The sequence below is a fragment of the Pectobacterium actinidiae genome (genome assembly GCF_000803315.1).
Classification (GTDB): domain Bacteria; phylum Pseudomonadota; class Gammaproteobacteria; order Enterobacterales; family Enterobacteriaceae; genus Pectobacterium; species Pectobacterium actinidiae.
The window spans coordinates 3,399,533-3,514,875 of the sequence record NZ_JRMH01000001.1; the positions used below are offsets into that span (position 1 = coordinate 3,399,533).

Sequence of the window (115,343 nt, forward strand, 5' to 3'; positions counted from 1 at the left end):
AAACGAGCGCTGTGATGAGCTTGCTCGCGCAGCCGCCAGTGCCCCAACGCTTGACGACACAGGCTATCAGGCTGAGTAAATCACCGTAGGCGTCCGCCTCATCTCCGATATATCTTTGTTGCGCCCACCGTGCGGCGCACTGATGCTTTACGCAACCTCGCCCTCATCGGCGTAAACGTCAGCGGAATGGTGCGCTTCCGGGCAATAATCAGCGTCAGGCACCCCAGCATCGGAATATGTTTATTCAACTTCCCCTTGTTTCTTCGCCATGGCGTAACGTGAAAATGGGTCTGATGGATAACCTCATAGTTCAATAATCCCAGCCAGTCCGTTATACGCATTTGAGTAAACATGCGACTGCAATAAGGGTGCTTTTTATTGAGTCTCGGGATCAATTTACCCAAGCCAACCAGACTGATCGGATTAAACATGCTTAGAATTAGCCAACCATCATCGATCAAGACACGATCAACCTCCCGCAGGATACGATGCGGATCCGATGAATAAGACAGCGTTTGCGCGAGCAAGCAGGCATCGATCGACTTTTCAGAGAAAGGTAATTGATGAGCATCGGCTATAACCTGAAGATTATTACCATGTGGAGCAACATTAACCTGATGCGCAATCGCGCACTCTGTTACATGGATTTCCGCGCTTAGCGCTCCTACCTTGATAAGATGAAAACCAAAGAGTTTTGGCCACCATGGCAGCAAAGCCAGTTCAATCGACTCGCGATAAAATCGCCCACAGGTGATATCATCCCATGAATCAGGTGCAACAATGGTCTGAGGGGTTCGTGCCAATTTCATCTTCTGTTCTCGTCCTCAGGCTGCTAGAAAAAAGAGGTGATGAATGAATCTTATCAGTATCCCCGCACTTCAGGACAACTACATTTGGCTATTGAGCAATAAAGAAAATCGCTGTGTGATCGTCGATCCAGGTGAAGCGATCCCCGTGCTTAATGCGCTCGATCAACACGCACTTTTTCCCGAAGCAATCTTGCTCACTCACCATCATAACGACCATGTAGGAGGCGTCAGCAAGCTCCTCAAGCATTACCCTAATCTGCCTGTTTTTGGTCCAAAAGAAACCGCTAAATGCGGCGCAACCTACCTGGTGGAAGAAGGAAATAGCGTCACTTTGTTAAATTCGGAATTTTCTGTAATTGAGGTTCCAGGACACACATCAGGTCATATTGCTTACTATAATGCGCCATTTTTATTCTGTGGTGACACGCTGTTTTCAGCAGGGTGCGGTCGTATCCTTGAAGGAACACCAAAGCAACTGTATGAATCAATTCAAAAAATAGCAGAACTTCCTGATGATACGGTTGTGTGCTGCGCCCATGAATACACGCTATCAAACTTAAGGTTTTCTAATGCGATATTGCCAGAAGATCCCAATATTGACGCTTACCTCCATGAAATCAGTCAGATACGAGGAAAATTGCAGTCTAGTCTACCAACAACCTTAGGACTAGAGAGAAGAATCAACCTATTTCTCCGCTGTCATGAAATTGATTTAAAAAGGAAATTATCAAAGGAACCTGAAAATATAGAGAATTGGCAAGCTTTTGAGATGCTACGCAGCAAGAAAGACTGCTTCTAAAGGTTTAGGTTGTGCTATTCACCTAATCAAAGTATCCTTGCTCGTCTTTTAAGCAACTATTGACCAACATATGAAGGCTAAAGCGATGCTCATCGCCTCAGTCTTGCTGGCGGGTTGTCAGGTCTCCCCTCATGACACCTCGCAACCTAAACAGCATGCACAGAGTTTGTCTTCGGCAAGTCAAAGTGAAGCAGGAAAGTACACAGATGGCCGAGAGGCCTCCGCGCGATGGTTAGATGACGATAGCCTCGCGCAACGAGATCTGTGGAACTTCATTGGCGACGAGCTGAAGATGGAGGTTCCGGAAAACGCCCGGATCCGCGAACAAAAAACGCGTTATTTGAAAAATAAGAGCTATCTCCACGATGTAACATTACGGGCAGAGCCGTACATGTACTGGATAGTCGAGCAGATTAAGCAACGTAAAATGCCGATGGAACTGGTACTGCTACCCATAGTGGAGAGCGCTTTTGATCCAAGTGCCACATCATCCGCCAATGCCGCTGGGCTATGGCAGATTATCCCTGGCACAGGACGTAATTATGGTTTGAAACAAAACCAGTGGTACGACGGACGTCGCGACGTGATTGCGTCTACGACGGCTGCGCTGGATATGATGCAACGACTCAACACAATGTTTGATGGCGACTGGTTATTGACCGTTGCTGCATACAACAGTGGTGAAGGTCGCGTCATGCAAGCGATGAAAGCGAATAAAGCAAAAGGGAAATCAACCAACTTCTGGGCACTGGCGTTACCGCGTGAAACGTCGATATATGTTCCTAAGATGCTGGCTTTGAGCGATATTCTTAAAAACAGTAAGAAGTATGGCGTAAGTCTGCCGCAGCCCAATGAAAGCCGCGCATTAGCAAAGGTTGAACTGGGGCAGCAGATAGAATTGACACAAGCCGCTGAGATGGCTGGGTTGTCGTTGAACAAGCTGAAGAGCTATAACTCGGGCTATAAACGTAATGTTACCGCACCAAATGGGCCACATTACATTATGGTTCCTAAAGCTCACGTTGAGCAGTTGAAAGATTCACTGGCTGATGGCGACATCGCAGCGATTCAACCAACCCGCTTAGCGCAAACACAGCCAACGTCAGCATCACAGCAGTATAAGGTACGCTCAGGTGATACCTTATCAGCAATTGCGGCACGGCTTAATGTCAGCACGAAAGATTTGCAGAGCTGGAACAATCTGCGTAGCGCTGGTGCGCTCAAGGTTGGTCAGACGCTGCAAGTTGCCAAAGCTTCAGGCAATAACAGTTCTATCACCTATCAAGTTAGGAAGGGTGATTCACTGGCAAGCATTGCCAAACGTCATGGCGTAAATATCGCTGATGTGATGCGCTGGAATACTGTTATCAACAAGAATGCCAACATCCAGCCAGGCGATCGTCTGACGCTTTATGTTAGCAGCAATATAAAACCTGATTCTTAACGTCATATCAGAATCAGTAATGAGAACAGCCCTCCTACAGATGTAGAGGGCTGTTTTTTTATAGGCGATTAACTCAGGCTAAACTCGACCAGCAGTGGGTTATGATCTGAGGCTTGAGTCACCAATACAGAAGACTGGTTAACGGTCAGCTCACGATAAAAGACGAAATCGAGCGGTCTACCAAACGCCTTACGCCGCTGGTCATCAACGAAATGTACTTCCTGCAATCCCATCCTTGTCGCAAACCGATTAAGTGCGTTGATACGCTGCTGGCTCCATGCATTAAAATCTCCAGCCATAATTGCCGGTCCCTGATGATGTACAAGTTGCTCTCCAATTGCAGCCAGCTGCTTGGTATAAACCTCAACACCAAAGCTAAAGTTAACCGCATGGATATTAATAACCATCAGTCTTTGGCCATTTTGAAGCGCGTAGACCGTAACCAAAGAGGACTTAGCCAAACGCAACAAGGGTTCTCTTTCACGTAAAGGACAGCAATATACCGGCTGAGCTGCCGATAGAGTCATCACACCGGATGGATGTTGCGGGAGAATAATGGCAGGAACCTGATCGGCAGAAAGGTAGTTAGTGGTTGCAAAACGGATGAGTTCTGGCGTACTTTGCGCTTCCTGCAACAGGACTAACTGAGTACCTTTGCCGAAATTCTGTAATACGGAAAGCCAGTTCGTTCGTTGTTGCTTAAAAATGTTCCACACCATTACACGTAAAACATCTCCCTCCAGCAACAATGAGCCTGTCGGTAGCACTTGCCCCGGATAATGCATTTCCCCGGGAGGAAAGATACGTTCAGCTGGTTGGCCGGCAACATACCTCATTGCATAGGTTCTTTTCCGCACGCCTCATCCACTATCAGTTTTAATACACCCAATACCCTATCAAAAAAGACCCCACTTCGTTATAAGAATTTTATCGCAGACTGGTTATGTACGCCCGCCGATAGGAAAAGGAAAAATAAAATGGTTGGCAAAAAACGTAAAAGGTAGAAATAAAGAGAAAATGATCCAAAATTTCTAATTTTCACATATGCAAAAAGCCCTAAGCGTTAACTTAGGGCTTTTTGCAAATAAGTGGCGGAACGGACGGGGCTCGAACCCGCGACCCCCTGCGTGACAGGCAGGTATTCTAACCAACTGAACTACCGCTCCACCGAATTTCTCTACAACCACCGGATTACTCCGGCTTACTGCTTAATTTGATGCCTGGCAGTTCCCTACTCTCACATGGGGAAGCCCCACACTACCATCGGCGCTACGGCGTTTCACTTCTGAGTTCGGCATGGGGTCAGGTGGGACCACCGCGCTATCGCCGCCAGGCAAATTCTGTTTCATTCCAACCGTCATGTCTCACTTTTTTGTGTCACATAACCACCAGAACCAATCCTAGAACAAGCTGAGTATCGTTTTTTATGAGTCACCCACAAAACACCTTCGGTGTTGTAAGGTTAAGCCTCTCGGGTCATTAGTACTGGTCAGCTCAACGTATCGCTACGCTTACACACCCAGCCTATCTACGTCGTCGTCTTCAACGGCCCTTCAGGGACATCAAGTGTCCAGGGAAGACTCATCTCGAGGCAAGTTTCCCGCTTAGATGCTTTCAGCGGTTATCTCTTCCGCACTTAGCTACCGGGCAATGCAATTGGCATCACAACCCGTACACCAGTGGTGCGTTCACTCCGGTCCTCTCGTACTAGGAGCAACCCCTCTCAATCTTCCAACGCCCACGGCAGATAGGGACCGAACTGTCTCACGACGTTCTAAACCCAGCTCGCGTACCACTTTAAATGGCGAACAGCCATACCCTTGGGACCTACTTCAGCCCCAGGATGTGATGAGCCGACATCGAGGTGCCAAACACCGCCGTCGATATGAACTCTTGGGCGGTATCAGCCTGTTATCCCCGGAGTACCTTTTATCCGTTGAGCGATGGCCCTTCCATTCAGAACCACCGGATCACTAAGACCTGCTTTCGCACCTGCTCGAGCTGTCACTCTCGCAGTCAAGCTAGCTTATGCCTTTGCACTAACCTCCTGATGTCCGACCAGGATTAGCTAACCTTCGTGCTCCTCCGTTACGCTTTGGGAGGAGACCGCCCCAGTCAAACTACCCACCAGACACTGTCCGCAACCCGGATTACGGGTCCACGTTAGAACATCAAACATTAAAGGGTGGTATTTCAAGGTTGGCTCCATGCAGACTGGCGTCCACACTTCAAAGCCTCCCACCTATCCTACACATCAAGGCTCAAGGTTCAGTGTCAAGCTATAGTAAAGGTTCACGGGGTCTTTCCGTCTTGCCGCGGGTACACTGCATCTTCACAGCGAGTTCAATTTCACTGAGTCTCGGGTGGAGACAGCCTGGCCATCATTACGCCATTCGTGCAGGTCGGAACTTACCCGACAAGGAATTTCGCTACCTTAGGACCGTTATAGTTACGGCCGCCGTTTACCGGGGCTTCGATCAAGAGCTTCGCCTTGCGGCTGACCCCATCAATTAACCTTCCGGCACCGGGCAGGCGTCACACCGTATACGTCCACTTTCGTGTTTGCACAGTGCTGTGTTTTTATTAAACAGTTGCAGCCAGCTGGTATCTTCGACTGGTTTCAGCTCCATCCGCAAGGGACTTCACCTACACACCAGCGTGCCTTCTCCCGAAGTTACGGCACCATTTTGCCTAGTTCCTTCACCCGAGTTCTCTCAAGCGCCTGAGTATTCTCTACCTGACCACCTGTGTCGGTTTGGGGGTACGATTTGATGTTACCTGGAGCTTAGAGGCTTTTCCTGGAAGCGTAGCATTGGTTACTTCATCACCGTAGTGACTCGTCATCACGCCTCAGTGTTAATAATGACCCGGATTTACCAAAGTCATCCACCTTCACGCTTAAACCGGGACAACCGTCGCCCGGATAACCTAGCTTTCTCCGTCCCCCTTCGCAGTAACACCGAGTACAGGAATATTAACCTGTTTCCCATCGACTACGCTTTTCAGCCTCGCCTTAGGGGTCGACTCACCCTGCCCCGATTAACGTTGGACAGGAACCCTTGGTCTTCCGGCGTGCGGGTTTTTCACCCGCATTATCGTTACTTATGTCAGCATTCGCACTTCTGATACCTCCAGCAGCCCTCACAGACCACCTTCGACGGCTTACAGAACGCTCCCCTACCCAACAACACCTAAGTGTCGCTTGCCGCAGCTTCGGTGCATGGTTTAGCCCCGTTACATCTTCCGCGCAGGCCGACTCGACCAGTGAGCTATTACGCTTTCTTTAAATGATGGCTGCTTCTAAGCCAACATCCTGGCTGTCTATGCCTTCCCACATCGTTTCCCACTTAACCATGACTTTGGGACCTTAGCTGGCGGTCTGGGTTGTTTCCCTCTTCACGACGAACGTTAGCACCCGCCGTGTGTCTCCCGTGATAACATTCTTCGGTATTCGTAGTTTGCATCGGGTTGGTAAGTCGGGATGACCCCTAGCCGAAACAGTGCTCTACCCCCGAAGATGAATTCACGAGGCGCTACCTAAATAGCTTCGGGGAGAACCAGCTATCTCCCGGTTTGATTGGCCTTTCACCCCCAGCCACAAGTCATCCGCTAATTTTTCAACATTAGTCGGTTCGGTCCTCCAGTTAGTGTTACCCAACCTTCAACCTGCCCATGGCTAGATCACCGGGTTTCGGGTCTATACCCTGCAACTTAACGCCCAGTTAAGACTCGGTTTCCCTGCGGCTCCCCTAAACGGTTAACCTTGCTACAGAATATAAGTCGCTGACCCATTATACAAAAGGTACGCAGTCACCTAACAAGTAGGCTCCCACTGCTTGTACGTACACGGTTTCAGGTTCTATTTCACTCCCCTCGCCGGGGTTCTTTTCGCCTTTCCCTCACGGTACTGGTTCACTATCGGTCAGTCAGGAGTATTTAGCCTTGGAGGATGGTCCCCCCATATTCAGACAGGATGTCACGTGTCCCGCCCTACTCATCGAACTCACAGCCTGTGCATTTTTGTGTACGGGACTATCACCCTTTACTGTGCGACTTTCCAGACGCTTCCACTAACACACAAACTGATTCAGGTTCTGGGCTCCTCCCCGTTCGCTCGCCGCTACTGGGGGAATCTCGGTTGATTTCTTTTCCTCGGGGTACTGAGATGTTTCAGTTCCCCCGGTTCGCCTCATGACACTATGGATTCATGTCATGATAGTGTGTCGAAACACACTGGGTTTCCCCATTCGGGTATCGTCGGGTATAACGCTTCATATCAGCTTACCGACGCTTATCGCAGATTAGCACGCCCTTCATCGCCTCTGACTGCCTAGGCATCCACCGTGTACGCTTAGTCGCTTAACCTCACAACCCGAAGGTGTCTTGAAAGACACTATCGCGCTGCGATTATTTGAGAGACTCATTGACAGACTGACGCATCACTCACACCACATTACTGTGTGTCAGTATGTTCAGCTGTCATGTTTCAATTTTCAGCTTGTTCCAGATTGTTAAAGAGCAATATCGTAAACATGACTCCGAAGAATCATCTTTAAGATATTCATGATAATGTCTTTCACTCATTATCGGATTGGCGTCCCCAAGGGGATTCGAACCCCTGTTACAGCCGTGAAAGGGCAGTGTCCTAGGCCTCTAGACGATGGGGGACACGAAAAATCCGTACCGAATCAGAAATCCGGCACTATCGCGTCAGCATGAGTTTACACTCATCGCATCAACAGGTGCGCTTGCTCAGTATTTTCATCAGACAATCTGTGTGAGCACTTCACTCAACACACATCTTCTTGGTAAGGAGGTGATCCAACCGCAGGTTCCCCTACGGTTACCTTGTTACGACTTCACCCCAGTCATGAATCACAAAGTGGTAAGCGCCCTCCCGAAGGTTAAGCTACCTACTTCTTTTGCAACCCACTCCCATGGTGTGACGGGCGGTGTGTACAAGGCCCGGGAACGTATTCACCGTAGCATTCTGATCTACGATTACTAGCGATTCCGACTTCATGGAGTCGAGTTGCAGACTCCAATCCGGACTACGACGTACTTTATGAGGTCCGCTTGCTCTCGCGAGGTCGCTTCTCTTTGTATACGCCATTGTAGCACGTGTGTAGCCCTACTCGTAAGGGCCATGATGACTTGACGTCATCCCCACCTTCCTCCGGTTTATCACCGGCAGTCTCCTTTGAGTTCCCGACCGAATCGCTGGCAACAAAGGATAAGGGTTGCGCTCGTTGCGGGACTTAACCCAACATTTCACAACACGAGCTGACGACAGCCATGCAGCACCTGTCTCACAGTTCCCGAAGGCACTAAGGTATCTCTACCGAATTCTGTGGATGTCAAGAGTAGGTAAGGTTCTTCGCGTTGCATCGAATTAAACCACATGCTCCACCGCTTGTGCGGGCCCCCGTCAATTCATTTGAGTTTTACCTTGCGGCCGTACTCCCCAGGCGGTCGATTTAACGCGTTAGCTCCGGAAGCCACACCTCAAGGGCACAACCTCCAAATCGACATCGTTTACAGCGTGGACTACCAGGGTATCTAATCCTGTTTGCTCCCCACGCTTTCGCACCTGAGCGTCAGTCTTTGTCCAGGGGCCGCCTTCGCCACCGGTATTCCTCCAGATCTCTACGCATTTTCACCGCTACACCTGGAATTCTACCCCCCTCTACAAGACTCTAGCCTGTCAGTTTTGAATGCAGTTCCCAGGTTAAGCCCGGGGATTTCACATCCAACTTAACAGACCGCCTGCGTGCGCTTTACGCCCAGTCATTCCGATTAACGCTTGCACCCTCCGTATTACCGCGGCTGCTGGCACGGAGTTAGCCGGTGCTTCTTCTGCGGGTAACGTCAATCGATGAGGTTATTAACCTCACCGCCTTCCTCCCCGCTGAAAGTGCTTTACAACCCGAAGGCCTTCTTCACACACGCGGCATGGCTGCATCAGGCTTGCGCCCATTGTGCAATATTCCCCACTGCTGCCTCCCGTAGGAGTCTGGACCGTGTCTCAGTTCCAGTGTGGCTGGTCATCCTCTCAGACCAGCTAGGGATCGTCGCCTAGGTGAGCCATTACCTCACCTACTAGCTAATCCCATCTGGGCACATCTGATGGCGAGAGGCCCGAAGGTCCCCCTCTTTGCTCTTGCGAGGTTATGCGGTATTAGCTACCGTTTCCAGTAGTTATCCCCCTCCATCAGGCAGTTTCCCAGACATTACTCACCCGTCCGCCGCTCGTCACCCAAGGAGCAAGCTCCTCTGTGCTACCGCTCGACTTGCATGTGTTAGGCCTGCCGCCAGCGTTCAATCTGAGCCATGATCAAACTCTTCAATTTAAGATTTGTTTGATTTGCTGAACTCGTCAGCGATGCTCAAAGAATTAAAACTGTTTATTCGTAATGAATTTACTGTTGTTCACTCTTCAAGACTTTTTATATCGTCAAGATACGGTCTTGTGAGTGCCCACACAGATTGTCTGATTATATTGTTAAAGAGCAGCGCGTTGTGGTCTTAACCACAACGCGAGGTGGCGTATACTACGCTTTTCACCTTCAGAGTCAACGCTTATTTTAATGCATTTTCTCTTTCTTTATGACCCGGTTGTGTGTTCACAGCGCCGTTTCGATGGATGCGCATTATAGGGACTTATTGGCATCCGACAAGCGCTAAATGCAAATTATTTTCCAACCGTTCAAAAACAAGTCAAAAAACAGAATTTAGCACACTTACCATACAGAAAATGAATATAAGCTGAGCTCAACACATGAAACAGGGGACATCAATTGGCAGATGTCCCCTGTTATTACTTACCGTTCCAATGACATTAATCTTGTCGTGCGACTATCTGTTCGCCTTCAACATCTAATGTGATCGGTTTACCGGGTATCAATTTCCCCCCCAGTATCTGCTGGGCGAGTGGGTTCTCTATCAGTTGCTGTATTGCTCTTTTGAGCGGACGTGCACCATAAACAGGATCAAACCCGACTTCCCCTAGCATATCTAAAGCAGCCGCCGTAATCGTGACGCTATATCCACGCTCTTCAAGACGCTTGTACAGTCTCTGGAGCTGGATTTGTGCGATAGACGTAATATGTGTCCTTCCCAGTGGATGGAATACCACGACTTCATCGATACGGTTGATAAACTCGGGGCGGAAGCTGTGGCTAACGACTTCAAGCACCATATCTCTCATTTCGGTATAGCTGCGCTCACCAAAACGTTCCTGAATAAGGTCAGATCCCAAGTTTGACGTCATGATGACCACAGTATTACGGAAGTCGACCGTTCTGCCCTGCCCATCAGTAAGGCGGCCATCATCTAATACCTGAAGCAAGATATTAAATACATCAGGGTGTGCCTTTTCGATCTCGTCCAACAAAATGACCGAATAAGGACGACGGCGTACCGCTTCCGTCAGATATCCCCCTTCTTCGTAACCGACATAGCCAGGAGGCGCACCGACCAAACGTGAAACTGAATGTTTCTCCATAAACTCAGACATATCGATACGCACCATCGCGTCGTCACTGTCGAAGAGGAAAGTCGCCAGCGTTTTGCAGAGTTCAGTTTTCCCAACGCCTGTTGGTCCAAGGAACAGGAACGAGCCAATAGGACGATTCGGGTCGGATAACCCTGCTCGACTACGACGGATAGAATTCGCTACCGCTTCAACAGCTTCGTTCTGCCCGATCACTCGCTGGTGCAATTCATCTTCCATGCGTAATAGTTTTTCTTTCTCACTTTCCAACATGCGAGAAACAGGAATCCCAGTCCAACGCGCCAGCACATCAGCGATTTCGACATCCGTTACACGATTACGCCAGCAAATGCATCGTTTTCCCTTCCTGCTGCGTCGCTGCTGCCAGTTGTTTCTCTAGCTCAGGAATTTTGCCGTATTGCAGCTCAGACATTCTGCCAAGATCGCCCTGACGGCGAGCCTGTTCCAGCGCAATTTTCGCCTGTTCTAAAGACGCTTTGATATTCTGTGTTCCCGTGAGTGACGCTTTTTCTGCTTTCCACTCTTCCTCTTGTTGGGAATATTCACGCTCTTTCTGGTCAAGTTCCGCGCTCAGCAATTCAAGCCGCTTTTGGCTGGCTTCATCAGATTCTTTTTTCAGCGCCTGATGCTCCAGCTTTAACTGGATGATTCGGCGTTCAAGCCGATCGAGGGGCTCTGGTTTCGAATCAATTTGAATACGAATACTGGATGCCGCCTCGTCAATCAGGTCAATCGCTTTATCCGGCAATTGGCGATCCGCGATATAGCGATGAGAGAGCATGGCTGCCGCAACAATCGCGGGGTCAGTAATTTGTACATGATGGTGCAATTCATAGCGCTCTTTCAGCCCACGCAGAATCGCAATTGTGTCTTCAACGGTCGGTTCAGCGACAAACACTTTCTGGAAACGACGCTCAAGGGCCGCATCTTTTTCAATATATTGCCGATACTCATCAAGCGTTGTCGCCCCGACGCAATGCAACTCACCACGAGCCAGCGCAGGCTTTAGCATATTGCCGGCATCCATCGCGCCATCGGCTTTACCTGCTCCTACCATAGTATGAAGTTCATCAATAAACAGAATGACGTTACCTTCCTGCTTAGACAGATCGTTGAGCACGCCTTTCAAACGCTCTTCAAACTCGCCACGATATTTCGCACCAGCCACTAGCGCGCCCATATCCAGTGAAAGTACGCGCTTGTTTTTCAGGCCTTCGGGCACTTCGCCATTAACGATGCGCTGAGCTAACCCTTCCACAATCGCGGTTTTACCCACACCAGGCTCACCGATTAATACCGGGTTATTTTTGGTTCGACGTTGTAGGACCTGAATAGTGCGGCGAATTTCTTCATCGCGCCCAATTACTGGGTCGAGTTTGCCTTGTTCCGCACGTTCCGTGAGGTCAATCGTGAATTTCTTTAATGCCTGGCGCTGATCTTCAGCCCCCTGATCGTTCACTTGCTCGCCTCCTCTCACCTGATCGATAGCGTTTGTGACAACTTGCTGCGTGACGCCCGCCTTTTTCAATATCTCCCCCAGCGTACCGCGAGACTCTAAAGCAGCAAGCACGAAAAGTTCCGAGGAAATAAAGGTATCGCCGCGCTTTTGCGCCAGTTTGTCGCACATATTCAATGCGCGGACTAATTCGTTCGAAGGTTGGACATCCCCATCAGTGCCTTCAACCTGAGGCAAACGCGTGATTGCCTGGTCGATTTCGGTTTTCAGGTGGTTAAGATTGGCTCCGGCAACAGTCAGAAGTGGACCAACAGTTCCACCATCCTGATGAAGCAAAGCGCTCATCAAATGAAGTGGTTCAATAAACTGGTGGTCGCGCCCAAGGGCAAGAGACTGGGCATCAGCAAGAGCAAGTTGGAATTTGTTGGTAAGACGATCCAGACGCATAACACCTCCCGTACACTGGTCAAAATTGCTACTGGAGATTAAATGAGGTCATCCCTCAAAAATTTCAAGGTTATTTTGCCAGTCGTGACAGGATTTAAACGTTACTTGTCTTGGATCGTCTTAATTCAATAGGCTATATCAGCCAGATTAAACTTGCCATACGGCCAGTCACACCATCACGCCGATAAGAGAAAAATTTATGAGGTTCACTCACAGTACAGGTATTTCCACCAAAAATTTGCGTTACCCCTGCGGCACGCAAACGCAGACTTGCCAGTTGGTAGATATCGGCAAAAAATTTATTTCCTTCTGGCCGAAATGCAGAGGCCGCAGCCATGTCATGCTGAATAAATGCGTCCCGAACTTCAGGACCGACCTCAAAGGCATCAGGCCCGATAGCGGGCCCCAACCACGCCATAATTTGCTCGGGTTGTGCACGAAAACAGGCTAACGTCTCTTCCAACACCCCTGCGTGCAGCCCGCGCCAGCCAGCATGGGCGGCAGCAACTTCGTCGCCGTTGATTGCACACAAAAGCACGGGCAAACAGTCAGCCGTCATCACCGCACAGACTTTTCCTTTCTTATCGGTATAAGCAGCATCACCGCAAACAGACGTTGGGGATGCACCACCAATACGAATCACATCGGTGCCATGAACCTGTTCCAACCAATACGGCATAGCAGGAAGGCTGGCCATCTCCACCAGCGTTTGCCGATTTGCGGTAACGTGTGCGGGCTCATCGCCCACATGATTCCCCATATTCAGCGAATCATAAGGTGCACGACTACACCCGCCAATACGCGTCGTACTACAAGATTTCACACTTTCTGGCAAAGGCCAGTCGGGGTATATCAGCATAGTCCGTCACCTCTATAAATCGGCACTTATCGTATTGAATATATTACCAGTCGAGCTGATCCTTAAACGCTTCGGTATCCGCTTTCAGCGCATCAATCAGATCGACCATATCCTGTGGCAATTCCGCATGCCATTCCATGTGAATGCCAGTAATAGGATGGTAGAAACGCAACATGGTGGCATGCAGTGCCTGACGATCGAACCCACGAAGCGTTTCAATGAAATCCTCCGACGCGCCTTTTGGCGGGCGAGGACGGCCACCGTAAAGCTGATCGCCAACCAGAGGATGATTAATGTGCGCCATGTGTACGCGAATCTGATGGGTACGTCCCGTTTCCAAACGTAACCGCAAACGAGTATGTGCTCGGAAATGTTCCATGATGCGATAATGTGTCACGGCAGGCTTACCCATTGGGTGCACAGCCATATGAGTACGTTTGGTTGCGTGGCGCGCGATAGGTTGCTCGACCATGCCACCCGCTGTCATCGAACCAATCGCAACGGCTTCATATTCACGCGTAATTTCACGAGCCTGTAGCGCCTCAACTAAACGCGTCTGTGCGGGTACGGTTTTCGCAACCACCATGAGCCCAGTCGTATCTTTATCAAGCCGGTGCACAATCCCGGCACGGGGCACATCGGCAATCTCAGGATAATGATGTAACAAGGCATTCAATACCGTGCCATCCGGGTTACCCGCACCGGGGTGAACCACCAGATCTCTGGGTTTATTGATGACCAGAATATCCTGATCTTCGTACACGATATCCAGCTTGATATCCTGTGCTTCCCAGCGTGCTTCTTCTTCAATCAATGCATCAATAGCTACCGATTCGCCGCCAAGTACTTTCTCTTTTGGCTTATTGGTGACATTGCCGTTAATCTGTACTCGATTCTCAAGAATCCACTCTTTTATGCGGGATCGTGAATAATCAGGGAACAATTCGGCCAAAGCCTGATCTAAACGTTGTCCGAGTTGAGATTCGGCCACCGTTGCGGTGAGTTGTACTTGTTGTGCCATATTATGCAGCTTCTTCGTTAACGTTGGGTTTTGACGGCGACGCCGTTTAAAATAATGTACTATTGTAGCTGGTCTAAATCGGGAGCTTCACGGACAGTCTCCCGGAATAACATTCTGAGGATAATCAAAACGTCATGACGCGTATGAAATATCTGGTGGCTGCTGCCACGTTGAGCCTGGCGCTGGCTGGTTGCTCCAGCAATTCCAAAGATGCGGTTCCTGATAGTCCGCCATCTGAAATCTATGCCAATGCTCAACAAAAACTGCAAGACGGCAACTTTAAAGCAGCCATCACGCAGTTGGAAGCACTGGATAACCGGTATCCCTTTGGCCCCTACTCGCAGCAAGTACAGTTGGATTTGATCTACGCCTATTACAAATCCGCAGAGCTGCCATTGGCCCAAGCTTCTATTGACCGCTTCCTGCGACTCAACCCGACCCATCCAAACGTGGATTATGTCCTATACATGCGCGGCCTTACCGATATGGCGTTGGATGATAGTGCGTTACAAGGCTTCTTCGGCGTTGATCGTTCCGATCGCGATCCGCAGTATGCTCGCACCGCATTTCGGGATTTCAGTAAGCTCATTCAGGGATACCCAAATAGCCAATACGCCACCGACGCAAACAAGCGTTTGGTTTACCTCAAAGAGCGTCTGGCCAAGTATGAACTTTCTGTCGCGCAATACTACACGAAACGCGGCGCTTATGTGGCAGTAGTTAATCGCGTTGAGCAAATGCTACGTGATTACCCAGATGCCCAGGCAACGAAAACGGCGTTGCCGTTGATGGAAAATGCCTACCGTGAACTGCAACTGGCCGCACAGGCGGACAAAGTCGCCAAAGTCATCGCGGCGAACCCAGCATAAACGACAAGTAACACACAGTAATAAGACGGCAGCTTCGGTTGCCGTTTTTTATGGTTCGATCGGTTGGCTACACATCGATGATGTAGAAAAAACGGGTCGGCGGGAGTCAACAACAGCGCGGTAACGTCAATACATCCTATCAATAATGGCACAGGCCAGATGCCCCCTCAAGGACTTCCCTCCTATTCCCCATGATGCTTCACAAATCGCGTTTTCTTGACAAAAAGTGACGAAAAAAAGCGATCAATATCACGCTTTTTGTCGCAACTCACTGTATGCTGAAATTATCCAAGACGGACATAGGCAGAGAGGTAAGTTTATATGGCTATTAATATTACCAGTAAGCAAATGGATATCACCCCCGCAATTCGTCAACATGTCGAAGACCGTCTTTCTAAGCTGGATAAGTGGCAAACCCAGTTGATCAACCCGCATATCATTCTGTCAAAAGAGCCTCAGGGTTTTGTGGCTGATGCCACTATCAGTACGCCAAATGGCCCACTGGTTGCCAGTGCCAAGCATGACGATATGTATGCCGCTATCAATGAGCTAATTACCAAGCTCGAACGCCAGTTGGACAAACTCCAGCATAAAGGTGAAGCCCGGCGCGCGGTCGCTAGCGTCAAAGAAGCGAATCTCCAGCCAACTCAAGAAGAGTAATTCATTCTCTTTACCTCAACATAACGCGCCTGAGGGCGCGTTTTTGCATTCCAAACCCCGCAATCCGCACCCTAAAAAGCCAATGCTATCCCTAGTTTAAAATTGCGCTCGGCGATTTTGTATTGACAGGATGAAAAGCCAACAGTTACCTTACCAACTCAAAATCTGGATATCTTCCTGACGAACCGAGTAAACATGATAAATAAACTGTTCTTCTTCGTATTCTTTTTCACCTTCCCCTGATTTGGGAGGCGATTCGTCGTAAGAGCAAGAATACGAAGACGAACAAAAAAGCCTCCTAACCAGGGAGGCTTTTTTTATATAAGAACATAAGACAGGTAACAGCATCATGACAGACAACCCATTACTGGCCCTGCGAGAACGCATCAGCGCATTGGATCTGCAATTAATTGAATTGTTGGCACAAAGACGAGAACTCGCGCTGGACGTTGCCCGCAGCAAATTGCATTCGCATCGCCCAATCCGTGATAAAGAGCGTGAACGTGATTTACTGGATAAACTGACGGCCGCTGGGAAAAAGCATCACCTTGATAGTCATTATATTACCCGCTTATTCCAACTCATCATTGAGGATTCGGTACTAACGCAGCAGGCACTCTTGCAGCATCACCTCAACCAAACAACATCACACTCTGTACGGATTGCGTTTCTCGGTCCGAAGGGCTCTTATTCCCATCTTGCCGCTCGCCAATATGCCGCGCGACACTTCGAACAATTTATTGAATGTGGTTGCCAGAAATTTCACGACATCTTCAACATGGTGGAAACTGGGCAAGCAGACTATGCCGTTCTGCCGATTGAAAACACCAGCTCTGGTTCGATTAACGACGTCTACGACCTGCTGCAGCATACGGCTTTATCCATCGTCGGCGAATTAACCAACCCGATAAATCACTGCGTTTTAGTTGCCACCGATACATCATTGGAACAGATAGAAACGGTTTACAGCCACCCGCAACCGTTCCAGCAGTGCAGCCATTTCATTAACCGTTTTCCACACTGGAAGATTGAATATTGTGAAAGCACGGCTGCGGCAATGGAAAAAGTCGCGGCGCTCAACTCACCAAAAGCAGCAGCGCTCGGCAGCGAAGCCGGTGGCCAACTTTATCAGCTACAGATGCTGGAACACGATCTGGCCAACCAGTCGCAAAACATCACCCGCTTCATTGTATTAGCACGTAAGCCCATTGACGTGACGGAACAAGTTCCGGCAAAAACCACGCTAATTATGGCGACCGGTCAACAGTCAGGTGCGCTGGTGGAAGCCCTGCTGGTACTGCGTGATAACGGCATAGTGATGACCAAGCTGGAATCCAGACCGATCAACGGTAACCCGTGGGAAGAGATGTTCTATCTGGACGTACAGGCCAACCTGCGCAGCGATGCTATGCAGAAAGCGCTAAAAGGATTAGCCCCTATAACCCGCTCGTTAAAAGTATTGGGCTGCTACCCGAGTGAAAACGTCGTCCCCGTCGATGTGAACGAATAATCGATGTAAACGAAGAATTGAAAAAGCCATCCTGGTATCCCGGGATGGCTTCTTAAGCACAACCAAGCATAGTAAACGTATTTATTGACGAATGTCGTTTGCCTGACGCAAAAGCACCCGGCTCTCAGCCTGAAAGCGTTTGGCATAGTCACCAAACCAGTGTTCGACCTTCTTGAACCTGTTGATAAACTCTGCTTTATCCGTCTGCTCCAGTAGTTCAATCGCCTCGCCAAAACGTTTGTAGTAACGCTTAATCAACGCCAGATTATCCTTTGAAGACATAATAATGTCGGCATAAAGCTGCGGATCCTGCGCAAACAGCCGTCCAACCATGATCAGTTCCAGACGATAGATTGGCGACGACAGCGCTAATAGCTGTTCAAGCTGCACATTCTCTTCCGCTAAATGCAGGCCATACGCGAATGTCGCAAAGTGGCGTAGCGCCTGAATGAACATCATGTTCTGATCGTGTTCGACCGCGCTGATACGATGCAGACGCGCGCCCCACACCTGAATCTGTTCCAGTAACCACTGATAAGCTTCCGGCTGCCGACCATCACAATAAACAACAACCTGCTTGGCAAGACTACCACTGTCTGGCCCAAACATGGGGTGCAGCCCCAGAACGGGACCACTGTGCGCCGCCAGCATCGCCTGCAGCGGGCCATTTTTTACCGATGCCAAATCAACCAAAATACAGTCATCTGGTAAAGCAGGCAGACGGGCAATCACCTGTTCAGTAACGTGAATCGGCACGCTAACAATCACCATGCCAGCATCAGACAGCAGTTCATCCGCACGCGGCCAGTCATCTTGCTCCAGAATTCTCACCTGATAGCCCGACAGTGTCAGCATTTTCTCAAACAGGTTGCCCATTTGACCCCGGCCACCGATGATGACGACGGGGCGCAACTGCGGGCACAGCGTTTTAAAGCCTTTGTCGTTTTCACTGGTATAAGACTCACGCATGGTGCGCCGCAGGATATCCTCAATGAGATCCGGCGGAACCCCCATCGACTCTGCTTCTTTACGACGTGAGCTGAGCATGGCCGCTTCACGATCGGGTACATAAATGGGCAAACCATGGCGGCTTTTCACTTCACCCACTTCCGCCACCAAACGCAACCGACGTGATAACAGCGCGACAAGCTCCTTATCTACCTCATCTATCTGATCACGCAATACGGTCAGTTCAGCTACCATCTTTTGTTACTCTCCTGAATGTTTCACTCGTGCAGCGCTCAGCTCTTGATGAACGGAACGCAGCAACGCCTCTGTACTTTCCCAACTGATACAGGCATCCGTGACCGATACACCGTAGCGCATATCTGAACGCGGCTGTTCTGAAGACTGGCTCCCCTCGTTAAGGTGGCTTTCCAGCATCAAACCTATAATGGAACGATTTCCCGCCTTGATTTGTTCAATCGCAGATTCAACAACAAGTGGTTGACGGCGGTAGTCTTTATTCGAATTACCGTGACTACAATCTATCATCAGCGCCGGTCTCAGTCCCGCTTCCTGCATCTGTTTTTCACATTCGGCAACATCCTGCGCACTGTAGTTTGGCTTTTTACCGCCGCGCAGAATCACATGACCATCAATGTTCCCTTGCGTTTGCAGCAGACAAACCTGACCCGTTTGATTGATACCCACAAAGCGATGCGGCATTGCAGCTGCTCTCATCGCATTGATCGCCGTTCCCAGACTGCCATCCGTGCCGTTTTTGAACCCAACAGGCATCGACAGACCAGAAGCCATCTCACGGTGCGTTTGTGATTCCGTGGTACGTGCGCCGATAGCCGACCAACTGAACAAGTCACCCAGGTATTGCGGACTGTTCGGATCAAGCGCTTCCGTTGCCAGCGGCAGTCCCATATTTACCAGTTCTAATAGCAACCCACGCGCAATATGTAGCCCAGATTCCACATCAAATGAACCATCCATGAACGGATCGTTGATGAGCCCTTTCCAGCCCACCGTGGTACGCGGTTTTTCAAAATAAACGCGCATCACAATGTAGAGGCGATCGTTCAGTTCAGTGGCCAGCGACTGTAGGCGGCGCGCATATTCTAACGCAGCATCCGTATCATGAATCGAGCAAGGCCCACAGACGATCAGCAACCGATCATCACGACCATGAATGATATCCGCAATGGTTGCCCTCGCTTGCGCAATATCACGCTGCTCTGCATCGTTAAGCGGAAACTTGGCTTTCAATTCATCGGGAGTAATTAAAACCTGCTCTGCACTGATATTAATATTGTTAAGTGAATCTTTTTGCATGATCCCATTCCTAAAAAAGTTCGGTATGTTCGCGATCGTCTGTAGAGACTACTGTCTGTACAACCTGCCTACGCGTGATGTTTACACCATAACACGAACCGTAAAGATTTCAATCCACTCAGTGTAAATAAAAAGTTACCACTCTAAATATTGCCAGAGAAACGATATCTGTCTGCCCTATCACTTCCCGACGCAACCATGCTAATCCCTGACGTGAATAGTGATAGAATCACACCAACAAGGGGGAAGAATGCTGAAAGCCATAATCATCGATGACGAACAGCTGGCACGTGAAGAACTCAGCCTGCTACTGGAAAATGAGTCTGATATCACCATCATTGCACAATGCAGCAATGCTCTGGAGGCGATACCAGCTATCCATCGGCTACAACCGGATGTGATTTTTCTGGATATACAGATGCCAAAGGTCAGCGGATTAGAGCTGGTTGCCATGTTGGATCCAGAAAATATGCCTTATGTCGTCTTCGTGACAGCTTATGATGAGTACGCGGTGAGGGCATTTGAAGAGCATGCTTTTGACTATTTGCTTAAACCACTAGATGCACAGCGGCTGAGTAAAACGCTAAATCGTTTACGTCGTGGTGTGAGTGTAAATAAAAACGTACAGATAATTTCAGAGCCCTTGCTGCGCCATATTCCCTGTAACGGACACAATCGTATTTTTTTGCTCAAGATTGAAGAAGTCGAGTATCTTTGTTCAGAACTCAGTGGCGTGCATGTCGTGGGCGTCAGCCAGTCTGGCTATACCCAGCTTTCATTGAAAACGCTGGAAGAGAAAACGCCTTTCGTCCGTTGCCATCGTCAATACATGGTTAACACGGAACAGCTGAAAGAAATCCAGTTAATGGAGAACGGCGCAGCAGAAGTACTGACGCATACGGGAAAACACATCCCCGTCAGTCGCCGCTACCTCAAGTTACTGAAAGAAAAATTGGGCATCGCCTGATGCGATGCTTCTTCAGGCCGATGGTCGAAACAGTGAAGGTTTGATGATGAAATACAGTTATGCCTTAGCTGTAATTCTTTTAATAACAGCATGCCAAAGCAACACCCCATCGCTACCCGCTAAAAGTGAGTCAGGCTTCTGGTTCGAAACAGGTTATCAGGATGCCATCTCTGGCATGGTCGTAAAAGACGACAGCACTTTGCAGGAATGGTTTGGTAATCCTCAGGTCGACCGTGAAACCTATCTACGTGGATATCAGGCCGGACAGTCGGCTTTTTGTGATACAAATAACATAGAAGAATGGGGAAAAGCAGGGAAAAACTTTCCCGCTAGCTGCGATGGCGTAGAGAATGCGGAGACACTGCGAACTCACTGGCAGCAGAGCCTGCCTTAACATCCTCCCGAAGAGAAAACGATGATCCATACTCATCAGCAATTTAGCTGGCAAATCGCTATGGCTCATCGTATCTGGTAACAATTCCACTCATTTTTGTACTCACACAGAAATACGTCAGACATACCTCCCCTCTATTATCACTCACATTAAATAGTCACATTAAGTTATTAACAATCTGATACTGAGATAGAGAAAATCATATCTCACTGATAGTTAACGTTATTATTTACGATCGCGATTGACATTATGGAGTACGCACATGTCCGGTTCAAGCAAGCCTCGTAACTCGTCTCCAAATAACGTCCCAAGACTCTTATCACATGCTACCTCATCACAGGAAAGTCATGATGAACGAGTCACCGCGGTAAAGGACAACATTATCGAGTCTGGAGACCATCTCGGCATTTCCGTAAAAGAGCAACTCGCGCTTCTGGATGCTTTTTCCCACCTCGAGTTAGGCCAGTTTTTACTCAAACATCATGGGTTAAATGCGCACTGGACACATAATGTGATAGCACATCGACCCACTCACTACATTAATTCGCTCGAAGAAATTATCTACACCCAGTTACCCAATGTTTTGGCGACGCGCGAACGATTCGGTATTTTCCAACGCCTGCTTCAAGAACTTTTGCGCCCAGATGCCGTCATGGTATCCGTCCCTTGCGGTGTCATGGCCGATTTACTACTGCTGGACTATACACGGCATCGAGATGTGAAATTAATCGGGATCGATCTGGATAAACAGGCGCTAGAAGAAGCTTATAAACTTGCCAGCCAGCAAGGGTTAGAAAACCAGATTTCGTTGGTGCTTACGGATGCCTGGACAATAGATTTGGCAGCACAGGCAGATGTGATTACCAGCAATGGACTCAATGTTTACGAGCAAGATGATGACAAAGTCACCGAACTTTACCGCGTTTTTTACTCTGGACTGAAGCCAGGAGGCACATTGATAACCAGTTTTATGACACCTCCTCCTACGCTGTCCCAAGATTCTCCGTGGATAAACACCAATCCGAAATTGCTAACCCTCCAATATGTGCTTTTCTCACGTATTATTGGGGCAACATGGACAGCGTTTCGAACCCACCAAAAAACACAGTCGCAGCTAGAGCAGGCAGGGTTTACAGATATTCAGTTCATTAACGATCATATGCATATGTACCCAACAGTCATCGCGAATAAGCCATTCTGAACAGAGTAAAAACGGCATCAACACAATATTTTGATCGCCGTAACCGATCAATATTGAAAAATTGATCTGTATAAACGTTTATAAAATAACCACATCTAATGTCATCATGGTACTGAAATTCCAACAATAATGATGGCACCAGGGAAAGCGAAGCCCACCAAGATGGTGGGCTTTTTACTGCCAACACGGCTCATTATGTAGACTCGAACTTTAAGCCAAGTACTTATTTTCAGAAAGAGAGCGACCATACAGCCATTCTCTGTGGACATTTTGCGGCAATCAGGCATAAAAAAAGGGCTTAGCCTCTGGCTAAACCCCTTATTAATAACAACTTTCGGATGTTGCGAAAGCGCTATCTTAGTTAAGACGCTCTTTGATACGAGCTGACTTACCAGTACGCTCACGCAGGTAGTACAGTTTGGCTTTACGCACGGCACCACGACGTTTAACAGCAATGCTGTCAACAACTGGAGAGTGAGTCTGGAATACACGCTCCACGCCTTCGCCGTTAGAAATTTTGCGAACAGTGAATGCAGAATGCAGACCGCGGTTACGAATAGCGATAACCACGCCCTCGAATGCCTGCAGACGTTTTTTGCTACCTTCAACAACCCATACCTTCACTTCTACGGTATCACCCGGACGAAATGCAGGTACGTCCTGCTTCATTTGTTCGTCTTCGATTTGCTTAATAATGTTGCTCATAATATGTCTCTTACCCTAGGTAAACTGATAGTTGGGTTCGCCAGGTCAAACCAGCGTAACCACCTAATACTCTTGTTGCTCAGACTGATATTCACGTTGGAATTCAGCCAGCAACCTTGTTTGCTCGTCAGTCAGAGCTAGGCTTTTCAGAAGTTCAGGTCTTCTAAGCCAGGTTCGGCCCAGCGACTGCTTCAATCGCCAGCGGCGTATTTCCGCATGGTTGCCAGACAGTAACACTGCCGGAACGTCCATGCCTTCCAGTATTTCAGGGCGTGTAAAATGAGGACAATCCAGCAATCCATCAGCAAAAGAATCTTCTTCTGCTGAAGCCTGATGCCCCAGAACGCCCGGTATAAAGCGGGCAACGGAGTCAATCAGGGTCATCGCTGGCAGTTCCCCACCGCTGAGTACGTAATCGCCTATCGACCATTCTTCATCGATTTCGGTTTTAATTACGCGCTCATCAATCCCTTCGTACCGTCCACAGACCAGAATCATCTTCTGGTTCGTAGCGAGTTGATGTACGCCTTGCTGATCTAATTTACGGCCCTGAGGTGATAAATAAATCACTTTCACGCCTTCGCCTGCCGCTGCTTTTGCTGCGTGGATCGCATCCCGTAAAGGTTGCACCATCATCAGCATTCCGGGGCCACCGCCATAAGGTCGATCGTCCACGGTGCGATGCCGATCGTAAGTGAAATCGCGAGGACTCCAATACTGTACGTTCAGCAGGCCATTTTTAACTGCCCGGCCAGTGACTCCGTAATCAGTAATTGCCCGGAACATCTCTGGAAACAGGCTAATCACCCCAATCCACATAGTCTCGTTCCGCTGGGTACTACTGGTCGATTCAGAGTTCAAAAACCAGGATCCCAATCTACTTCAATAGTTTGAGCAGAAAGGTCGACGCGCTTAACAACCTGTTCAGTGAGGAACGGAACCAGCCGTTCCTTGACTCCGAAGGCATCTTTCAGGTTGGCCTTTATTACCATCACATCGTTTGAGCCAGTTTCCATCATGTCGATGATTTTACCTAACTCATAACCGGTTACGGTCACGACCTGACAGCCAATAAGATCCTTCCAGTAATAATCACCTTCGCCCAGATCGGGCAGTTGTGACGAATCTACGACAATTTCACAATTGGTCAGTAAATTAGCCGCATCACGGTCATCAGCACCTTTCACTTTGATGATGAGATCCTGATTGTGATACTTCCAGCCTTCAATCTCGACAAGCTGCCAACCGCTTTTACTCTGGATGAACCAAGGTTGATAATCAAAAATGCTCTCGGCATCTTCGGTGGATGAAAACACTCTGAGCCAACCTCGGATGCCATATGCCGACCCAATCTTCCCCATCACAATCGGGTTAACGGGAGGTTTTGGGCTGAGTTGATTGCTCATTATCACCACCGCAACAGATTATGCTGCTTTTTTAGCGTCTTTGATCAGCGAAGATACGCGATCAGACACAGTTGCACCCAGACCAAGCCAATGCTCGATACGATCCAGATCCAGACGCAGGGCTTCTGCTTGACCAGATGCGATTGGGTTGAAGAAACCTACACGCTCGATGAAACGACCATCACGCGCATTGCGGCTATCGGTCACGACTACTTGATAGAAGGGGCGTTTTTTCGCGCCGCCACGTGCCAAACGAATTGTTACCATAACATCCTCTTTAGTGAATAAAACAACTGGGCCCCATCGAGGAACGGAGCCCAGTATGTCATATAAAAAGCCCGAAAATTTTACTCATTTTGGCGCAAAAAGCAATCTAAAGCGTATAATCACGCCAAGAGTTTCTCTACACCATCGATTTCGGTGCTTAGCGCCCAGGGAATCCAGGTGGCATCATCCCTTTCATACCGCGCATCATTTTCGCTAAACCGCCGTTCTTCATCTTCTTCATCATTCGTTGCATATCATCAAACTGTTTCAGAAGACGGTTCACGTCCTGTACCTGCATACCGGAACCCTGCGCGATACGGCGTTTGCGCGAACCTTTAATAATCTCAGGTTTGGCACGCTCCTGACGCGTCATCGAATTAATGATCGCCTCCATACGCACCAGCACCTTGTCATCCATTTGTGATTTAACATTATCAGGCAGTTGGCCCATGCCCGGCATTTTACTCATCATGCTCGCCATGCCGCCCATATTGCGCATTTGCTTAAGCTGGTCCAGGAAATCGGTCAAATCGAATCCATCGCCCTTCTTCAGCTTATTGGCAAGCTTTTCTGCCTGTGTACGATCGACCTTGCTTTCAATATCTTCGATCAGTGAAAGCACATCGCCCATACCGAGAATGCGTGATGCGACGCGCTCAGGGTAGAACGGCTCCAGCGCTTCGGTTTTTTCGCCGACGCCGAGGAATTTAATTGGCTTGCCTGTAATATGGCGGATAGACAACGCCGCACCGCCGCGGGCGTCACCATCAATTTTGGTGAGGATTACACCAGTCAGCGGCAGCGCCTCATTAAAAGCTTTCGCCGTATTCGCCGCATCCTGCCCCGTCATGGCATCAACCACAAACAGCGTTTCAACTGGATTAATCGCCGCGTGAACCTGCTTGATTTCATCCATCATCGCGTCGTCAACGTGGAGACGACCCGCGGTATCGACTAACAAGACATCATAGAACTTCAGCTTCGCGTGCTGTAACGCCCGCTGTACGATAGCAAGTGGCTTTTCCTGCACGTCTGACGGGAAGAAATCGACACCCACCTGCTCTGCCAACGTTTCCAATTGTTTAATCGCTGCCGGGCGATAAACGTCAGCAGAAACCACCAGCACTTTTTTCTTCTGCTTTTCGCGCAGGAATTTACCCAGCTTGCCTACGCTGGTGGTTTTACCTGCACCTTGCAGGCCGGCCATCAGAACAACTGCTGGCGGCTGAGCGGCAAGATTCAGCTCGGCGTTGATTTCACCCATTGCGCTGACGAGTTCGTTTTTAACAATCTTGACGAACTCCTGACCCGGCGTCAGGCTTTTGTTGACCTCATGTCCAACAGCACGTTCTTTGACACGATTGATAAAATCACGCACCACGGGTAACGCGACGTCGGCTTCCAGTAATGCCATACGCACTTCACGCAGCGTTTCTTTGATGTTTTCTTCAGTCAACCGCCCGCGGCCGCTGATATTGCGCAATGTGCGCGAGAGTCGATCGGTTAAATTTTCAAACATATCTCATGCTCAACGTAAGACAGGCCGCAAGGCGACACGAATGGAAGAGATTATACACAAAAGCGGCAACGATCTCAGCGCTGCTGATGGAGAACTGTTGGTGCCCACGGCGACTAACGCTATACTGATTCTCTATTTTACCTAGTTGATATTTAATAACCTATTTGTATGTCTGTTTTCGCTATTGTGGCGCTTGTCGCCTACACACTCAGCCTCGGACTGATTATCCCCAGTCTGCTGCGCAAGAACAGTGCATATCGTCGGCTGGCAATACTCTCGGCCAGCGCTGCGCTACTCTGTCATGCGGTGGCGCTCTATCAACGCATTTTCGATGTGCAGGTGGGGCAAAACCTCAGCCTGCTGAATATCGGTTCGCTGGTCAGTCTCATTATCTGTACGGTGATGACGATTGTCGCAGCGCGCGATCGCGGCTGGTTTATTCTCCCTGTCGTCTACACCTTTGCGTTGATCAATCTGGCCTTTGCCAGCTTCATGCCGAGTGAATTTATTACGCATCTGGAAGCGTCACCGGGTTTGATGATCCATATCGGTCTGGCACTTTTCTCTTATGCGACCTTGCTGATTGCGGCACTTTATGCGCTCCAGCTTGCCTTGCTTGATTATCTGCTCAAGAACAAAAAGTTGGGGTTTGCAGCTGACATGCCGCCACTGATGGGCATTGAACGTAAGATGTTTCACATCACGCAGATTGGCGTCATCCTGCTCACGTTGACGCTCTGTACCGGTTTGTTTTATATGGATGACCTGATCGATAACAAAGAGAACCTGCACAAGGCCGTCTTCTCCCTGTTTGCCTGGTTCATCTATATTCTGTTGCTCTGGGGGCATTACCACGAAGGGTGGCGGGGACGGCGCGTCGTCTGGTTCAGCCTGATTGGCGCACTGATGCTGACGCTGTCCTACTTCGGCAGCCGGGTTATACAGCACTTCCTCGCGGTCTGACACATTCACGAGCACAAAAAAAGAGAGCCAACATTCGGCTCTCTTTTTTATCTGCGCATATCCAACAAATTAGATATGTAGCTCAGCCAGTTTATCTTTCGGCAGCGCCAGATCGTCATTTTGGTTGATACCAATATCGTGATCCACGATGTGCTGAGCAATTTCCTGCGCTTCCTTCAGTGAATGCATCTCATAGGTGCCACACTGAAATTCGTTCAGCTCAGGAATTTTACGCTGGTCAGTCACTTTCAGAACATCCGCCATCGCCGCTTTCCAGGAATCGGCAACGCGTTGCTCATCAGGCGTACCAATCAAGCTCATGTAGAAACCGGTACGGCATCCCATCGGAGAAATGTCGATAATTTCAACACCATCACCGTTTAAATGATCGCGCATAAAGCCTGCAAACAGGTGCTCTAACGTATGGATGCCGCGCTCTGGCATGACTTCGATGTTCGGACGACAGAAGCGCAGGTCAAATACAGTGATATTGTCGCCATGAGGGGTTTTCATGGTTTTAGCGACCCGAACTGCGGGGGCGGCCATACGGGTATGGTCAACGGTAAAGCTATCTAGTAACGGCATAATGCCACCTCCTCATAGAAAAAATTCATTTTTTCTCGTTTCCGAGAACTTTTCCTTTTTATGCGGGTCTGACTTACTGAAAGACGCGCATTTATTATCATCATCCCTATTAGAGATGTTTATTTGGCCACAGTTTCTGTGGCCTTTTCTTTTTAATGCGTCGCCAGATAGTCGTCAAAACTCATTGTATCTTCAGATTCAATCTGACGTTGACGCTGCCAGGAGCTCTCACTCGCAGCAACCAATTGTTCTTCCGTCAACACCTGCAGCGGCTCACTGCTGAGCATTTTGCGGTATTCTTCCGCTAAATTCAGCCCCACGCTACCATTGCCTTCCTGCTTCATCAACGTTAATAGTCGACCAGAGAATGTCGTTTCTGGATCGTCAAAACCAACAAGTAGCTCATCACATACCTGCTGATAGTGCGGTTGATTGTTTTCAGCATCCAACACTTCCGCAACGCGACGTAAATCCGCAAACAGAGATTTCCCCACCTCAGCAATCGGCTGCTGGATGGTTTCACATCGCATACCCACCGTTTGCCCAGGTTTGCGCCCTTCCAGAATCACTCGGTTCCAGTTTTTACGCGTACACAGCAGCTCATCTGCACTCATTTCCGGCGCATCCGCCAACGCACACCAGATCAGGAATAAATCCAGGAAACGCACCTGACTTTCACTCACTCCGGTCGGAGAGAACGGGTTGATATCCAGTGAGCGCACTTCGATATATTCAATTCCGCCACGCAGCAAGGCATCAGAGGGCGTTTCACCCGCACGCGTCACACGCTTTGGACGAATCGGCGCATAGAGCTCGTTCTCAATCTGTAAGACGTTCGTATTCAATTGTAGATAACGACCATCCTTCTTCATACCAACCTGAGCATATTCTTCAGACGGCGTTTTTATCGCGCGCTTTAATGCGGCGACATAGGTATCAAGATCGTTAAACGTAATCCCCAGATTACTCTGTGATTTATTGGTGTAGCCTAGGTCACTAAGCCGTAGAGAGGTTGCATAAGGCAGATAAAGCATGCCTTTTTCCGTACGCTCAAACGGCAGTGCGGTTTCACGCCCTTTCAGGAAGGAAGAACAGATCGCCGGAGAAGCGCCAAACAGGTAAGGAATCACCCAGCCAAATCGGTAATAGTTGCGGATCAGCCGGAAGTATCCCGCAGAAATGGCTTTTTTCCCGCTTTCTGCATCAGCAACGCCTTCTCGCGCCTGCCAGAATGACAGCGGAAGGGAAAAGTTATAATGCACGCCAGAAATAGTCTGCATCAACGCGCCATAGCGGTTTTTTAGCCCTTCGCGATAAAGCGTTTTGAAGCGCCCAACATTTGATGAACCATACTGCGCCAGCTCGATATTTTGCTCACTGTCGATAAAGCACGGCATGCTCAATGGCCACATCCGCTCGTCACCCAGATTACGGGAAACGTGACGATGAATATCGCGCAGAAACGTCAGCAGGTGATCGACATCTTTGTCGACTGGCGTAATGAACTCCAACAACGCTTCAGCAAAGTCTGTCGTGATCCACGGATGTGCCAACGCCGAGCCCAATATTTCAGGGTGCCCTGTTGTCGCAAGATGTCCGTTTTCTGTTACGCGTAATGTTTCGCGTTCAATTCCACGCTGAATACCCTTCACCGCCAATGGGTGTTTTTCCAGCCAAGAAAGTGCTTCCGAAATGTCCGGGATCAAATCGACCTCCCGTTGTTAAAATGTAATGGTTGTAAGCATAATTGAAACTCAGCAGCACTCACCAGTTCACATTGCAATCTGGTTAAGACCACCACGCCATCCCCTGTAACGTTATACCGGTCAATACGATATACCGCAGCGCTTTTCCAATACCAATGAAAACCGCCGATTGCACCCAGGGCATGCGTAGCCAACCCGCTAACACGCACAATAAATCGCCTACTACCGGCACCCAGCTAAATAACAGCGCAGCACAGCCATAGCGCTGTAACCAGCGCATGGCCACCGTATACCCAGCTTGCTGTTTTGGCTGAGGGAGTAAGCGCCCTATAAAAATATTTGTTAACCCGCCCAGCGTATTTCCTACCGTTGCCACAGCGATCAACAGATAGGGTTTTGCGCTGTCAGCAAGCAATAACGTTACCAGTAGCACTTCCGAGCTACCAGGCAGCAATGTTGCACTGAGCAGACTACTCCAGAAAAGAGAGAAAACAGCCCAGAACTCACTCACAATGTACGGACGTCAACCACGGCCATGTTAGCGCGCTTAGCGGCTTCAATACCGTAGTCCGCATCTTCAAACACAATACAGTGTTCTGGTGCGACAGAAATCAATGTCGCGCAGCGCAGAAAGGTATCGGGGAAAGGCTTATGCTGAATAACATCATCAGCCCCAACGATTGCATCAAAATAATCATTTAACCCCAAATGCGTTAGCAATCTATCAGCCATGCCATGCGTGCTACCCGTGCCAACTGCCATAGGACGCTGTCCGCGATAATGCTTAACAACATCAATCAGCGGCAGTGGTTTTACCGTATCCAGCAGCATTTCCTCAACGACAGCCGTTTTTTCCGCCGCGAGTTGGTGAGGATCAATATCAGCCTGATGGCTGTCGATAATACGCTGTGCAATACGCCAGGTGGGCGAGCCGTTCAATGCAGTCATGGCGCTGGCATCATATCTCATACCATATCGGGCAAGAACCTGAACCCACGCTTTATGGTGCGTCGGTTCGGTATCAAGCAGGGTGCCATCCATATCAAAGATCAGCCCTTGATAGCGATCGTACATCATGGCTCCATGATCACTGAAAAGAGAGCTTACTTTATCGTAAAGTGAAAACGTTGTCGCTGACTCAATAACCTTATAAAAAACAGGTTATTAACTCGATAGTAGTAAGACAGCCTTCATTTACTCGTAGGCTTAATCTCAATAAAAGATAGGAAAGAGGTAAGAATTAATACACGGGAGTGGTGAAAAAATATCGTTCTGATATCAGCAAAATAGAAACCTAGCAGCTGTTGCTGCTAAAAGTAGGTAGAGAGCGGTTGTTAAAACAAAATTACTCTGCGCTTATTGATTAGCACTAAGGCTGGGGTGTTATTTACATCGAGATATGGTGCATCCGGGAGGATTCGAACCTCCGACCGCTCGGTTCGTAGCCGAGTACTCTATCCAGCTGAGCTACGGATGCAGAGTGTGGTGCAGAAATAAAGGGGTGAGCAATTAAACGAGAGACTTAAGAATGGTGTATCCGGGAGGATTACTTGGCTTCGCCTCGCCCTTCGGCGCCGTTGCTAAAGCAACGTTTTCCTCCCTTGTACTTATAGGCCGAATGGGCTGATTACAAGAACAAGATAACAACCTTATCCATATCGAAATATGGTGCATCCGGGAGGATTCGAACCTCCGACCGCTCGGTTCGTAGCCGAGTACTCTATCCAGCTGAGCTACGGATGCATTAATAATTCTTCATCTACGACAAAACTTGCTTTCACTAATTCACTTGCCTTGCAAAGGCAGTATTTAATGGTGCATCCGGGAGGATTCGAACCTCCGACCGCTCGGTTCGTAGCCGAGTACTCTATCCAGCTGAGCTACGGATGCATATTAAATGGCGGTGAGGGAGGGATTCGAACCCTCGATGCAGCTTTTGACCGCATACTCCCTTAGCAGGGGAGCGCCTTCAGCCTCTCGGCCACCTCACCTTACATTACCTGATTCGCTACTAAGAACTTCTTGTTAGTGCTCACCGGTACTGCGTGGCGCACATATTACTTTCCCAGACTTATAAGTCAAACAATTTTTCCCACGTTGTGTTCGTTTGAACAATTCGCATCCAAGACGCGCACTTTCACAACAAAAAGTCTATTTTATCGACAGAAAAACAGGCGGTTACCTTGCCAAAGGCTGCGCACAGTAAAAATGAATATATCGATAAATGTGTGGGGGAAAAGCTGGGAATAACAAGTGCGTCCCGCGAACACGAGACGCATTGTCAATCAATATGACGTTGGTTGAGATTTTTCGGCCTGAATACGCTGATAGATCTCTTCACGGTGGACAGAAACCTCTTTAGGTGCATTAACACCAATACGCACCTGGTTGCCTTTCACTCCTAATACGGTAACCGTTACCTCATCGCCGATCATGAGGGTTTCGCCAACTCGACGAGTCAAAATAAGCATTCTTTGCTCCTTGAAAGATTATAAAGAGTCGGGTCTCTCTGTCTCCCCGCCATTATCCATCATGTGCCGTGAAAACGTAAACCTAGACGATGGTATAACCACACCACCACACCCCGGTTTGTCACTACTTGTTAGTTTAGTCGATATCAGTAGCTTGTGCTTTTGTTATCACAACAACAGGACTGAGCATGTAAAGCTTCAGAATATCTGAAGGTAACACACTTTCTATCCTGCTTGCCGGATCCTTTTCCGCAGACAAAAACGCCACAACCAGAAAGTTATGGCGTTTTGTTGGATAACACGAATGAAACGTTATCTGTCGTTTATAGCTTAGCAGCAACCCAGGATTCAACGCTTGCCAGCGCAGCAGGCAGTGCAGACACGTCTGAACCACCAGCCTGAGCCATATCTGGGCGACCACCGCCTTTACCGCCAACCTGCTGGGCAACAAACCCAATCAGTTCACCAGCTTTTACGCGGTCAGTCAGATCTTTCGTTACACCTGAAATCAAGCTAACCCTGCCTTCTGCCGCCGTTCCGAGAACGATAACAGCAGACCCAAGCTGATTCTTCAGATCGTCAACCATCGTGCGCAGCAGTTTAGGATCCACATTGTCCAGTTGCGTAACCAGCAACTTCACGCCGTTAACTTCTTTTGCTTTGCCAGACAGCGACGAGCTTTCCTGCGCCGCTTGTTGAGCCTTCAACTGCTGAAGCTCTTTCTCCAACGCGCGGGCACGATCCAGAACAGAGCGTACCTTATCCGTCAGGTTGTGACTATCGCCTTTCAGCAATTGCGCGATGTCCTGCAAAACGTCGCTCTGGCGATGTAGCGCGGACAGGGCATTTTCACCCGTGGTCGCTTCAATACGACGCACGCCAGCAGCAGTACCTGACTCAGAAATGATTTGGAACAGACCGATATCACCAGTACGGCTTGCGTGCGTCCCCCCACAAAGTTCAATGGAGAAATCACCCATCGTCAGAACACGGACATGGTCATCGTACTTCTCACCGAACAGCGCCATTGCGCCCTTCGCTCTCGCATCATCCAGCGCCATGACATCCGTTTGCACGGTAAGGTTACGACGGATTTGCGCATTGACGATATCCTCAACCTGACGAATCTGTTCAGGTTTCATCGCTTCCGTATGCGAGAAGTCAAAACGCAGATAGCTATCGTTAACCAGAGAGCCTTTCTGCGCAACGTGGTCGCCCAGAACCTGACGCAGCGCAGCATGCAGCAAGTGCGTCGCAGAGTGGTTCAGACGAATGCGATCGCGGCGTTGACTATCAACATTTGCATCGACACTGTCGTTAACACGCAGCGTACCCTGAGTCAGTTTACCGACATGACCAATTGCCTGACCGTATTTCTGAGTATCCTGAACGGCAAAGCTGACGCCCGCATTTTTCAGTTCGCCCTGGTCGCCAACCTGACCACCGGATTCACCATAAAATGGCGTTTCATTTAGAATCACAACCGCTTCATCACCTGCCGCAATCTGATCAATCGCGTTTCCATTGTGATAAATCGCAATAACCTTCGCTTGCTGCTGCGTTTTTTCATAACCGCAGAATGGCGTGTTTTCATCCACACGGATGAGGCTGTTGTAATCTACGCCGAATCCGCTGGCTTCACGCGCGCGCTGACGCTGCGCCGTCATCGCGGCTTCAAAACCTTCTTCATCAACTTTCAGGCCGCGCTCGCGGCACACATCCGCGGTGAGGTCGACAGGGAAACCATAGGTGTCATACAGGCGGAAGGCTGTTTCACCATCCAGGGTATCCCCTTTCAGGTTTTTAATTTCTTCGTCCAGCAGAGACAAGCCGCGTTCCAGCGTACGGGCAAACTGCTCTTCTTCCGTCTTCAGCGCCTGTTCAACCACTGACTGCTGTTTTTTCAATTCTTCGGCCGCGGGCCCCATGACGTGAATCAGCGGCGCAACGAGTTTGTAGAAGAAAGCATCCGTAGCGCCCAGCATATTCCCGTGGCGTGCAGCGCGGCGGATAATACGGCGCAGAACATAACCACGGTTTTCATTAGATGGCATCACGCCATCGGCAATCAGGAACGCACAAGAGCGGATGTGGTCAGCGATAACACGCAGAGATTTGTTGGTTAAATCTGTCGTTCCGACGGCTTTCGCTACCGCATCAATCAGCGTTTTGAACAAATCAATATCATAGTTTGAATTGACGTGCTGCAAGACGGCAGAAACGCGCTCTAACCCCATGCCGGTATCGACGGAAGGTTTTGGCAGTGGCAGCATTGTGCCGTCAATCTGACGGTTGAACTGCATAAACACCAGGTTCCAGATTTCGATATAGCGATCGCCGTCTTCATCAGGGCTTCCCGGCGGGCCACCTGCGATGTGGTCACCGTGATCGTAGAAAATCTCGGTACATGGACCACACGGCCCCGTTTCACCCATCTGCCAGAAGTTATCAGAGGCGTAAGGTCCACCTTTGTTATCACCAATACGAATAATTCTTTCGCGCGGCACACCAACTTCATCAGCCCAAATGTCGTAGGCTTCATCATCCGTTGCGTACACCGTTACCCACAATTTTTCTTTCGGCAGATTGAACCACTGAGGAGACGTCAGCAGTTCCCACGCATAGCGAATCGCATCATGCTTGAAATAGTCACCGAAGCTGAAGTTACCCAGCATTTCAAAGAAGGTGTGGTGGCGTGCGGTATAACCTACGTTTTCCAGGTCATTATGTTTACCACCGGCACGTACGCAGCGCTGCGAGGTCGTCGCTCGGACATAGCTGCGTTTATCCAGACCGAGGAACACATCTTTGAACTGGTTCATACCCGCATTGGTGAATAACAATGTCGGATCGTTGTTCGGCACCAGAGAGCTGCTATCAACAACCTGGTGTCCCTTACTGTGGAAAAAATCGAGAAACGCTTGACGGATCTCAGCGGTACTCTTGCTCATAATTGTCCTGGAATCAAGCTAGAAGAACAGATCGCGGGCAAGGTTAGTCCAGCATGCTGACGTTACCGAGCAACTCACGAACAAAAAAGTGGGAATAAGATAAATTTTCTTCGATGGGAAGTAAAATCCCGTGTGCGTTCAATCTGAAAAATTCGTATAAATTGACTGGATTTCTTCATGAAAGAAGCCACGATAGAGCAGATATCGCTGATGTTTGACTTTGTCTTTCCATTCATCGGACAGAGGATGCCCGAATTTTCGTTCCACAACCGATTTCGCTAGCGCGCACCAATCGATATCACTCTCGTTTAGTGCTGTGGCTAACGTTGTCTTATCGATTCCTTTCTGACTTAGCTCCATTTTGATCCGCTGGGCACCATAGCCTTTGCGGCTCCGGCTGCTGATATAGCGGCGAGCATAGCGCTCGTCATCCAACCAACCGTGTTCCTTGCAGTACGCAATAGCCGCTTCCACATCTTCTGCCGCAGTTTGGACTGTGGCTTCATCTGCTTCATCTTCTGCGCTTTCTGATTTATATAAATACGCCGCACATTTGCGGCGTATCTCGGTTTCACTATAATCGCGAACAGAAAGCACGTTCATCGCATAGCGTAATGGTTTATTCATTCACCTATCCGCTGGAGTGCTCTGTCACAAGCCACTCAGCCACCATTAAAACTCTTCGTTGCCTTCACCAGCGAATTCATCTTCGTCACGGCCATTTCCCGCTGTGGCTGGCGTCAGCTCATTGCCTTTATGCAGCAGCATTTCACGCAATTTCTTATCCAGTTCCGCAGCAATCGTCGGGTTCTCTTTCAGGAAATTACAGGCATTGGCTTTACCCTGACCAATCTTGTCGCCGTTATAGCTATACCAGGCACCCGCTTTCTCGATCAGCTTGTGTTTCACCCCCAGATCGACCAACTCACCGTGGATATTGATACCTTCGCCGTACAGAATTTGGAATTCAGCCTGTTTGAACGGTGCTGCCACTTTATTCTTCACGACTTTCACGCGAGTTTCGCTGCCGACAACTTCTTCGCCTTCTTTAATAGCGCCAGTACGACGAATATCCAGACGAACAGAGGCATAAAACTTCAGAGCATTACCACCGGTGGTCGTTTCAGGGTTACCGAACATCACACCGATTTTCATACGAATCTGGTTAATGAAGATCAGCAGCGTATTGGCTTGCTTCAGGTTACCCGCCAGTTTACGCATAGCCTGGCTCATCATACGAGCAGCCAGCCCCATATGGGAATCACCGATTTCACCTTCAATTTCGGCTTTCGGCGTTAGTGCTGCAACGGAGTCGACGATGATAACGTCAACAGCGCCAGAGCGCGTTAGTGCATCACAGATCTCCAACGCTTGCTCGCCAGTATCTGGCTGAGAACACAGCAGATTATCGATATCGACACCAAGCTTTTTCGCATAAATCGGATCCAGCGCATGCTCAGCATCGATAAACGCACAGGTTTTGCCTTCGCGCTGAGCGGCGGCAATAACCTGTAAGGTCAGCGTTGTTTTACCAGAAGATTCCGGGCCATAAATCTCAACGATACGCCCCATCGGTAAACCACCGGCACCCAAAGCGATATCAAGTGACAAAGAGCCTGTAGAAATAGTTTCAACATCCATTGAGCGATCCTCGCCCAACCGCATGATAGAACCTTTACCAAATTGCTTTTCGATTTGGCCCAGTGCTGCCGCAAGTGCCTTTTGTTTGTTCTCATCAATAGCCATTTCTGCTCCTGTCATGCGGCGTAAAGCTACTGTCTCTACGCGGCTGCTTAATCATGAATTGCCGAATAATTACTGACATTATACTGTATGCGCATACAGCATCAAGGTTATTTTTTCAGAAACGTGTCGAGCAACGTTTGCAGCGCAAAATGGACCGATTGCAGACGAACCGCGTTTCTGTCTCCGCTGAACCGCATTGTCCGGGTGAATGCCCCCCCCTCTTTGCCTGTGAAGCCAAACCATACCGTACCGACAGGCTTCTCTTCCGTCCCCCCGTCTGGCCCGGCGACACCACTTACTGATATGGAAAAATCAGCATCGACGGCGTGTAACGCTCCTGACGCCATCTCATTAACGACGGCTTCACTCACCGCACCATGCCGTTCCAGTGTCTCTGCGTTCACATTCACCAGACGCTGCTTGGCCAGATTGCTGTATGTCACAAAGCCATAGTCAAACCAGCCAGAGCTACCTGCGATATCGGTAATAGACTTAGCCAGCCAGCCTCCGGTGCAGGATTCTGCACACGTCAACGTGGCACCACGCGCCTTCAATTTCTCACCCACCAAAGCACTTAACCGCAGAATGTCAGCTTCCGTCATTGCCGCCTCATCTTAATCAAGGATTGTTGGGTCAGGGTAACACTTTTCCCCGAAAAAGACGTCCCGCGACACGGTATGCGAAGCGCATAGCAAAGCAGATGAAAAAGGGATGAAAATCGAAGAGGATCGAATAAAACGCCGTCGAAGAATCAGGAAGAAAATAGCGCTACCCTAATAGATTGTCGGTCGGCAGGGATACAGAGGGAATAGGCGCGATTAATAGTAATGAGACAAGTTACATACAGCCAGCGCAACTGGTGCATCGCCAGTCCTGCTTATTTATAGCCCGAAAGAAATATCTAAAATAGCACTCTTCGATAGGGATATTATTTTCTTCAAAGCTATCGGCCAGCCAGTCGATATTTTCCAGAATCCAATCATCCTCATCTAACCCGTCCCGGTACATTTCATCATCAGGATCAATGATAGAGTAAATCCCCATCGTTCCCATATGATTTTCTTTATATTTTTCCGGTAATGTGAACTCTTTTTCTTTATAAGATATTAACCAGTGGCCGTGACAAAGCAGGTTACCATTACGGCTCCACTTAGCAACAAATGGGTTAGTCATATTTATTCCTACCAGCATAAAAGCTGGTTATAAACGTATCGCGAGATATTTATAAAGTATAATTCCCTCACGATCAACATGTCATTTACAAGCCCAAATATAGGGATAACCATCTATTACACCTTAATAGGTATAGAGCCATTAACAATAAATTGATAAATATCAAATCACATAAAAATAAAATATCTAAACAGGGAAATTCAAATAAAAAAAGCCCACTAAAAATAGTGGGCGGGGTACGGCTATTATCGTTATGTAAAAACCCTGGTGTTTTACGGCACTTCATTCGGCTTCTGTCTGACTCTTACAATACTGAGCGAACATTAACGCAACATTAGGCGTGGAAAAATTCTGACGATTGCTGTGATAGCCTGCACCAACACTATCGCCATCGTCTCCGCTTTGCTTCGTTGGTCGAGATCGGTCAGAATGGCGTGTATATGCCCATAAAGGGGTAATAATCCATTAGGGAGGATGACGGGTGTTTCCCTCTTTCTTAAGAAGAACCGCAGCGAAAAACGGCAGCTATGCCAATGAAATCAGCAGCAGCATTACGATCAATCGCCCGGCGGGACGCTTGTTTGATCTCTGGCGCAAACCGGAAACGTTGCCAATCCTGATGGGCCATTTCGCCAGTATCGAGATACTGAACCATACCGATTCCAACTGGCGGATTAACACGCCGATTGGCGCGCTGATTGAGTGGCAGGCTCGTATTATTGATGAAAAACCGGGAGAGTATATCCACTGGCGTTCGCTGGAAGGGGCTCGGGTTCCAAATGAAGGCAGGCTTTCTTTTCAACCTGCCACATCGGAAGCGGGTACAACCGTAACCCTGACGATTCGCTACAATCCACCGGGGGGGTTGATTGGGAAAAAGATCGGCCAAATGTTTGATATGTTTTCTCGCGATATGCTGACAAAAACGCTCTATCGTTTCAAAAAATTGGCGGAGGATGAGCCGGTGTAAGCCGCATCAGACACCATAGCAACAGGTCATCATTGACCGTTTTCCTGAACTGACGCAAGCGCCCCAATAAAAGGAACGTAGAATGCTGGAATTGATTCAAACCATTGGTCTTGGTCTGGTGTTAATCCTGCCACTCGCGAACCCACTGACAACGGTAGCGGTATTTTTAGCGATGTCCGGCAACATGAGCCAAGGGGAACGAAATCGTCAGATCTTCCAGGCCTCGCTCTACGTCTTCATCATTATGACCGTCGCGTACTACGCGGGTCAGGTCGTGATGAATACCTTCGGAATTTCCATTCCCGGGTTGCGCATTGCGGGTGGACTCATCGTAGCATTTATCGGTTTTCGCATGCTTTTCCCTCAGCAAAAGCCAGAACATGCGCCTGAAGTCAAAAGCAAAAAAGAAGAAATCAACGACAGTTTCTCTGCCAATGAGGTCAATATCGCCTTCGTTCCGCTGGCGATGCCCAGCACCGCAGGGCCAGGAACCATTGCCCTCATCATCAGTTCAGCCTCACAAATCAAGAGCGGCGTCGATATCACGCCATGGGTGATTACCGTGGCTCCCGTACTCACGTTTATGTTGATCAGCTTGATCGTCTGGCTCAGTCTGAAAAGCTCAGGCCTGATTATGCGCCTGATCGGGAAAAGCGGCATTGAAGCCATTTCACGGCTGATGGGATTCCTTCTGGTTTGCATGGGCGTGCAGTTCATCATTAACGGTACGCTGGAGATCGTGCATTCTCTCCATTAAGTTGAAACGTTGCCAGATAGTCCAATTAACGTCTATAACTTTGAATAGCGGGGTTTATTTAACGGCCGTAAGCGATGTTCTACCCGTGTGACATAACAACAATAAAGATTAATTTTGCTTACCTAGCGGAAAGTAGGTGCGGCCACCATGAAAATAAAAAAACGATTCTCAATCAATTTACGTTCACTCATTTTATCCCTCGCCATTATCAGCATGATCATCACGCTGACCAATGCCTATGTGGCTGTTTATAACGTACAGAAGAAGCTCATTACCGATCAGATACTGAGTTCGAACCTTAACTATTCGTCCAAATTAGCGGCGACCACAGAAAGTTTTTTATCTTCGGCACAGCAGGAGCTGGCTTACAGCGCGACATCAGTAGCCGATAGTTTTAGTGACGATGCGGCGCTATTGGAGAAAAGTGAACAGACATACCGCATGAGCCAAAGTTTTAATTCTATTTTCATTGCGGATACCCAGAATCAAATACATGCGGTTTATCCAACCTCGTTGAATCTGAAAGGAAGCAAACTAACCTCAGAGGCCAGTAAGCAGGCACTGATGGAACAGAAACCGTTAATCAGCCAGCCCTATACTTCTCTGACAGGGAATTTAATCGTACTGGTGTCCTCCCCGATAAAAGACAAACAGGGAAATTATCTCGGTTACATCGGTGGGACGATTTATTTAAAGAGTGAAAGCGTCTTAAACGAATTCATGAATACCCATTTCTATAACGATTACTCCAGCGTTTACGTGATCGATAAAAATGGGATTGTTCTCTACCATCAGAATAAGCTGTGGGTCGGCAAGCCCGTTAATGACGAAAGAATCAAAGAGGTGTTTCGGAACAAAAAAAGTGGCACCGCCGCCATGCCCGATATGCAGGGTATGCCGTCTCTGGCTGGTTTTGATACGGTCAATTCATCCGGTTGGATCATCATTACCTTACACCCTTATCAAACCGTTATCGATTTGCTCGACAGCGTGATGCGATCCGTCATATATGAAGGTGCGCCGGTGATGATATTAACGCTCATTGCGCTCACCCTACTCGCTTTCTCTATTGCCAACCCTCTGCGCTTATTGGCCGTTTCTGCCAGTAAAATGGAGGAACCTGACGTCATTGAAAAAATTAAGAAAGTCCCCTCCTGGTATTTTGAGGTTGACCAGCTAAAACGCGTCATTCTTTTCGGTACTCTGCTGCTGCACAAACGAATCGGCAAACTGAGTTTGCAAGCCCATACCGATCCGCTCACCGGGTTACTCAACCGCCGTGGTATCTATGAAAACATCGAACTCATTCTGTCGAAGAGTCATCAGGTTGCCGCCATCGTGATTGATATTGACCATTTTAAACGTGTGAATGATACCTACGGGCACAATATTGGCGACGATGTCATCAGGCTACTGGCTCAAAATATTAAGCAGGGCTCACGCGAATCCGATCTGATTTGTCGCACCGGAGGGGAGGAATTCCTTGCGCTCCTGCCTGATACGGACATAAAGCAAGCCGCCGACATTGCCGAACGCCTGCGTAAAAAAGTCGAAAAAATGCCGCTGCCTATTCCTGAAAACATCACTATTTCATTAGGCGTCACCTGTTTTATTCCGGGAGCGGAACAGATCGATAGTATTTTGAAAATCGCGGATGATGCACTCTATCAGGCCAAGCATGAAGGAAGAAACCGGGTCGTCACCAAAATCGTTCCCGGCAGTTCAGTCAATAGCAACACAGAGTAAGCACACTCAGCGCCAATCCAGTTCGCTGAAAATCAGGCAAAAAAAACCCGCACGAGGCGGGTAAGGTCATTCTAATGACAGGGATGGTTAACTACACAACACTCACAGGGATGTGAGGTACTGACAAGGGATGCAAGGACTATAGCAAGCCAAATGTATAGTATTGTCATCGGCAAGTAAGGTTAATCTGCCGGTTGTAAAACAACATTGGCGATACGTCCCAGCCACCCTATCTGGCTATTTCAGCCGACGTTCCCGACCATAAGATCCATGATTTCTCTTCCGCCAAAAGAGTCCACTGCATCATACCGTCATCCGGCGAGGATAAGGCGGATCCACACCGCCCCCTTCCTTTCCCTGCCATCGCCATCTTCAGGCACATTCACTTTACCGCCGACCGTATCAGGTATTACTCTGATGGGATGACTTGTCATGACCGGGCTGGCAAACTTTTGCCGACTTTTTCAAAATCTTACGAGGCGATGCATGAAACTTTTCATTTACGAACACTGCCCATTCTGTGTCAGAGCCAGAATGATTTTTGGTCTGAAAAATCTGCCTGTTGAGCAATCCGTCATTATGGAGGGCGACATCGACACACCAACGCGCATGGTGGGCCGCAAAGTCGTGCCTATCTTGCAGAAAGAAGATGGCAGTTTTATGCCGGAAAGCATGGATATCGTTCACTATGTCGACAGTAAACAAACGCCATTAATCGCCGACACACCGGTTGATGCCGAGATTGAAGCCTGGTGTAAATCCGTTTCCAGCGCGGTGTTTAACCTTGCGATCCCTCGCTTCACAAAAGCCGATTTCAAAGAGCTTTCCACACCAGAGGCGCGTCATGCCTATATTCTGCGTGAAGAAAAAGCCTTCGGTGACTTGGATGCACTGCTGGCGAAAACGCCGGAACTGATTGCGGAAGTGGAGCAGAAACTCGACGCGCTGGAGCCACGTCTGGCAAACGTCAGCGCGATTTCCACCACCGATTTTATTCTGTTCCCGATCTTACTGTCGCTAACCATCGTGAAAGGCGTGCAGTTTGGCCCTAACGTCCGCGCGTACCTTGAGCGTGTCTCAACAGCCAGCAAGGTTGCACTGCTGACCGATAAAGCGCTGTAAAATACAAATATATACCCTAAATAATTCGAGTTTCAGGACAAAAACGGCAAGGCGTTTTTGAACGCTGCTTGCAGCGGGGCGAGGTACACGCCAGAGTGCCCAGTATCGCAGTCGACGCACATGCAACTTGAAATATAACGGGTATAGAAACAACAAAGGAGCGGCTTATGGCGGCTCCTTATTTTTAGCAACGTTCGGATAACGTCGTTCATTTACCGAAATCAGGATTATTGATCCTTTGGATAAAGTTCACATCCTTCTATGTCGTGTTCAAGCTCGATCACGGAATACGCCTGAGCATTTTTCGTTTTCTTTATCAGGAAAGGGCTCGTCGAATAGTAACTGCCAATTTGCGCATCATCTACGAAACAGGCAACGATCTCTTTTTCATTTTCCGAGATAATACTTAGCGAATACGTCCAACTGCCATCCGCGTCTGTTGCTTCTGCCCTGTCTTTTTCCTGGCTAAACACATAATCACCAGTATCTTTCAGCAGCGTCCCCTTAGGAAAATGTCTCGGCCCAAAAGAACTGCGGAACGTGGTCACATCCAAATGCTTCAGCACCGTCAGCGCATCCGTTTTTGTTGCCGAAAAACCGGTCTGAGGAATCATCGATATTGAAAAAATTACGGCCAAAAATAGCTTCATTTACTGCAACCCTGCGATAGAACATCCGTGCGCGTATTCTATTTTAAAAACATGATTAACAATAGCGTCATGGGGCACTGTTTCGCCCCATGACACGTGGTCACTTTCAGCACGTTACTGCGCTGAAATAATGGCTAAACGCGAAGCAGAGAGGCATCCTTACCTGATGTTATGCCTTCCTCCTTTAGCGGACATTCACTTGGAAAACACAGTGCATTCACTTCGGCCTTAATCAGAGCAAACGCATCATGGCTTGCATAATCTGCCTGAATCCATTTTGCACGCTGTAAATAGCCAGGATCCTCCAATATCTCAATGACAGACCGCTTAATCTGCCGTTCACTTGGCGTACTGGTTTGCAGGTTAATCCCACATTTGGCAAATACCACACGCGCAGCACCTTCCTGCTTATCTTCCCCAACGCCGGCCACAATTAAGGGAACGCCATCTTTCAGCGCAGCATTAATCGAACCATATCCGCCATTGCTGATAACGATCGACGCTCTTGGCAGCCAATCGTCATAAGAGAGGAAGCTCACCACTCTGGCATTTTCAGGCAAGGAGGCTTGCAGCGAATCAACCGAGCGCCCTCCGGTGGTCGCCAGCACCCTGACGGGTAGGTCGGCCAGTGCACGCAGCGTTGGTCCAATGAGTTGCTGGAGATCGACATTCGCCAATGTGCCTTGTGAAACGATAATAAGTGGCCGCTTGTCATCCTTTGCCCACCATTGTGGAACACATTCCGCTGCTGCGTGGTGGGATAATGGCCCAATAAATCGCACACTTTGTGGCAAATCATCACGCTGATACTCAAGCTCAGTAGTGGATAACTGCAAGAAACGATCGCAGCGGCCAATCAGCGTATCCATAAAAGGCTGTTCGAGAGGCTTTGCTCCCGACTCCACCATCGCATGATTAAACGCATGCTGAACCTCGCTCATCAATCCCCGCGTTTCTTCATCGACCAGTTGTTCATGGCTCAGGTCAGGCGGCAGCAATTTGGGAGGAATGCGAGGCCCATAGAAAACAGAATCTCGCGTCGAATAGGACAGCGGCGTAACGCCTATTGCGATAACTGGCGGCCGTGCTTTGGAAAACAGCAGCGGCAAGACACCATAAAAACAGTTTTCAACGATGAGCAAATCGGCGTGGGTCTTTGCCAATGCGTCACGTAGTTGGCGATCCAGCAGTGGAATCGGTGCCGCAAAGAAATCCTTCAGAGCCAGAGCCATCTGCGCGTTACCCGGCGGTAACATCGCACGTTGGGGGAAATGCTGCTCAAGGTGCCGGTAGTCGAAATCAATGTCATCGCTAAAAGGGATAAACCCGACGCCAGCGGCCTCTGCCTGCTCACGGAACAACGCGCCGCTAAACAGCGTGACATCGTTCCCTTGCTCAACCAGATAGCGAGCGATAGTCAGTAACGGGTAAACGTGCCCCGGCGTCGCCATCGCCGCCATAAGAATATGTGCCATGATGCTTTTCCTTACGCCGCGTTATCAATGCAGGTATTCACACAAATCGGGGTACCCTGGATATGCACACGCTGGAGGTGGCGTGCAGAATGCGCCGTAAAGGCTTCACGGCCATGCAGCAGCGAGAAATTGTCGGCTATCACAACATCGCCCTGTAGCCATTGATGCGCATAGTAATAACGAGGATCGTAAAAATGCTGCCGTAATGTCTGACTAAATGCATTTTGCGTTTCCGGCGTGACATTGTGGTATTCCAACGCATGCTGATTAAGGAAACGCTCCCCTTCGGTTGGCGGCTCGTTATAACGCATAATCTCACCCGTGCCATTGGGATGCGGGATGACCAATGGAGACGTGACTTCACCACCGTAATGCACAACGGCTTTAATGCGGTAAGTGATTGAAACACGTCGCCACTCATCGACTAATTGCGCATCAGCCTCTGCCAACAAACGCGTGGTATCGACAAACGTGGTGCGCCCACCTTGATCCTGCCCTGGTGCAGAAACGCAGTGGAACAGTTGAAATTCGGGGATGGTTGGTTTGTACATACCATCCCAGTGCAGCGGCACATAGCTGTTATCAAAGATGTGATCCTTGGTATCGGCATGCTCCTTGACGTCCAGCACCGCCCCGAAAGGCCACATCATGATTTCCCCCCAGTGACCGGCATACTCAGTCAACGTTTCAGGATCGGAAAACGCAGAAGAAAATCCACGCAGTACCAGAAGATGATGCTCTCGGGCAAGCTCACGTAATGTATCTATCGACAGTGTGGTGATACTTTGCCCCACTTCAACCGGCGTCAATAACACACCAAAAGGGGAAAGCGATTCGATGCGACAGTTCATGCTATTTTCCATCGTGTATATTCCTTTATAAGATGACAATATCGATGTCTCAGTGAACGATAAGACGAAGACCGGTACGCTTATGCCATATCAGTCTGTTTAACTAAGTAATGGCTAGGCGTACCGCGGATCTCCACAACCTCACCGTCCAGCTGCTGTGCATCCGTATTCTTCATGAGCACAAACTGCCCATTAACATTGGCGGCGACACCATGCCAGGGCGTCAACCAATCGTCCTTAGTGGGCATCATATGAATACCCAGCTTCAGGCTGTCCGAAGGCTGAGGGTGAATAGACAACCGGATGGCATCTGGGAATTGTTCAGCAAGCAGGTTGCCCCACGCCCAGCTGCGTTGAATAACTCCACACGCGCGTTTTTTGGCATCCTTCTGTAACGCCGCATTAGAACCGGTATAGTCAGGCCGCAGGCTATCCTCATAGAGAAAGCGAGTTATTGAACGATAAAGCTGCAAACCTTCTTCACTCTGCATAAGTTGCGCCTTGATCTCTTCTTCTGACTCGGCGTAATCCTCAACCAGTCGCCGACGAAGATGATCATAGTCAGCGGTAAGTGGCGCCATATTCTCGACATCCTTAAGATTAAAGACGCTAAGATGAACGGCTCCCAACTCATGCAGTAAATTTTCAATTTCATCCTGATAGGCATTAATCGTTTCGTCGCTAGTCCCAATCAGATCCCCAAATACATGTCCATCCGAGCAAATACGGATGCGCGCACCTGCCGGATAATAAAGCTGAATACGCTGACACAGTGAATTCAGAAAGATCAGGGACAAACGTTCCGCCATATCCGGTACTCTCCCCAGCACTTTGTAAGGGTTAGGAGATTTAACGGGAAACGCAGGCAGAATGAGTTCAATTTGGTGCCCCTTTTCAACAAACGCGCGAATTCTGGGTAATTGAACCTGAGTCACCTGAGACTCTTCTTCACTAATTGATTTAGTCGACTGGGCAAATCTACGCCGATATTTAATTAACTCACTTAATATTAGCGATGAAACTAATTCATTATTCATTATATACAAAAACCTCATTAATCTATATTAATTCAAAAAGGAAACTAACTGCATAGCCATGGCGTAGAAACAATAGAATAAAATCCTTTTTCGAATACAAAAAAAATACTGAATAACATATTCAGTATTTTTATTTACACTGCTAATAATTCGCGGAATTCATAAAAAACATAATGAAATAACTAAGCATTAAAATCAGGGATAAGCCATGATGAAAAATAGCGATAGTGCGGATAGGATAAGTAGATAACGGATTTTGACGCAAAGTGGAACGTACAGAACGGGTAAACGAGTCTGTCACTGGCGATTGAATAATTACCGGTGGGAGGACAACTTGGGTAAAGCGAAGGGAGTGTTGGCGTAATGGTATTGTGAGTGAAGTGATTAGCGTGTGGAGAATTACTTATAGATTATTGTTAATTACTTCTCTTCAATTTGGTAATGGCTTGGTTCTGACCATGAAATGATTTTATACTTCCCTGTGTATAGCCCTTTTTCTTTATAAAACGCCATAACCTCTGACGGATACCAACCGTAGCCAAACAAAAAGATCGCATCTAATTTAACCAACTCTCTGATGAGTTCGATTTTATCACCTTCATTTTCTACCATTTTGGTCATAAAACCACAAGCATGCACAAAACCAAGATATGTCACTTTATTTATTAAATCCTCTCCTTGCACACGAATTTTCAGAGTATCACCTGTAATATAGCTCACGAAAATAGTGTTTTCTGGTATTGTATTCATTATATGTATTCTCCCAGTTAATATTTATGAAAGATCACGTCCATGTAAATCACATAGTAACAAAACTGATTAACACCTCATCTTTTTTTATAAAAAAACCGCATATCCCCATCATCAAGAAACATTAAATTTAAAAGCACTTTCTTTAAAACCATAAAATTTATCTATATTTTTTAAAGTTGATAACAACCTTGAAAACTCTTCTGGATAACTATTTTTAAAAACAGAACTATTCCTCCACTCCACGATCAATGGTTGATATTCGTCATCTATCGGAGTCATGAAGTCATATAGAGCATCCGCATTTTTCCCAAAATAGTGACCAAAGCCTAACTCTCTTGAAAAATGCTCATAAATATCAATTGGTGTTCTTTGCTTTTCGCCATCAATCATTATAATTTTCATATTATTCACCTTTCACGCCACTGAAAATAATAAAATCACTACTGGCTATTTTACACGACTAATTCAGACGATACAGCACGTCACCCACGCGTTGTTCGCTCCTTATACAGCAACAGTATCATCGGGCTCAATTCAGGAATAATAAACAGCCTGTTAAAAATAGATTTGAACAGCATTACCGGGATGCCCGTCACGGTGGAACGCAGCAGGATTATTATTGAGACGCAGATTAATTTATAAAAAATAACCTGACAGATAATAAAATAAAAAGCCGGAAGGATCGTGAGATCGCCTCCGGCTTTTATTTTTAATCATTCATCACTTTTACTTAACAACAGATCCTTCCAACCTTCTAAATACTTTCTAAACTCATCAACAGAGGATATATTGACTTCCTCCTCAGAGTATTCATTATATATATTAACACCACTCGTTTTAATGGTGACTGTATGAGCATTACCAGTCCCTTCCCATACAGTAACTTTCCCAGAAAGAACATCATCACAAGCAGAGATATATTCATTCACACCATACAAACTGCTTTGGATATCCCCTTGTAAAAAATCAGAAATAACATGAAGATCATAGTTAATTTCAAGAGCAGGGTATCCGTCAGCAGCAAAATAATATTTCATAAAATTCACCTAATATATTGGATAAGCTGTATTAATATTCCCTGCCTTATCCAGCCAGCCTTCAATCTTCACTCCACTAGAAGAAACACCTGACCATTTACCGTTTGGAGAAACAGTACCATTATTGTAAGCACCTCTTATTTCCGACATAACTTTCTGTCTACTCCAACTATCAGGGAAAAATGAAGATTCTGGTCCTTTATTTACCCAAGAACCTGATGCTTTATCAAATACCTCAACTTTAGCTCGATATACACCTTGTGAATTTGGACCATTAGTAATCTCAGATATTCTAGCTTTTCCTTCATGTCCAATACTGGCTCGGTGATGAAAACCTACGGCTTTACCTTTCTTGTTTATTTCTCCATGAAATACATGTTCCGCATTGATTTTAGGATCACGCTTATCCAACCCCAACGGGTCAATCCACTCCAGCGGATTATGAACGTGGGCTTGAGGCCTTATTCCTCCCGCTAAATCTATCGGGTCCGGCGACAGGTACTGTCCGCTCTCCGCATCATAGTAACGATGTCGGTTGTAGTAAAGTCCCGTTTCCGCATCGTACAGTTGCCCCTGATAGCGCAGCTCGCAGTACACTTCCTCGTTCGCCGCATCCCCCAGATAGCGCCGCAGTGGGATAGGACGCCGCTCTTCGCAGTGGGCGCCCCACAGTCCCTACTCGCCGCGCCAGCGGACTTCTCCCTCCTCGCTGCACAGCTCTCTCGCCGTCCCCGTCAGGTCCGTCACGATGTAGTGCAGTTGCGTGCTGTCGCCCTGCGCCTCTACCTGCCCCGTTCAGCCGGAATGCCTGCTCGCCCCAGTGACTGTCGCTGATGCCCGTCAGACGATCCAGCACATCGTACTGGTAGCGGCGCTCCAGCACGTCATTCACCCGGCCATCCGCCCCTTCCAGCGCCTGACGCTGTAACAGTCCCGTCGGGCTCGACTCGTGGCTCAATGCAAACCCAATCCGTCCTCCGCCATCAACCTTAAAGGCCGCTGGCTCGAAGAGTCGGGATTCATCACCGGGATGCCCGTTACCGTTACGGTGGAGCGCAGCAGGATTATTATCGAGACGCAGATTAATTTATAGCGGCTAATCTGACCGCTAATAAAATAAAAAAGCCGGAAGGATTTTTATGATCTCTTCCGGCTTAATTTGAATGGAATAAGCTAACAGTTAGATATATTTATCAAGAGCACTCTTTATCCTAACCAAAAAGTTTTTCTTATCCAGAACTTCACAATTAAAAACAAAATCAACCTGATTAAAAACATCATCAAGATTACTGTTATTAATTGCGAGTTCTAAAGATTGCATTACCTTACCTTTAGCGTCAAAAGAATATTCCTTAAACCATGGGATAACAATTAGCTCTATTATATCCTCTTGTTCAACATCGTTATTAATGTTTCTATTTTTTATTAATTCATACTCTTCATCGGTAACAACATTATCATCAAGTGATGACAACAACCCGACTAAAGCTGCATATTTCAAATTAGCATCACTCATTATTTACCCCATTGAGGAAAAGCAGTTATTGGTTGTCCATTAGGATTCAATATCACTTTTGATGTAGTCGAAGTCCCATATGCCAAGCTACCTTTTTTATATCCTTCACCAATAATCTTTCCATGTTCAACTACTGCTGTTGTCACCGAACCGCCTGATTGCCGATAGATAGTCTGTGCTCTCTGAATGGCATTTAATTGTTCTCTGTGGCTATTAAAGCGAGTCGCTGCTGGCGGTATACTCCGCTGCTGAATTCCCGTTGTCGGATTCGTGCCATCGGTTGCTCGTCCAAGCTGTGATTCTAAGGATGTTTGGGCACCATGTCTTTCTAGGAAATGCCCCTTAGGAGTTGCATTTTCTATTTCCTGTAATCGACGATGAGCATTGGCCTCAGCAAGCTCATCGATCCTCGCCTGCCGTTCTGCTCTCGACATTTTTTTCGGATCAGGCGGACACCCAGCCAACCCAAGCGGATCAACCCACTCCAGCGGATTATGTACATAACCCTGCGGCCGGATTCCACCGTGTAAACCTATCGGATCCGGCGACAGGTACTGTCCGCTCTCCGCATCATAGTAACGATGTCGGTTGTAGTAAAGTCCCGTTTCCGCGTCGTACAGTTGCCCCTGATAGCGCAGCTCGCAGTACACTTCCTCGTTTGCCGCATCCCCCAGATAGCGCCGCAGCGGAATAGGACGCCGCTCTTCGCGGTGGGCGCCCCACAGCCCCTGCTCGCCGCGCCAGCGAACTTCCCCTTCCTCGCTGCACAGCTCTCTCGCCGTCCCCGTCAGGTCAGTCACGATGTAGTGCAGTTGCGTGCTGTCGCCCTGCGCCTCCACCTGTGCTAACGGCCGGAATGCCTGCTCGCCCCAGTGACTGTCGCTGATGCCCGTCAGACGGTCCAACACGTCATTCACCCTGCCGTCCGCTCCTTCCAGCGCCTGACGCGGCAACAGTCCCGTCGGGCTCCACTCGCGGCGCAATGCAAACCCAATCCGTCCTCCGCCATTAACCTTAAAGGCCGCTGGCTCGAAGAGTCCGGCTTTATCACCGGCATGCCCGTCACCGTCACGGTGGAAAGAGGGAGGATCATTATTGAGACGCAGATTAATTTGTAGCCGCTAGCCACTAATAAAATAAAAAACCGGAAGGATCGGGTGATCGCTTCCGGCTTTTTCTAAACAACTCTTTTAGTTATCTCTAAATAATGATTATAAGTCTCTTTGCTAAGGAATTTCCTAGCCAAATTATAGCTAAAATCATTCCCCATCATCGCTTCAAATACACATGTATTTAATACATCACGGACATCACAATCAGAATTTAAATAAACCTCATCAATAAACAAAAAAATATTTTCTATCTCATTATCAAGAAGTTCTCTATTTTCATAAATCACTTCAACGTTGCCATAGAAATAATTTCTAGGATCGCATTTATTTAGAAATAGGAAATTAATTAAATCAATGAAAAATGATCCAAAAGATCCATATAATAAATACACATCATCATCGTCATTAGTTTGAGAGAAAAGAGGAAATTTTTCTCTCAACATACTAATTAACTCATTCTTTTTCATAGATGTCCCAGTGCTCCCCTTAAATCATCTATCATATAATTTGCCAAGCTTCTATCTGAACCACTCAGCACTTCATTTTTATACTTTCCTGAATCACTCGCAAGATTCTTAAGCGCACCTAAATAACTTTCACCTTTATTTATATGGTCAGACCCACCAATTAACTGCCCAGTATTTTTTGTATGTAGAATAGAAGCTGCCGTACCTCCATCAGGAACATTTGCACCAGGACGATATAATTCAGAAAACATGCTCTTTAATTTAGGGTTATCGATAGAATCTATTATCTTCTGACGTTGCTCTGACGATATAGCATAATTTCCATCCCTAGCTTTTTTCAATATATCTCTAGACTTAGCACCTTCCTTCGGCGTCAGCCCCAGTGGATCTATCCACTCCAGCGGATTCGTTACATAACCCTGCGGCCTTATCCCTCCCGCTAAACCTATCGGGTCCGGCGACAGATACTGTCCGCTCTCCGCATCATAGTAACGATGTCGGTTGTAGTAAAGCCCCGTTTCTGCGTCGTACAATTGTCCCTGATAGCGCAGCTCGCAGTACACTTCCTCGTTTGCCGCATCCCCCAGATAGCGCCGCAGCGGAATAGGACGCCGCTCTTCGCGGTGGGCGCCCCACAGTCCCTGCTCGCCGCGCCAGCGGACTTCTCCCTCCTCGCTGCACAGCTCTCTCGCCGTTCCCGTCAGGTCAGTCACGATGTAGTGCAGTTGCGTGCTGTCGCCCAGCGCCTCTACCTGCGCTAACGGCCGGAAGCTCCCCGGCTCGTACACCCACTGTACTTCCCGTGCCGTGCTGCCATCGGCATAGTATTGCTGCTGACCAATCAGCTGGTCACCGTCCCACCGGTACGCCACCCGCGCTACCGCATGCGCCGACGGAACTTGTCCCTCACGCACCTTACTGACTCTGCGGCCAAACGCATCGTAACGATACCGCCAGCGCGCCCCGTCCGGCAAACTCACCCGTACCAGACGGTCCTGCACGTCCCAGTCGAAATACGTCTCCTTCGGCCTGAACCCCGGCCGCGTTTCACGCTTCATCGCCAGACGACCGCAGTCGTCATACCGGTACTGCGTATGGCCCCGCTCCACCACGCGACCCGCCGTTACCTAGCCTGCCCCGTTCAGCCGGAACGCCTGTTCACCCCAGTGACTGTCGCTGATGCCCGTCAGACGGTCCAACACATCGTACTGGTAGCGGGTAACGAACTGGCACAGGCGGGTTTTACCGTAACAGGCTGGTGCTGACAAGACTCGATAAGGATATCGATATCGCCGCGCTGATGGCTGAACTCGACGGCAACGAAGCGGAAGGCGCGGACTGGGTGAGTGACAACGGCGAACTGATACTGGCGGGCGACTGGCTCACCCTGAGCGGGTTACTCGGCCAGCCGTTAATGATTGACGTGCTGCCCGGTAAAATAACCATTCGGACAGAGGTGGGGGAATATGCTGGCGTAATACAAAAACCGCTAAAAATAAAATAGCCGGAAGGATCTTGAGATCGCTTCCGGCTTCTTATTAATTAAATTTCGGATTGAATATTTTTTGTCCTTTACATGTAGCTAATTCATTAATATTCACCCGCGTATTATCATTAATAAAAAAAACTGCATCATTGAGAGAATCAAACTCTATAATCTCTTCTCTTAGATACTCTTCGCAATTCATTTTTGATTCTAATATCTCATCCACATAAACTTTATACTTCTTTTCCCATTTTTGTATACCCACCGATGACCAACATAATTCATCATTGATATAAAAACAAAATCTCTTACCAAGCTGAGTCCCATTTTCTATAGATTTCAATAGGTTTTCATTTATCATCATGCACCACCTACTATATTTATAACAACTTTAATACCATCCCTACGTTTTATATTTATATGAGGGTATCGGCCATGCTCATCATTCGGACCATGCCCTCTAACTCTCCCTGTCGCAGGATCAATGCCATAGTCTTTATGATATGCACCACCTTGCTTGAAACGATCCATTTTCCGTTTTTTTCTCGCTCCTTGAGCATCCTGAGAACCAACACCGTTAACTTTTTGATAATCAGGAAATGCTTCACGTAGCAGTTCATCTGCTTCAGCTTTAGTCCTAACCTCAACAGTCGTGTTTTTACCACCAGTTCTTAATGCATCTACTTTTTTCGGGCAAGCAGCTTTGGCCAACCCCAGCGGATCCCCCCACTCTAGGGGATTGTGGACGTAGGCTTGCGGTCTATTTCCGCCGTGTAAACCTATCGGGTCCGGCGACAGATACTGTCCACTCTCCGCATCATAGTAACGATGTCGGTTGTAGTAAAGTCCCGTTTCCGCATCGTACAGTTGCCCCTGATAGCGCAGCTCGCAGTACACTTCCTCGTTGTAAGTATCCCGATAAACCAAACCATTCACTTTTAGAGATCTTCCGACATACTGATTATGTCCCGTTGAGGAGATCGCTATGCGCAAAGCCCGATTCACAGAACACCAGATTATCGCCGTGTTGAAGTCCGTTGAAGCCGGACGTACCGTCAAAGACGTCTGCCGAGAAGCGGGAATATCCGAGGCGTCTTACTACAACTGGAAAGCGAAGTTCGGCGGTATGGAAGCCTCTGATATCAAAAAGATGAAAGATCTCGAAGACGAAAACCGACGACTGAAACAGATGTTTGCCGATCTGAGTCTGGAGTGCCGCGCACTCAAAGATGTTATTGAAAAAAAGCTTTAAAACCAGCGATAAAGCGTGAGCTCGTCAGTTACCTGACCGCGCAGTTTACGATGAGCATACGCCAGGCATGCAGGACGTTATCGCTGAGCAGGACGGTGTATTTTTATCAGCCGGAAACCTGTCGTGATGAACCGGTGATCCAGGCTCTGTCGGAGGTGGCTGAACGCTATCCCCGTTACGGCTTCAAGAAGCTGTTTCAGGTGTTGCGCAGGCAAGGCAATGCCTGGAATCATAAACGTGTTCACAGGATTTACTACCTGCTTAAACTGAATTTTCGCCGTAAGGGAAAGCAACGTCTACCGGTGCGCAATCCGACTCCGTTGGCGACGCCGGAAGCACTTAACCAGAGCTGGTCGGTAGATTTTATGCATGATGCGCTGGTCTGTGGCAGACGCTTTCGGACTTTCAATGTAGTGGATGATTTTAACCGCGAGGCTCTCGCAATAGAAATCGATCTGAATATCCCGGCGCAGCGGGTGGTCAGAGTATTGGACAGGATCGTGGCAAACCGTGGTTATCCGCTGAAACTGCGGATGGACAATGGCCCGGAGTTAATCTCGCTGACGCTGGCGCAGTGGGCTGAAGAGCATGGCGTGATGCTGGAATTTATTAAACCGGGAAAACCCACGCAGAATGCCTTCATCGAACGTTTTAACCGAACGTACCGAACAGAAATCCTGGATTTTTACCTGTTCAGGACACTGAATGAAGCGAGGGAAATCACAGAGCGCTGGCTGATGGAATACAACAGCGAGCGGCCTCATGAATCCCTGAATAACCTGACGCCGGAAGAATACCGGCTGATGGTCGAGAAACCGGAAATCTCAAAAAGTGTGTGGAACTAAAAGCGGTCTACTTACAAACCGTTTTCCCGGTGGACTAAGCATGGAGGGCGCACGATGAGCATCAAGACCGCTTTCCAGAACGGGGAACAGCCCGAGCTGACGTTAACGGGCGACGAACTGGCGCAGGCGGGTTTTACCCCCGAAGCGATGTTTCGTATCCGCCTCTACCGCAACGGGCTGATACTGACACGGCTCGATGAAGATACCGATATTGCGGCGCTGCTGGCTGAACTGGATGGCAGCGAGACAGAAGGGGCGGACTGGGTCAGTGACAACGGCGAACTGACGCTGGCAGGCGACTGCTCACCCTGAGCGGGTTACCCGGCCAGCCGTTAAGCATTGAGGTGTTGCCCGGCAGGATAACGATTCGGGCTGAGGTGGGGACTATGCTGGCGTAATAATACAAGCCGCTAAAAATAAAAAAACCGGAAGGATCAATAGATCGCTTCCGGTTTTTCAAAGTCAAATAACTTCAATTCAAGATATATTCAAATAAGCATTTAACTTATTCCAAAAATCAAAGTCAAATACACTTTCTTTATTTAAACCAATTCCAATTCCAATATAATGTGAAACATCGATATCATCAGGGTTAAATCCTATAGACATGAGTTCTATGAAAACTCCTTCATACGCCATTTCATACTCACCATGATCTAAGAAGTGATTAACAGAGTTAGTTATTTCCTCATCAAGATTTTTCCATAAATATCAATCAGTCTTGAAATTGAGTTCTTTACTTCCATGTAAAATTTCATTTCGTCATTAATTTTCATATCACATTATGGTTTTGGGGGGGTAGGTGTAACATTGGTTGGATACGCCGTTGATATTTTTCCAGAAAGAGTCGGATGCGTTGGGGGATAGAAATCAACCCTAATTTCAATCCCATCTATCATTCCTGTCGCATACGGTAAATTCCACTTGCCTACTCCGGAAGTTGATGGTGGTTAATTATGAATATTACATGCTACCGCCACACCCTGACATTTACCTCTCTTACCTAAACGATTCAATCATACTGATTTTTATACATTTTCATTAGTGATTTATGTAACATAATCAACCTTAAAGGCTGCTGACTCGAAGAGTCGGGATTTATGGCCGCTCTCCGCGACCATTACACTGGATCGCGGCAAATTTATTATTGAGATTGAGAATAATCTTTAGCAACTATCTGTTAAATAAAAACCCGGAAGAACCTTGAAATCACATCCGGATTTTTCCACTTAATACTATTAAGCCCCCTTTCAATAACTATAATTAAAGTAATTATTTATACTCACCTGCATCATAGCGCCCTCCCGAAAACAACATCGAAATAAAATAACGAAAACTATATTTTTACATCAAGAATAGAAATAAGACCTGTATCTTTAATTTGCCTAGCAAAATCCAGCGGAGATCTCCCTGAGTTATTTTTATGCTCAGGAAGTGAATTGTATTTTAATAACAAAGATACAATATCATAATCTCCTCTCGCATTAAAAACTGCAGTCCATAGAGCCTGATTACCAAATTTATCAGTTACCAAAACATCACCTTTATTCATTAGAATTCTTTCAGCAACATCCTTCATCTTATGCTGAGCTGTATAGTGTAAAGGAGTTTGTCCCTTATCATCTTGGTGATTTACATCAATTCCTAATTCAATAAGTTTATTTACTACGGCAACATTCCCATAAGCAATAGCTTCATGTAATAAATTTTGGCCGTACTCATTAGTTACATTCACATTCTCACTAGTAACTAGTGAGCATAACCCTTCACTCTGACCATCTCTAACGAATTGAAAAGCATTACTAATCATCTTTCACCTCATGTTACTTATCTTCAAACATTTGGCTTCTATTTGAATAAATAGATTCAGGTTGGTAATTTTTCGGGTCTCTATACTCACTTAGAAATTTATCTTTAGATATCTTACCATCCATATAATCTTTATGTAACTTCCGGTATTCTCTCCCGCTTAAGTGCCCCATATCCCACTGCCCCGCTCTTGATTTACTTCGATCCCAAACTAATTTTTCACCTGAATTTGGATCATAGACATTACCATCTGCTTGCTTAGCTGAATTCCACACCTCATCAACCTGGCCTTTAGCATAAGATGGGCGCCTAGTTGGGTTAGAATATGATTTTGATAATTTAGCAGCATCCTGTGCTGAATATCCTTGAGATCTATATTTTTTATACCTCTTATATCTAGCTCGACAAACAGAGCCAGCCAATCCCAATGGGTCAACCCATTCTAAGGGATTGTGGACGTACGCTTGGGCCGGATCCCGCCATCTAGTCCAATAGGATCTGGTGAGAGATACTGCACATTTTCAGGGTCGAAATACCGATGGCAATTATAGTAAAGCCCCGTTTCTGCGTCGTACAATTGTCCCTGATAGCGCAGTTCGCAGTACACTTCCTCGTTCGCCGCATCCCCCAGATAGCGCCGCAGCGGAATAGGACGCCGCTCTTCGCGGCGGGCGCTCCACAGCCCCTGCTCGCCGCGCCAGCGAACTTCCCCTTCCTCGCTGCACAGCTCTCTCGCCGTCCCCGTCAGGTCCGTCACGATGTAGTGCAGTTGCGTGCTGTCGCCCTGCGCCTCTACCTGCGCTAACGGCCGGAAGCTCCCCGGTTCGTACACCCACTGCACTCCCCGTGCCGCGCTGCCATCGGCATAGTACTGCTGCTGACCAATAAGCTGGTCACCGTCCCACCGGTACGCCACCCGCGCTACCGCCTGCGCCGACGGAATTTGTCCCTCGCGCACCTTGTTAATTCTGCGACCAAACGCATCGTAACGATACCGCCACCGTCCCCCGTCCGGCAAACTCACCCGTACCAGACGGTCCTGCACGTCCCAGTCGAAATACGTCTCCTTCGGCCTGAACCCCGGCCGCGTTTCCCGCTTCACCGCCAGACGCCCGCAGTCGTCATACCGGTACTGCGTATGGCCCCGCTCCACCACGCGACCCGCCGTTACCTGGCCTGCCCCGTTCAGCCGGAACGCCTGCTCGCCCCAGTGACTGTCGCTGATGCCCGTCAGACGGTCCAGCACATCGTACTGGTAGCGGGTAACGGACTGGCACAGGCGGGCTTTACCGCAACGGACTGGTGCTGATACGACTGGATGAGGATACCGATATCGCCGCGCTGCTGGCTGAACTGGACGGCAACGAAGCGGAAGGTGCAGACTGGGTGAGCGACAACGGTGAACTGACACTGGTGGGCGACTGGCTCACCCAAAGCGGGTTACCCGGCCAGCCGTTAAGGATTGAGGTGCTGCCCGGCAGGATAATCATTCGGGCTGAAGTGGGAATGATGCTGGCGTAATAACACAAGTCGCTAAAAATAATAAAGCCGGAAGGATCGGGTGATCGCTTCCGGCTATTTTATACCTTCAAAGCTTCTCTTGTTTCCATTAATATGATACCAAGCATATTCTTTCCGGAACCATCACCTCCGTCAGCCCAATAATTATCATTATGGGTATGCTCTACTAGCAAAGTATCTTCAGTCGATAATAATATTTCTTTAGCCTCAGTGTTTTGTTTAAATTTTTCCAAAACCGCAAAGCGCATAATATTATTCTTTACATCATCCCAATCTTTTCTTAAAGGAAGAGATCTGTCTCGACCTAATTTTGCAGCATCCATTGGAGACAAAAGATTACGTATTTTTTCCTTTAATACTTCATCTTGAAATTTTTGAGATTGAAAATAATGTTCAACTGTAGGCCAAGTTATAGAGTCAATAATTAAATTACACTTAAAGAAATTAGAAAAAACCCCATATGGTTCATTTACTCTGTAGAAGAAAATAGCATCACTCACTTATATTATCCTTGGCCCTTTTGGTTTAATATCATCCACTGACTCTCCAGCAATAATCAAATTGAAGCAGTGCATTATTTTCCTTGACATGCTATCTAATAAATCATTTTTATGATGATAGTTTTCGCAATCTATTCCTACAGACAACAAGTATAACTCAGATAGTATTTTTTTAGGAACTAACTCATCACTTTTAAATACCCTGGTTAATTCTTCGGCGACCGATAAAAGACCATTAAACAAATCTTCATTTATTTCACCACCCATTTTTAATGGGTAAATGAATCGACTACCAGTTTCTTTCAGCAATTCTAATGCGTTATATTTATCCACATTCATTTTATAACACCTTTTATAGCAGAATTAGGTATATCTTTATATACAGTAACCTCTTGTGCCCATATAGACCTATGATAGGGTAGTCCTTCAGTCCCATTTACCCTAGGAGCTGTTTTCCACACTTCAACATTTGGCGAACTAACTTTATTAAGATCTATCTCTATTATTCCATGGCCACTATCATATGATCTAGCTATATCTAAATCTTTGGTTGTCGATATCCAAGGGCTATTTTTGGCTGGCCCCCCAGCAGCATTAGAAGCTGCGGATAAAGGCTGATTTGCAACATGCTCAGCAGCACTCCAGTTACCATCCAATGCTTTCCCTTGTATAGATTCCCCGCGGGCTAATCTTGCTGCATCTTGCTCTGTCAAAGCACGATATACTATGTTGTTCTGACCTTCCTTCGGCGTCAGCCCCAGCGGGTCAACCCACTCCAGTGGATTATGTACATACCCCTGCGGCCTTATCCCCCCGCCCAGCCCTATCGGGTCCGGCGACAGATACTGTCCACTCTCCGCATCATAGTAACGATGTCGGTTGTAGTAAAGTCCCGTTTCCGCATCGTACAGTTGCCCCTGATAGCGCAGCTCGCAGTACACTTCCTCGTTCGCCGCATCCCCCAGATAGCGCCGCAGTGGGATAGGACGCCGCTCTTCGCGGTGGGCGCCCCACAGTCCCTGCTCACCGCGCCAGCGGACTTCCCCTTCCTCGCTGCACAACTCTCTCGCCGTCCCCGTCAGGTCAGTCACGATGTAGTGCAGTTGCGTGCTGTCGCCCTGCGCCTCCACCTGTGCTAACGGCCGGAAACTCCCCGGCTCATACACCCACTGTACTTCCCGTGCCGCGCTGCCATCGGCATAGTATTGCTGCTGACCAATCAGCTGGTCACCGTCCCACCGGTACGCCACCCGCGCTACCGCCTGCGCCGACGGGAGTTGTCCCTCACGCACCTTACTGACTCTGCGGCCAAACGCATCGTAACGATACCGCCACCGCCCCCCGTCCGGCAAACTCACCCGAACCAGACGGTCCTGCACGTCCCAGTCGAAATACGTTTCCTTCGGCCTGAACCCCGGTCGCGTTTCGCGCTTCATCGCCAGACGCCCGCAGTCGTCATACCGGTACTGCGTATGGCCCCGCTCCACCACGCGACCCGCCGCATCGTACCGCGCCGATGACTGTACCACCGCATCCTGCACCTTCAGCGTCTCACCCAGACCCGGCGCTATCTGCGACACCTCGCACAGGTTCTGTTCGCTGTCGTAGCCAAACAGCCGCGCCTGACGCCGCCGTCCCTCATCGCGGCGCTCCGCCGTTACCTGGCCTGCCCCGTTCAGCCTGAATGCCTGCTCGCCCCAGTGACTGTCGCTGATACCCGTCAGACGATCCAGCACATCGTACTGGTAGCGGCGCTCCAGCACGTCATTCACCCGGCCGTCCGCCCCTTCCAGCGCCTGACGCTGCAACAGCCCCGTCGGGCTCCATTCGTGGCGCAGTGAGAATCCGCTGCCGTTAGTTCGTCGCTGCTCTTCTCCCGCCGCCGTGTGGCTGAACTGCAACGGCTGGTGTGAGCCAATGCCCAGCGACGACAGCCGACCCGACTGCCACGCCAGTTGCAGCGGTGCCAGTATCCCTTCCACTACCGCACGCTGACCACCCGCATCATAACCGCTCTGTACCGCCTCGCCGTTCACCGTTTCCGATGTCACCTGCCCTGCACGGTTATAGGTGTATTCCACCACCGCATCCGGGCTGGCGGCTTTGGTCAACCGGCCAGCCACGTCATACGCCAGTTCCGTGATACCGTCCGTTTCACCATCGGCCTTCCGCGCCGTGATACGTGTTATCCGTCCTGCCGCATCGTGCTCATAGTGCAATGCGCTGCCATCCGGTGCGGTGCGCTGTACCAGACGGTCTGCCATATCGTACTGATACCGGTACATCCGGCCATCGTAATGCCGCTCTTCACTCAACCGTCCGCTGGAGTCAAACCCGTACGTCCAGTTTCGTCCCTGACTGTTCGTCACCCCGGCGAACTCGGCTTCCGCATTGTAGTGGTAGCGCACCGTCGCTCCCAGCGGGTCCGTCGCTTCCAGCAGGTTATCGAACGCCCCATAGCGGAACTGGTAACGCTGCCCCAGCGCATCCGTCACCGCCGTCAGGTTACCTTCCACATCGTAACCAAACCGCGTCTCGCTGCCGTCTTCGTACACCACTTTCGACGGAGACTCGCGCACGCCGTCATATTCCCAGCGCCGCACCTGCACACCCGCTTCATGCCCGATATGCCGCTCCGTCAGGCGGTCAAGGTCGTCATAGCGGAACATCACCGCTGGCGCATTATCCCGCTCAAGGCTGCTCAGCAGGCCACGACGGTTATAGTGATAACGCTGCAACACGCCATCCGGGCCTATCACCGTCGACAGTTGCCCTGTTTCACCGTAACGATACAGCCACTCACGTCCTTCCGGGTCGTTCACCTCAACAATCTGCCCGGCTGCATTGCGCTGATATTGCCATTCGTTGCCCAGCGGATCGGTATAAGCCAGCAACTGCCCGTTATCGTCATACGCATAGTGATGCATCGCACCGTCAGGCAGGGTAACGTCGGTCACCTGTCCCCAGTCGTTACGCTGATAGACCGTGCGACCACCCAGCGGGTCGGTCTCCGCCACCAGTTGGTTATCCACCCATTCGAACCGGGTTTCTCCCCCGTCAGGCGTGCGCTGGAGCAGGATATTATTGCGTTCATCTCGTACGTAGCTGAATACCCCGCCAAATCCGCTGTGATAATGGCTAGTCAGGGTGTCATCGTCGTATTCAAAGTGACCTGGCCAGTAGCCTTCCGACGTTCTGTCACGGATAGCGCGACCTTTTTGATCGTAGTCATGCTCAACCCAGGTCGAACCTAAATCCGACCAGCGCAGCAGCCAGCCTTCCGGTGAATAGCGATAGTCAAAGTTACGCCCCTCATCCGCCCGCACGCTCAGTAAATGTCCGCGACGATCGTAGGTATAGCTGACCAGTGTTTTTAAAGGCTGGCGCTGCGGGGTACACAGCGTCAGTGTCGTAATCCTGCGGTGTTCAGTGGTGACGTGAATCAAGCGCCTGTCCGGTAGTACCACCCAGCACAGTTCACCCAGCATCCACTCGAACGTCACCCGATTGCCGGCCGTATCGTCAATCGACGTCAGGCAAAGCTGAAGACCGAGCGCATGCTCAAACCGATAGCACAGGCCATCAACATGATGAAGAACGAGTTCACCGTGCTGCCGGGTCAACCGCCATTGAGGATTTGACGATGAGCGGCTGACCTCTCCTTCACTAGGGAGGGTGAAGAATGCCTGATTGAATTCACCATCCGTTAGCGTTGCCACCCCGTTGTTGAGCGTCAGGCTGATATCCCAGTTAGTGCGCCATAGCGTTCCCAGTAAGCCAGGATGGCGTTTTCCCGTGGAGCGATAGTAGCGTTGCAGTGGCAGCGGCAACATTCCCGTTAGCTGAATATCAGTACGTTTCTCCACCACCGCACCCGTTGCCATATCGACCGGGTCGCCATTTTGCTTGCTATCTTTGCTATCAGCCTTGTTAGTACCATTCTGATTATTCGCATCCTGCTCAGCCCCCTTTTTACCCGATGGCTTTTCAGTATTTCTACCCGCATTAATGCTGTTCGCCTCTTCCGGAGGGGATTCGCTTTTTTTCTTTACGGGCTCTTGCGGTTTGGGCTTTTCTTCAACGGCATCAGTGGGTTTTGACGGTTCAGCCTTGTGTGGCACATTTTCTTCTGGCGTTTGTTTTTTAAGCCGCTGGTCTTTTCCCTTGTCACCATCAGGTTTAGCATCGCTTTGTTTAGTGGCGGTTGGCGAATCAGTAGGCTCAGATTTTGAACCCGAAGATGGACTGGCCGCCCTGCTTTCCGCCGTCGTATGGCTTGGCGAGGCATCGGCCTTTTTCGCGAAGGAACCTTTAGGCCGTGGGCTGCCGGAAACCCGTGTCACAATCAGAGGAATAAACTTATCAAATTCTTTCTCGAGGGTCGCAATGGCCTCGTCGTAACGTTTAACTAACTGATCCAGATAGTCGAGCATCTTGCTGAACCGATCTTTCATCAGCGCAACAATCCAGCCATCCTTCTCCGAGGCCTTCATTGCCGTCACCAAAGCCTGCTGCATGGTCAACAGCATCGCTTTGCCTTTCTTTCCATATTCTTTCAGCAAACCACGCAGTTCGGTAACGCCTTTCACCAGGTTGCCGTTAGACAAGCTGCGGATCGTTTTGATGGCAAACTGCACAGCCGCAGGTGAGGAGGCATTTCTCAGCGCTTTAATAATCGCCCGCCCGCTCACTTTAATCGCATCACCCAGTCCGGGAATTACCCCAATCACACACAGGACACCACCGGCTACATGCAACGGATCCTTCATCAAATCGGGATCTTCATGGGTTTGCCAGCACCACTCACCAATGGAGTACACGTCCAGCGCTTGCCCCACCACAGGAATACAACCCAGAATAATCTCGCAAAACATCATGAGCGCGGCGTTATCATCCCCTCCCGCATCCGCCGTTTCTGCTGCGAGGCTATGGTGGATCTTGTTGATGGCCTGTTTCAGCTGGCGATTACCGCGGTTAATCTTTTTGTCCAGTTCCCAGAAGCGACGATAAGCTTTTGTGTAATCATCTGGGATGGAGGTGAATATTCCTGCGCCATCAACATCAATATGTCGGTCACTGCTGTCATCAGCGTCATAGGCCACTAGCCCTTGTTTACGCAGGAGAAGGAACAGCGTGAAATACTCACCTGCTAGTGCGGCATAACCCGGAGTAGCCTGCAATACGGGGTTATTCTGAATGGTTTCCTGCGGCGTGAACTCATCCTCACCTTCTTCCAGTAGCAGCTCAAACGTACCTCCCCCCATGTCATAAATGAAACAGAGGCCGTTGGCATCCGTCTGACCGTGGATTTCTGTTTTATTGCTGTCGATGAGGACAAATGGCGCATTGGGAACCGGCTCCCCAGAGTCATAATGGTAATAAATCAGGACTTCATAACCACACTTGGCACAGCCTCCTGATATTTTTTTATCCGTGCTAAAACCCCGACTCGCTGCATCCTCGCTGGAAAGCAACGTTGCCTGCTTGTTCTGACTCATGAAATGACGTCCTTTTTATTTTATGCTTCGTCCAGGTGGTCAATAGCTGCCTGATACAGGCGATCCATACGGCTTTGCGTGCCAATATATTCAGGCTGTATCAGAATATTTTTTGCCCAGGGCTGATGAATGAATTCCGGCGAGAGTTCTGTCGCCAATGCCAGCCAGCGCACGATATCGCGGTCGTTGTTAAAGCCGTTGTTTTTCGCCTGCTCCGTCTGCTGATGGGTAAACACCTGTAGTTCATCGTCAGACGCATTCTTCCAGTCAGCATGGTAAGTACGCAGATGCGCCATATAGCGCGCCAGATTCTGATGCCCATAAGGCACCATGATGGCGTGCCATTGTTCAGCACTCAGTTGGCGCGGCAGGATGTCTGGAATAGAGTGGGGTTCACGGGCGGTGAGGTTTAAAGCGCGAACCGCGCCATCAGGAGAAATGTCGCAGAAGCTGGCTATCGGGCCATAGAGTGCACAGGCTTCTTGTGCGGAACTGGCAGATAACAACTGATTCACCACCTGCCAGTCGCCCACGCGCAGGATGGCGTTTTCCCCGGAAGGTGAGGTCACCAGGCTCCACTGCCGCAGATGTTTCGTCACCTCAAGCAGTTGATCGAGCGGCGAATAAGCTTGCATAAACCACGCCAGCTGTAGCCCCATACCCCAGCCGGGTTGGGTAATGATGTGTTCTTTCACCTGCGACCAGTTGGCGACATTAAGCGGGATGCAATAGGGCGATACCGAGGCATGAACGCGTCCTGTTTCCCCCCAGTACAAACGCGTCTGTTCCAGGCTGCCTCCCCAGCGTTCGGCCAGCCACGGTACAGCATCGTTCATCGATGCCTCTGCGATAACAAAACAGCCGCCCTGAGCGATACGCGTTTGCCAGACGGCATCATCTTCCGGCAACAGTTCAAGGAAAGGTTGCGATACACTCACAGCGTGACCTCCGTTATGTCGGGTAACTCTCCCCGCATCCAACCGGGGCGATGGTAATTAAGCTGCACACTCTCAATACGTTCAGGCTCAGATTTAAAAATCCGAATACTGTCCGCAATCGAATAACGTTCAGTCAGATGAATAAAGATCGGGTGTAAATAGAATTCACTGCCGAGTACCCAGCGATGAGCGGACCAGGCTTCACACTCCGCCTCGCTGGCTTTGGGATAAAAACGCCTGGCTAATTCAATACCGCTAATAAATCGCGCGTTGACTATTTCAATATCCAGCGGAAAAACACATTGCGCGCTGACAAAAAGAAAGAGTTCATTCGCTAATCGATGTAAACGATTGTCATTAGCGAGAAGATAATATTGATAACGCGTTAAAGTAATCTGGTATGCGTTATTAATATCATTCTTATATTCTTTATTAACATCCTGTTGTGCGAATAGCTGATATTCCCCACGTTCGCTATTCACTATGGGCAAGTACAGGTTATTTAGCGGGCCGAGAAAATCCGTTTGTGCAGCAAGATCCAGAGTGGACCACCAGGCTGATAAAACGTCTGGTGCATAGCTACGAAATAGCGCTCGTGTGCCATCAGGCCAGAGACAGAAAATGCGCTGCTGCCAAAAATCGGCCACCTGCTGCAATGTCAGTTCGCCATGCATGAGGATCACGTTACCATGACGCTCCGGCTGTGTTTCGGTCAGCCAGTGCAGTAGGGTTTCTCCTGGTTTGCCTTCTTCTACCTTCACCACAATAGGCGCCCACATCTGCCAGTTTTCAGCATCCTTGCCAAAATGCAGTTGCTGCCATATATCCGACGCCGCAGGTTGAAAAGCCTGCCAATACTCAGGTAAGGAGGGATAACTCAACGGCGAGATAATCGCGAACAAAGGTGCATTAAATTGGCTGATTTCAAACAGGGTATAACCGTTTGCCATCATCGTTATTTGCCTGTAAATAAATGAGATAATTTTTAATACGATGAGCGTGTATTCAGCACAGCAGCAACGACCCAATAATCACGCAGATTATCGGGTCGAGACATACCGTTTATTTTTATGACGCGAAATGAATAATAAAACGGAGAATCAAAAAACTATACTGGCAGTCCTTTTTCCCAACGATCGCGAACTTCAGCAGGTGACAGCGGTGGGAATTTAACACCGCGATCCAGTAATAGCTGTTTTACCTTTAATGCCCAAGGGTATTGAGGAGATTTAGGAGACATAATGGATAAGCTGTCATCCACGGTAAAAGCGAGATTACTGCCTGTCTCATCATAAATATGACTATCTGCGCCTTGTTCTATCAGCCAATAGGCGATTTCATACTTATTCAGATAAGCAGCATAGTGGGCGCTATTTCTTTTGGGGCCATCAACGAGATTCAAATCAGCGCCCCGCTCTACGAGCAATTTGATATCGGCCCAGCGCTCTTCCCCAATAGCACTAAATATTGCTGGCTGGCCAAGACGCCCAATCGCATTCGGGTCGCCTCCCGCATCTAGGATAATGCGAAGCCAGTCAGGGTCTTTCGCGCCCGCGACGGAATTCACCGCACTGTCGCCAAACCCATCTTTATAATTCGGGTCGACCCCCAGTTTAAGCGCCAGCGTGACGGCTTTTTTATCCTTTGTCTCATAAATCAGCCACAGCAGCGGCGTGATGCCCTCTTTCCCCTGAATATTCAGGTTAACGCCCTGTGACAGCTGATGACGGGCTGCTGACTCGTCACCTTTTTGAATACTTTCCAGTACCGCCACCACGGGCGGTTCAAAAAGTTCACTTGCCCGCATACTGTGTCCTCCTGCCTGACAAGCGGTTAATAATCCCAGAATAATGACGCCCAACCATTTTATACGTGCCAACCATTGCATTATATTCCCCTGAATGTATTGGTTATCTTCCCGATATCTTCCTTTTTCTGGCTTTCAATACCCGCAATCACCTGATCCATACCGTGACGCGCAATCGGCGAGCCCCCGACTGCGGGAAGTGCCATCATATCACCGCTTGCTTTCGGGAGGCCCCCTTCCAACAGTTTTGCAACACCGATGACGCCCCCTAGCACTGCACCGGCGGTTCCACCAATCAATGCGCCCGCGCCAGACAATAAACCAGGAATCAATGCCTTACCGTAGGTTTGTGCCATGGTTAATACCTCACCATCCACTGCCTGCGTCTTTATTAGCGAGGCGGTTTTCGCCAAATCGGCACCACCAACGCGCGCCACAGTATTGGTATGCAAACCCGCAGCATTAAAGGTATAACCCGGCAATCCAGTAACGCCAACGCCAGCCGATGCCAGGCCACCGCCTAATGAATGCCCCACAATAACGGGAGGTGGTGAGACGGCTCTTTTTACCAGTTTTGCTAAATCCATTGCCTGATTATACTGAGCAGATTCAAGTCCCATCCCCTGAGCAGCGTTAGTCAACCAGTCTTTAGCCCCTGTCACCGCGTTATTGGTGCCCCGATAGGTCAACATCGTCTCACCATTAATCGCAGACTTGAATAATGATGCACCGAAGCCCGTTTTCATGTCCGTCATGTTGGCATTTTTTAGCCCAGGAATCGCGCCGGTATCCAGAATATCCAGTCCAATCGGTGCCTTAGGCAATTTATCCAGTACGCCTCGCCGAAATTCATCGACCGAGTACACATACTGGGCGGCCTCAGCGCGTAAGATGCTGTCGTTGTTAAACGCCAGCCGCTTTGCCGCATCGGCTAACCCCGGCAGCGATGCGGCTTCAGTCGCCAACTTGGCGCGCGCCAGATAACGATCTTTACGCTGAGCGACGGAGAGTAGGTCATCAAGAATGGGCAGCTCGGCGACCGACGCCCATTCCATTAACGTCGGCAATAACATCGGCGTCAATGCCAGCAGAGGCGCACGGCTTTTTGCCGATTGCTCAGCACACGCCTTAACTGGAGACTGGTAGGGCGAATCGCCAATGATGACATTCCCACTACCCGCAGCGACCGAGCCGCCACAGCCGATCGCATCACCGATACGCGCCGCCAGCTTTCCATTGATGATAACCGTGCCGGAGCCCGCGGATATCGCACGACTGTGTACGCCGTGGGGCATATTCGGGCAAGGGCAGGCATGGAGTAAGACCGCATCGCTTTTACGGGCGGCCGGTTTACCATTGATGATGACATCACCGCTGCCTTCAATAATCGGGGTGGCAGGGAAACAGCCGTGACCTGCGCAACTGTCCCCTAAACGTGCCGCTCCTGGCATAGTTCCTCCTTAACGTCTGTCTGGCGCATCCGGTAGCGTGGGTTTCATCGGGTCTTCTGGCGTAATCGATACTGGTGCCGTCCCTACGCCAGCCGCTCCGCCATCGTTGATTTTCACAATCGTCCCAGAAATCGTGACGCCCGCGCTATCAATCTTGATAAAGCCGCCAGGCGCTTTGATGGTCAGAGCCTGCCCCGCTTCCAGCACGATATCCGCGGCTTTCAGATAGCTGTCCGTATTCACCAGAACGCGCTGGTGCGCGCCGATCAACGTCTCTTCAGAACCGGACATCGTGGTCTGACGGCTCCCTTCGATACGGGTAATTTCTCCCCCGCCGATGAACCGCTTGAACGACGCACCAATCTTCTGAATAAAACTCCGGCCAATTTCCTGATGATGATCCTGACCGATGTTTTCAAAATCATCCTTGCCTATCGTTCGGTGACGGTGACGCGTCACCCGTTGGAACTGATCCTGATCCACGCTGAGGTGCTGATCGCGCCCGACACTCTGCCGGTGGATGTTGTTAATAACGCCATCCATATCTTTCTGGGCGTGGTAATAAATTTGTTCACGCGTCGCCTCATCCTCAAAGCGCAGCTCGTTGAAACCACTGCCTTTATGGGTATCGGTACGCAGCGTGGTGCGCGTTTTATGTGCCGGTAAAACATACGGCGTCGGATTAGTGGCGTGGAAAGTACGCCCGGTGATAATCGGCTGGTCCGGGTCGCCTTCAAGGAAACTGACGATCACTTCATGGCCGATACGCGGAATGGCGATCATGCCGTACTGGCCGCCCGCCCAGCCCTGGCTGACGCGCACCCAGCACGAGCTCTGGTCGTTGCTCGCACCGTAGCGATCCCACGGGAATTGCAGTTTTACCCGACCGTACTGGTCACAGTAAATTTCTTCCCCCGTCGGGCCGACGACGGTGGCGATTTGCGGGCCGTCCACCATCGGTTTGTACGGCATGGCCGCACGCCACGTCGTCGTGCCTTTCACCACCGTGAAGCTGTTGCTCATGGTGGTCGGTTCGCCGCCGCTTTCCTCTTCCAGCGCCTGCGGCTGCTGCCCGACGTGCGTCACACTCACCGTCTGCCATACCGCATTCAGCGTCGCATTCGGGTGCTCCGTCAGAGTAAAGGTATTGCCCGGCATCAGCCCTGCGCAGTTGGATTCCCCTTCGCTTGTCACCGCCCCTGAACGCAGCGCATCCAGCCGGTAACCGCTGAACGCCTTGCCGCTCGGGTCTTGCTTATAGCGCCCCGGATAGTCGTAGTGCTGATAGCTTTCTCGCTGGTGCGCCAGCTCGCCGCTCATCTTCTTGTGTGACAGCCCGTAAGCCGGTGTCTTGAAGCTGTAATCCTTCAACTCCACGTCCGAGGTACTCACCCGCTCCGCGTAGTGGAAGCGCCGGACATAGTCGCCCTCACTTAATCCCTGATTGGCGAGGTTGAAGAACAGCTCGGGGCCTTTGGTTAGCGCGCCCGCATCATCGGCAAATACCACGCGGTGTTTACCCTCTTCGTATTCGTGGAAGAAATACATCCCTTCTTCCGCCGCCAGACGGGTGATAAACGCCAAATCACTTTCCCGATACTGTACGCAGTATTCCCGCACCGCATGCTCGTTACGTAGTGCAAAGGCGTAATCGGTAATCCCTGCTTCTTCCAGTAACGCACCAATAATCGCGTCCGGTTTCTGTGCCTGAAAGATGCGGGCATTGGTGCGCAGCCCCAGTCGCCACAGCGCCGGACGGACTTCCATCTGATAGCGCGTGCGCCGGAATCCGGTATCGCCCTGCGTGAAGCCACTGATAATCCCGCTGACCCGACGTTTCAGTTCGCCTTCATACCAAATCATCAGCTCGCACGGCTGGTCCAGCACCGCGCCGAAATCCACATCCGGCAACGCGCTCGCCAGACTCAGCGACAGGCTGAAAGGCCGATTCAGCCCTTCATCCAGCCTGAAATCCACTACCGCAAAGGTGCCAGCCTCCAACGCGCCGACCTTTACGGTGAACTGTAATCCTGTACTGTTTGCCACCCGTCCTCTCCTTCTTCCTTCGCCGTTGCCATGGCTACCGCACGCCTCGGGGTTTCCCGGAGCGGCACGTCGCTATCCTGATTAAAATAAAAACCTGAGCTGTGGTCTGAGTCTGCTCACGCCACAGTTCATGTTGATAAAGCATCACGTTGAGAAAAACGCAGAAAACCCGGGACAAGCCCGGGTTCGGTAGGAATTACGCTTCGACCGGTGTACGCCAGTCATCGGAACCAGAAGTCCCGGCAACGGTGTGTTCCCAGTCGATTTTGCGATAAGCCAGCGACACTTCGATTAACTGGGTGTAGTCCAGTTTGGATGGATCCTGGCAGTGTGGCATTTTGCAGTCGATATCAACGATAGTGGCATCGGTCAGGATGGTAGAGAAGAAGTGTTCTTGCTTACCTTCAACAGAGGTGCGGTACCATTTCAGGGTCACGGTCGGCAGCATTTCGCCAGACGCCAGGGCGTTGTACATCAGCGGAACAGCTTTGTTCAGCGCGACGGTGAATTTGAACGGTTTGTGCACACGTTGGCCGGACGGCTGACCAGACTGTGGGTCGGTCGGTACGGTGACGATGTGTTTGAATTCCTGTACCAGCATTTCGTCTTCGTGGCCTTCCACATAGATGTTGCCGACAGAATCAGAAGTGAAAGCACCCGCGGTAATGTTGCCCTGAGTTTTACCTTCGATGCTGATATAGCATGGAGTTGGCATAGTCTTGCTCCTTGTTGTTAAACGGAATGAATTGTTGAACGGGATTACTCGTTAAACGAGATGAGTAACTTCACGCTCTGTATAGCAAGCCACATGCCAATATTTATCTTTATGTTTTATAAAGGAATTTACTTAAACCAAATTCCCCCTAAGTAAAACCTGAGCAAAAAGTTGCGCAGACCTCGCATATCGTTTGCAAACATTGCGCAAAAAGTGATTTGCACCAGAAAGTGAGCAAGAAATTGCGCAAAATGCGCAGTTATTCTGAAAGTATGAGTTAGCGATAAATGAATGAAATGAATAGCCAATAGAAATCGTGCTTATTAATAGCAAAAGACTATATCTGGCGATAAATCACTCATTTCCATAACAATAATAGTAAGCAGTCACTTACGTTTTTTTATGAAAAACAGGAATGGCAAAATCAGGACATCCGGAATGAAAAGCGTCATAAAACAAAAAAACGGGTGTTGCTATCACGCAACACCCGCCTGTTTCTTGCTATCAGGGCTTGATTACAACACGATGATTCATCGGTTCTGCCTTAACTGTTAATCACCAGCTATTTGCCACCAATGAATCACCCAGAAGATTACTCCGTTTTCCCGGATGACCAGTGCATCGCCAGCCGCTGTCCGGCCTTGATTTCATCCGGCTGCATCGTCGCTTCCAGATCGTTACGCGCATGAATGGCTTCGGGCATTCCCTCCGTCGCCGCCATCGCATACCAGGCGTAAGCATGAATACGGTTACGCGATGCACCTAACCCATCCTGACGCATCATGCCCATGCGATATTGCGCCATACGGTTACCCTCATTCGCTGCCAGACGATACTGCTTCATCGCCTCAACATAATCCTCTTTGCCGCCTTGCCCCAGCCGCAGCATCTCGCCATAGGCTAGACGGGATTCGGTATCTCCTGCTGAGGCCGCTTTGGCATATTCTTCACGCGCACGCGCAAATTCGGTCGCGTTAAATAGCCGCTCCCCCAGCTCACGCTGCGCCCGGATATAGCCCGCAGAGGATGCCTGAACCAGATACTGTTCGCGCTTTTCATGCGTTGTCTGGCTCTGACTAAGCAAGTAATCAGCCTCGCCCGATCCGCCAGACGCGGCACGCTCCAGCCAATAGCGCGCCTTTTTTTCATCCCAAGGTAAGCGCTTACCTTCGCGGTAAACCTTGCCTAGCCAAAGCTGTGCTTCGGCATCACCTGATGACGCGGATTTTTGATACCAGTTCAACGCATTCTCGCCGTCTTCGTGTCGCGCCATCCACAGTTGCGCCTGTGCCTGACCCAGCGTCGCCGCGCGGAAATACCAGCGTTCGGCCAGGTCGCGACGGATCACCACGCCTTTACCTTGTTCATAGCGCTGTGCCAGTTGGTATTGCGCATCCCGATTGCCCAGTTCGGAGGCCTTCAGTAACCACGATACGGCCTCTTTTTCGCCGCCCACATGCGTCGCATGCCACTGGGCGACAATCAACTGTGCAGGGGGATAGCCATTTGCCGCAGCGGATTCAAATGCATTCAGGCAGGCCGTCACCAGCTTTCCCTGATGCTGAACCTGACAGTCCATGCCAAGCCGATGCCCCGCTTCGCCATTTCCCAGACGTGAGGACGTTGTCCACCACTGGCGAGCAGACGGGCTGTTCTTGGGCGCGCCCAGCCCGGCCTGAAACCAGTCACCGACCTGAAGTGCAGCGGCCGCACGCAGTTCCTGATTGCCCGGAAGTTCAGACAGGCCAGATGCCTTTTGCATCCACTGCATCGCCTCGGTGTACTGCGAGCGCGCGGCGAGCGTCTTTGCCAGCTGATATTGTGCTTCACCGTTTCCCCGATTCGCTGACGCCACGAGTTCCGATTCAGACAGCGATGTGATGGGCGCCTGACATGACGCCAGCCAACAGGACGACAGAACTATTACTAATTTTTTGTATTTCATCATGTGCTCAGCGTTTTTCCCTTCACGACAATCAGCTGGCAGAATTACTCTGCTGCAAACGGTACAAGCGGACGTTGAAGGCGCGTAGCTCGTCTTCCATCGCGCGTAACTCCGCTGGCGTCAGCGATTGGCTCTTGGTTTTACGCGCCTCAAGTTCCCGCAGTCGTATCCCGAAAGGGACGTCCGATATCAGGTCTTTTTGCATATCGTAGAGTTTTGATTTCAGGTAGGAAATCGTCACCGTCCGGCGCTGCCGTTCCAGTTCCAGCAACTGCTGCAACGTCTCGTTGATGCGGGCACGCGCCTGTTCGTAACCCAGCGTTTTCGGTTCATCCCCCTGCTGGCGTTCAAGAGAAAGCTGCCATTGGCGTTCCATCTCTTTCACCGCCAGTGAATCAGGATAGAGTTGCTGCATCACGTTTTTCAGCCCATTACCGTATTGATACAGGTAGAAAGGTGAGGCATTTTTCACCTGTTCCAACTGTGCCTGATAGCGGTTAATCAACTCGCCTTCCATGCCTTGCAATTTCTGTTCGCCCAGCGCAATACGCACCCGGCGAATGTCATTATGATCGGGCGCCGTGGGCAACGCGTAGGCTGGCTGTTGCAGTAACGCTAGCGCATCAGCCTTCTGTTCCTGCCAATACTGCCAGCCCGTAATGGCTGCGACAGGCAACGCGCAGGTCAGCAACCCGGAGACAAACCAGAACCAGGCTGGCTTCTGCTTTTTATGCGCCTCAATTTTCAATACCGTCGGTTTCATTTGCCCTTTCTCCCGTCCGATGAGAATGCTGCCCGCAGGCAGAGCAGCCTGACCCGATCCTGATGAACCACTGCTTTGCACCGTCGCGCCGGGTTCCATGTCTGAATGAAAGAACACCATGGGCGGAATCTGCATATCCTGCTTTTTCAGTTCCTGATCGTCCGACACAATGACAATCTCGGTTTCATCAAACAAATGGGTATAACCTTCGACGAAGTGCAGCAGATTCTCGACGCGAGGAATACGGCTCAACCCTGAGTTGTGCAGCTTTTCACTCATCAATTGCAGCGCGCGTTCGCAACGATAAACCAGCCGTTTGTGTTCATGGCTAATGGCGTATTGACGCACCACTTCGCTGATGCGGGCAATGAACCAGTCCAGCATCTCGATACGCGCTCGCTCCTGATGCACCGGCGGCCAGAAATTATCCCACTGCGTCACGATCAGGTTTGCCAAAAACTCACAGCTTTCCGTGAATCCCGTCAATCCCGCCAGTCGCGAACGCGCCAACGTAAAGTAGATCGCGGTCTGGAGATCCACGCCCTGCTTTTCAAAGATGGTGGTTGCCATGTCATGCACCAGCATCCAGTCCACATCAGGACGAGACGCATGGCTCAATTTGTTAATTTCCGCCCGCAGTGCGTCAAACTCCGGCAGCATCCGTGGATCCCGACCCACTTTCAGGGCCTGTTGTGCATCTTGCATATCACATCATCCAGCAATAGGGAGCCAGAGCGGGCTCCCGAGAGTTAATTAATAAAGTGAGTCAGGCAGCGTGAACTGGCTAAACAGACCACCGGCAAACGGGTTATGGCTGGCATCGGTGTACACGCGATACGTCATCGCCCCGTTCTCCAGCGAGAAGCGCACGTCAAAGGTATTCTCATTAACCTGCGTCAACTGATCGCTATTGATTAAGCGGAACATCGCCCACGGCCCGCTAAAGCTCAGGCTGCGCGGTGAACGTTCACGATCGTCCGGCACCAGCGTCAGCTTACTTTCGGCACCGTCGCGCATACTGTTTGGCCACACCAGCGGCGTTTTCTGGCGACGACCGTGGCTGTATTCCAGCAGTTGTCCATCCAGATTCAGCACGCTGCGACGTTTATTCGCCGTCAGTTCCAGCGGTTCCAGAACGAAATGCACTTCCAGGCTGCCCTGCGCATTGAACAGGGTCTGGCGGATACGGTTAGCACGTTCGAGCTGCTTCACCAGTTCCGCCTGCAAAGGCGACGCCATGCCTTCTTCCAGCATGCCGCTTTCCATCATCGCCTTGAGGTTGGTTTGATAGAAGCTGTCCAGCGTCCCACCCGTCATGAAGAACATTTCCATTTCCGATAGCGGCACATCCTTGTTCGACGACGGATCGAAGGGGTAACGATCCGCCAGCTTCTCATTGAATGGCGTCACGACCTTATCCAGCCATTCCTGATTCAGCGACGACATCGCCAGCCCGGTCACCAGACTCGCGCTCTCCCCGGCTAATTGCCCTACCCAGCGATCCAGCGGCGCGGGAAGACTGCGGGCGTATTGCTGTAAGGCGAACACCGGATCGGCAAATTTATTCCCCTGCCGCGCCTGCACCGCTTTCAATGCCGCCTGTCCTGGATCGGTCGCGTTGACGATCTGATCGAGATAGTGATAGAGATCCGTCAGTTTCTGATTGACCTCTTGCACCAGCGGCCCTTGTTCGCCGCGTCCGCTCAGCGCCGCGTTGATGGTCATAAACGGACGGCCGATACGCGTGTTAATGCTCTGCGCCGTATCGTTATCATCATCGGCCAGCTTGCGGATACGGGTGTTATCACTCACCGTGGTCAGCACGCGCTGGAAGGGCTGATCGTTGCCGGTAATATCCGTGAGGATATCGAGCGCCTGCTCCGGCGTATCGAGCGTTTGCACATCAATGTTCGCCAGCACTTTCTGCCACTGGTTGATGTAATCCGTAATGTAGCGGTCATTCACCTGACGCAAAATTTCCCGCCGATCGGCTTCGCTGAACTGCGCACGCTCACGTTGCCCCAGCACCCAGGCGTCCAGCGCCGTCAGCTCTAATAGGGCTTTGTCCTGCTTGAGGTAATAGTCACTAAAGCCGGGATACGTCAGCAGTCTCGGCACGCTTCCCGCTTTGTCATTGCGCAGGGAAAATACCGGATCAAAGGTCGGCCCGACTTCATCACGGATCGCTAAATCCGGCGGTAATACCTGTGTCGCCTTCATCACCAGACTCTGGTAAACGCGCTGATACATCGGCAGCTTGCTCAGTTCCTGCTGAGCCAGCGTAATCGGCTGAGTAAAGGGGGCAAACGTGCTGATCGCGACCGCATCTTTCTGCTCACGCGCCTTGTGCCAATCGGTGTGCTCAAGGGCGTAATCCAGATGCTGCATCAGTTGTTCCTGCACATTGCCCTGTCCAGGAAAGGCCTTCTGCCAGCGCTGCGCCATAAACTGTTCGACCAGCGTTTTATTACGTCCTGACGCATCATCCAGCATCCGCATGACGCGCAGAATCGTCAGCTTTTGCTCGCTATTGGCGGGGGCCTGATTCAGATCTTCCAGCAGCCCCTGCATCACCGCCGGTAAAAAGCGTTGATTCAGCATTTGTAGATAGGTGCCTTCAACATAAGGCCCAATCTTATCGCCCTGATACAGACCCAGATCCGCCAGTAGCGGTGTACGTTCGTGGTAGTTACCGAAGGATAAGGTCGCATCGCGGATCAAATTCAGACGTGGCAACTGCTGATAACCGTAGCCCGGCTGCCCTTCCAGCTCATTAGTACCGATAAACGCCTGCGCTTTCGTCAGTACGTTACGACCCGCTTCTTCATTGACCCGATAGAAATGGTGCCAACTGCCAACCAACGCCAGACTGGCGAGCAACATACAGCCCACACCGATACCCAGCCGACGCCGACGATACAGGCTATGCAGCCGGTTTTCCCCCGCCAGACTGGCCTCAGGAAAAATAACGTCAGGGAAGAGGCGCTGCACAAAGAACGTATTGGATTCACCGCGCAGCGCAGGGTTAATCGGCTCGGGCAGTTGATAACGTCGGGAAGCTGACTGCGCAAAGGCATCGAACGGCACCCCTTGTTGATAGACAGAGCTGACGTAGACGCCGCGAATCAGGAATGTGCGATCCTCGCCTGTCGCCAACGTTTCCGTCAGCACTTCCATCACGTAATCTTTCACGCCAGCCAGTTGGCGAACGAACGAGAACAGCGAGTTGCGCACGCTTCTGTCCGACTGCGTCAGCAACATGTCCGGCAGGTTGTCATTCAGGTGCGTGACCCACTCGTCCCAGAAGCGCTCCAGCTCTTCCAGCCAGCCTTTGCTGTTGCTGGCCTGCGGCGTAAACGTCACGCCTAACACAGCCTGACGCGCATCGCGGTTTAACTGGCGATAGACCTTGTCGAAGCCGCTCAGCATATCCAACCGGGTCAGCGCGATATACACCGGTAAGCGCGTATTGATGTTGACGGAAATTTCCTGCAAGCGGGCGCGCATGACCTGCGCATAGGCTTTGCGATCCGCGACGCCAGCCTGCGCCAGCCAGGAGATATCCAGCGTAAGCACCAGACCGTTGAGCGGCTGGCGGCGGCGGTTTTCACTGAGCCACTGTAACAAGTGCTGCCACAGACGAGCATGACGCTGCCCGAGCGAATCCCCCTCCAGTTCAGGCTGGGCAAGTAGCTGTCCGCTGGGATCCCAAATCACCGCAGATTCACCGACCCAACTGCTTACCTGCTGGCCTGCCGCCACATCCCGCAGTTCCGCATCCAGCTTCGGATTCATTTTGTTTGCCGGGTTGGCGCGATGGATCAGGCTACTTTTCCCGCTGCCCGCCAGGCCAATAGTCAGATACCAGGGCATCGCATACAGCGCGCGTTTACCCAGTTGAGTCTGAAACGCCTCCAGCCAGCGATCGAGAAACGTCTGCTGGCTGTCGACATACGCCTGTAAAGGATCCAGCTCAATGACCTGCTGATCATGACGCTCCGCACGCATCTGCTGCACGCGACGCCACACCATCCAGGCGCTATAGGAGAACGCCAGCCACAGCCAGACCAGCGTGAACACCACGCGTCCCCAGATTCCCTGCAACGGGCGCGACTCGCCCAGCGTCAAACGCGGCCCCAGCCACCAGGCCAAAACCAGCACGACGATCCACAGTAGTACGCCCAACAGCAGCCAGGAGGGTTTCAGTTTAGGTAACTGCTTGCGTAGAAAGGTTATGATTGTTTTAAACATAAGTGACCATTCACTCCGAATGTCTTATTTTTTGCGGGATGCTGCCAACCGCTCCACGCGGCTAACCAGTCCCGGTTCCCATTGCATCAGGCCCAATTGTTGGCTTTCCTGCCACATGTGCTGATAGTGCTGTGCTGCCAGTGATTTCATCCCTTCTTCGGCGAGTAAATCCGCCAGTACCAACTCGGCATAAAAGCGGTCGCGCGGCTCTTTCAGGCGACGCATGCGTTCATCCAATAGCTGCATCGCCGCTCCAATCCCTTTCTCATCTCGACAGGCCGCCGCCTCCGTCGCCAGAGAGTCCTGTCGCGCCCCACCGCCGCCGCGAACCGGCTGGCTGGACTGCAACCACTGGCTACATTTTCCGGTCAAAAAGGGTGCCCCATCGCTGAACGCCAGTTCACGCAGCTCTGGCACACGCTGAATAAATGCAGAAAGTTCCTCAGCAATCGCCGTCGCGACGGCGGCATGCCCTAACCGTGAGGCCACCGAAGCAGACAACATGTGGCCATCAAACCAGTAAGGTGCCAACACCAGACTTTGTTCTATGCGTTCCCACAGCGCGGAATCAGCCTGAGCCAGCGCACTTTGGTATTCATCCACGCGGTCTGATGAGACGGGTGCCAACTGAGTTTTATTTCCCTTGGACGACATCGGCGGTGTGGCAATGCCGGACCAGATAGCGTGACGTCGCAGACGGTAACCCATCGGTGAATCGGGATGACGCTCAACCAGCAGCGTCGCGACATTCAGTTGGGTTTGCCGCCAGCCGCGCTCGTCGGATGAATTAATCTCCACCGCACTGACGGGCGTCGAAGCGGCGCTGGCGCTGACTTCACTCCCGCCTGAGCTACCGCTCGCTGCCGGGGTTGGTTTTGCCGTCTGATTCGCCTGTTCCTGCGCCTGCTGCCGCTGTCTGGCGCGCTTAACGCCCTGCACCAGCTCATCCATCAGCGCCGCTTTGTCGCTAGCCACTTCACTCCAGCGGCTCGCCACCTGCTCAGAGAGTTTTTGCAATTGCTCCAGCTCTGCGCTGGATGCACTCTCCGCAATACGGGGAAGCACGCTCTCAAAACGCCGGACAATCTGGATCATCAACTTCTGTTTTTGAAGCGGACTGGCAGGCCAGGCGGGCACCCAGTAACTTTCCAGCCAGCTATCCAGCAGCATCAGGGCAGTAGAAAACGGTGTCGCTTTGGCCGGGTGCTGTAAGCAGCGCAATAGCTGCACCAGTACCCGCATATCTTTGGTTTTGCTTTCCAGTAAGGTCAGGCAATCCCCAGCCACCGCATTAAGATCGACCTGGTTATGTGCCAGCGATCCCAGCTTGACCAGCTCCGTTTCGACCTTTTCCCAGAGCGGATCGTCAGCCAATACTGCCGCACGCAACTTCTCATCCGGCAACGAAGTTTGCAGGCGTTTACACCAGGGATGTGCATGCATGAACGCCTCCTTTACCAGTGACACTGCTGACGCAGCGGCGCGAGTGCGTCGCCCAGCCCGGCGAGTTCAATACGCAGTAAATGACCGTCCGCGCCGCCAAGCACCAGTTCGCGATGCCCAATCCAGCGCTTTAGTGCATCAATCGCCGGTAGGCCACGTCCCGACTCCAGCAGCAGCCCGCGGTTACGGATAAACCAGCTGTCGGACACCGTTACGCCATCCAACTGCGACGTGACGGACTCTCCCGCCCAGGGTTCACTGAGCGTTAAGCGCAAGTGCGTAATATTGCTGGCACAGCTAATCACCAGCGTGTTGCCATCGGCCAGTACGCGGGTGAGCGTCATATCGCCGCTGTCCGCTTCACGTCCCAGTTGGAAGGCTCCGCCCGTCGCGGCGTTATCACGTTGTGGGGACAACGTACCGCTGCGTTCCGCTTCCCGACCCAACGCGTCATAGCAGGCCAGCCGGAGCTCTGAAGCGGTCTCATTACGGCACTGTTCCCATAACGACTGCCAGGCGGGATCGGGGGTCGCGGCGGTTGCCAACAATAAGGGTGCCATCGTCAGAAACATCAATTTACCTCCAGCTTCTGGCATTTATGATCGAGAGTACGTTTAGGGATATTGAGGCTATCGGCCACCAGCAGGCGGTTGCCCTGAAACTGGCGCAGGCGTGCTTCAATCACCGCCGCTTCATACCGCTGTGTGGCAATACGCAAATCATGGATGTGCTGATAGCAATCCTGTTCTTCCGGCGTACTGCTCGTCAGCCGATCGCTCAGTTCAGGCGGCAACGATGCCAGAGACAGCGCTTCACCATCCGGCGTATGCGCGCAGGCGACTTCCAGCAGGTTGCGCAGTTCCCGTACGTTACCGGGAAAGTCATATGCGACTAGCTGGCGAAGGAAGGCACGGTTCAACGACCCCACGTGTTTTTGTTGTTTATCAGCAAACTGGCCGATGAAGTGCTCGCACAGCAGGCGAATATCGTCCGGTCTCTCGCGCAGCGGCGCGACCTGCAATAAACACTGACAAAGGCGATGATAGAGATCCTGCCGAAACACGCCGTCAGACACCTGCTGTTCCAGCGGCTGATGGGTCGCGGCAATCAGACGGAAATCAGAGTGCACCTCTTTCTCCGCACCGAGGGGACGGAAACTGTGCGTTTCCAACACCCTTAATAGCTTGGCCTGCATGGACTGCGGCATATCGCCGACTTCATCCAAAAACAGGGTTCCGCCGTTAGCCTGCTCAACCAGACCTATCTTGTTACTTTGTGCGCCGGAGAAGGCTCCTTTCTGATAGCCAAACAGCTCGCTTTCAATCAGGTTTTCCGGGATCGCCGCGCAGTTGATGGCGATAAAGGGCTTGCCGGCACGTTCGGAACACTGATGCAGCAAACGCGCCACCACATCTTTCCCTGAACCGGTTTCGCCCTGAATCAGCACCGAAAGACGGTGTTTTGCCGCCTGATAAATCTGCTGGTGCAGCGCTTTAATCACGGTGGACTGCCCCACCAGCGTAGCTTCCACCCGTTTTTCCTGCTCACGACGGCTCTGCCCTTCATCCTTAATCTGGCGGAGTGAATCCCTCAGTGCGACCTGATCCCGCCGGGTATGCGCCAGCTCACGCAGCAGCATAAGCTGACGGCAAAACACCTGCGCCAGCCGTTCGCATTCGCCTCGTTGATGCAGCGTTTGCAGCCGCGTCGGCGTATCCAACAGCGCCAGCACCGCCAGCGGCTTGCCGCTCTCCGACAGCAGCGGCAGCGCATGCAGCCCGCAGTTCGTGCCGACAGAGGCCAGCATCTGCCGAAATTCACGGTGCTCAATGCGGGCACCGCCATAGAGAGAGTCCCAGGTACGTGCCTGATTCTTATGCAGCGCATAGGCCAATGGGTGGCTAAAGTCATCCACGCCCAGACTCAGCGCCACCGGCGTCTCATGCACTCGCCCCTGACAGGTCAGTTGCCTGCCGCTGACATCCACCATACCCAGCAGTATTCCTTGAGGCTGCCAGGCGACCTGCATCGTCTCCAGCAGCCAGTCGCACAGACCGGCCTCATCATGCTGTCGGGTGAGTGCGAGCGCCAGTTCGAGGGCATGTTGCATACTCAGCCCTCAACCTCAGTCTGGAACTGGCCGGCTTCGACGCGGAAATGAATGCGGCTGACAGGTTCACCCGCGGACAGGCGTTGCAGCAGTTGTAGCGAAACCGGTGGCAGCAAGGCGCCATCAATCACCGATTCGAGCATACGCGCGCCGTTTTCGCTGCGATTCGCCAATCGTAGAATCTCTTCCGGCACCTCGTCCTCAATGAGGACTTCCGCACCAAAGCGCTGTTGCAACAGAGACACCAGACGCGACAATTTGCCCTGCACAATCTCAACCATGGTGTCATGCGCCAGCGGCAGGTAAGGGATGACTTCCATACGCGCCAACAGTGCAGGTTTGAAGAAGGCCGCCAATTCGGGATAAAGTGCATCCAACAACACATCCGACTGCTCGGCGTAGTTCACAATCGTCTGGAACCCGAGGTTGGACGTCAGGAAGAACACCACGTTGCGGCAGTCAATCACCCGACCTTCACCATCGGCGAGTTCACCTTTATCAAACGCCTGATAGAACAGGTTCAGGACATCCGGGTGCGCCTTTTCCACCTCATCCAGCAGCACCACGGAATACGGTTTCTGGCGGATGGCTTCGGTCAATACGCCGCCTTCACCAAACCCGACGTAGCCCGGCGGCGAACCGATCAGGCGTGAAACCGTATGTTTTTCCTGGTACTCGGACATATTGATGGTGGTCAGATAGTTGCGTCCGCCAAACATCAGGTCGGCAATCTGAACCACAGTTTCCGTTTTACCGACGCCGCTCGGCCCCACCAGCAGGAAAGCCCCCAGCGGACGCCCCGGACGACGCAGATCCGCCCGCGCGGTCAGCAGGTGTTTATGCAATTGAGCAATCGCCAACTGCTGCCCTTTAATTGAATCCCCCAGGAATTCCGGCAGACGCGTGACGACATCCATTTCCCCCTGTGAAATGCGGTTCAGCGGCACGCCTGTCCACTCGGCAATCACGGCCGCAATCTGCGTTTTATCCACGTGGGGGGAAACCAGAACGGAGGCGTGTTGCAGCGCTTCCAGCGCCTGTTCACAGGCAAACAGTTCCGCCGCCGCCGACACCGCATCAAAATCGACAGCCTGCTCGTCATCCAGCAGCGCCGTTCGCAGTTCAATCACGCGCTGAACCTGTATTTTCTGCTGCTGCCAATCGGCTTCCAACTGAGCCAGCTGTGCCGCGCCGGTTTCGCGGGCGTCACGCAGTTCGGCTAAGCGCTCTTCGGTATTCCCCAGACCAATACGCGCCTGACGCTCAAGCTGGGTGATTTCCATCTCTTGCTGATGCAGGCGGGTCTGTAGCTGGCTGACCGCACGCGGTGGCGTCGTCAGGTTAATGGCGACGCGCGCGCTGGCGGTATCCAGCACGTCAATCGCCTTATCGGGCAGTTGACGACCGGAGATATAGCGCGCCGACAGCTGCGCGGCCGCCTGAAGCGCATCTTCATCAATCAGAACGCCATGTGCTTTTTCATAGATACCGCGCAGCCCACGCAGGATAACCGTGGCTTCTTCCGCATTCGGCTCACCGACTTTGACAAGCTGGAAACGGCGGGAAAGCGCGGCGTCTTTCTCGACGTATTTTTTGTATTCGCTCCAGGTTGTTGCCGCGATAGTGCGCAGCTCACCGCGCGCCAGTGCAGGCTTGAGCAGGTTGGAAACGTCCAGCCCACCGGCCTGATTGCCCGCCCCGATGAGCGTATGCGCTTCATCAATAAACAGGATGATCGGGCGCGGGGAATCTTTCACTTCCTGCATCACGCCTTTGAAGCGTTTCTCAAATTCCCCTTTCACCGAGGCACCGGCCTGCATCGCCCCCAGATCGAGCGTGAGCAGTTCCACATCCCGTAATCTTTCCGGTACCGCGCCCGCCACGATGCGCAGTGCCAGACCTTCGATCAGCGCACTTTTACCTACGCCCGCTTCCCGACCACAATCGGGTTGTTTTTACGACGGCGGGACAGAATGTCGATCATCAGATCGATTTCATGGTCGCGGCACAGCACCGGATCCAGTTGCCCCTGACGGGCAGATTCCGTCACGTTTTGGGTATAGCGAGAGAGTTGCATGTTCGCCGCAGCAGCCTGTTCAGCCGTGGCGGATTGCACCGCGACTTCCGTTTCAACCGAATCCTTCACCCACTCATCAAACTGCTGGCGTAACAGTTCACGGTTAATCTGCGCCAACGGGCGGGATACCGCACCTGCCACATAGCGATTGGGCGTCAGCAGCAGGACCAGCAGCAAGATGCCGCTGCGCAGGCGTACGTGTTGGAACTCAGCAGAGGCCAGCAGCCAGCTATCCTGTAACCACTCCACCAGCAGAGGAGAAAATGAGGGGTAGCCCGCGTCAAATTCTTTATCCATGGAAGACGGCAGCAGCAGCGAAGACAACTCATCCGCATCCACGCCGGCACGCTTGAGGATCTGACGCACATCGCACAGCGGCGTTTCCAGCATTTTCAGCAACAGGTGCTCAATACGGATTTCCGCACCCTGATGTTGAATACAGAGTGCCGCCGCTTCTTCCAGCATATGACGGCACACGGGGTTGAGTCGTTCAACCAGTGTCGGCAGTTCAATTCGAATCACGGTGTAGCTCCTGTTATTGTAATAATTCTCCCAGCTGACGCAGTACGTCCTGGGTTTGATGAGTTAGCTGATAGCGATACAGGCCGAAGGCGGCCACCAGAACCACACACACGCCGACAAACAGCGTGCGCAATGACACCTGCCTGCGCAGCTGGTAACGCGAAGCCTGCTGCCCCAGATTCAGGTGGAAGACCGTCGGCGAATTCGCAGGCTCAGGGCGCAGGGTGTCATGCAGCTTGATCACCACACGGTTCAGTTCCTCACGCCCCTGCGTCATCACCCGATAGCGTCCTTCAAAACCCAGACAGAGACAGAGGTAGATAAACTCCAGAATGTCGCGATAGCGGGTTGGGTCGTCCAGCAGCTTCTCCAGCAGGACAAACACTTTTTCGCCCCCCCAGGTTTCGTTGTGAAAACGGGTCAGAAGGGAATGTGCCGACCACATGCTTTGACCGCCCCACTCCCGCCCCATCACGGCTTCATCAATGAAGGTGCAGAGGATGTAGCGGAACGACAAAATCACGCCGTTTTCATAGCCATGAGAATGTAATTCCTGTTCGATAGCCTGAATTTCCGACACCACACGCTGATACAGTTCTTCCACGCCCTCATAGGCCGAGAGCTGACGAACCCGTTCCACCATGCCCAACAGCGGCGTGACCGCATCTACCATCGGGTTAATACTTTGTCCACGCAGGCGGAACCAGTAGTCGGAGTCCATATCCATCTGTCGGGCGTGGTCAAAAAGCAGATCGCCCAGTTGATCGTTTTTAATAACCTCGATGCTCATCTCTTCCTCTCTTTACTACTGGCCGCGGATGGCCCAAAGCTGCATATCCAGCTCAGGGAATTCGCCAGCAATGTGGAACGCCAGCGTGTTGCCAGACACCAGCATCTGCCAGGCAGGGCTTTGTCTATCCAGTTGGAAATAGCTGTAACCCGCGTGATAAGGCAATTGACGCGGTGCCACCGGCAGCGGCAGCAGCGGGATACCCGGCAGTTGCAGACTGATCAGTTCGCGGATCTTCTCGCTGGAGGCGATCTTCGTTTGTTGCAGCAGCTGTTTACGCAAATGCTCCTGCGGCATACGCGCACGTACCGCCAGCACAAACTCGGCGCTGGCCATCAATTCTGCATCGCCAACCATCGCGACCATCACGCCGTACGGCTGTTTCTTCAGTTGGATGGAGACGGCACGCGGCGACAGCACGGTGCTCAGGGCCTGACGCAGCGCCATCATCAGCGGCTCAAAACTGGCCTGTTGATGTTCGTGACGATAGGCGGGGAATTCCGGCGGCAGGCGTGATTCATCGGTAAACGTCATCAGCTCGCCGCACAGCTCAACCAGCGTTTCGTGCAGGCGTTCAGGGTGCAAGGTGCCAAGGCGCGCCAGATGCGACAGTTTGGGCTGAGCACGGTTTAGCAGTTGCAGCATCATAAATTCAGCCACGTCCGCGACGCCCTGCTGCCCTGGGGCGGCAATACGCTGCGCCAGACTGCGCGCACGTTCCGCCACCAAACCGGCAGATTCACCTAAAAAGCGTTTTAAGGTGGGGATCGCGGTGACGCTGATGCTGCACGGCATGAAGTTAGGATCCATGATCAACCCGCCGTCAGGGCGTTTATCCAGAATGTTGGCAATCGCCAGAGAGGCATAGGCGCTGCGATCGTCACGATCGAGCATCAGGCGCAGGCTGACCTTACCGACCTCCAAAGAAATGATATCGCCGCCGTCGCTGTGCAGATCGCGTACGTCATGCCGATGCGATTGCAGGCGGCTGGCGATCCCCTGTCCCGGTTGACCGACCTCACTGACGCCATTCACCGCCAGCGGCAGCGCCAGATACACTTTCTGGTTTGCCAGTGCGACGTCGGTAATCTCCAACGGCAGCGGCAGCGCGTCATCCCCCGGAATATTGAACACGGTGCCGTCAGGCATCACACCGCTGGCGTTAACCAGCGCGATGCGGCCAAAATTGAGGTATTCCTCGTTAATCGCCAGCGACTGCAAGCCATAGAAATAGTCACTGAGGGCGCTGAGACGCGCGTGCAGTGCGTAATCGGTGTGTCGTTGCTGTTGTTGAAAATGCTGCGGTTTAATAAACAGACCTTCCCGCCAGATAATGCGATTGCGACTCGACATAATTATTCTTCTTCTTGGTCTTTTTTAATTTCGACTTCATCCCTGCGCAGGTGCACGAGGATCTGATACGTCTGCCCGGTATTCTTTAGCTTGATGACTTTGCGCCACTCTGCGCTTTCCGAATCCGCATAGCGTGCCACCACGCCGAGGTAGTGCACCTTTTCATCCAGCGCTTCGGGCGGTAGATATTTGAACTGCCCCGGCAACAGCGTGTAGTCCTGATGGCTGAGGTAATTCTTGGCTAACGCCTTTTCGATATCCGTCGTGATCTGGTCGTAATCGGTGGCTAACAGACGCGAATCCTCCGCCAACAGAACCAGCTGGAATTCGATAGGGGCAGCTTCACCGCTGTCGTTAGGGTTAACGTCCGGTTCCGCCAGCAGGCTGAAACCCACGGTAGAAGGCTGATGATTGTTGCTGCCTACCTGAATATCAGGATTCGCCGCCACCTGCGCCATTTTGCCGAGCGTGGTACACCCCGACAGCAGGAACATCAGGGAACATAAGCACAATGCTCGCAGCATTATTTTTGCTCCTGCTGTTGACGCACGGAACGGTCATACGCCTGCGCATAGACCTGATGGAACAATTTCTGGAACCCTTGCTGGCGCGGCGACGTTAATTCACGGTAATAGTGCTGATACATCTGCCACGCCCAGCCATCATCTGCCGCAAGTACTTCGCCACTGCGGCGATAGTGCTCAAAGCGGTTAAGTAACGCGGCAGGCGAAAAGGCCTGAAGAATATTTTCCAACGCGACGGCAATCGCCTGCTGGTTCGCGATGTGATGCACCCGCACATTGTTCAACACTTCTTCCACGGCGGCAGGCGCAGACAGGTGCACCGGGCTTTTCCCTTCGGCAAACAGCACCGACAGCGTATCCGTATAGCTCAACCCCAGACGCAGCGGGTTATCTTCAATCGGGCGTAAATGCGTGTCCGCCATCGCAGCCTGTTCCGTCTGTAATGCCAGCAGGCCTTCCACCATCGCGCGCAGGCTTTTTCCCATCTCTTCCAGCATTTCGCGCAATCGCGCATCATCGCCCGGCTGAAGCGACAGCCCCAGCCCGCGCATCAGCGGAGCCAGAGAAGTGCCATCGCTGTACCCTTCCAGACCTTCTCCCGCGTACGGTGTGTTGATGGTCGGTAATTCCACAAATTTCTGATCCATGGTGTCCTCAGCAGAAGAAAAAGAAGAAAGAGAGGTCGTGAGCGAGGCTCCGACCGTCTCACTGTCTGATGGCAAGAGTGGCTGGCTCTGTTCTTTCTGTAGCGCCCACAGCGGGTCATTCAACACAACGGTGGGATCGGCCAGATCCGTGGCGCGCCTTTTTTTATCTTCACTTAGCCAACCGCCCAGCACATCGACCGTGCCCTGCCCTAATACCTGATCGATATCCTGTTCCGTGGTGGGATCGCCGATATAAACGCCCAACCGGAAAGGCCCGATAACCAGTTCATCGCCGTGCGACAGAATGACTTTGCGATCGCGCCCAATCGGCGACAGAGAACCGTTAATGAAAGACTGCCCGCTCAGATCGCACAGACTGAAATAACCATCGGTCATTTCGATACGGGCGTGCTCCGGCACCACGGAACCCAACCGATCCCGCAGTTGCCATTGGTCTTTTTCCGACGCGCCCAGCGTGCCACCACGATGATCGAACTGGTGCTGCACCTGAGAATTGATATCGAGCTGCTCACTGTTGAGCACAACTAACGTGAGTGGATGGGTTACGTTCACATTTACTCCTGCACACAAATCGTCACATAGGGATCCGCGGGCGGCTGCCCGAGAAAGCTGCTCCATCCCAACCGGCTGCTTTGCTCACTGCCCAGGCTTAAGCCCTTAGCTTCGCCTTCCGCAAAACCAAGACGCAGATCCCAGGCCAACTGATCGCGAAGAATGAAAGAGACAAAACGCACCAGCGGCTGAAAATGCTCGCCGTTGGGCAAAAAGCTGAGGAAGCGGCTAAAGCTGAGGTTGCCGACCTTGAGCAAAAACTTGCCGGCACAGTCGTTCACTTTGTCGCCGATAACAAAATCACCGCCCAGCATCATGTTGGCTTTTCCCAGACGGTTCTGCTGCCCTTCGTGGATAGGCACGCGACGGTGCTGCCAGGCCAGAACGGCGACGTCATCCAGGTCAAAACAGTGAATGACCAACCCCGCGACCACTTCTGGTGAGCGGCTGGGGCTGGCAAGCACTCCGGCGTAGGAGAGCATCTTGGCGCGGTTAACCGGCAGACTATCGCGTACGGCGTCATTCCCTAATCCCACGAGCGCAAACATCAGGCGTGAGAATCCATCCTCCCCTTCATTCTGAAAGCGGACGTGATAGCGGTATTTGCGCCATGCACGGTGCAATAGCGTGAGTAAGCGATGGTGAAAGAAGTCGAGAAACACGCCCAGCTTCTGTTCGCCCTGCGCGTATTCCCAGGCCAAATCTTCGAGGTAATAACCGGGCATCGGTGACTGGCTGCCGTGCAGGCCAAGAAACGCGACTTCCAGCTCCTGACGGCCATCGTCATCACGTCCCACCTGCAAAATATCGCTGGGGTGAAAACCGATGGAGGCCGTAGAGCGAAAGCGCAGGCGTTCCTGTTCAGGGCGGAAATCCAACTCTTGTTCCAGATCCACGCCTTCCAACTGATTCAGCAACTCCACCAATTGGAAAAAATTAAAGCGTGAGACATCCTGACGGAACGTCACATCATTGAGTGTTGACCTATCTGTACCGGCCATCGGTAGCGCTCCTTGTTATCGATGTTGACCACTTCCAACAGGTGGAAAGCGTTGACGCTGGCGTATAGTGAGAAGAAGTGCGCCAGCACCGTACTAAACAGATAGAGTTCTCCTTCACTGGAAAACGCGGATTGCCGTACTGACAGGATGGATTTCAAGCCGCGAACCGGCATCCCCTGAACCAGACGGTCGATAGGGGTGGTTTCGATGGATTCGATACCCGCCAGACGCTTACGCGAGGCTTGCTCTGCCTGCTTATCGTGCAGCGCAGGGAAATCGTAGGTACGTAGAATCTGTACCAGCGCATCACGCCGCAGCAGCGACACATAGTTCAGGGACAAGTTGGAGATCAGCGTCCAGTGCAGGCTGCCATCCATTGCAGGCCGCAGGGGTCGCGTCGGCCGCACCAGATTGCGAAACGTCGCGAAAGACGGCGAATTCCCCGTCGGCACGCAGATCGATCCAACGGGTAGCTGTGCCGCACGCGATCGGTTGGTACAGGTCAGGGTTACCGAGATCGACTCATCCAAATCAATCACTTCCTGCTCATCGCCACGGACAAAAGAGAGCATGTGGTCAAAGCCGTTGCCATTCACCGCCTCTCTTACCCGAATGCGGTAATAGAGCGCCAGCCGTCCTTTGGCGCGCTCGATTTGGTGCTGAAAGCTCTCAAAAGGCTGATAGGTGCGTGGAATCCCGCGAGCACGGCCTGAATTCCCTTCAACCCAGCCTTCAACCTTATCCACAGAGAAAATTTCAAAGCTATCCGCGTTACGGTAGCTGGCTTTCAGCGGGTAATCCGTCTGGCGCCCGCTGAGGTTGATCGGTTCGCTATCATGCTGGAAGAGATTGATTGCCGGCACGCAGTTGAGCATGAACGAATCAGGGCGGATCTTCAGCTCCGCCGGCAGTGGGCGGTCAAAGCAAAAATGCAGACGGAATTCCGTTACCGTCAGCGGGAGATCCGGCCATACCGCCCCCGCGAGCTGGAAAAAGAGAAAACTTTCGGGAAAACAGAAGTATTCCTGCAAGATGCGGTAGCCCGAATAGACATTACCGGGATACGGCAATAGCGCATCTTCCCGCTCGAAGCCGACCGTCTTCAGCACGCTGGCTTCCTGACGGAAGCGCTGACCATCGATTTCCAGCTCAATGTGCGACAGCTGACTGGCAATCCAGAAATAGAGCTCGTAGGCCGTATAAGTATCACCGCCCAGATAAAAGCGCAGTTTGTCGAGTTGCAGGTCGCTTAGCGATAGCGGGCCATGCAGCCCAACGTCCAGCGTAATGGTGGAAAGATCGTTGCCGCTCTGTACCTTGATCTCGCGGATATCCGCCGGATAAATCCAGGCATCGTGACAGGTCTGAAAATGGCAAACCACATCATCAATCGGCAGGCTATCCAGTTCACAGCCGCGCTCAACAAACGCGGGTTGGGCAATCGCGCCGGGAAGTACCGAAAACTGCATAATCGTCATGCTCGGTACAGGGCGTAGGTAATTAGGCCACAGCATGCCCAGCAGACCGTGTGTCAGTTCCGGAAATTCATCCTCGATCTTCGCCCGCAGGCTCCCTGTCAAAAAGGCGAACCCTTCCAGCAGACGCTCGACGTCTGGATCCGTGGTTTGTTCTGACAAAAATCGGGTAAGCTCAGGGTGCGCCTTGGCGAATTCACGCCCTTGCAGACGCAAGTAGGTCAGCTCATCCCTGAAAAAATGTTCCAGTGACATAATCAGATCATTCTGTAATGGCGGTGGCTATCCATATGGATATTGAAAGAGGCAACCTGCTCCAGATCTTCCAATCTGACCCGGGCGGTAACCTGAAACGACATCTCCATCGGATTCGATAAATAGTCCGATGTGTTGACATCCACATGAACAATTCGAGGTTCAAAGCGACAGATACACTGTCGGATCGCCTCCCGGATTTTTCCCCGAATGTCCGCCCCACCCTGCGTTGCGTCATTAAAATCAATTACGCCAAGCTCAGGTGCGCTGCGACAATTTCCGGGCCGGGTGTTGAGCACATTGTCCAGTTGACGCTTAACGGACTCGATCAGTGCTTCAACTTCCGTTTCAGGGGAGGAGCGACGCTCCTCCCCACGGATACGATCAAACAGACTTGCCGCGCTTCCCCTTTCCCAGGCAGAAAGAGACGGCATCAGCCTTATTCCTTATCCAAACGCCCTACCAGCGACAGCTCAAAGTTCGCCCCCATGTACTTGAAGTGCGGGCGCACAGACATGGTGACCTGATACCAACCTGGTTCTCCTTCTACATCCAGCACTTTGATTTGTGCAGCACGCAGAGGACGACGGCTACGAACATCTGCCGGCGGGTTTTCCTGATCGGCGATGTACTGTTTAATCCAGGTATTCAACTCACGCTCAAGATCCTGACGCTCTTTCCATGAGCCAATCTGTTCACGCTGTAGCACTTTGATGTAGTGCGCCAGACGGTTGATGATGAACATGTACGGCAGTTGCGTACCCAGCTTGTAGTTGGTTTCCGCTTCTTTGCCTTCTTTGGTATTCGGGAACACCTTCGGCTTCTGCACTGAGTTAGCCGAGAAGAAAGCCGCATTGTCGCTGTCTTTACGCATCGTCAGCGTGATAAAGCCTTCTTCAGCCATTTCATATTCGCGACGATCGGTGATCAGGACTTCTGTCGGGATCTTGGCCTGAAGTTGGCCCATGGCTTCATACACATGCACCGGCAGGTCGGTAATCGCACCGCCGCTCTGCGGACCGATGATGTTCGGACACCAGCGGTATTTCGCGAAGCTGTCCGTCAGCGCCGTTCCCATCAGGTAGGCGGTATTGCCCCACAGATAGTGTTCGTGATCGGTGCTGATATCTTCCTTGTAGTTGAAGCCCTTAATCGGGTTCTCTACGGGGTCATAAGGCAGGCGAGCCAGGAAGCGCGGAGCCGTCAGCCCCAGATAGCGACCATCTTCGGATTCACGCAGCGAACGCCATTTCGTATAGGCAGGGCCTTCGAAAACGGATTTCAGGTCTTTGATGGAAGGCAGATCGGTGAAGCGATCCACGCCAAAGAAGGTCGGTGCAACGGAAGAGATGAACGGCGCATGCGCCATCGCGCCAACGGCGCTGACATACTGCATCAGTTTGATGTCTGGTGAGCTTTGCGTTAGCGCATAGTCACCAATCACGCCACCGATAGGCTGGCCCCCAAACTGACCGTAACCGCTGGAATAGACGTGCTTATAGAAGCCAGACTGTGAGATTTCAGGCGCGAATTCGAAATCGTCCAACAGCTCTTCTTTCGTCGCATGCAACACCAAGAGTTTGATGTTTTCACGGAAATCGGTGCGATCAACCAGCAGTTTCATCGAACGCCAGGAAGATTCCAGTTCCTGCAATTCTTTCGCATGCAGAATAACGTCAATCTGCTTGCTGAGTTTTTTGTCCAGTTCGACGATCATGCTATCGACCAGCGCTTTGTTCACGGGTTCTGCTGCGTTACCGCTATCAAGAATGTTAGCGACCAGCGCGGCAATGCCCTGTTTAGCCACGCTGTAGCCTTCATCAACCGGGCTGATACGCGCTTGAGCCATGATGTCATCAAGCAGCGAGCCAGAAGCGCTGGCAGCGCCTGCCTGAACCTGTTCTTCAATTATTGACATATTTATTTCCCTATTTCGTCAATTATTCGGCGGGTTTTACCAGATCGAGCTCTTTCAAAAGCTGCTCTCTGGCTTCTTCGCTGGACAACAGATCCTGCAAACGATTACGGAATGAGGGAATATTGCCGAGGGGGCCTTTCAGCGCGACCAGCGCTTCACGTAAATCAAGCAACTTACGTAATTCAGGCACCTGTTGAGCAATGCGGTCAGGGGAGAAATCATTCAGACCGCCGATGCTCAGTTTCACTGGCAGGTCGTCCTGACTTTCTTCTTCAAGGCGGTTTGGCACACTGAAATTCAATTCCAGATTTGCTTCTTTCATCACCGAGGTAAAGTTGTTCTTATCGATCGATACAGTCTGACGTTCTTCGATCGGCGTTTCCTCTGTGCGCCCTTTCATATTTCCCACGATCATCAGCGTCAACGGCAATTCTATTTCCGCCTGCTGACCACCAGTGGCCGGAACATATTTGATATTAATACGTTCCTTTGGTGCGACAGATGCACCATCAGTTCCTTTTGCCATGTGTCTATACCAACGTAAGGGCACTCGGGCCCGGAGAAGTAAAGTCGATTCCTACCAAAAGCCCGCCGCAATCCATAAGAGCGGCAGCGACTCGGCAAACAAATAACGCATTTGTTTTTCGACCAGCGAGATGAAATAAATTTAAACCGAATTAAAAACCATAATAAAACCGTAACGTTACGGCTTATATCGGCGTAAAAAGAATCACGCCAAGAAGGAGTTAAATACATTTATATTTTGATTTTAGATCATACACACAACACAAACGCACGGTCAATGCTTATATAGCAGAGCAACTAAACTGAACCACTAAAACAAAAAACACAGTTAAAACAACAAATTAAATAAACCTTAAGTAAAAACAAACAAAATAAAAAAGAGTATTCCGACGATTTTCAATTAACTGAAAAGGAATATATTTTGTGCCTTTTAATTTCATTAAAAACGAAATACTTAACACGCTAACAAATAAGTGACATTATAAATCGCACATGAATTTTAATTAATTAAAACAATTCACCCTCTATTTTTTACTTTTGGCAGAACAAATGACTACATTACCTTTGTAAATTATTTCCCTATTAAAATATAAATATTAGATAATTTAGCAATCATTGATTTTATAATTAAAATTATTAGTTTTTTATACTATTAAAAAACACAAAAAAGGAATTAATGACTGATATATGTGTTTTTTAAACATTACATAACCAAAATAACTGAAAGTGACAGTGAAATGATCTCTTTAGCGTTACTTTCAGGTTAAAAAATGGCAGTTATTAGGTAGGATAATATTCTAGGTAATACTGCCCTCTCTGTGCGTGATAGAGAGGGGGAAAGCATGAAGCGATCAAAACAAAACATCGAGAGAAACACGTCGGCGAATAACCTACGGATACGACATGTGGCAAACTACGCTTTTGCCCAAACGTCTCCCATTACTGTGAGAGTATCCTGACTACTCTTGGAATTTTATTCAGGATCCAGCATTGCCCTCCGGCCTAAAGAGGAATTTTTCACTACACATTGAGGAAGGACGCTTGATTAGCGTGCAGGAAGCTACCCGTCTCTTGATGTTAATAAATCCGACAAACAGCTGATCAGTGATTCATTAGCAATTAGGAAAGATACGGCCAGACCGTAATTATGGTACTCTTTATCGCATATATATGCGGATTAAAGGTGAAAACCCATGCGCTATGAAATGGCGGTACTCGCAGATCTGGTACAAGAGGATTCCCCTAATACGCACTCTATCGTAACCGCTACAGGTATCTCAGAAAGAAAAGTACAGGACGTGTTAAACACACTCCAGTCAACGATGGATATCAACATATCACGCGAGAAAAATGGCAAACGGCAAGTCTTATCTATCTCGTCATGGGGTGTGTTTGGTGACGGAAAAAGGTTGATCGAGAAACTGAAAAATACCGACCTGTTGATATTCAAACAACATCGTAAAATCACCACAAAAGCGTTGTTAAACAAAACGCGATCCTCGCGTATGGTGACGCTGGAAGAAAAGCGTGATTACTACAATCAGGTGAAACTCAAAAACTATCGGGACAGTATGCGTCTTGAGGGATTCAACGTTGAGGATACGCCACTTCCCTCTGACAAACAGGAAAGGGAAGCGCTGAGAAAAAACCTGATTGCCATGTATAAAGCGGATGGTTATGTCTGATAAATACGGCTCGGCATTGACGTAAAAAACCGGCCAAGGTCGGTTTTGTCGTTTCTGGTGTCTACCTCGCTATTTCGCACTTGGGTAGACGATTTTAGGTTCCATGATTTGAGACATACATAGGCAATCTGGCTAGCACAGGTCGGCGTGCCAATATCGGTGTTACAAGAAAGGAGAGGCAGGGAAAGCATCGAAATGGTTCGGAGATAAGCTCATTTATCCGCTGGCTATCTCGCAGAGCGCACGAGCAAAAATTGACGCAATTCTAGAGCGAAATGGCACAAATATGGCACATGATGAGAACGTGATTTACATGAAGGCTGGATAAGTCATTGATTTAATGGTGCCGATAATAGGAGTCGAACCTACGACCTTCGCATTACGAATGCGCTGCTCTACCAACTGAGCTATATCGGCTTTGGGATCGTCGTGGCGAGAGCCAGACGTGAACTACGGGGTGACAAATTAGTGATAATGGTACGTCAAGTCAAGCGTTTGGCGATCGTCTGCCGATTTTATCATCACCCTTATGTTGATAGAGCGTTTCTGATAATTTTCCGTACTAATAACGTCATGTGCTATAGCTTTTCGGCTTAACAGACCCGCATGTAGGGCACATCACCTATGCCGCTCTCTTCTTCGAGATAAGTGCTTGCAAGATAATACCTCATGAGAGGAAAACGCCATCTCCCTTTAAGGTAAATATTCTTTTTATAGAGAGTGATATTTACAATAAAAATATATTTTTACCTTTCAGATATAAATGTAATACATAACAAAACCCATGTGTACAGTTTAGGATAATTCCCTATTCTTTTTATTTTTTATTTTGCTCTACTTAAATGACCAAGACGACAAGGAGGCGGTCTTAACATGAAGCTTTCAATAATACGTCGTTGACGGCAAGATTATTGTTAGCGTAGTCATTAAGCGCTGTAAGAGGAAATAGACCATGAATATGAATCCACTGTTTTTAGGCTTAATTCTTGGAACCAGTTACATTGGCATGGCGGCAGCAAATGATCTGGATTCTGCCCGAGCTTCAGCGGAATCGGCCTTCAGTCACGATCGCGCTGAAGCAAGAGAAAAAGCGTCAGAGGCGCGAACCAAGGCACATGAGCATGACGCTCAGGCACGGGAAAAAGCGAATGACTTCAAAGCGGATCTCAAATCAAGGGAGCCAGAAGCCAGAGAAAAGGCAGACAACGTCAAAGCTGATGTGAAATCCAGAGAATCCGAAGCCAGAAAAGACGCCGAAAAAGGCTGGGCTGACGTCAAATCTAAAGCGGATAATTTTAACAGCCGGGCAGAAAAAAATGCTCGCGAAGCCGCTGACTCAATCCACAACGCCGCAGAGAAACATCAGCGTTAATATGAAATAACGCGTTGTTGCTACAAGGATAAATAATTATCCTCCAGTAGCAAGACAGGCTATGTATTTGTGAATACGCCTCACAAAGCATGGCCTGTTACTATTGGAGGATATTTTTCTTATTAGCTATTTCATTATATTTTTATTGCTGTATTACATTTTAATGTAAATAAACACAACAGAGAAAAGAATTACAGTCGGAATGATATTTCTTATTTAGACAAAATGACGGAAGTAAAAAACAGAGTAAAAATCATGCTGTGCATATCGCTTTGATATGCACAGCCATTTGTCGATTAGGCGCGAATCAAATCATCGCCATAACCAATCCACTTATAGGTGGTCAGCGCTTCCAGCCCCATTGGACCGCGCGCATGCAGTTTCTGGGTACTGACGGCCACTTCTGCCCCCAGACCAAACTGGCCGCCGTCGGTGAAGCGCGTACTGGCGTTGACATACACCGCAGAGGAATCCACTTCACGCACGAAGCGTTCCGCATTGCTCAAGGAGCGCGTCAGAATCGCATCAGAGTGCTGTGTACCATGTTCGCGAATATGGGCGACCGCTGCGTCCAGGTCGTCCACCAGCGTGACGTTCAGGTCGTTAGAGAGCCATTCATCGTTGTAGTTGGCCTCTTCCACTGCAACAACGCTTGCCGGGCCACTGGTCAAATAAGGCATCGCTGAAGGACTGGCGTGGAGCGTAACGCCCGCCACCGCCATTTTTTTGCTCAGCGCGGGCAAGAAACGATCGGCGATATGTTGATTGACCAGCAGCGTTTCCAGGCTGTTACAGGCGCTAGGGCGCTGCACTTTGGCGCTTTCGATGACCGTCAACGCTTTGTCGAAATCGATGCTGTCGTCAGCATAGATGTGACAAACGCCAATCCCCCCAGTGATGACCGGAATCGTCGACTGTTCGCGACACAGCTTATGCAGACCAGCACCACCGCGCGGAATCAACATATCCACGTAGCGATCAAGCTTCAGCAGTTGATTGACCAGCTCACGATCCGGGCTTTCAATCGCTTGCACCGCAGCAGCAGGCAGGCCGCACTGCGACAGCGCCTGCTGAATCACTTTTACCGTTGCCGCATTAGTGCGGTACGTCTCTTTGCCACCGCGCAGAATCACCGCGTTACCGGTTTTCAGGCACAGAGAAGCCACATCAATGGTGACGTTCGGACGCGCTTCATAAATCACGCCGACCACGCCGAGCGGCACGCGGCGACGCTCCAGCTTCAGCCCGTTATCCAACATGCTGCCGTCAATCACCTGCCCTACCGGATCGGTCAGGCGACAGACCTGGCGCACATCGCTAGCGATCGCACTCAGTCGTTCCTGCGTCAGAAGCAGACGATCCTGCAACGCCTCACTCATGCCATTTTGGCGCGCATCGGTTAAATCCAGCGCGTTAGCCGCGAGAATCGTCGCGCTCTCGGCTTCCAGCAAATCCGCAATCGTCAGCAGCGCGCGATCTTTCTGAGCCGTGCTCAAGACTGCTAGCTGATAAGAGGCCGCTTTTGCCGCTTTACCCATTTGTTCAAGCATCGCGAACTCCTTAATTGATAATCATATCGTCGCGGTGGATAGCCACCGGACCATATTCGTAGCCAAGAATATCGGCAATCTGTTGAGAGTGGTGTCCGGCAATCATACGCAGCGCATCGCTGTTATAGCGCGTCACGGCATGCGCCACATCGCGCCCCGCCAGACTACGCACGCGGATCACTTCACCACGGGAGAAGTTCCCTTCTACGGTGCGGATACCTTTAGGCAGCAGCGAACTGCCACGCTCGAGGATCGCCGAGAGCGCGCCGTCATCAACGGTGATTTCTCCCGCTGGCGGTGCGCCAAAAATCCAGTGTTTACGGCTTTCCAGCGGCGCGTCCAGTGCATGAAAACGCGTTCCGACGGAAATATCGGCAATCACATCACCAATCACACCCGGTTTGCTGCCTGCGGCAATCACCACGTCGATACCCGCGCGGCAGGCCACATCCGCAGCCTGCAATTTGGTCGACATGCCGCCCGTTCCGAGGCCAGACACGCTGTCCCCCGCAATGCTACGCAGTGCATCGTTGATACCGGTGACTTCACGGATCAATTCCGCATCAGGGTTATTGCGCGGGTCGGCGGTAAACAGCCCAGCCTGATCGGTCAGCAGCAGCAGCTTATCCGCATCGGCCAGAATCGCCGCCAGCGCTGACAGGTTGTCGTTGTCACCCACCTTGATCTCGGCGGTCGCCACGGCGTCGTTTTCATTAATTACCGGAACAATATTGTTATCCAGCAGCGCCCGCATGGTATCGCGCGCATTGAGGAAACGTTCACGATCTTCCATATCCGCGCGCGTCAGCAGCATCTGCCCGACGTGGATACCGTAGATAGAAAACAGCTGTTCCCACAGTTGAATCAGGCGACTTTGCCCCACCGCGGCCAGCAGTTGTTTGGTCGCAATCGTAGCCGGGAGTTCGGGGTAACCCAAATGTTCACGCCCAGCGGCAATCGCCCCAGAGGTGACAATAACAATCCGATGCCCTGCCGCATGTTGCTGCGCGCATTGGCGCACCAGTTCAACAATGTGGGCGCGGTTAAGACGGCGCGAACCGCCAGTTAGCACGCTGGTGCCCAGTTTCACAACCAAAGTCTGGCTGCCGCTCATAATTTCTCTGCCGTTGGATGTCAAAAAATAAGAATAAGGAAAACGTTGTAGCAGGACAGACGCGTTATGCCAACAGGCACAACGCGAAAACCTGCGAATAAATCGGGGATCGTCAGAGAAGTATCACGGTCGTGCAACGAGGGTACAGGCGGGTTCCAGCGCGTTAATTTGCTTCTCCAATCGAACATGGAAAGCCTGTTTGGCATTTTCCACCTGCTCCATCACGGCTTTGTCCTTGATTTTCTCTTCACGCCAGTTGCCCTTTTTATCAAACAGACCGTAGTGATAGTCATAGGCAAAGCCTTTGCCAGTATCTTCCAAATTCAGCCACCAGCCCCAAAACTCCCGTTGTTCTGGCGCGGGTTTGATGTTGACGCAAACCGCCAGGCAATCAAAGAAGAACGCGGTATCCTCGCACTGCGCTTCGCGTATATAAGGTCCCAGTGCCGTAAAATTTTTCATGAGCCGGCTTTTGGAGTGTCCACTCGGTAATATCATTACGATCTCCTTTGGTTGAACCTTCTTTTTAGCAGAGAATGGCAATTTATCAACTGCCTGGCGTCAGGTTACTGCCCGACGCCCGGCTTTTCTGCCTCTATACCCGTCATACTTCAAGTTGCATGTGCGTTGGCTGCGTTCACTCCCCCGAATCACTTACTTATGTAAGCTCATCGGGATTCCTTCCCTTGCCGCCTTCCTGAAACTCGAATTATTTAGAGTATATACCGACGAGCTCCTATACGGCGGGCTGACGCTGCACGGCAAAGCGTGAAAGCCCGGTTTCAGCATGTGGCGCAGGCAATGCCAGCAGCGTTTGCAGGCGTTCAGCAAAATAAGCGTCAACCGGATGTTTGCCGTCCAGCACGTTTCGCAGCTGTTCTTCTGTAAATGGCGTCAGCCTGAGTAGTGCTTCGAAGCTTTCTTTTCGCTCTTTCTGCACGCTGAGTGACAGCGGCGTGACCAGATCATCATTGCTTTGGCAGAGATCCGCACCATAGGCATGCAGTATCGCCAGCATGCGGGCGGATACCGATTCAGGGCGAGGTGGGAAATCAATAGAGCGGCGACTCGTTATCGCACACAGCGCGGGGGTCATTCCACCTGCGCCACGCGCATTCGGATTAGCGCCATATTGCAGTAGCACCTCAAGGCAATGCTGAGCGCCCTGCTTTGCCGCCAGCATTAGCGGCGTCATCGCGGGCTCGCCCCACGCGATATCTTTCTCAATGCCCTGTTGCAACAATACCTTAAGCGTTGCTTTACGCCGTTCGGACGTCACACTCGTATTATCAATCACGCGATGCAGCGGCGGTGCAAGGGTGCTCGCCGTTTTCACATTGAGACTAACGCCTTGTTGAATCAACCAGTTCAGCACCTGCGGACGACACCCTGACACAGCGGCATAAACCATATTCATCCCATCTGGTGACGTGCTATGCAGGTTCATCCCACAGGAGTGCAGATGCCGGAAAACATCAAGCAGCACACTTTCATGCGGGCTGTGCTGTAAATACAGAAGCAGCGCCATCCCCAACGGAAGCTCACCGTTTTCTTGCAGTACATGCTGTTGATTGAAATCAGCGCCGTGCGCTATCAGCAGATCGAGCAAGTCAGTATGATATTGTCCGGTGGTAATCATCGCTTCACAGAGCGTATAAAGCGCTGGCCACGTCGTCGGCATGTCGTCCTCTTCCTCCGACATCGTATAGCCAATATTGGGAGAAGCACCTGATTTCAGTAGGTGTTCGAGAGAAGAAGAAAACACGCGATGGACGCGGCTATCCGTTACAGCAGCCTTGGCTCGCAGCACAAGATATTGCGCCAGCACCGTCCCCTGATTTACATCACTTTCGCGCTCAGCATTACGTTCGTACTCTGCATCACCCTCATCATCGTCAGGTTCGAGTTGTTCAAAACGCAGCGAATAACGACGATCGAGGTCCGTGGTACGTTGCGCAATACGCGCTATCAGTGCAGGAGGATACGACTTTTCCAGCGCATCCAGCAGAACGCTATACGCAGGCACATCGCAGCGCATATCCGGAAATGTGTCCAACAAGAACGCACAGCATGGCGCAGGCAAACCGCAATGCAACGCCATTTCCAGCCAGGTCACCGAGATTTTCTGTTCCTGATTTTTCTGGGCTGAATTAAGCGACAGCGTAAAGCCCGATTCCAACATTCCTTCACGTACAGCCTGTGCAATGAACAGCTGAAATACCTCCAGCGTCATCCATGAGCCGGCCTGCCGAAATACCGTTTCCAGTATCGACGTCCCCGTCAGGCGTACCGGGCTATCCGCATGGAACAACCGCATTAACAAAAAGCGCTCTTGTTTTTCCAGCAGAATATCGACGGGATGGCGTTTCCCAACTTCGGGGTGAAACAGGATGGGCTGATTGATATCCAACCCGTTTGCCAGCAACAGCGCCAGCATTGTGCCGCGTTGAGCATGGGTGTAGACCGGGCTTTCAGGCAGATCAAAAAAGCAGTGTAACCAACCGCGTCCCTGATTATCATAAAAATCCAGCCGAGCACCGTGCTGTAAAAGCAGCGCAGCAATTTCAGGAGAGTAAGACGTGATCGCCGAGAAGAGCGCGCTTTCGCCTTCGGGCGTTTCGATACTCGCCCCTTTTTCCAGCAGATAGCGAACAAGATCGAGTTCCGTGTCGCGATCCTGACTCAATTGATGCAAAACCGTTTGCCCGTCGCTCGATGCGTTGATGTCGCCTTTCGCCGCCAGATAGCGGTCGATCAGTTTCCGCTTCTTGCTGGTGGGGACATCAGAGAAACAAATCGTCTCTAACGTATCCGTTTTGGAAGATGAATCAAACATATAACTACGTCCTTATAGCGGCCACGAATGATGGGAAGACGACGACTCACCAGCACTGAGTCGCCCAATCTGTTGGCGTAGCTGATCGGAGAAATAGCAGTAGCGGTTGCCCTGCGCCAGCCAGTCCAGTAGCCGATGCATGTCATCCAGACTGGGAGACAGTATCTCCAGTAGCGCTTTGAACACCGCTTCGTGTTTATTGCGAATACAGCGAACCAGCAGATCGTTACCCTCTTCATCCACCCGCGCGATCGTCACGCCATATTGATGAAGCAGGGTCACAATTCGCGCCGCCGCCGCATCGGCGCGGTATAGCGCACAGCGCAGGGGAGTCATGCCGTTGGCACTGCGGGCATGCGGGTTGGCTCCCCGCGCCAGCAATACCTCAGCACACTTCGCTTCGCCATAGTAAGCCGCGCACATGAGCGGCGTGAATTGCTCATCAATCGAGAACTCATCAATATTCGCGCCGTTATCCAGCAGTACCGCGACGGTTTCAGCACGTCGCTCTGGCGTCAATGCTTCATCGCTATATAGGCTGATGGTTTTATGCAGAACAGGGGAATTGTCGAACCCACTCAGAGTGTGAATATCCACACCGTGCGCAATAAGCCATTGTAAAACCAGTGGTCGTGAGCCTATTCCCGCAGCGGCTGTCGTGTTGATCAGGTAGGCATTAGTCGCGTGCAAATCCATACCGTGTTCGTAGAGGTAATTCATCACCTGAAGCAGCACTTCTTCATGTGTCGAACGATAGCCACGCTGAAGCAGCGTAATGCAGAGCGGTTCGCTGACCGCACTTTTCTTCACGTTGAAATTCGCACCATGCGCCACCAGTAAATCCAGTAGGTCGGGACGAAAGTTATTCTGCGACACCATTTCAACACAAACGAGGTAAAGCAATGACCAGTTCCGCATTTCATAGCTGTGCCCTCCACTCATCTTATCGACCAGAGGCGATGCGCCGTATTGCAGCAACAGGCTCATGGCATCGTAAAAATAAGGGTAATAATCGGGTTCACTCAGCGCCTTGATCAGACGGTTGTCCACAAACTGCATCATGGTCGAGCTACCGACGTCGGGATACGCATCCGCCTCCCACCCGTCCCGTTTTTTCCGGCCAGAAGAAATGAACAGGGAATACGGACGATCGATATCTGCCGTTTTCTGCATAATCCGCTCCGCCAGATCGAGCGAATAACGGTTAAGCAAAGCATCCAGAACAAAGCTGTAGTGGCTTAAATCGCAGCGGATATCAGGGCAGGTATCCAGCAAACATTCACAGAGGCGTTCGTCCGCAGCGTAGAAAATAGCCATTTCTAAGAGTGACCCATCGGTACGGATCTTCTTATCTTCGGAAAGAATGACTCCCGGTTCACGATAGGCCGATCCCCCCGCCCGTTTCACGATCTGCTGAAAAAGCGGCAATGGAAGCCACTCGCTTTTATAGTTAAAGAGGCGTTCAAAAATGCCGGTTTCGGCGAAATGAATCGGGATATCGAGCTGAAAGATGTGCTCCAACAGGCTCACATCCTTCTCACACATCACGATCTCGATCGGAAAGCTGGTCTCCAGTGATGTCCAGAAAATGGTTTCACGATTAAGATCCAAGCCGTAGCGTAACAACAGATCGAGCATTTGCTTACGCTGGTCGTCGGTGTAGGTATGTCGATCCTGTGGGCAGTACAGATAATTCAGCCATGAATTGCTGAAAAAATTGAGGTAGTGCACATCAGCGCCGTACTGAAGATAGAGCTCGGCCAGTTCCAGATGGAAAAACTCGATCGCATTATGCAATGCGCTGAATCCTCCGGGTTGTTCAATAAAAGCCCCTTTATCCAGCAGGTAACGGACCAGTTCAATATCCGGCGCGTCCGTCTTGACCGTTAGCAAACCGAGTACATTAGCAGTATGGCGTTGCCTTTCATTGATGCTGCCGCCCTGTGCCAGAAAGCGGTCGATTTGTCGTTTTTTCTTTTCCAGAGGTAGGTCTGAACAACAGATGTCATGCAGACTTTGCTGCTGACGAGAAAATATTCCCCACATCATTGTATCCCTCAACGATCCCAAACGGGTAAAAATGATAATTTATCAATTACCTGCGATGATAACGCACATCCATACTCTTGTCCGGCGGGCTTGCCTAAAAACAGTTGCCGAGCGACGCCGCGTACTGAATACTCAGGTCTCTTCGTTTTTGTTAATTGAGAAATGACACCTCATGCCACATTGTATCGCCGAACATTCCTCAAACATTGATGTAAATTCCCTACTCCCTGCGATCTACCACGGTGCGCTCGAATCCGGTTTATTTGCCAGTGACGGCAGTGACATCAAAGTCAGATCCCTTGCTTACGACAGCTATACAACAGGGGGGAAACGAGCCAGCTTTATTCATGTGGCAATCAAGGTGCTTTCTGGACAGACGGGGGAGCAGAAAAGTAATCTCTCCAATCTGGTACTTCAGAAGATCGAAGCACTTGGATTGAAGAATCTGTCAGTTACGGTTGAGGTAATTGATATGGACAGACTTTGCTACGCCAAACAGATCCTGTAATCAGCGATCATCATCTGGCAGAAACAACGATCTGTGCCGAGAAGATTCTGCCTGCACAGATCGTACGTTACGTCCTTCTACACTTTATCCTGTAACCATCTGCTGATTTGCTGTAGTGCGCGGTCGAAGTTCTGGTATACCGGAGAAAAATTAACTGGCAGCAGCTTCCCTTGTGCGGATGAATTCACAATCAAACTTGCCTCTTCTTTCGGGCATAGCGGATCGTTTTCCCAGTAACCGGCCAGCATCGGCGTCGGGCAGCGGCGCCCTAACAGCCCCTGTGTTTTCAGCGAATAACGCCCCAGTTCGGTTTTCAGCGAAGTATCCGTCGAGAACGGCATACCCAGCCGGCTCGCCAGCACATCCATAAACATATCCGGCACCTGCTGTTGGCGATTCTGATCGCTTAACAGATGGTGCACTATCGGGCCAAGGCAGGCCACACCGCGCAAGCGCTGCGATTCCAGATACGCCAGCCGAACGGCGATATTGGCCCCAAAACGGAAGCCAAACGCAACAACGCGGGTGTGATCGATCCACGGGACATCAGGCAACGCGCGCAACACCTGCTGATGCAGGAAACTGGAATCCTGAGTCAGCTTCCAGCGGGAAGAAAATCCAACGGAGGGGACATCAATCGTCAGCATTGCCATGCCCGCTGGCGCAAAATAGTCCTGAAACAGGCGATGATAATCACTCTGCAACATTTCCAGACTACCGCACATCAGAACAGTTGGGAAAGGCGCTTTCGCCTGCGATGGCATATGCAGAAAACCGGTCAGCGTGCCGCCGCCAGCAATCGGGAAGGTCAGTTCTTTGAGTTCGTAAGGTAGATACTTGGCGGCTTCTTCATAGGCGCGGTTTGCCAGCGTTTGCGCCTGCTCCGCCAGCTCATCACCTTTAATATGCGGATAGGCAGCAATACTGTAGAGGTTGGCTGCGTTCAGCCAGAACTGCCCAGTTTGCGCATCATTGCCGCTTTCTGTTGCCCGCTGCTGCCAGTCTGCGCCCTGCTTCGCCCATTCATAAATCCAGTTACCGCCCCGGTAGCCGATGACCGTATCGAGCAGTTGCTCGTTGCTTCTGTCAGCCTTACTGACAGCAATACGCGACAGCACATCTTCGATCTCCCACGGATCGACGCCACGCCAAATCCACATCAGCCGGTTGATCATCCGATACCAACTACGGGTCTTCTCCCCTTCCAGCGTAGAATGCAGCCCCTGCACATCCTGACTATTCCGCGTACGTCTGACCAACGTCGAGGTTTCTGGATGTTTAAAGGATGGTTTGAATAGCGTTTCAGACAGGTTAGCTTGCGCCACAGCAGCCTCCGTTAATGTAAACCGCTGTCAGCGGACATCAGACGACTTTTTCGTCACCCGCTAAAGTGTAACGAACTCAGGCCAGAGAAGACAAATATCAACGGCAGAAACACACGATCGGATCAAATCCTGTGGCAGAAATACTGACCGTTCAGAAACAACAGTCGCCAGAAATTACCATCGTCACAAATACCCATCGTCAAAAACAACAATGCCCGGCTAAACCGGGCATTGGTAGAAATCGATTAGCGGCCAGACAACGGCGGAACAAAGACCACGCCCATATCCCACGGCTGTTCAATCCAGGTGTCCTGCGGGATATCAATCACGTAGTCATCGACTAGCGGTTGGCCAGCAGGTTTCGCGAAAATAGTCACAAAGTGCGCTTTCGGGTACATGTCACGAATCGCCTTCGCCGTACCACCGGTATCAACCAGATCGTCAACCACGATGAATCCTTCGCCATCTCCCTCGGCACGCTTGATGACTTTCATTTCGCGTTGGTTGTCGTGGTCATAGCTGGAAATGCAAACGGTATCAACGTGACGAATGCCCAGTTCACGCGCCAGCAGCGCGCCAGGAACCAGACCGCCGCGACTGACGGCAATGATGCCTTTCCATTGATCGGCAGGCAGTAAACGCTGTGCCAGTTTGCGGGCATGAATTTGCAACATATCCCAGGTTACGACGTACTTTTCGCTCATAAAATATATCCCAGCCGAATAAAAAACGGCTTAAGTTGAGTCTGAGGGGGGAAAAAGGTTGCGCGAGATTATAGATAGCCAACAACATAAAAACCAGTTTTTCTCAACGCGAGAATCGAGTTTTTCCTGTTAACCTGCGCCCTGCCGAGCCCATTGGCGCATATTGCAGCAGGAAAAATAAGACAGCGCCGACGGCAATTCCCCTGCTTTGATGGAAAATGATATTCTGTTGTGACACGCCATGTTCCGTGGCTAACTGCGATCAACTTTTAACCTGTAGCCCCTGCACGCCAGAATGCGCATAAGGGGCTAAAAAGGAGACTGAAATAGTGTCTGAATTGTCTCAACTGTCCCCCCAGCCTCTGTGGGATATTTTCGCCAAGATCTGTTCCATCCCGCACCCGTCTTATCATGAAGAAGCACTGGCCGCGCACATTCTGGAATGGGCTAAAGAGAAAGGCATCTATACCGAGCGCGATCAGGTCGGCAATATTCTGCTGCGCAAAGCGGCAACCGCAGGCATGGAAAATCGCAAGCCTGTCGTGTTACAGGCGCATCTGGATATGGTGCCGCAGAAAAACAACGACACCGTACACGATTTCACTACCGATCCGATCCAACCTTACGTTGACGGTGAGTGGCTGAAAGCACGCGGCACCACGCTGGGTGCGGATAACGGGATTGGTATGGCTTCAGCGCTGGCAGTGCTGGCCGATCCAAGCGTCGAGCACGGCCCGCTGGAAGTGCTGCTGACCATGACGGAAGAAGCCGGTATGGATGGCGCGTTTGGCCTGCAACCTAACTGGCTTCAGGGCGAAATCCTGATCAATACCGATTCGGAAGAAGAAGGCGAGATCTACATGGGTTGCGCTGGCGGTATTGATTTCATTACCCGTCTGCCGCTGGTGCGCGAACTGCCACCTGCTGGTTACCACACGCTCAAGCTGACGATCAAAGGGCTGAAAGGCGGCCACTCTGGCGGTGACATCCATTTGGGGCTGGGCAACGCCAACAAACTGCTGGCACGTTTCCTGTTCGAGCAGGCGCAAGCGCTGGATATCCGCATTCTCGATCTGAACGGTGGGACGCTGCGTAACGCGATTCCGCGTGAAGCCTTCGCCACGCTGTCATTGCCTGCCGCTAACGTCGAGCAGTTGAAAGCGCTGAGCCAGGACTATCTGGCCGTGCTGAAAAATGAACTGTCCGCCGTTGAGAAAAACGTGACCATATTGGTGGAAGCCAGCGACAGCAACGAGCACCCGCTGACACAGGACAGCCGCGATCGCCTGCTGGCACTGCTCAACGCCACGCCGAACGGCGTGATCCGCATGAGCGACGAAGTTAAAGGCGTGGTAGAAACGTCGCTGAACCTCGGCGTTGTCACGATGGAAGACGATCACGCGGAAATTATCTGCCTGATTCGTTCACTGATCGACAGCGGCAAAGACGCCGTCGTTGGTACGCTGACGGCGCTGGGCCAGTTGGCAGGCGCGAAAACATCACCGAAAGGCGGCTACCCTGGCTGGCAGCCGGATGCCCATTCGCCGGTCATGGCGCTGGTGCGTGAAACGTACCAGAAGCTGTTCAACAAGACGCCGAACATCATGGTCATTCACGCGGGTCTGGAATGTGGTCTGTTCAAGAAACCGTACCCAGACATGGATATGGTTTCCATCGGGCCGACCATCACCGGGCCACACTCCCCGGATGAGCAAGTGCATATCGGCAGCGTCGATCTGTACTGGAAATTACTGACAGCGCTGCTGAAAGCCATTCCGCCACGCGCTTAATCGCACCGCGGTAAACACAGAGGCGACGGATATCCGTCGCCTTTTTATTTCCAGCCCACCTTATTACCCCCAATCAAACACCAGCTGTCGCTCAATTTGCGGGTCGAGCAACGTCACATGTAGCCCAACCAGCCGGACGCCTCTGGATTTACGCCGCTCCTGCCAGGTTTGCTGCGCAATCTTCAACAGATCTTGTTTATTCAATATTGGCCACACATGCTCCTGCGTCGTTTGCTGAAAATCATCAAACTTGAGTTTGACGCCCTGACGCGCAATATGCAGATCGGGCTTCACCCGTTTCAGGCGGACTTCCAGTTCTTCATAAAGCTGTTCGATCAGGTTTTCACACTGTTCCCAGTCATGAATATCCTGCGCCAGCGTCTTCTCCACGCCGACCGATTTTCTCAGCCGATCGGGTGAAATCCGTCGCTCATCGATCCCCTGACAGCGCTCCCACAGCACACGACCAAATTTACCGAATTCTTTAAGCAAATCCGCCAGCGCATACACCCGAACATCGGCACAGGTATGCAGGCCGCGCTCTTCCAGCCGTTTCGCTGTCACCTTCCCGACACCGGGGATCTTCTCCAGCGGTAGCGCCAGCAGGAAATCATCCACCTGCTCCGGTGTAATCACATATTGTCCATTCGGCTTATTTAACTCAGACGCGATCTTCGCCAGAAACTTGATCGGTGCAATCCCTGCCGAGGCCGTCAGATTCAGTTCATCGGCGATGGTTCGACGGATTTCTTCAGCGATACGCGTCGCCGAACCGTTGCAGTGCGGGCTATCGGTGACATCCAGATAGGCCTCATCCAGAGAAAGGGGTTCAATCAGCGACGTGTAGCGGGAGAAGATTTCGCGGATTTGGCGCGAGGTGGACTTATACACCTCCATGCGCCCAGGCAACAACGTGAGGTGTGGACACAGGCGCAAGGCGGTTGCCGTTGCCATCGCACTGCGAACACCATAGCGTCGGGCAGGATAGTTAGCGGTGCTGATGACGCCACGACGATCGGCGCTCCCGCCAATCGCCAGAGGAATATCGCGCAGGCGCGGGTTATCACGCATCTCAATTGCTGCGTAGAAGCAGTCCATATCAACATGAATGATTTTGCGCATACTGCCCCTCTGACAACACTGTATGAATATACAGATCAAAGTCAGTATAGACAAGCTGCGCGATGTCTGCCGCGTTTACTGGGCGATCAGCATAACCAGCTTAAATTCGCTCTGCACGGCAGGGTGGAAAGTTTGTTGATGATAGGCCACATCGCCAAGCAAAGGATGATGGAAACGTCGCTCGCCGCCTTCACGCGCGGTTACCGCCTGCTGTGACCACCAGAGAGTAAATTCACTACTTTCTTCACACAGCGACATCACGACTTGCCGCACGGATTCAGTCGGCGCGTAATGGCTGGATTCCGCGCGAAACTCCGCCACCACTCGCTTCGCTCGTTCTGGCCAATTGACCACCAGCGATCGTGCCAGCGGATTCAGAAACATGAAACGCAGCAGGTTTGGCTCAGGGTCATGTCCCAGCCATCCGGCAAACAGCTGTTCCGACGGTGCATTCCACGCCAGCATATTCCAACTGCCATCCAGAAGATACGCAGGGCAAGTGATGTGATGCAGGCTGGCGGCAACCTGCGCATCCGGCGACGTTGCCCTATTCTGCTTCTGAGGATCCTTCACACCAGCAAGGCTAAAAAGATAATCATGCTCTGCGGGTTCCAGTTTTAACGCCTGCGACACGCGGAGCAGCGCCGATGCCGAAGCAGACACATCACGCCCCTGCTCAAGCCAGGTATACCAGGTGGTGCTGATTCGAGCGATTTGCGCCAGCTCTTCGCGACGTAGTCCACTGGTACGCCGCCGCCCGGACGCAGGCAAGCCGACCATTTCCGGCGTAGTCCGCTCACGCAGCGCCCGTAAGAAAGCCCCCAACGCTTTTGGGCCGCTCAGAGAATTGGCAGGCATAAACGAATGTGCAGACATAATCAGGTGTCCTTTTCATGTCACGCCTATAGGCAGCTTGCGATGGCGATAGCATGACTGAAAAACAGGTTAATCAAACAGGAAGTATTTTATACCCGTATAAATGCTCATATTGTACCCGTATTTTCCCCTCATTATAGTGTTCTCAGACCGACGTCTTTTTCAGTGGCTGGCGCGCCGCCGTTTAACCATGATGAATCAAAAACAATTCAGATAAGCGAGAGCAATGATGGAAGAGAAACAGAGCCACAGCAGCCGCGTCGAACACCAGTTCGGCTCACAGGCGCAGAACTACCTGACCAGCGCAGTACATGCACAGGGTAATGATTTAACCCGGCTGGCGGCTTTATTAGCCCCGTTCCCACAGGCGCGTGTGATCGATATCGGCTGCGGTGCCGGACATGCCAGCTTTGTCGCCGCGCAGGCCGTCGCCGACGTTGTCGCCTATGACCTGTCTTCCCAAATGTTGGAGGTCGTCAGTCAGGCTGCGGCACAAAAAGGGCTGAATAATATCCGCATTCAGCAAGGCGTGGCCGAAACGTTACCGTTCGATAACGGCAGTGCGGATATCATTATCAGTCGTTATTCCGCCCACCACTGGCATGATGTCGGGCAAGCGTTACGGGAAATACGGCGCGTTCTGAAACCGGGAGGACGCGTGATCATGATGGATGTCGTTTCGCCCGGTCATCCGCTGCTGGATAGTTATTTGCAGACAGTGGAGAAGCTGCGTGACACCTCACACGTGCGCAATTACGCGCCGGGCGAATGGCTGAGCCTGTTTACCGACGCTGGGTTTATCGTGCGTAACGTCACCAGTGACAGACTGACGCTGGAGTTCAGCAGTTGGATCGCACGGATGCGCACACCAGAACATTTCGCTGTCGCGATTCGTGAACTGCAAAAAACGCTGCCGGACGAGGTGGTACAGCATTTTGACGTACAGGCAGACGGCTCCTTTGTCACCGACATTATGATGATAGAAGCCACGCGCGCCTGACGCATTTTCCCTGCAATTAACAACCTCAAATTTGAGCGGCTCGCATCCTGTCGGGCCGTTTTTAGTAAATGTTATTTTTTAGCGCTTTTCAACGCTTGATTAATATGAAACCAATGATAATGTGATTTCGTTTTCGTCATTGCCTATTCGCCGACGAAATAGATACCGATAACGGCTGTCCCAACGCTTTCGCTAAAACATCAGTAGCGCTACAGGGATACCGCATGTAGCACAGCCATTTTATTATCAGGAACCATAATGCAAAAAATCGCGCTGTCGTTTGCGATGTTGTTTTTTTTGCCTTCTCTTGTTGTTACCAGCGCCGCCAGCGAGACCGCACCGCCGCTAGCGCCGATAGCAAAAGAATTAAAACAGCAATTATTAGGCTCTCCGATCTATATTCAGATCTTTAAAGAAGAGCGAATATTCGAACTTTATGCGAAAGTCGGTAACGAATATCGTTTATTGGAACACTATCCAATCTGTAAATATTCGGGCGGATTAGGGCCAAAACGTGTTGAAGGCGATTTAAAAAGCCCGGAAGGTTTCTATCAGGTTGACCTACGCCAGCTGAAGCCAGACAGCCAATATTACCGCGCGATAAATATCGGTTTCCCCAACGACTATGATAAATCACAGGGATATTCCGGTCGTTATTTGATGATCCACGGTGAGTGTGTGTCGGTCGGCTGCTATGCCATGACCAACAACTACATGGACGAGATTTATCGCTATGCTGAAGCGGCGCTACACCACGGACAGGCGAAAATTGATATCGCTATTTATCCGTTCCGTATGACAGAACAGAACATGCAGCGCCACCGTAATTCCACTTATGCCAGTTTCTGGAAACAGCTTCAGCCAGGGTATACCTATTTTAATCAGCATAATCAGCCGCCGGCCGTCACGGTGTTTAACGGGCAATACGTCGTTAACCCACCGTTGATGACCAGCCAGCCGACCTTAAAGTATGCGCTCGCCGAAACAAAATAGAACGAATTCACCTGGCATAATCTGATGCCAGGTTTCGTTGCCCGTTAGCGGCTGTGTCGCCAGCACGGTAACGACATCGTTAGGTGTCGTCTGCTGCTGGAAATCAATCTCCACATCCTGATCCAACAGCGTCGCTTTACCAAACGGCGCACGACGCGTGATCCAGTAGAGTTTGGTTGAGCAATACCCCATCACAAAGCGCCCGTCCGACAGCAGCATGTTAAACACACCTTTCTCCCGCAAGACATCGGCCTGTTTAGCGATGTAGCGGAATACCGCTGGCCAGTTGCCCGGCGTACGTGGGTAGCGTTCAGCCAGTTGGGACAGCAGCCAGCAGAAAGCAAATTCGCTGTCCGTCTGGCCAACGGGGCGAAACATGCCCGTTTTCAAGGTGTTGTAGCCCTTCAACTGCCCGTTGTGAGCGTACGTCCAGTTCCGTCCCCACAGTTCGCGTGTAAAGGGATGGGTATTTTCCAGCGACACCGCGCCGCGGTTGGCTTGCCGGATATGTGAAACCACCGCACACGATTTGATAGGATAATCCTGTACCAGCCGGGCAATCGGCGAATTATAGCTCGGCAGCGGATCTTTGAACGTACGACAGCCGTTCCCTTCATAAAAGGTAATTCCCCAGCCATCCCGATGCGGTCCCGTTTTCCCACCGCGCTGTATCAGCCCGGTGAAGCTAAAGCAGATATCCGTCGGTACATTCGCGCTCATCCCCAGCAGTTCACACATCTGACTTCCTACCCTTCCCTTCTTGCCCTTTTAGAGCGAATTAATGTGGCTTACTGATCCGCCATCTCTTTTTCAATCAGCTGAATCAGGATGTGAATGGCTTTGATATGGATTTCCTGAATGCGGTCGGCATAACCGAAGTGCGGAACACGAATTTCCACGTCGGCCGAACCTGCCATTTTACCGCCGTCTTTCCCGGTCAGCGTAATGACCTTCATGCCTTTCGCTTTTGCCGCCGCAATGGCTTTAATAATGTTGCCGGAGTTACCCGAAGTGGAAATCCCCAGCAGCACATCGCCTTCACGCCCCAGCGATTCAACATAGCGAGAGAAGACAAAGTCATAGCCAAAGTCGTTGCTGACGCAGGACAGGTGGCTCGGATCGGAAATCGCAATGGCTGGATAGCCCGGACGGTTCTCGCGGTAGCGACCCGTCAACTCTTCAGCAAAGTGCATGGCATCACAGTGTGAACCACCGTTACCACAGGAGATCACTTTACCGCCCGCTTTAAACGCGTTAGCCAGCAGCACCGCAGCATTTTGAATCGACTGAATGTTCGCGTCGTCACTCAAGAAATTATTCAGTGTTTCTGCCGCTTCTTTCAGTTCACTACGGATTAAATCCTGATACATGGAATCCTCTCATTTTGTCTGGTGACAACATTCTATTCTGTATTGTTCAGCAGTGTAGCGGATAGTACCAACAGCGAGAAGCGCGTAATCACGGGATCGAGAGGATCGCTGACGCCCGTCAGAAAACGCACGACTGCCGCGCGGTTTGTGAAGTGAGTTGTAATTATGATGTAAACGAATTGATAAAAATAATCAGATAAACTACAACGAATATAAGCAACAGGTCAGACCTCTTAGGGTATTGACCTACTACGCCTTATTTCACTGATGAAACAGTTCTCTCTTTTTACTGCTACGCAACGCTCGGTGGAAAGTTGAAAACGCTCAATTCGATCACAATGCTGGAGACACGTTATGGTTGCTGTCAGTATCCTCCTCCTACTGATTATCATCGGCGCGATGTTTTATCATCGGCTCAGTCTGCTGCTCGGCAGCGCCATCCTGCTGGCCTACTTCGCGGCCATGTCCGCCATGTTGCTGTGGCCCGCCTGGTTGATGATTCCGCTCGTGATTCTGCTGATTCCAATTACGGTTCCCGCCCTGCGTCAAAAGCTGGTTTCCGCTTCCGCGCTGCGCATGTTCCAGAAGGTCATGCCGCCGATGTCGAACACGGAAAAAGAAGCGATTGATGCCGGGACAACCTGGTGGGAAGGCGACCTGTTTCGCGGCGCGCCGGACTGGAAAAAGCTGCATAACTATCCGCAGCCGCAGTTGACCGCCGAAGAGCAGGCGTTTATCGACGGGCCGGTTGCTGAAGCCTGTCGAATGGCAAACGACTTTGAAATCACCCACGAACGCGCCGATATCCCGCCAGAACTGTGGGAATTTTTAAAAGAGCACCGCTTCTTTGCCATGATCATCAAGAAGCAATACGGCGGGCTGGAATTCTCTGCCTATGCACAAGCACAGGTGCTGCAAAAACTGGCGGGCGTTTCCAGCATTGTGGCGATCACCGTCGGCGTGCCTAACTCACTCGGCCCCGGTGAATTGCTGCAACATTACGGTACAGAAGCGCAAAAAGACCACTACCTGCCACGTCTGGCACGCGGCCAGGAAGTCCCCTGCTTTGCGCTGACCAGCCCAGAAGCGGGTTCTGATGCGGGTTCGATTCCCGATACGGGCATAGTCTGCTACGGCAACTGGCAAGGGGAACAGGTCGTGGGCATGCGCCTGACCTGGAATAAACGCTACATCACGCTCGCCCCCGTCGCCACCGTGCTTGGGCTGGCCTTTAAGCTGTACGATCCTGACCATCTGTTAGGCGATAAAGACGACGTAGGCATTACCTGTGCGCTAATTCCGACGGATACTGACGGCGTTAAAATCGGTCGCCGCCATTTCCCATTGAACGTTCCGTTCCAGAACGGCCCGACGCAAGGTGAGAACATTTTTGTTCCGCTGGACTACATCATCGGCGGCGCGAAGATGGCGGGTCAGGGCTGGCGTATGCTGATGGAGTGCCTGTCTGTCGGACGCGGCATTACGCTGCCGTCCAACTCCACCGGTGGGCTGAAGTCGATTGCCCTCGGCATCGGTGCTTACGCCCATATTCGCCGCCAGTTCAAAATCTCCATCGGTAAGATGGAAGGCATCGAAGAGCCGCTGGCACGCATTGCGGGTAACGCTTACGTGATGGACGCCGCCGCCACGCTGATTACCAGCGGCATCATGCAGGGTGAAAAACCGGCAGTGCTCTCCGCTATCGTCAAATATCACTGTACCCACCGGGGTCAGCGCAGTGTGATGGATGCGATGGATATCGCCGGCGGTAAAGGCATTTGTCTTGGCCCGT

Annotated in this window: 93 protein-coding genes, 7 tRNA genes, 3 rRNA genes, 10 pseudogenes and 1 other annotated feature (2 of these 114 running past the window's edge); of the genes and pseudogenes, 27 read left to right on the forward strand and 86 right to left on the reverse strand. The window is 50.8% G+C overall.

Annotation, left to right across the window (positions count from 1 at the left end; all coding sequences use genetic code 11):
- Positions 1–79 (forward strand): annotated as a pseudogene (gene rnhA, locus KKH3_RS14610) (ribonuclease HI) (it extends 489 nt beyond the left edge of the window).
- A gap of 19 nt (positions 80–98) precedes the next feature.
- On the opposite strand, the gene KKH3_RS14615 reads toward rnhA, so the two are convergent.
- Complete coding sequence (locus tag KKH3_RS14615; protein WP_039360917.1) at positions 99–809, reverse strand: class I SAM-dependent methyltransferase; 711 nt, start codon at positions 807–809, stop codon at positions 99–101.
- Positions 810–852: 43 nt separating this feature from the next.
- Here KKH3_RS14615 and gloB point away from each other — a divergent pair, with 43 nt between their 5' ends.
- Together gloB and mltD are read left to right on the forward strand one after the other, a co-directional pair.
- Positions 853–1,608: a hydroxyacylglutathione hydrolase gene (gloB, locus tag KKH3_RS14620; RefSeq protein WP_039360920.1), complete on the forward strand. Its 756-nt coding sequence runs from the start codon at positions 853–855 to the stop codon at positions 1,606–1,608.
- A gap of 70 nt (positions 1,609–1,678) precedes the next feature.
- On the forward strand, positions 1,679–3,052 hold the full coding sequence (gene mltD / locus KKH3_RS14625) for a murein transglycosylase D (protein ID WP_039360923.1): 1,374 nt from the start codon (positions 1,679–1,681) through the stop codon (positions 3,050–3,052).
- Between the two features lie 68 nt (positions 3,053–3,120).
- Here the strand turns inward: mltD and KKH3_RS14630 are convergent, their stop codons facing one another.
- The 9 genes and pseudogenes from KKH3_RS14630 to rluD all read right to left on the reverse strand — a co-directional run bounded on the left by KKH3_RS14630 (position 3,121) and on the right by rluD (position 14,348).
- Positions 3,121–3,909 carry an endonuclease/exonuclease/phosphatase family protein gene (locus KKH3_RS14630; RefSeq protein WP_039360926.1) on the reverse strand — a complete coding sequence of 263 codons (789 nt, stop codon included), beginning with the start codon at positions 3,907–3,909 and terminating at the stop codon, positions 3,121–3,123.
- A gap of 232 nt (positions 3,910–4,141) precedes the next feature.
- Positions 4,142–4,218, reverse strand: a tRNA-Asp gene (locus KKH3_RS14635).
- 52 nt (positions 4,219–4,270) lie between these two features.
- Positions 4,271–4,386 (reverse strand): 5S ribosomal RNA (gene rrf, locus KKH3_RS14640).
- A 124-nt stretch (positions 4,387–4,510) separates the two neighbouring features.
- Positions 4,511–7,417 (reverse strand): 23S ribosomal RNA (locus tag KKH3_RS14645).
- A 227-nt stretch (positions 7,418–7,644) separates the two neighbouring features.
- Positions 7,645–7,721: transfer RNA gene (locus tag KKH3_RS14650), tRNA-Glu, on the reverse strand.
- 140 nt (positions 7,722–7,861) lie between these two features.
- Positions 7,862–9,402: ribosomal RNA gene (locus KKH3_RS14655) — 16S ribosomal RNA — on the reverse strand.
- The 16S, 23S and 5S rRNA genes sit together here with 2 tRNA genes alongside, the layout of an rRNA operon.
- Before the next feature lie 488 nt (positions 9,403–9,890).
- Positions 9,891–12,468: pseudogene (gene clpB, locus KKH3_RS14660) on the reverse strand (ATP-dependent chaperone ClpB).
- A 133-nt stretch (positions 12,469–12,601) separates the two neighbouring features.
- Entirely contained in the window at positions 12,602–13,327 is a 726-nt protein-coding gene (yfiH, locus tag KKH3_RS14665) for a purine nucleoside phosphorylase YfiH (RefSeq protein WP_039360929.1), read from the reverse strand.
- Between the two features lie 43 nt (positions 13,328–13,370).
- Complete coding sequence (gene rluD / locus KKH3_RS14670) at positions 13,371–14,348, reverse strand: 23S rRNA pseudouridine(1911/1915/1917) synthase RluD (RefSeq protein ID WP_039360932.1); 978 nt, start codon at positions 14,346–14,348, stop codon at positions 13,371–13,373.
- A 134-nt stretch (positions 14,349–14,482) separates the two neighbouring features.
- On the opposite strand from rluD, the gene bamD reads away from it, so the two are divergent.
- The 3 genes from bamD (at position 14,483) to pheA (ending at position 17,387) form a co-directional block, all read left to right on the forward strand.
- Positions 14,483–15,217 carry an outer membrane protein assembly factor BamD gene (bamD, locus tag KKH3_RS14675; protein ID WP_039360935.1) on the forward strand — a complete coding sequence of 245 codons (735 nt, stop codon included), beginning with the start codon at positions 14,483–14,485 and terminating at the stop codon, positions 15,215–15,217.
- Between the two features lie 321 nt (positions 15,218–15,538).
- Entirely contained in the window at positions 15,539–15,877 is a 339-nt protein-coding gene (raiA, locus tag KKH3_RS14680; RefSeq protein WP_039360937.1) for a ribosome-associated translation inhibitor RaiA, read from the forward strand.
- Positions 15,878–16,071: 194 nt separating this feature from the next.
- Positions 16,072–16,198, forward strand: a sequence feature (Phe leader region).
- 28 nt (positions 16,199–16,226) lie between these two features.
- The gene (gene pheA, locus KKH3_RS14685) at positions 16,227–17,387 is read left to right on the forward strand and encodes a bifunctional chorismate mutase/prephenate dehydratase (RefSeq protein ID WP_039360940.1); all 1,161 of its coding nucleotides are present in this window, start codon (positions 16,227–16,229) and stop codon (positions 17,385–17,387) included.
- 81 nt (positions 17,388–17,468) lie between these two features.
- On the opposite strand, the gene tyrA is transcribed toward pheA, so the two are convergent.
- The gene (gene tyrA, locus KKH3_RS14690; RefSeq protein WP_039360943.1) at positions 17,469–18,590 is read right to left on the reverse strand and encodes a bifunctional chorismate mutase/prephenate dehydrogenase; all 1,122 of its coding nucleotides are present in this window, start codon (positions 18,588–18,590) and stop codon (positions 17,469–17,471) included.
- A gap of 6 nt (positions 18,591–18,596) precedes the next feature.
- Entirely contained in the window at positions 18,597–19,670 is a 1,074-nt protein-coding gene (locus KKH3_RS14695; RefSeq protein ID WP_039360946.1) for a 3-deoxy-7-phosphoheptulonate synthase, read from the reverse strand.
- A 250-nt stretch (positions 19,671–19,920) separates the two neighbouring features.
- Here KKH3_RS14695 and btsR point away from each other — a divergent pair, with 250 nt between their 5' ends.
- The 3 genes from btsR to KKH3_RS14710 all read left to right on the forward strand — a co-directional run bounded on the left by btsR (position 19,921) and on the right by KKH3_RS14710 (position 22,232).
- On the forward strand, positions 19,921–20,637 hold the full coding sequence (btsR, locus tag KKH3_RS14700; protein ID WP_010306189.1) for a two-component system response regulator BtsR: 717 nt from the start codon (positions 19,921–19,923) through the stop codon (positions 20,635–20,637).
- A gap of 46 nt (positions 20,638–20,683) precedes the next feature.
- Positions 20,684–21,031: a DUF2799 domain-containing protein gene (locus KKH3_RS14705; RefSeq protein ID WP_039362478.1), complete on the forward strand. Its 348-nt coding sequence runs from the start codon at positions 20,684–20,686 to the stop codon at positions 21,029–21,031.
- Positions 21,032–21,293: 262 nt separating this feature from the next.
- Positions 21,294–22,232, forward strand: a complete 939-nt coding sequence (locus tag KKH3_RS14710) for a class I SAM-dependent methyltransferase (protein ID WP_039360949.1) — start codon at positions 21,294–21,296, stop codon at positions 22,230–22,232.
- 357 nt (positions 22,233–22,589) lie between these two features.
- Here KKH3_RS14710 and rplS read toward each other — a convergent pair whose 3' ends face one another.
- The 5 genes from rplS to ffh all read right to left on the reverse strand — a co-directional run bounded on the left by rplS (position 22,590) and on the right by ffh (position 26,129).
- Positions 22,590–22,937: a 50S ribosomal protein L19 gene (gene rplS / locus KKH3_RS14715; protein WP_010285987.1), complete on the reverse strand. Its 348-nt coding sequence runs from the start codon at positions 22,935–22,937 to the stop codon at positions 22,590–22,592.
- Between the two features lie 63 nt (positions 22,938–23,000).
- Positions 23,001–23,756: a tRNA (guanosine(37)-N1)-methyltransferase TrmD gene (gene trmD / locus KKH3_RS14720; RefSeq protein ID WP_039360953.1), complete on the reverse strand. Its 756-nt coding sequence runs from the start codon at positions 23,754–23,756 to the stop codon at positions 23,001–23,003.
- Between the two features lie 38 nt (positions 23,757–23,794).
- The gene (rimM, locus tag KKH3_RS14725) at positions 23,795–24,343 is read right to left on the reverse strand and encodes a ribosome maturation factor RimM (protein WP_010308358.1); all 549 of its coding nucleotides are present in this window, start codon (positions 24,341–24,343) and stop codon (positions 23,795–23,797) included.
- 18 nt (positions 24,344–24,361) lie between these two features.
- A complete protein-coding gene (rpsP, locus tag KKH3_RS14730; RefSeq protein ID WP_010285998.1) occupies positions 24,362–24,610 on the reverse strand; it encodes a 30S ribosomal protein S16 in 249 nt (82 codons plus the stop codon).
- Positions 24,611–24,767: 157 nt separating this feature from the next.
- Positions 24,768–26,129 carry a signal recognition particle protein gene (gene ffh / locus KKH3_RS14735; RefSeq protein WP_039360955.1) on the reverse strand — a complete coding sequence of 454 codons (1,362 nt, stop codon included), beginning with the start codon at positions 26,127–26,129 and terminating at the stop codon, positions 24,768–24,770.
- Between the two features lie 168 nt (positions 26,130–26,297).
- Between ffh and KKH3_RS14740 the strand changes: the two genes are divergently transcribed.
- A complete protein-coding gene (locus KKH3_RS14740; RefSeq protein WP_039360957.1) occupies positions 26,298–27,092 on the forward strand; it encodes a cytochrome C assembly family protein in 795 nt (264 codons plus the stop codon).
- Between the two features lie 69 nt (positions 27,093–27,161).
- Here the strand turns inward: KKH3_RS14740 and luxS are convergent, their stop codons facing one another.
- The 14 genes from luxS to KKH3_RS14810 all read right to left on the reverse strand — a co-directional run bounded on the left by luxS (position 27,162) and on the right by KKH3_RS14810 (position 37,724).
- Positions 27,162–27,677, reverse strand: a complete 516-nt coding sequence (gene luxS / locus KKH3_RS14745; protein ID WP_010286009.1) for an S-ribosylhomocysteine lyase — start codon at positions 27,675–27,677, stop codon at positions 27,162–27,164.
- Positions 27,678–27,829: 152 nt separating this feature from the next.
- A complete protein-coding gene (gene gshA, locus KKH3_RS14750) occupies positions 27,830–29,383 on the reverse strand; it encodes a glutamate--cysteine ligase (RefSeq protein ID WP_039360960.1) in 1,554 nt (517 codons plus the stop codon).
- Between the two features lie 82 nt (positions 29,384–29,465).
- Positions 29,466–29,894, reverse strand: a complete 429-nt coding sequence (locus tag KKH3_RS14755; RefSeq protein ID WP_039360963.1) for a YqaA family protein — start codon at positions 29,892–29,894, stop codon at positions 29,466–29,468.
- Positions 29,891–30,457, reverse strand: coding sequence for a fructose-1-phosphate/6-phosphogluconate phosphatase (gene yqaB, locus KKH3_RS14760; RefSeq protein ID WP_039360966.1), 567 nt, complete (start codon positions 30,455–30,457; stop codon positions 29,891–29,893). The genes KKH3_RS14755 and yqaB overlap by 4 nt, the downstream gene beginning before the upstream one ends.
- A 326-nt stretch (positions 30,458–30,783) precedes the next feature.
- Positions 30,784–30,860 (reverse strand) — tRNA-Arg (locus KKH3_RS14765).
- Between the two features lie 189 nt (positions 30,861–31,049).
- Positions 31,050–31,126: transfer RNA gene (locus tag KKH3_RS14770), tRNA-Arg, on the reverse strand.
- A gap of 70 nt (positions 31,127–31,196) precedes the next feature.
- Positions 31,197–31,273: transfer RNA gene (locus tag KKH3_RS14775), tRNA-Arg, on the reverse strand.
- Positions 31,274–31,281: 8 nt separating this feature from the next.
- Positions 31,282–31,374 (reverse strand) — tRNA-Ser (locus KKH3_RS14780).
- A 294-nt stretch (positions 31,375–31,668) separates the two neighbouring features.
- The gene (gene csrA, locus KKH3_RS14785) at positions 31,669–31,854 is read right to left on the reverse strand and encodes a carbon storage regulator CsrA (RefSeq protein ID WP_005972168.1); all 186 of its coding nucleotides are present in this window, start codon (positions 31,852–31,854) and stop codon (positions 31,669–31,671) included.
- A 323-nt stretch (positions 31,855–32,177) separates the two neighbouring features.
- Positions 32,178–34,805 carry an alanine--tRNA ligase gene (alaS, locus tag KKH3_RS14790; RefSeq protein ID WP_039360969.1) on the reverse strand — a complete coding sequence of 876 codons (2,628 nt, stop codon included), beginning with the start codon at positions 34,803–34,805 and terminating at the stop codon, positions 32,178–32,180.
- Positions 34,806–34,943: 138 nt separating this feature from the next.
- Entirely contained in the window at positions 34,944–35,432 is a 489-nt protein-coding gene (recX, locus tag KKH3_RS14795) for a recombination regulator RecX (RefSeq protein WP_039360971.1), read from the reverse strand.
- A 45-nt stretch (positions 35,433–35,477) separates the two neighbouring features.
- Complete coding sequence (gene recA / locus KKH3_RS14800) at positions 35,478–36,551, reverse strand: recombinase RecA (protein WP_039360973.1); 1,074 nt, start codon at positions 36,549–36,551, stop codon at positions 35,478–35,480.
- Between the two features lie 107 nt (positions 36,552–36,658).
- Complete coding sequence (gene pncC / locus KKH3_RS14805; RefSeq protein ID WP_039360975.1) at positions 36,659–37,153, reverse strand: nicotinamide-nucleotide amidase; 495 nt, start codon at positions 37,151–37,153, stop codon at positions 36,659–36,661.
- A 235-nt stretch (positions 37,154–37,388) separates the two neighbouring features.
- Complete coding sequence (locus KKH3_RS14810; RefSeq protein WP_039360978.1) at positions 37,389–37,724, reverse strand: hypothetical protein; 336 nt, start codon at positions 37,722–37,724, stop codon at positions 37,389–37,391.
- A gap of 481 nt (positions 37,725–38,205) precedes the next feature.
- On the opposite strand from KKH3_RS14810, the gene KKH3_RS14815 reads away from it, so the two are divergent.
- From KKH3_RS14815 to grxB, 4 genes are all read left to right on the forward strand, one after another.
- Positions 38,206–38,694, forward strand: coding sequence for an SRPBCC family protein (locus KKH3_RS14815; RefSeq protein WP_039360981.1), 489 nt, complete (start codon positions 38,206–38,208; stop codon positions 38,692–38,694).
- An 82-nt stretch (positions 38,695–38,776) separates the two neighbouring features.
- Positions 38,777–39,451: a MarC family NAAT transporter gene (locus KKH3_RS14820; protein WP_010307203.1), complete on the forward strand. Its 675-nt coding sequence runs from the start codon at positions 38,777–38,779 to the stop codon at positions 39,449–39,451.
- A 147-nt stretch (positions 39,452–39,598) separates the two neighbouring features.
- Entirely contained in the window at positions 39,599–41,197 is a 1,599-nt protein-coding gene (locus KKH3_RS14825; protein WP_039360984.1) for a sensor domain-containing diguanylate cyclase, read from the forward strand.
- A gap of 486 nt (positions 41,198–41,683) precedes the next feature.
- Positions 41,684–42,319 carry a glutaredoxin 2 gene (grxB, locus tag KKH3_RS14830; RefSeq protein WP_039360987.1) on the forward strand — a complete coding sequence of 212 codons (636 nt, stop codon included), beginning with the start codon at positions 41,684–41,686 and terminating at the stop codon, positions 42,317–42,319.
- 227 nt (positions 42,320–42,546) lie between these two features.
- On the opposite strand, the gene KKH3_RS14835 is transcribed toward grxB, so the two are convergent.
- The 9 genes from KKH3_RS14835 to KKH3_RS22410 all read right to left on the reverse strand — a co-directional run bounded on the left by KKH3_RS14835 (position 42,547) and on the right by KKH3_RS22410 (position 49,080).
- On the reverse strand, positions 42,547–42,969 hold the full coding sequence (locus KKH3_RS14835; RefSeq protein ID WP_039360989.1) for a bacteriocin immunity protein: 423 nt from the start codon (positions 42,967–42,969) through the stop codon (positions 42,547–42,549).
- Positions 42,970–43,103: 134 nt separating this feature from the next.
- Positions 43,104–44,444 carry a glycosyltransferase gene (locus KKH3_RS14840; RefSeq protein ID WP_052201349.1) on the reverse strand — a complete coding sequence of 447 codons (1,341 nt, stop codon included), beginning with the start codon at positions 44,442–44,444 and terminating at the stop codon, positions 43,104–43,106.
- Positions 44,445–44,455: 11 nt separating this feature from the next.
- On the reverse strand, positions 44,456–45,307 hold the full coding sequence (locus tag KKH3_RS14845; RefSeq protein ID WP_039360991.1) for a TauD/TfdA dioxygenase family protein: 852 nt from the start codon (positions 45,305–45,307) through the stop codon (positions 44,456–44,458).
- Between the two features lie 68 nt (positions 45,308–45,375).
- Complete coding sequence (gene pvcA / locus KKH3_RS14850) at positions 45,376–46,332, reverse strand: L-tyrosine isonitrile synthase (protein ID WP_039360994.1); 957 nt, start codon at positions 46,330–46,332, stop codon at positions 45,376–45,378.
- 420 nt (positions 46,333–46,752) lie between these two features.
- The gene (locus KKH3_RS14855) at positions 46,753–47,082 is read right to left on the reverse strand and encodes a hypothetical protein (RefSeq protein ID WP_039360997.1); all 330 of its coding nucleotides are present in this window, start codon (positions 47,080–47,082) and stop codon (positions 46,753–46,755) included.
- A 114-nt stretch (positions 47,083–47,196) separates the two neighbouring features.
- Positions 47,197–47,487: a barstar family protein gene (locus KKH3_RS14860; RefSeq protein ID WP_039361000.1), complete on the reverse strand. Its 291-nt coding sequence runs from the start codon at positions 47,485–47,487 to the stop codon at positions 47,197–47,199.
- Positions 47,488–47,798: 311 nt separating this feature from the next.
- Positions 47,799–48,122, reverse strand: coding sequence for a hypothetical protein (locus KKH3_RS14865; protein WP_039361003.1), 324 nt, complete (start codon positions 48,120–48,122; stop codon positions 47,799–47,801).
- 9 nt (positions 48,123–48,131) lie between these two features.
- Positions 48,132–48,719, reverse strand: a complete 588-nt coding sequence (locus tag KKH3_RS22405) for an EndoU domain-containing protein (protein WP_072034538.1) — start codon at positions 48,717–48,719, stop codon at positions 48,132–48,134.
- Complete coding sequence (locus KKH3_RS22410; RefSeq protein WP_425311646.1) at positions 48,640–49,080, reverse strand: hypothetical protein; 441 nt, start codon at positions 49,078–49,080, stop codon at positions 48,640–48,642. Before KKH3_RS22410 ends, KKH3_RS22405 begins: the two co-directional genes overlap by 80 nt.
- On the opposite strand from KKH3_RS22410, the gene KKH3_RS21865 reads away from it, so the two are divergent.
- A complete protein-coding gene (locus KKH3_RS21865) occupies positions 49,072–49,215 on the forward strand; it encodes a SymE family type I addiction module toxin (protein ID WP_072034539.1) in 144 nt (47 codons plus the stop codon). The two genes, KKH3_RS22410 and KKH3_RS21865, sit on opposite strands and share 9 nt — an antisense overlap.
- Before the next feature lie 87 nt (positions 49,216–49,302).
- On the opposite strand, the gene KKH3_RS14875 is transcribed toward KKH3_RS21865, so the two are convergent.
- Together KKH3_RS14875 and KKH3_RS14880 are read right to left on the reverse strand one after the other, a co-directional pair.
- Positions 49,303–49,638: a hypothetical protein gene (locus KKH3_RS14875; protein ID WP_039361006.1), complete on the reverse strand. Its 336-nt coding sequence runs from the start codon at positions 49,636–49,638 to the stop codon at positions 49,303–49,305.
- Between the two features lie 455 nt (positions 49,639–50,093).
- Positions 50,094–50,498: pseudogene (locus KKH3_RS14880) on the reverse strand (RHS repeat-associated core domain-containing protein); the annotation flags it as partial.
- A 12-nt stretch (positions 50,499–50,510) separates the two neighbouring features.
- Here KKH3_RS14880 and KKH3_RS21870 point away from each other — a divergent pair.
- A complete protein-coding gene (locus KKH3_RS21870) occupies positions 50,511–50,756 on the forward strand; it encodes a SymE family type I addiction module toxin (RefSeq protein ID WP_234991568.1) in 246 nt (81 codons plus the stop codon).
- Positions 50,757–50,815: 59 nt separating this feature from the next.
- Here the strand turns inward: KKH3_RS21870 and KKH3_RS14885 are convergent, their stop codons facing one another.
- Positions 50,816–51,217, reverse strand: a complete 402-nt coding sequence (locus tag KKH3_RS14885) for a DUF7674 family protein (protein ID WP_039361008.1) — start codon at positions 51,215–51,217, stop codon at positions 50,816–50,818.
- A pseudogene (locus KKH3_RS14890) lies at positions 51,214–52,434 on the reverse strand (RHS repeat domain-containing protein); the annotation flags it as partial. The gene KKH3_RS14885 and the pseudogene KKH3_RS14890, both read right to left, overlap by 4 nt.
- Before the next feature lie 26 nt (positions 52,435–52,460).
- Here KKH3_RS14890 and KKH3_RS21365 point away from each other — a divergent pair.
- A pseudogene (locus KKH3_RS21365) lies at positions 52,461–52,721 on the forward strand (SymE family type I addiction module toxin); the annotation flags it as partial.
- A 34-nt stretch (positions 52,722–52,755) separates the two neighbouring features.
- Here the strand turns inward: KKH3_RS21365 and KKH3_RS14900 are convergent.
- Entirely contained in the window at positions 52,756–53,067 is a 312-nt protein-coding gene (locus tag KKH3_RS14900; RefSeq protein WP_039361011.1) for a hypothetical protein, read from the reverse strand.
- A gap of 329 nt (positions 53,068–53,396) precedes the next feature.
- Positions 53,397–53,618, reverse strand: a pseudogene (locus KKH3_RS22610) (RHS repeat-associated core domain-containing protein); the annotation flags it as partial.
- Between the two features lie 70 nt (positions 53,619–53,688).
- On the opposite strand from KKH3_RS22610, the gene KKH3_RS14915 reads away from it, so the two are divergent.
- Both KKH3_RS14915 and KKH3_RS14920 read left to right on the forward strand, forming a co-directional pair.
- Positions 53,689–54,800 (forward strand): IS3 family transposase gene (locus tag KKH3_RS14915; RefSeq protein WP_139338972.1). Its coding sequence is split into 2 segments (ribosomal slippage): positions 53,689–53,950 and positions 53,950–54,800, totalling 1,113 coding nucleotides; the frame shifts between segments, so codons are not numbered across the junction.
- Positions 54,801–54,854: 54 nt separating this feature from the next.
- Positions 54,855–55,198, forward strand: a pseudogene (locus KKH3_RS14920) (SymE family type I addiction module toxin).
- Between the two features lie 79 nt (positions 55,199–55,277).
- On the opposite strand, the gene KKH3_RS22470 reads toward KKH3_RS14920, so the two are convergent.
- From KKH3_RS22470 to KKH3_RS22325, 3 genes and pseudogenes are all read right to left on the reverse strand, one after another.
- Positions 55,278–55,439: a hypothetical protein gene (locus tag KKH3_RS22470; protein WP_234991570.1), complete on the reverse strand. Its 162-nt coding sequence runs from the start codon at positions 55,437–55,439 to the stop codon at positions 55,278–55,280.
- Positions 55,440–56,136: 697 nt separating this feature from the next.
- The gene (locus KKH3_RS14930; RefSeq protein WP_039361016.1) at positions 56,137–56,610 is read right to left on the reverse strand and encodes an ankyrin repeat domain-containing protein; all 474 of its coding nucleotides are present in this window, start codon (positions 56,608–56,610) and stop codon (positions 56,137–56,139) included.
- Positions 56,611–56,623: 13 nt separating this feature from the next.
- Positions 56,624–57,870: pseudogene (locus KKH3_RS22325) on the reverse strand (GH-E family nuclease); the annotation flags it as partial.
- A 23-nt stretch (positions 57,871–57,893) separates the two neighbouring features.
- Between KKH3_RS22325 and KKH3_RS14940 the strand changes: the two are divergent.
- Positions 57,894–58,130 (forward strand): annotated as a pseudogene (locus KKH3_RS14940) (SymE family type I addiction module toxin); the annotation flags it as partial.
- 59 nt (positions 58,131–58,189) lie between these two features.
- On the opposite strand, the gene KKH3_RS14945 reads toward KKH3_RS14940, so the two are convergent.
- The 25 genes and pseudogenes from KKH3_RS14945 to tssB form a co-directional block, all read right to left on the reverse strand.
- Positions 58,190–58,630: a riboflavin biosynthesis intermediates N-glycosidase gene (locus KKH3_RS14945; RefSeq protein WP_039361021.1), complete on the reverse strand. Its 441-nt coding sequence runs from the start codon at positions 58,628–58,630 to the stop codon at positions 58,190–58,192.
- Positions 58,631–58,969 (reverse strand): hypothetical protein, encoded by a 339-nt coding sequence (locus KKH3_RS14950; RefSeq protein WP_039361023.1) that lies wholly within the window; start codon positions 58,967–58,969, stop codon positions 58,631–58,633.
- The gene (locus KKH3_RS14955) at positions 58,966–64,128 is read right to left on the reverse strand and encodes an RHS repeat-associated core domain-containing protein (protein WP_240560807.1); all 5,163 of its coding nucleotides are present in this window, start codon (positions 64,126–64,128) and stop codon (positions 58,966–58,968) included. The genes KKH3_RS14950 and KKH3_RS14955 overlap by 4 nt, the downstream gene beginning before the upstream one ends.
- 20 nt (positions 64,129–64,148) lie before the next feature.
- Positions 64,149–65,066: a DUF4123 domain-containing protein gene (locus KKH3_RS14960; protein WP_039361025.1), complete on the reverse strand. Its 918-nt coding sequence runs from the start codon at positions 65,064–65,066 to the stop codon at positions 64,149–64,151.
- Complete coding sequence (locus tag KKH3_RS14965) at positions 65,063–66,019, reverse strand: DUF4123 domain-containing protein (RefSeq protein WP_039361027.1); 957 nt, start codon at positions 66,017–66,019, stop codon at positions 65,063–65,065. The genes KKH3_RS14960 and KKH3_RS14965 overlap by 4 nt, the downstream gene beginning before the upstream one ends.
- Positions 66,020–66,174: 155 nt before the next feature.
- The gene (locus tag KKH3_RS14970) at positions 66,175–66,873 is read right to left on the reverse strand and encodes an ankyrin repeat domain-containing protein (protein WP_039362494.1); all 699 of its coding nucleotides are present in this window, start codon (positions 66,871–66,873) and stop codon (positions 66,175–66,177) included.
- 80 nt (positions 66,874–66,953) lie between these two features.
- Positions 66,954–68,324 (reverse strand): PAAR domain-containing protein, encoded by a 1,371-nt coding sequence (locus KKH3_RS14975; RefSeq protein WP_039361031.1) that lies wholly within the window; start codon positions 68,322–68,324, stop codon positions 66,954–66,956.
- Between the two features lie 9 nt (positions 68,325–68,333).
- Positions 68,334–70,370: a type VI secretion system Vgr family protein gene (locus KKH3_RS14980; protein ID WP_039361034.1), complete on the reverse strand. Its 2,037-nt coding sequence runs from the start codon at positions 70,368–70,370 to the stop codon at positions 68,334–68,336.
- A 196-nt stretch (positions 70,371–70,566) separates the two neighbouring features.
- Complete coding sequence (locus KKH3_RS14985) at positions 70,567–71,085, reverse strand: Hcp family type VI secretion system effector (RefSeq protein WP_039359918.1); 519 nt, start codon at positions 71,083–71,085, stop codon at positions 70,567–70,569.
- Between the two features lie 592 nt (positions 71,086–71,677).
- Positions 71,678–73,033: a tetratricopeptide repeat protein gene (locus KKH3_RS14990; protein WP_039361037.1), complete on the reverse strand. Its 1,356-nt coding sequence runs from the start codon at positions 73,031–73,033 to the stop codon at positions 71,678–71,680.
- 28 nt (positions 73,034–73,061) lie between these two features.
- Positions 73,062–74,498 (reverse strand): VasL domain-containing protein, encoded by a 1,437-nt coding sequence (locus KKH3_RS14995; RefSeq protein ID WP_039361039.1) that lies wholly within the window; start codon positions 74,496–74,498, stop codon positions 73,062–73,064.
- 48 nt (positions 74,499–74,546) lie between these two features.
- Positions 74,547–78,044, reverse strand: a complete 3,498-nt coding sequence (gene tssM / locus KKH3_RS15000) for a type VI secretion system membrane subunit TssM (RefSeq protein ID WP_039361043.1) — start codon at positions 78,042–78,044, stop codon at positions 74,547–74,549.
- A 24-nt stretch (positions 78,045–78,068) separates the two neighbouring features.
- Positions 78,069–79,487 (reverse strand): type VI secretion system protein TssA, encoded by a 1,419-nt coding sequence (tssA, locus tag KKH3_RS15005; RefSeq protein WP_039361046.1) that lies wholly within the window; start codon positions 79,485–79,487, stop codon positions 78,069–78,071.
- Between the two features lie 11 nt (positions 79,488–79,498).
- Positions 79,499–80,059 (reverse strand): type VI secretion system-associated protein VasI, encoded by a 561-nt coding sequence (vasI, locus tag KKH3_RS15010; protein ID WP_039361048.1) that lies wholly within the window; start codon positions 80,057–80,059, stop codon positions 79,499–79,501.
- The gene (locus KKH3_RS15015; RefSeq protein ID WP_039361049.1) at positions 80,059–81,597 is read right to left on the reverse strand and encodes a sigma-54 interaction domain-containing protein; all 1,539 of its coding nucleotides are present in this window, start codon (positions 81,595–81,597) and stop codon (positions 80,059–80,061) included. Before KKH3_RS15015 ends, vasI begins: the two co-directional genes overlap by 1 nt.
- Positions 81,598–81,599: 2 nt before the next feature.
- Positions 81,600–84,196: pseudogene (gene tssH, locus KKH3_RS15020) on the reverse strand (type VI secretion system ATPase TssH).
- 13 nt (positions 84,197–84,209) lie between these two features.
- Positions 84,210–84,986: a type IVB secretion system protein IcmH/DotU gene (gene icmH, locus KKH3_RS15025; RefSeq protein ID WP_039361050.1), complete on the reverse strand. Its 777-nt coding sequence runs from the start codon at positions 84,984–84,986 to the stop codon at positions 84,210–84,212.
- Positions 84,987–85,001: 15 nt separating this feature from the next.
- Complete coding sequence (gene tssK, locus KKH3_RS15030) at positions 85,002–86,339, reverse strand: type VI secretion system baseplate subunit TssK (RefSeq protein WP_039361051.1); 1,338 nt, start codon at positions 86,337–86,339, stop codon at positions 85,002–85,004.
- Positions 86,340–86,341: 2 nt separating this feature from the next.
- Positions 86,342–86,863, reverse strand: coding sequence for a type VI secretion system lipoprotein TssJ (gene tssJ, locus KKH3_RS15035; RefSeq protein ID WP_010303144.1), 522 nt, complete (start codon positions 86,861–86,863; stop codon positions 86,342–86,344).
- Complete coding sequence (tagH, locus tag KKH3_RS15040; RefSeq protein WP_039361052.1) at positions 86,863–88,083, reverse strand: type VI secretion system-associated FHA domain protein TagH; 1,221 nt, start codon at positions 88,081–88,083, stop codon at positions 86,863–86,865. The genes tssJ and tagH overlap by 1 nt, the downstream gene beginning before the upstream one ends.
- Before the next feature lie 2 nt (positions 88,084–88,085).
- Entirely contained in the window at positions 88,086–89,084 is a 999-nt protein-coding gene (tssG, locus tag KKH3_RS15045) for a type VI secretion system baseplate subunit TssG (protein ID WP_039361055.1), read from the reverse strand.
- On the reverse strand, positions 89,048–90,814 hold the full coding sequence (tssF, locus tag KKH3_RS15050) for a type VI secretion system baseplate subunit TssF (RefSeq protein WP_039361058.1): 1,767 nt from the start codon (positions 90,812–90,814) through the stop codon (positions 89,048–89,050). The genes tssG and tssF overlap by 37 nt, the downstream gene beginning before the upstream one ends.
- Positions 90,815–90,816: 2 nt before the next feature.
- Positions 90,817–91,248: a type VI secretion system baseplate subunit TssE gene (tssE, locus tag KKH3_RS15055; protein WP_011094951.1), complete on the reverse strand. Its 432-nt coding sequence runs from the start codon at positions 91,246–91,248 to the stop codon at positions 90,817–90,819.
- 5 nt (positions 91,249–91,253) lie between these two features.
- Positions 91,254–92,732 carry a type VI secretion system contractile sheath large subunit gene (gene tssC / locus KKH3_RS15060; protein WP_039361061.1) on the reverse strand — a complete coding sequence of 493 codons (1,479 nt, stop codon included), beginning with the start codon at positions 92,730–92,732 and terminating at the stop codon, positions 91,254–91,256.
- A 22-nt stretch (positions 92,733–92,754) separates the two neighbouring features.
- Positions 92,755–93,258 carry a type VI secretion system contractile sheath small subunit gene (gene tssB / locus KKH3_RS15065; protein WP_010282535.1) on the reverse strand — a complete coding sequence of 168 codons (504 nt, stop codon included), beginning with the start codon at positions 93,256–93,258 and terminating at the stop codon, positions 92,755–92,757.
- A 1,192-nt stretch (positions 93,259–94,450) separates the two neighbouring features.
- Between tssB and KKH3_RS15070 the strand changes: the two genes are divergently transcribed.
- Complete coding sequence (locus KKH3_RS15070) at positions 94,451–94,942, forward strand: YhfG family protein (protein WP_039361064.1); 492 nt, start codon at positions 94,451–94,453, stop codon at positions 94,940–94,942.
- Between the two features lie 341 nt (positions 94,943–95,283).
- On the opposite strand, the gene KKH3_RS15075 is transcribed toward KKH3_RS15070, so the two are convergent.
- A tRNA-Thr gene (locus KKH3_RS15075) sits at positions 95,284–95,359 on the reverse strand.
- Between the two features lie 535 nt (positions 95,360–95,894).
- On the opposite strand from KKH3_RS15075, the gene KKH3_RS15080 reads away from it, so the two are divergent.
- A complete protein-coding gene (locus KKH3_RS15080; protein ID WP_039361065.1) occupies positions 95,895–96,314 on the forward strand; it encodes a hypothetical protein in 420 nt (139 codons plus the stop codon).
- A gap of 296 nt (positions 96,315–96,610) precedes the next feature.
- Here KKH3_RS15080 and proA read toward each other — a convergent pair whose 3' ends face one another.
- The 5 genes from proA to KKH3_RS15105 all read right to left on the reverse strand — a co-directional run bounded on the left by proA (position 96,611) and on the right by KKH3_RS15105 (position 103,860).
- The gene (gene proA / locus KKH3_RS15085; RefSeq protein WP_039361068.1) at positions 96,611–97,864 is read right to left on the reverse strand and encodes a glutamate-5-semialdehyde dehydrogenase; all 1,254 of its coding nucleotides are present in this window, start codon (positions 97,862–97,864) and stop codon (positions 96,611–96,613) included.
- Between the two features lie 10 nt (positions 97,865–97,874).
- Positions 97,875–98,978: a glutamate 5-kinase gene (proB, locus tag KKH3_RS15090; protein WP_005975751.1), complete on the reverse strand. Its 1,104-nt coding sequence runs from the start codon at positions 98,976–98,978 to the stop codon at positions 97,875–97,877.
- A 123-nt stretch (positions 98,979–99,101) separates the two neighbouring features.
- Complete coding sequence (gene crl, locus KKH3_RS15095) at positions 99,102–99,476, reverse strand: sigma factor-binding protein Crl (protein WP_039361071.1); 375 nt, start codon at positions 99,474–99,476, stop codon at positions 99,102–99,104.
- A gap of 238 nt (positions 99,477–99,714) precedes the next feature.
- Positions 99,715–101,814, reverse strand: coding sequence for an ankyrin repeat domain-containing protein (locus KKH3_RS15100; RefSeq protein ID WP_039361074.1), 2,100 nt, complete (start codon positions 101,812–101,814; stop codon positions 99,715–99,717).
- Between the two features lie 12 nt (positions 101,815–101,826).
- On the reverse strand, positions 101,827–103,860 hold the full coding sequence (locus KKH3_RS15105) for an ankyrin repeat domain-containing protein (protein WP_244881184.1): 2,034 nt from the start codon (positions 103,858–103,860) through the stop codon (positions 101,827–101,829).
- A gap of 175 nt (positions 103,861–104,035) precedes the next feature.
- Between KKH3_RS15105 and KKH3_RS15110 the strand changes: the two genes are divergently transcribed.
- A complete protein-coding gene (locus tag KKH3_RS15110) occupies positions 104,036–104,371 on the forward strand; it encodes a 5-carboxymethyl-2-hydroxymuconate Delta-isomerase (protein ID WP_039361078.1) in 336 nt (111 codons plus the stop codon).
- 77 nt (positions 104,372–104,448) lie between these two features.
- Here the strand turns inward: KKH3_RS15110 and frsA are convergent, their stop codons facing one another.
- Together frsA and gpt are read right to left on the reverse strand one after the other, a co-directional pair.
- Positions 104,449–105,696 (reverse strand): esterase FrsA, encoded by a 1,248-nt coding sequence (gene frsA, locus KKH3_RS15115; protein WP_039361081.1) that lies wholly within the window; start codon positions 105,694–105,696, stop codon positions 104,449–104,451.
- Positions 105,697–105,941: 245 nt separating this feature from the next.
- Positions 105,942–106,400 (reverse strand): xanthine phosphoribosyltransferase, encoded by a 459-nt coding sequence (gpt, locus tag KKH3_RS15120; RefSeq protein ID WP_005975741.1) that lies wholly within the window; start codon positions 106,398–106,400, stop codon positions 105,942–105,944.
- A gap of 329 nt (positions 106,401–106,729) precedes the next feature.
- On the opposite strand from gpt, the gene pepD reads away from it, so the two are divergent.
- Complete coding sequence (pepD, locus tag KKH3_RS15125; protein WP_039361084.1) at positions 106,730–108,190, forward strand: beta-Ala-His dipeptidase; 1,461 nt, start codon at positions 106,730–106,732, stop codon at positions 108,188–108,190.
- Positions 108,191–108,253: 63 nt separating this feature from the next.
- Here the strand turns inward: pepD and dinB are convergent, their stop codons facing one another.
- Both dinB and KKH3_RS15135 read right to left on the reverse strand, forming a co-directional pair.
- Positions 108,254–109,312, reverse strand: coding sequence for a DNA polymerase IV (gene dinB, locus KKH3_RS15130; protein ID WP_039361087.1), 1,059 nt, complete (start codon positions 109,310–109,312; stop codon positions 108,254–108,256).
- Between the two features lie 75 nt (positions 109,313–109,387).
- Complete coding sequence (locus KKH3_RS15135) at positions 109,388–110,188, reverse strand: helix-turn-helix transcriptional regulator (protein WP_039361089.1); 801 nt, start codon at positions 110,186–110,188, stop codon at positions 109,388–109,390.
- A 229-nt stretch (positions 110,189–110,417) separates the two neighbouring features.
- On the opposite strand from KKH3_RS15135, the gene KKH3_RS15140 reads away from it, so the two are divergent.
- Together KKH3_RS15140 and dpaA are read left to right on the forward strand one after the other, a co-directional pair.
- Entirely contained in the window at positions 110,418–111,188 is a 771-nt protein-coding gene (locus KKH3_RS15140) for a class I SAM-dependent methyltransferase (RefSeq protein ID WP_039362496.1), read from the forward strand.
- A 258-nt stretch (positions 111,189–111,446) separates the two neighbouring features.
- The gene (dpaA, locus tag KKH3_RS15145) at positions 111,447–112,181 is read left to right on the forward strand and encodes a peptidoglycan meso-diaminopimelic acid protein amidase (RefSeq protein ID WP_039361091.1); all 735 of its coding nucleotides are present in this window, start codon (positions 111,447–111,449) and stop codon (positions 112,179–112,181) included.
- Here dpaA and KKH3_RS15150 read toward each other — a convergent pair.
- Together KKH3_RS15150 and lpcA are read right to left on the reverse strand one after the other, a co-directional pair.
- The gene (locus tag KKH3_RS15150) at positions 112,152–112,919 is read right to left on the reverse strand and encodes a class II glutamine amidotransferase (RefSeq protein WP_039361094.1); all 768 of its coding nucleotides are present in this window, start codon (positions 112,917–112,919) and stop codon (positions 112,152–112,154) included. The two genes, dpaA and KKH3_RS15150, sit on opposite strands and share 30 nt — an antisense overlap.
- Before the next feature lie 50 nt (positions 112,920–112,969).
- The gene (gene lpcA / locus KKH3_RS15155) at positions 112,970–113,551 is read right to left on the reverse strand and encodes a D-sedoheptulose 7-phosphate isomerase (protein ID WP_005975726.1); all 582 of its coding nucleotides are present in this window, start codon (positions 113,549–113,551) and stop codon (positions 112,970–112,972) included.
- A 354-nt stretch (positions 113,552–113,905) separates the two neighbouring features.
- Here lpcA and fadE point away from each other — a divergent pair, with 354 nt between their 5' ends.
- Positions 113,906–115,343, forward strand: the 5' portion of a protein-coding gene (fadE, locus tag KKH3_RS15160) for an acyl-CoA dehydrogenase FadE (protein WP_039361097.1). Its footprint extends 1,010 nt past the window's final position; only the first 1,438 of its 2,448 coding nucleotides appear in the window; it begins with the start codon at positions 113,906–113,908; the stop codon falls past the right edge of the window.

Coding starts and splice junctions, on each gene's coding strand:
- KKH3_RS14615 (WP_039360917.1), bottom strand. CDS start 809: ATGAAATTGGCACGAACCCCTCAGACCATTGTTGCACCTGATTCATGG.
- gloB (WP_039360920.1), top strand. CDS start 853: ATGAATCTTATCAGTATCCCCGCACTTCAGGACAACTACATTTGGCTA.
- mltD (WP_039360923.1), top strand. CDS start 1,679: ATGAAGGCTAAAGCGATGCTCATCGCCTCAGTCTTGCTGGCGGGTTGT.
- yfiH (WP_039360929.1), bottom strand. CDS start 13,327: ATGCTGATATACCCCGACTGGCCTTTGCCAGAAAGTGTGAAATCTTGT.
- rluD (WP_039360932.1), bottom strand. CDS start 14,348: ATGGCACAACAAGTACAACTCACCGCAACGGTGGCCGAATCTCAACTC.
- bamD (WP_039360935.1), top strand. CDS start 14,483: ATGACGCGTATGAAATATCTGGTGGCTGCTGCCACGTTGAGCCTGGCG.
- raiA (WP_039360937.1), top strand. CDS start 15,539: ATGGCTATTAATATTACCAGTAAGCAAATGGATATCACCCCCGCAATT.
- pheA (WP_039360940.1), top strand. CDS start 16,227: ATGACAGACAACCCATTACTGGCCCTGCGAGAACGCATCAGCGCATTG.
- tyrA (WP_039360943.1), bottom strand. CDS start 18,590: ATGGTAGCTGAACTGACCGTATTGCGTGATCAGATAGATGAGGTAGAT.
- KKH3_RS14695 (WP_039360946.1), bottom strand. CDS start 19,670: ATGCAAAAAGATTCACTTAACAATATTAATATCAGTGCAGAGCAGGTT.
- btsR (WP_010306189.1), top strand. CDS start 19,921: ATGCTGAAAGCCATAATCATCGATGACGAACAGCTGGCACGTGAAGAA.
- KKH3_RS14705 (WP_039362478.1), top strand. CDS start 20,684: ATGAAATACAGTTATGCCTTAGCTGTAATTCTTTTAATAACAGCATGC.
- KKH3_RS14710 (WP_039360949.1), top strand. CDS start 21,294: ATGTCCGGTTCAAGCAAGCCTCGTAACTCGTCTCCAAATAACGTCCCA.
- rplS (WP_010285987.1), bottom strand. CDS start 22,937: ATGAGCAACATTATTAAGCAAATCGAAGACGAACAAATGAAGCAGGAC.
- trmD (WP_039360953.1), bottom strand. CDS start 23,756: ATGTGGATTGGGGTGATTAGCCTGTTTCCAGAGATGTTCCGGGCAATT.
- rimM (WP_010308358.1), bottom strand. CDS start 24,343: ATGAGCAATCAACTCAGCCCAAAACCTCCCGTTAACCCGATTGTGATG.
- rpsP (WP_010285998.1), bottom strand. CDS start 24,610: ATGGTAACAATTCGTTTGGCACGTGGCGGCGCGAAAAAACGCCCCTTC.
- ffh (WP_039360955.1), bottom strand. CDS start 26,129: ATGTTTGAAAATTTAACCGATCGACTCTCGCGCACATTGCGCAATATC.
- KKH3_RS14740 (WP_039360957.1), top strand. CDS start 26,298: ATGTCTGTTTTCGCTATTGTGGCGCTTGTCGCCTACACACTCAGCCTC.
- luxS (WP_010286009.1), bottom strand. CDS start 27,677: ATGCCGTTACTAGATAGCTTTACCGTTGACCATACCCGTATGGCCGCC.
- yqaB (WP_039360966.1), bottom strand. CDS start 30,457: ATGTACGATCGCTATCAAGGGCTGATCTTTGATATGGATGGCACCCTG.
- csrA (WP_005972168.1), bottom strand. CDS start 31,854: ATGCTTATTTTGACTCGTCGAGTTGGCGAAACCCTCATGATCGGCGAT.
- alaS (WP_039360969.1), bottom strand. CDS start 34,805: ATGAGCAAGAGTACCGCTGAGATCCGTCAAGCGTTTCTCGATTTTTTC.
- recX (WP_039360971.1), bottom strand. CDS start 35,432: ATGAATAAACCATTACGCTATGCGATGAACGTGCTTTCTGTTCGCGAT.
- recA (WP_039360973.1), bottom strand. CDS start 36,551: ATGGCTATTGATGAGAACAAACAAAAGGCACTTGCGGCAGCACTGGGC.
- pncC (WP_039360975.1), bottom strand. CDS start 37,153: ATGACGGAAGCTGACATTCTGCGGTTAAGTGCTTTGGTGGGTGAGAAA.
- KKH3_RS14810 (WP_039360978.1), bottom strand. CDS start 37,724: ATGACTAACCCATTTGTTGCTAAGTGGAGCCGTAATGGTAACCTGCTT.
- KKH3_RS14820 (WP_010307203.1), top strand. CDS start 38,777: ATGCTGGAATTGATTCAAACCATTGGTCTTGGTCTGGTGTTAATCCTG.
- KKH3_RS14825 (WP_039360984.1), top strand. CDS start 39,599: ATGAAAATAAAAAAACGATTCTCAATCAATTTACGTTCACTCATTTTA.
- grxB (WP_039360987.1), top strand. CDS start 41,684: ATGAAACTTTTCATTTACGAACACTGCCCATTCTGTGTCAGAGCCAGA.
- KKH3_RS14835 (WP_039360989.1), bottom strand. CDS start 42,969: ATGAAGCTATTTTTGGCCGTAATTTTTTCAATATCGATGATTCCTCAG.
- KKH3_RS14840 (WP_052201349.1), bottom strand. CDS start 44,444: ATGGCACATATTCTTATGGCGGCGATGGCGACGCCGGGGCACGTTTAC.
- KKH3_RS14845 (WP_039360991.1), bottom strand. CDS start 45,307: ATGGAAAATAGCATGAACTGTCGCATCGAATCGCTTTCCCCTTTTGGT.
- pvcA (WP_039360994.1), bottom strand. CDS start 46,332: ATGAATAATGAATTAGTTTCATCGCTAATATTAAGTGAGTTAATTAAA.
- KKH3_RS14855 (WP_039360997.1), bottom strand. CDS start 47,082: ATGAATACAATACCAGAAAACACTATTTTCGTGAGCTATATTACAGGT.
- KKH3_RS14860 (WP_039361000.1), bottom strand. CDS start 47,487: ATGAAAATTATAATGATTGATGGCGAAAAGCAAAGAACACCAATTGAT.
- KKH3_RS14865 (WP_039361003.1), bottom strand. CDS start 48,122: ATGAAATATTATTTTGCTGCTGACGGATACCCTGCTCTTGAAATTAAC.
- KKH3_RS14875 (WP_039361006.1), bottom strand. CDS start 49,638: ATGAGTGATGCTAATTTGAAATATGCAGCTTTAGTCGGGTTGTTGTCA.
- KKH3_RS14885 (WP_039361008.1), bottom strand. CDS start 51,217: ATGAAAAAGAATGAGTTAATTAGTATGTTGAGAGAAAAATTTCCTCTT.
- KKH3_RS14900 (WP_039361011.1), bottom strand. CDS start 53,067: ATGATGATAAATGAAAACCTATTGAAATCTATAGAAAATGGGACTCAG.
- KKH3_RS22470 (WP_234991570.1), bottom strand. CDS start 55,439: ATGGCGTATGAAGGAGTTTTCATAGAACTCATGTCTATAGGATTTAAC.
- KKH3_RS14930 (WP_039361016.1), bottom strand. CDS start 56,610: ATGATTAGTAATGCTTTTCAATTCGTTAGAGATGGTCAGAGTGAAGGG.
- KKH3_RS14950 (WP_039361023.1), bottom strand. CDS start 58,969: ATGAATGTGGATAAATATAACGCATTAGAATTGCTGAAAGAAACTGGT.
- KKH3_RS14955 (WP_240560807.1), bottom strand. CDS start 64,128: ATGAGTCAGAACAAGCAGGCAACGTTGCTTTCCAGCGAGGATGCAGCG.
- KKH3_RS14965 (WP_039361027.1), bottom strand. CDS start 66,019: ATGATGGCAAACGGTTATACCCTGTTTGAAATCAGCCAATTTAATGCA.
- KKH3_RS14970 (WP_039362494.1), bottom strand. CDS start 66,873: ATGCGGGCAAGTGAACTTTTTGAACCGCCCGTGGTGGCGGTACTGGAA.
- KKH3_RS14975 (WP_039361031.1), bottom strand. CDS start 68,324: ATGCCAGGAGCGGCACGTTTAGGGGACAGTTGCGCAGGTCACGGCTGT.
- KKH3_RS14985 (WP_039359918.1), bottom strand. CDS start 71,085: ATGCCAACTCCATGCTATATCAGCATCGAAGGTAAAACTCAGGGCAAC.
- KKH3_RS14990 (WP_039361037.1), bottom strand. CDS start 73,033: ATGATGAAATACAAAAAATTAGTAATAGTTCTGTCGTCCTGTTGGCTG.
- KKH3_RS14995 (WP_039361039.1), bottom strand. CDS start 74,498: ATGCAAGATGCACAACAGGCCCTGAAAGTGGGTCGGGATCCACGGATG.
- tssM (WP_039361043.1), bottom strand. CDS start 78,044: ATGTTTAAAACAATCATAACCTTTCTACGCAAGCAGTTACCTAAACTG.
- tssA (WP_039361046.1), bottom strand. CDS start 79,487: ATGCATGCACATCCCTGGTGTAAACGCCTGCAAACTTCGTTGCCGGAT.
- vasI (WP_039361048.1), bottom strand. CDS start 80,059: ATGTTTCTGACGATGGCACCCTTATTGTTGGCAACCGCCGCGACCCCC.
- KKH3_RS15015 (WP_039361049.1), bottom strand. CDS start 81,597: ATGCAACATGCCCTCGAACTGGCGCTCGCACTCACCCGACAGCATGAT.
- icmH (WP_039361050.1), bottom strand. CDS start 84,986: ATGAGCATCGAGGTTATTAAAAACGATCAACTGGGCGATCTGCTTTTT.
- tssK (WP_039361051.1), bottom strand. CDS start 86,339: ATGTCGAGTCGCAATCGCATTATCTGGCGGGAAGGTCTGTTTATTAAA.
- tssJ (WP_010303144.1), bottom strand. CDS start 86,863: ATGCTGCGAGCATTGTGCTTATGTTCCCTGATGTTCCTGCTGTCGGGG.
- tssG (WP_039361055.1), bottom strand. CDS start 89,084: ATGGCCGGTACAGATAGGTCAACACTCAATGATGTGACGTTCCGTCAG.
- tssF (WP_039361058.1), bottom strand. CDS start 90,814: ATGTCACTGGAACATTTTTTCAGGGATGAGCTGACCTACTTGCGTCTG.
- tssE (WP_011094951.1), bottom strand. CDS start 91,248: ATGCCGTCTCTTTCTGCCTGGGAAAGGGGAAGCGCGGCAAGTCTGTTT.
- tssC (WP_039361061.1), bottom strand. CDS start 92,732: ATGTCAATAATTGAAGAACAGGTTCAGGCAGGCGCTGCCAGCGCTTCT.
- tssB (WP_010282535.1), bottom strand. CDS start 93,258: ATGGCAAAAGGAACTGATGGTGCATCTGTCGCACCAAAGGAACGTATT.
- KKH3_RS15070 (WP_039361064.1), top strand. CDS start 94,451: ATGCGCTATGAAATGGCGGTACTCGCAGATCTGGTACAAGAGGATTCC.
- KKH3_RS15080 (WP_039361065.1), top strand. CDS start 95,895: ATGAATATGAATCCACTGTTTTTAGGCTTAATTCTTGGAACCAGTTAC.
- proA (WP_039361068.1), bottom strand. CDS start 97,864: ATGCTTGAACAAATGGGTAAAGCGGCAAAAGCGGCCTCTTATCAGCTA.
- proB (WP_005975751.1), bottom strand. CDS start 98,978: ATGAGCGGCAGCCAGACTTTGGTTGTGAAACTGGGCACCAGCGTGCTA.
- crl (WP_039361071.1), bottom strand. CDS start 99,476: ATGATATTACCGAGTGGACACTCCAAAAGCCGGCTCATGAAAAATTTT.
- KKH3_RS15100 (WP_039361074.1), bottom strand. CDS start 101,814: ATGTTTGATTCATCTTCCAAAACGGATACGTTAGAGACGATTTGTTTC.
- KKH3_RS15105 (WP_244881184.1), bottom strand. CDS start 103,860: ATGTGGGGAATATTTTCTCGTCAGCAGCAAAGTCTGCATGACATCTGT.
- KKH3_RS15110 (WP_039361078.1), top strand. CDS start 104,036: ATGCCACATTGTATCGCCGAACATTCCTCAAACATTGATGTAAATTCC.
- gpt (WP_005975741.1), bottom strand. CDS start 106,400: ATGAGCGAAAAGTACGTCGTAACCTGGGATATGTTGCAAATTCATGCC.
- dinB (WP_039361087.1), bottom strand. CDS start 109,312: ATGCGCAAAATCATTCATGTTGATATGGACTGCTTCTACGCAGCAATT.
- KKH3_RS15135 (WP_039361089.1), bottom strand. CDS start 110,188: ATGTCTGCACATTCGTTTATGCCTGCCAATTCTCTGAGCGGCCCAAAA.
- KKH3_RS15140 (WP_039362496.1), top strand. CDS start 110,418: ATGGAAGAGAAACAGAGCCACAGCAGCCGCGTCGAACACCAGTTCGGC.
- dpaA (WP_039361091.1), top strand. CDS start 111,447: ATGCAAAAAATCGCGCTGTCGTTTGCGATGTTGTTTTTTTTGCCTTCT.
- KKH3_RS15150 (WP_039361094.1), bottom strand. CDS start 112,919: ATGTGTGAACTGCTGGGGATGAGCGCGAATGTACCGACGGATATCTGC.
- lpcA (WP_005975726.1), bottom strand. CDS start 113,551: ATGTATCAGGATTTAATCCGTAGTGAACTGAAAGAAGCGGCAGAAACA.